The organism is Breoghania sp., assembly GCF_963674635.1.
In the GTDB taxonomy this organism is placed as follows: Bacteria; Pseudomonadota; Alphaproteobacteria; order Rhizobiales; family Stappiaceae; genus Breoghania.
The window spans coordinates 857949-973291 of sequence record NZ_OY771475.1 but is presented as its reverse complement, the minus strand read 5'-3'; the positions used below and the strand labels follow the sequence as shown (position 1 = coordinate 973291).

Below are 115343 nucleotides of genomic sequence, written 5' to 3'. Positions count from 1 at the left end.
GGCATGCCACGGCAAGGACCGCATCAACCCGGTCAGCGCATAGGCCACGCCCCCGTGGCCGGAAGCTTCACACAGCGCATGCGCGGGATCCCCACTCAGGATCATGGAGGCGAGTTGCATCGGGACCGATGACGTCTCCCCTGCATAGCCTTCCAGATCGGCCAGCGTCGGCATGGGATCTTCATAGAGATCGAAAATCCGGGCCTCCAGGAGGTTGTGGAATGGCTCGCGTGGGAGATTGTAACTCTCGATGGTCTCAAGCAGCGCGGCCGCGACCGGATGCCCGCCCACATCCCCATAGGCGCCCCCGTCCAGCACATCGCGCCACCATTGCAACCGCACTTCACCGGGCAAGGCATCCGAGACCTTGTCGCGAACGCTCGCGACTTCCGCATTGAAGGCATAGAGCCCAAACAGGCCTGGGCGCTTATCCGCGGGTGCGAACAGCGTTGCGAGATAACGATCCCTGTCCAGGTCGCGTACGAGTGTCTGACAATAGGCGTCTGTGTCGGTCATTGCAGGAAAAGATAGGCCTCCGCGCAAAGGCTGCCAGCCTGCCGCAATGCGAATTTAGAGATATTTGCGTTATTTTCTATTCGACGGCGATCAACGCTGCCGCCACGGCGCGATTTTCCGCCAGAAGCACGTTGAGCGTGCGCACGGCGGCGCCCGTCGCCATGGAATCGGCCATGATCCCGTGTTCGCGAAACTTCTGCCTCAGCCCCTCGTCGATGCGCACAAGTTCGTTTCCGGTACCAATCAGCAGGATCTCGATTTCGCGCGATTGCTCGAAGACGGGCGCAAAGGCCTGCATGGTCAGATCGCCGGGCCTGCTCGGGTCCCAGCCATGAATGCCGCTTGGCAGTACCAGCAGCGATCCGCGATGCGACATGTCCGCAAAGCGGAAGCCGCCATCACCATAGGCGTCTATTGGCGCGCGACCGGGGAAATGGGCCTCGCGAATAACGAGGCCCTGAGCTTTAACCGGAAGGATACCCGACGGACGACGCGCCATGAGAGCCTCAGGCCGGAGTTGCCTGCTCCTGATCGCCGGACTTGCTCTTGTCATTGCGCAGATTGAGGAAGTTCAGGATCGGCGCCGCCACGAAGATGGACGAATAGGTGCCGACGCCGATGCCCCAGATCATGGCAAAGGTGAAGGAGCGAATGACCTCGCCGCCAAACACATAGAGTGATCCCAACGCAAGAAGCGTGGAGAACGACGTCATGGTCGTACGGCTCAGGGTCTGGTTGATGGAACTGTCGAGCAGCTCCAGCAACGGCTTCTTCTTGTATTTGCGCAGGTCTTCACGGATCCGGTCATAGACCACCACCGTATCGTTGAGCGAATAGCCCACGATGGTGAGGATCGCCGCGATGCTCGACAGCGTGAAATCGAGACGCAGCACCGAGAACATGCCGATGGTGATGATCACGTCATGCACTGTCGCAGCGACCGCTCCCACGGCGAACTGCCATTCGAAGCGGAACCAGATATAGACCAGCACCGCAAAAAGCGACGCCAGAACCGCCAGAGTACCCGCCTGAGCGAGTTCGCCGGAAACACGCGGTCCCACAACTTCAACCCGGCGGAAGATCACCGAATCCCCGAACGTGTCGCGCACCAGGGCGATCGCACGCTGCTGAGCGGATTCCCCGCCCTGCTGGCGCTCGATGCGGATGAGCACGTCATTCGGCGCGCCGAACTCCTGCACCTGCACATCGCCCAGCCGCAATTCCGACAGCTCTGCACGGATGTCGCCGATATTGGCGGGACCGTCCTTGGTCTCGATTTCGATGACCGTGCCGCCCTTGAAGTCGATGCCGTAATTCAGGCCCATCGACAGGAACAGAACGATCGACACGATGATGAGCGTACCGGACAGCGTGAAGCTGATGTACCGGTTCTTCATGAACCCGAAGTTGGTGTTCTCCGGAACTAACCTGAGTAGACGCATTTCTAATCCCTTCCGGTTCGCTCAGATCGGCAGTCGCGACGGGCGGCGATTCCGCAGCCACATGGCGACAAGGAACCGGGTGAAGGTGAAGGCCGAGAACACGGTGGTGATGATGCCGATGGCCAGCGTCACCGCAAAGCCGCGGATCGGACCGGACCCCAGATAGAACAGGATGACGGCAGCGATCAGCGTGGTGATGTTGGCATCAAGAATGGTACCCAGAGCCCGCGAGAACCCTGCATCAAGTGCGGAAACCGCAGAACGTCCGGCACGCACTTCTTCACGGATACGCTCAAAGATCAGCACGTTCGCATCCACGGCCATGCCAACGGTCAGCACGATACCGGCGATACCCGGCAGCGTCAGCGTGGCACCGAGGAACGACAGCGCACCGAAGATCAGCGCCATATTCGCAAACAACGCCACGCAGGACAGGATGCCGAACAGGCCGTAACAGGCGATCATGAAGACCGCGACCGCGCTGATGCCGATCACGGAGGCGATCTTGCCCGCCTCGATGCTGTCTGCACCAAGGCCAGGACCAACCGTACGCTCTTCAATGATCGTCAACCGCGCCGGCAGAGCGCCCGCACGCAGCAGGATCGCAAGATCATTGGCGGATTCAACCGAGAAGTTGCCCGAGATCTGACCTGCACCGCCAAGGATCGGCTCGTTGATGCGCGGGGCGGTGATCACCTCATTGTCGAGCACGATGGCGAAAGGACGCCCGACATTGGCTTGCGTGATCCGCGCAAACTTGCGTGCACCGGAGGTGTTGAAGCGGAAGTTCACGATCGGCTGATTGCTGCGCTGGTCGAAACCCGCCTGCGCATCGGTGAGGTCGTCACCCGTCAGAAGCGGGGTTTCCTCGATCAGGTAGGGCACCGGCGGGTCGTCGGTGGAATAGACCAGAAGGTCGCCTGCGGGCGGGCGGCTCTGGATTGCCTGTTGTGGCGAGGAATTCACGTCCACAAGATGGAACGTCATCTGCGCGGTCTGTCCGACCATCGCCTTCAGGCGTTCCGGATCGCTGAGGCCGGGGGCCTCCACGAGGATGCGGTCTTCGCCCTGACGCTGAATGGAAGGTTCGGTCGTGCCGAGCTGATCGACGCGGCGACGGATCACCTCGATGGACTGATCCACGACGGAGCGAATGCGCTGGGCCAGCCCGTCTTCGGTGAAACTGAAGCGGATCAGACCATCATCGGAAACGGTATACTGGAATTCGTTGATCTGGGCGCCCGCGAACAGGCTCGCGTCCAGCGGATTGACCAGCTCCTTCAACCGCTCGCGCGCGTCGGCAACGCGGGCGGTATCCCGCAGCCGCAGCTCCACGGCGGAGTTGTCCTTGATGCCGAGGCCCGTATAGCCGATGCGCGGTTCGCTCTGGCGCAGTGCGTTGCGAATGTCGCCCACAAGCGACTGCAGACGCTTCTGCTGATAGGAGGCGCGATCGACCTCATAGAGCAAATAGGCGCCACCCTGCAGATCCAGACCCAGCACCAGCTGGCGACCGGGCATCCAGGAAGGCCATGACGCGACTTGTTCGCGAGTAAAAAAGTTTGGAATCGAGAACAATATGCCGACCAGGATGGTCAGCAGGATCAGTACCGTTTTCCAGCGAGCGAAATAAAGCATCTTGGGGCGCCTGTGCTGTACCGTCCGGCGGACCGGACGGCGTTGCTTGTCGTGTGATTACCCGTTTTCCTTGGCGGGTTCACCCTTCGACCGGACGTCCGAGATCATCGCGCGCACGATGCGGACTTTCACACCGTCAGCGATTTCAATCTGGGCTTCGGCGTCGTCCAGAACCTTGACGACCTTGCCGACGATACCACCCGTGGTCACCACGACGTCGCCACGGCGCAGGGCGTTGACCATTTCCTGATGCTGCTTCACCCGCTGGCGCTGCGGGCGAATGATCATGAAATACATGACCGCGAAAATCAGGACGAACGGCAGGATGTTGAGCATCATCTCATTCACACCGCTGCTACCGGCGGTCTGAGCATAGGCCGGGGTAATGAACATGGGCCTCTCCTTAAGCGTTTCTCTTCGGTCCCCTGGCGGCGCCGAGGCGCATGCAAGTGGTGGCGTATGACATGGTTAGCCATCAGGGGAAACACAAGTCGCGCGGAATATAACCGGGTGCGGCAGCTTTGCAAGCGAACCGGGGAAGCAATCATCAATGCAGGCAATGCCGCCCAACCCGTACCGCTTTCGCACCAGATGACCTTTTGCCCTCTGCCCGCCCATGATACGCCCGCCAAGTCCCGCCACCTCACGAGACGGTGCCGCAGGGGCACAGCAAATAGGCAGGCCGCGTGCCGCCAACAAAAGGAGCTTCGTGTTCACGTCATGGCAGAGAAATCTGAAATCGCAATGCTGGGGGAAAAACTCGACAACCTGATCGCGCTCATCGCCCGTGTCGTCCCTGCAGAGCCTATCGCGCCCGATTTCGATTCTGCGGATGCCTTCATCTGGGTTGCAGCCGAGCGCCATCTCGAATCGGTCACCCACGTGAACCGTGTTGCTATGACGCTTCTTCAGGCTGTGGGTCGGATGCGGGACACACTCCTGGCGAATACCGAACGCTTCGCCCGCGGACTGCCGGCCAACAACGCCCTGTTGTGGGGTACGCGCGGCATGGGCAAGTCCTCGCTGGTCAAGGCATCCCATGCCCATGTCAACGACATGCTCGCCAAGGAGGGCAAGTTGCCCCTCAAGCTGATCGAGATCCATCGCGAGGATATCGAAAGCCTTCCCTCGCTGATGAACATCCTTCGGCCCGCGCCCTATCGCTTCATCATCTTTTGCGACGATCTTTCCTTCGACGGTGACGACGCCTCCTACAAGTCGCTCAAGGCCGTCCTGGAAGGCGGCATCGAGGGACGGCCTGCGAACGTTCTTTTTTACGCCACATCGAACCGCCGTCACCTGCTACCGCGTGACATGATGGAAAACGAGCGGGCAACCGCCATCAATCCCGGTGAGGCGGTGGAAGAAAAGGTCTCCCTTTCCGACCGCTTCGGGCTGTGGATCGGCTTCCACAAGTGCAGCCAGGAAGAATATGTCGAGATGGTTCAGGGCTATGTCAGCCACTATGGCATCGAGATCGATCCGCAGACCATGGAGAGCGAGGCGCTGGAATGGTCGCGCACCCGCGGCGCGCGTTCTGGCCGTGTGGCCTGGCAGTACATTCAGGATCTCGCCGGTCGCAAGGGTGTCGCGCTCGACTGACCCCCAAATCTTCAACGCCCCGAACTGAATGCGAAAAGGCTCTCCCCGTGGCACGGGGAGAGCCTTTCTTTTTCGGTCTGACGGTCGATCGCCTGTCAGGAATTTTTCGGCAGGTAGAGCATCGGATCGACCGGCTTGTTGCCCCGGCGCAGCTCGAAATGAAGCTGCGGCTGGTTGACAGTACCGGTGGACCCGGCCTTGGCAACCACGTCGCCGCGGCGCACCGTATCGCCGCGCTTCACATCCAGCGAGGAATTGTGCGCATAGGCGGAAACCCAGCCGTCCTCATGACGGATCAGCACCAGATTGCCGTATCCCTTCAGCTCGTTGCCGGAATAGATGACCGTTCCGCTTTCAACCGCCCGCACGGCGGTTCCCTCCGGCACAGCCAGATTGACGCCGTCATTGCGGGTGCCGCCCGGCTTGGAGCCGAAGCTGGAAATGATGCGACCACGCACCGGCCAGCGGAACCGGTTGTTGCCGTCATCCACCACCTGAGCCGGCGTGTCTTCGGCGCGCACGGAGGCCGTGGTGATCGGTGCACTCGGGGCGACTTCACGCTTGACTTCGGGCTTGGACGAAGACGGGCGCTCTTCCAGCCGCGCAACACTCGCACGCGGTGTGCTGCGCTTGGCTTGGGCGGGCTTGCTCTTCGGTTTCACATCCGACGCCACCAGACGGGAAACAGGCTGCGAAACAGACGCGACGCGCTGCGGCTTTGTGCGTGAAGAGACATGACCCGGCTTGGCACTGGGAACCGCATTGGAGGTGGAGGCGACACGCACAGGTTCAGCGCGCACCTTCGGTGCTTCTGCCGTGCGGGGCGCCGTGCTCCGGTTGTTGCTTCCATTGTAGACATAGGTCGGGATGACGATCTGCGACCCCGGACGCAAACGCGACGGGTCGTCAATACCGTTCACCGAAGCGATCGCATCGGCAGGAACGCCATACCGGCGCGCCACAAGGTCAAGTGTCTCCCCATGGCCAAGCGTCACCACGGTTCCACCGGTGGCGGTCCAGCCCTTGTAATCACTCCCCCTGCTCACGCGCGCCGATGTCGCGATCGGACCGGGCATCGGCGGCTGAGCCGGCTGGGAGACCCGCTGACCGTTTGGAATGGAAGCAGTGTAGAGCGGCGCACTGGATTGCGGGGCGCGGGCCGGAGCGGAGGAGACCGGCGGAAGGGCGTTCGACGTCACGGCTGCCTGTCGCTGCCTCTGCGGCGCAGACACGGGGCCGTTTCCGGCGATTTCATCATAAGACGGCTGGCTCTGCGACCCACCGAGAATGGAGCGTTGGTTGGCGGTGCCACCCGTATAAATCGGCTCGCCGAAACGTTCCATGGTCCCGCTGCAACCGGCTGCAAGACCGGCCAGGAGCGCAACACCGGCGACGCGGGTCAGCAAATGGGATCCAAACTGCAATCTTTTCGCGGACATGGCTCAACTCGATCAGGAACTCGGCGAATATTCACTATGATCAGAGTTAAACGCGGTAACGTTGATAAACACTTAAGCGCGCCCCAATTCGGCACAGCATAATGACGAACGCTCAAGCATAATCGGCGTGCAGCCGCCATCCGACGCTGGGTGCACCCGCTAAAAATATCGAAAAGACTCAAAGACGCGTGGCAACGCCTTCCGACAAGGGCACGAGCCGCACCGCGCCCAGATCCGCCTGCTTGCCATCACGGGTAAAGCGGATGAGACGCTGTTCCTGGCCTGCGGGCCCCACCGGAGCGATCAAAGCCCCCTCCTCGCTCAGAAGATCGAGAAGCTTGCGGGGCACGGTTGCCACGGAGCCGGAAAGCAGAATGCGATCGAAGGCCTCAACCTTCTCCTCGAACCCCGCCAGCCCATCAGCGTGTTTCACCTCCACATTGGCAAGCTTCAGCGTCACGATGCGTTGCTGGGCCAGATCCACCAATGTTCGGTAACGCTCAATCGTGACGACCTCGCGCGCCATGTGCCCGAGAATGGCCGCCTGATAGCCGGAGCCCGTCCCCACATGCAAAACGCGATGCTCGGGCAGCAACTGAAGCGCCTCGATCATGCGCGCCATATCGGAGGGAGCGGGTGTTGTCTGCCCGCATTCAATCGGGAGCTGGGTGTCGACATAGGCGAGAGCATGCTGGCGCGCCGACAGAAACAAGCGACGCGGAACGCGCTCTATGGCGCTCATGAAGCGGGTATCCCGGATCCCGCGCGAGCGCAGCTCCAGAATGAGCCCCAGACACGCTTCGCGTTCATTGGCTGCCGGATTCGGCCCGTCGTCTTCGCTCTCGCTCATGCACAGCGCCCGTTATGGACCGCCCGTCACAGACAGTCATGGTCAGTATCCGCAGGGCCGGAACCGATGCGCGATCGGGTTGCGCGGTAGCCCCGGCCAGCGGGCTTCACCCATTATGCAAGAGAATCGGCCAGATCGCTCAGACTTGCATGATCCGTGAGGTCCAGACGCAGCGGGGTCACGGAAATCTTGCCATTGTAGATCGCGTGAAGATCCGTTCCCGGGGCGGGATCGGAGCGCGTACGATTGAAGGCCAGCCAGTAATAGGGAATGCCCCGACCATCTGCGCGCGGCTCCACGCGCAACTGTTCCGCGTTGCGCCGCCCCTGCACTGTCACTTCCGTGCCCTTGACCTGATCGACAGGACAATCGGGAAAATTGATATTGTAGAGTGTGCCTTGCGGACCTGGCTTTGCAAGGATCTTGCGGATGAGGTCCGGCGCAAGCTCTTCGGTCACCTCAAACGGTACCCGGTCGCTGGTCTCGATGCCGAAGGTCTGAGACAGGGCAATGGAGCGAATCCCCAGAAGGGTGCCTTCCATGGCGCCTGCAACCGTTCCCGAATAGGTCACATCATCGGCAATATTGTGCCCACGATTGACGCCGGAAATCACCAGATCAGGCTTCTCGGACATGATGTATTTCACGCCCATGATCACGCAATCGGTCGGCGTTCCGCGCACGGCGAACCTGTTGTTGCCAAGCTCGCGCATGCGCATGGGATCGTTCAGCGACAGGGCATGCGCAACGCCGCTCTGATCGGTTTCCGGCGCAACCACCCACACCTGATCGGAAAGCTCACGGGCAACCGCCTCGGCCGCCTTCAGCCCCGGGGCGTGGATACCGTCATCATTCGTGACCAGGATGCGCATATTGATCGCCTTTCTCCGCTTACAGCTTGCCGATCACCTCACGGCCACCCATGAGCGGGCGCAGCACCGGCGGAATGGTCACAGACCCATCGGCATTCTGATAGTTTTCGACCACCGCGATCAAAGCACGGCCAACAGCCAGGCCGGAGCCATTCAGCGTGTGAACGAACTGGACGCCCTTCTCGCCTGCCGGACGGTAGCGCGCATTCATGCGCCGCGCCTGGAAATCACCGCAGACAGAGCAGGAAGAGATTTCGCGATAGGTCTGCTGCCCCGGCAGCCAGACCTCGATATCGTAGGTCTTGCGCGCACCGAAGCCCATATCCCCCGTGCAAAGCGTCACGACGCGATAATGCAGGCCGAGCCGCTTCAGAACCTCTTCCGCGCAGCCGAGCATCCGCTCAAGCTCGTCAAGAGAATCCTCAGGGCGCGTGATGGAGACAAGCTCGCATTTCTGGAACTGATGCTGGCGCAGGATGCCGCGCACATCACGTCCCGCAGCCCCTGCCTCGGAACGGAAGCAATAGGTCAGGCCCGTCACCCGCATCGGCAGATCGGCCTCGTCCAGGATCTCCTCGCGCACCAGATTGGTCAGCGGCACCTCCGCCGTCGGGATCAACCAGCGCCCATCGGTGGTGTGAAAGAGATCCTCGGCGAATTTCGGCAGCTGCGCGGTGCCATAGAGCGGCTCGTCGCGCACCAGAAGCGGCGGAGAGACCTCCTCGTATCCGTTCTCGGTGGTCTGGAGGTTCACCATGAACTGGCCGAGCGCGCGCTCCAGCGCGGCAAGCTCGCCGCGCAAAATGGCAAAGCGCGCGCCTGCGATCTTGCCGGCACGATCGAAATCGAAGCCAGCCTTCAGGCCCTCGATATCGAAATGCTCCTTCGGCTCGAAATCGAAGCTCGGCTTCTCGCCATGGAAATGATGCACGACATTGTCGGACTCGTCCGCACCGACCGGCACCTCTTCCAGAGGCAGGTTCGGAATGACCTCAAGCGCCGCGCGCAACGCGCCGTCGAGCCGACGCTCCTCTTCCTCGCCGCCTTGCACAAAGGCCTTGAGTTCGGCGATTTCGTCGATGAGCGCCTTGGCTTTTTCCTCATCTCCCGACGCCTTGGCCTTGCCGATCTCCTTGGAGGCGGAGTTACGGCGTTCCTGCGCTTCCTGCAGACGGGCGACATGCGCACGGCGCGCATCGTCGAGTTCGATCAGCCTTGCCGCCGCGGGCTCGACGCCCCGGGTCTTGAGCGCACGATCGAACGCATCGGGGTTGGCGCGAATCCACTTGATATCGAGCATCGGTCAGTTCCGGTTTGTAGTTCAGGCGCGCGAAAAGGCTCGCGCAACGCGGGGCGCGCGATTGACCTCAGGCCGCGTCGCGCTCCGCTCGGGCTTCCTCGCGACGGCGTTCGACTGCGCGAACGGCGAGGATGGAAAACTCGTAGAGGAGCAGTGTCGGTACCGCAAGGCCGATCTGGCTGATCGGATCGGGCGGCGTCAGCACGGCGGCCATGATGAAGGTCAGCACCACCGCCCATTTGCGTTTTTCCCGCAGCGTCTGCGCGCTGACCAGATCAACGCGTGCCAGAAGTGTCAGCACCACCGGCAGCTGGAAGACGAAGCCGAAGGCAAAAATCAGGACCATGATAAGCCCCAGATATTCGCTGACCTTCGGCAGATGCTTGATCGCCGCCTTTCCGCCCCCTCCCATCTGCTCCATCGACAGGAAGAAGGTCATCGCCATCGGCATGACGAGAAAATAGACCAGACAGGCCCCGATCGCGAACAGAACCGGCGTGGCGATCAGATAAGGCAGGAACGCGCCGCGCTCGTTCTTGTAGAGCCCGGGGGCGACAAACATGTAGACCTGCGAGGCGATCACCGGAAACGCCAGGAACATCGCCCCGAACAGGGCAAGCTTCAGCTGCGTGAAGAAATATTCCTGTGGCGCGGTATAGATCAGCTCCAGCGGATGCTGCGGCCCGGCGGCCCACTCATAGGGCCGGATCAGGATATTGAAGATATCCGACGCAAAATAGATGCAGATGATGAAGCAGATCAGGATCGCGACAACCGACTTGATCAGTCGCGAACGCAGCTCGATCAAATGCTCGATGAGAGGCGCCTTGGAAGCCTCGATCTCGTCCAAGTCTTCCTGGTTCATGATTTCGCTCCGGCGTCAGTGGCCTTTCCGGCGGCAGGCTTGGCGCTCGCGGGGGCCTTGGTCTTGGTGCCTGTGGCAGCCTTCTTCGACGCGGCCGCAGGCTTGCTTGCGCTCTTGGACGCAGCGACCTTCGGCTTCGCAGCGGTTTTCGCGGTCGAAGCCTTGGCGGACGACCTCGCCGTCGTCTTGGACGCGGCAGTTTTGGCGCTCGCGGCTTTCGCCGCCGGTTTTTTGGGGGGCGTCTTCGGCTTGGGCGCAGGAGGGACGGCAGCCGGTGTTTCCGCGGCAGACGGTGTTTCCGCGGCAGACTGGGCGGCCGAAGCGGCAACGGGACCGGCTTCCCCGGGTTTCGTCTCCGCCTGCGCAGCAGAAGCAGGCGCACCCGCGGTCCCAGGCATTGCCTCGCCAGCGGGCGCCGTCTCACTGGTGTCGATGCGCTGGTTGATGTCCTTGGCCAGATCGTCACCGGCCTTCTTCACCGGTTCGAACGACTTTTTGATATCGCCGAGCGGGTCGAGGTTGTTCAACGATTCGACGCTCTTGCGCATATCCGCGATGTCGGCCTGCTTCTCGGCCTCTTTCAAGGCGTCGTTGAAGGTGGATTGGAATTCATTGGCCATTCGTCGGATCTTGCCGACGGTTTGACCAAACGTGCGCAACATGCGCGGGAGGTCCTTGGGGCCCACGACGATGATCGCGATGCCGCCGACGATCACAAGCTCAGTCCAGCCGATATCGAACATAGACGGTTATTCCTGCCGGATCCCGGTCACAACACACGCCCCCCGGTCGCTTTGGCCGGCGCTGCCCGGGGTGGGCCCACTCCAGTCAGATCAGGGCACACGGCTCGGCTTGGCGGAGTTGCCCCCGCATCACCCGAGGCGCTCGAGCCTTAGCTCGAGGTCTTGGTCTTGTCTTCGCTGGTCTGCGGCGAGACGGTTTCCGACGTCTGGTGGTCGATGGTCTTGCCATCGGCCGGAGCGTCGTCGTCTTCAGCCATGCCCTTCTTGAAGCTCTTGATCCCCTTCGCCACGTCTCCCATCAGATCGGAGATACGACCCCGGCCGAACAGAAGAATCGCAACCACGGCGATGATCAGAATCTGCCAGACACTCAAACCCATCTTACAACTCCCGCTGGTCGGGCGGTTCGGCTTCCCCCGAAGACCGCCGCCGATACTCCCAAAGCACTTAAGACGTCAGGTCAAAGACCGCAACCGATTTTGCTCCGGGAAACTAAAGTCGGGCATCGGAGCCATCGGGCTCCGACTGTCACATTTCACGATCACGCAGACCCTTCGTTCGATGGCAGACCTGCCTCGAAGAGGAGAACATCGTTTGGCTCCACCGCCACCGTGACATCCAGCCCCACCTTGAAGCCCTGCCCCGCCCGCACGCGGGCCTTGAGAGGCTGGGAAAGACCGTCCACGGCCACATCCAGATGATCGACTTCACCGAGAAAACACCGTCCGACGATCCGTCCGGCGACACCTGTCCCTGCCGACGCGATCCGCACCGATTGCGGGCGGATGCAAAGGTTGACGGGCTGTCCGTCCTTCACGCCATCGGCTGGAAACGCCCCGAGCGGGGTTGAAACCTTGCCATCAAGGACCTGCCCCTCAAGTTCGTTCAGCTCGGAGAAGAACCGCGCGGCGAAGATATCGACCGGTTTGTTGTAGAGCGCATCGGGTGTGCCCAGCTGGACGAGCTTTCCGCGACGCATGAGGGCGATGCGGTCGCCCATGCGCAGCGCCTCCTCAGGATCATGGGTGACCATGATGCACGTGGCCCGCGTCTCGCGCAGAACCGCCATGGTCTCGTCACGCACACTGTCACGCATGCGTCTGTCGAGCCCTGAAAAGGGCTCGTCCATCAGGAGAACGGAGGGACGCGGCGCGATTGCCCTGGCCAGAGCCACGCGCTGCTGCTCGCCACCGGAAAGCGCGTGGGGATAGTCGCGCGCATAGCTCTTGAGGCCAACCCGATCCAGCGCGTGCAGCGCCTCGCGCTCCGCCTCGCCCGCCGGCAGCGCCGTCAGCCCAAACCGTACGTTGTCCAGAATGGAAAGATGCGGAAACAGCGCATAGTCCTGGAACATCAGGCCGATGCCGCGTTGTTCCGGCGGCAGAAAGGTGGATGGCCCGGCGATCTCGCGATCGTTTATCAGCACCCGCCCGAACCGTTGCCGTTCGACGCCCGCCGCAATGCGCAACAGTGTCGTCTTTCCGCAGCCCGAATGGCCGAGAAGGCAGAGAACCTCACCAGGCTCGACCGTCAGCGACACGTCGCGCACGGAGGACACGCCGTCATAGGCGTGGGACACCGATTCGAACACCAGCCGGGCGGCAATCGTGGCGCCTGCGGTGCCACGCACACCCCAGCTGTCGCGCGCAGCCTTCGTGTCGCCAACAGATCCCCCGACCTGAACACTATCCGGCTCACCCTGCCTCACGGCCTGTGCATTCTTGTTTTTCTCAGCGCTCAGCAGTGTCATCCTCGTCCCGTACGCGGTCTCCGCCAGCGTACTCTTCTTCCAGATCGGCGAACATGTCGCCTGTCTCCAGCGGATCTTCGTCGTCGCGAAGGTCTTCGCTGTCATTTGGGGCCGGAACGAGAAAATCAATAGGCACGGCGCTGTCGAGAAGCCCGGCCCCGCGCAATTCCTCAAGTCCCGGCAGATCGCGCACTTCGTCGAGCCCGAAATGGTCGAGGAAGCCTTCCGTCGTGCCGTAGGTCACGGGCCTGCCGGGTGTGCGCCTGCGCCCACGCATGCGGATCCAGCCGGTCTCCAACAGCACATCCAGCGTACCCTTGGATGTGGACACGCCACGAACCTCCTCGATCTCCGCCCGCGTCACCGGCTGGTGATAGGCGATGATGGCCAGCGTTTCCAGAGCCGCGCGCGAGAGTTTTTTCTGCTCATTCGCCTCCCGGCGCAGCAGAAAGGCGAGATCGTCCGCCGTTCGGAAGGCCCATTTTCCGGCAACACTGACCAGATTGACGCCTCGTCCGGCATAGGCCTGCTGCAATTCCGAGATCAGCGCAGCGATATCCAGCCCCTGCGGCAGCTGCGCGGCGAGTTCCTCTACCCCCAGCGGGTCCGCGCTCGCGAACAGCAGGGCCTCCACCATGCGCAATTCGTAGCGATGCGACGCAGAGGCCAGGCTCGTCACATTACCGGCCGGGCGCTCGCTGCGGTCTTCCTCGTCGTGATCGTCAATCTCGCTCATCGTCGTCTTCCATGCCGTTGTCGGCTTCGGGCGCGCGTTCCGGTTCCGGTTCACTTGTCACGCCGGCGTCATTACGCCAGCGGATGTAAAGCGGAGAGAACGTTGCCGATTGGCGCAACTCGATCTTGCCTTCGCGCACCAGCTCCAGACTGGCGGAAAAGGCGCTGGCCAGCACCGTCGCACGTTCTTCCGGCTTCGTGATGTAGCTGAGCAGGTAGCTGTCAATCGGGGCCCATTCGGCAACACCGCCCACCAGGCGCGTCAGAATGGTGCGCGCATCGGCCAGTGACCAGACCGTACGTCGACCGACGGAAACGGAGGTCACCGAATTGCGCTGGCGTTGCGAGGCATAGGCCATCAGCAAATCGAAGATCGTGGCGTCCCACTCGCTCTTGCGCACCACGGAAACGGCTTCCGGCGCGCCGCGCGCAAAGACATCGCGCCCAAGCCGATTACGGTTCAACAGCCGGGCCGCCGCTTCTCGCATCGCCTCAAGCCGACGCAGGCGGAAGGCAAGCGCAGCCGCCAGTTCCTCGCCCGACGGCTCGTCATCGTCCTTCTGCTCCGGCAGAAGGAGGCGCGATTTCAGATAGGCGAGCCAGGCCGCCATGACCAGATAGTCGGCGGCGAGTTCCAGGCGCAGTTTGCGCGCCTCGTTGACGAAGGCCAGATACTGCTCCGCCAGCGCCAGAATGGAGATGCGGGCGAGATCGACCTTCTGGTTACGCGCGAGCGTCAGCAACAGGTCGAGCGGACCTTCATAGCCATCCACGTCGACCAGCAATGCCGGCCCTTCCGGTTGCCGGATTTCATGCAGGGGCAGCTCGAAAGGCTCTTCGCCCGACATCGCTCTTGCCTCAACCCGTTCCGCAATCCGCCAGTTCGCCTATGCGTCCGCAGCCGCACTCAGCAGCATCGCAAATTCTTCGCGCGCGGCCGCCTCGTCGAGGCTTTCCGGCTCGCGCCTGACCGCAAGTGCCGCCTGGGCCCGCTCGCCAGAGCGCCCGGCAAGCTCAGGCGTATTTGCAGCGACCTCCCTCATCTCGACCAGATCGCCGTTGCAATGCAAGGCCAGATCGCAGCCTGCGGCGAAAGCCGCGGTCGCCCGATCGCCCAAACCACCCTTGAGCGCCTTCATGGAGAGGTCATCGCTCATCAGGCAGCCCTGAAAGCCGATCTCTCGGCGGATGACGTCTTCAATGACAGCCACCGAGGTCGTTGCAGGATTGTCTGCATCGAACGCGGTGTAGACCACATGTGCCGTCATGGCGAGTGGCAGGTCGGCCAAACGCTGGAACGGCGCAAAATCGATATTGCGAAGATCATCGGCAGGCGCGGTGACCACAGGCAATTCCAGATGACTGTCGGCAGCCGCGCGTCCGTGACCGGGAATATGCTTGGCGATCGCAAGGACGCCGCCCGCGGCCAACCCCTCAGCAGCCAAGCCCGCAAGGGTGCAGATCGTGTCCGCATCCGTCGCGTAGGCGCGATCCCCGATGATATCGTGGCCTTCCGGCGCGGGCACGTCGAGCAAGGGCAGACAATCGACCGTTATGCCGAGACGATGAAGATCGTGCGCGATCAGTCGCGCGCCAAGCCAGGTGGCCCGCATGCCCGCCGCATGATCGCGCTCGAATATCCGACCATAGGCACGACCCGGCGGATAGATCGGCCAATGGGGCGGGCGCAGACGCTGAACCCGTCCCCCTTCCTGATCGATCAGAACCGGCGCATCCGGCTCCCCCACGACGCTTCGAAATTCCGCCACGAGGTCCGCAACCTGCGCAGGATCGGCGACATTGCGGGCAAAGAGGATCAGCCCCCAGGGGCGTTCGGCCGCAAAAAAGGCGCGCTCGTCGCCGGTGAGACGCAAGCCTTCGCAGCCCGCAATGAATGCCTTGGTCATCTATTTCCCGCCCTTGACCGGGAATCCGACCCTCAAGGAGGGCCACTCCACGCGTTCCAATAGACAAGCCTCCGAAAGACGCGGCTTCCGGAGGCTCCAATTCATGCCGGTTCCGGCAGGATTTCCCGCTTCTGGCCTATTCGGTGCGGCGCACGAAGCAGTCGCCGCCCGCGTCCTTCAGCTGAGTGCAAAGGTCGATTGCCGCCGCCTGGCTTCCAGCCGGGATCCGAACCCGGTAGAACGTGCCGCGATCGCCCAGGTCGACACTGGGATAGATCGCATTGATACTCCCCAGAATGGCCGGAAAGCGCCGCTGCATGGAGGTATAAGCCGCTTCCGCCTGCTCGCGGGTGCGCTGCGAGGAAACCTGCACCACATAGGTGCCAGACGGCACGGATGCGGCCGTTGTTGTCGGCTGCGCGGGCGCGGCAGCTGTTCTCACGGGAGCGGCCGTATTCTGGCCACCGGTGAGATCAAGCGGGCCGGACCGCTGGATCGGCGCGCTCACCGCGGGCGCCGCCGCAGCCGCGAGTGCCGCTGCATCCTCCGGCTTGGAGCGCGGCGTCAGCGTGGTTCCCAAACGCCCCGCATCGGCAATCGAAAGCGTCGGCTGGGCTGTTTCGCCTGCAGATGAAGCATCAGGCGTCGTCGCAACGCGGAGCTCGCCCGCATTCGTTCCTGTCGTCACACCAACCGAAGGAGCGCCCTCAGCCGGGGTCGTTGCCACGGTGCGGATGTTCGCCCCGGCATTGGCGGAAACGTTGGTGTCGAGTGTCGCCGTGGAGCCTGCCGTCGAATCTGGCAGATCCGGCGCGGCGATGATCGTCCCATCCGGGCGCACGACAACGGTGCGCACCCGTTTGGGCGTCGCCGGGCTCGCGGTATCCGTGCCTCCCACCGTGCGGGCATCCCCGCCATCGGTGGTTGGGACATTCGCGATCGGCTGTTCTTCGCGGGAAACGAGTTGCTCGTCGCGCGGCTGAACACCCGCCACCCGGTCATAGATCGCCTTGCTTGGGGACGGTTCACTGGAGGCTTCCCGCGCTTCCGGAAAGACCTTCATCGGGCCCGGCTCAGCCATGATCCTCGTCGGAGGTCCGCTGGTTCCGGAATCGCCGAACAGGCCACTGATCGCAAAGACACCACCGCCCACGACAACTAGGCCCGCGATGGCGGCCGCTGCGATCATTCCCTTGCGGCGAGGCTCCACATGCGGCGCCGCGCGTTTTTCCGCGCGCGAATGTTCTGGCAGGGCCCCATGCTCGACCCGCGCCGGGGCAGCATCCCGTTCGGCCTCGAAAATGTCATCGAGATCGAAATCATCCTCCAGACCCGTCTGAGCCTGAGGCTGACCATAGGCCTGAGAGGACGTCTCCTGCGCATATGCAGGCTCATCCGCGTAGAAATCTTCCGTTTCAGACCATTGCATCTGCCCGGCATCGAAACGCTGTTCGACGCCCCCCTGCCCGGAGGATACGGGCTCGGCTTCATGGCGGATCGGCTCAGGCCTGACCGGCTCGGGCTGCATCGGGGCCGCGGCGACGGGCTCCGGCTCGACGCGATAACTCTGCTGAGCATAGGGCGCCGCGTAGCCGGTATCGTAGCTGCCGCGCAGATCGCTGTCGCTCAGGGACAGACGCGAACTGCCCAGACCGGCCTCAAGCGAGGATGCGTAATTGGGTGCACTCTGCTCCAGCTCCGGCGTGACATCATCGAAGCCCGGCTCGCGGAAATCCGAGAAATCACCAAAATCGGGTTCGGTCCCCGTGGTATCCGCGCCCACATCCTGAACACCAAGGGTGGCAAGACGTAGCTCTTCCTGCACGGCCGCCTCAAGCGCCTGAGCAGCCGCATCGGCATAATTGGCTGCCGTATCATCCGGCAGTTCAGCGGACGGATCATAGGCGAGCGGATCGCCAAAATAGAAATCATCGTCCCGCACAGGCCGAACCGAAGGCGCATTGACGCGCGGTGCTTCAACCTGCGGTGCGGCGGCGGGCGTCTCCACAGACGGAGCGCGCGCAACCGGCGCCTGAACCTGAGCCTGCACAGGCTGCGGGCTCACGGACGGAGCGACCGGTGCACTGGGCATGACGGGCGCGGGGCTTGAAGCCTGTCCGGCGGTCGGGGCCGGAGCCGGAGCCACAGGCTCCTGGGGGCGAACCGCACGCTCTTCGCGCGCTGGCGGCTGAAAGCCCGGAACATAAGGCGTTGCGCGCGGCATCGGCTTTTCGACATGCGGCGCTTCCGCATGACGCGCAACCGGCTGCGTACGCTGCGCTGTGGGCTCCGGAGCCACTTCCGGTGCCTGCTGCATCGAGGGCGCCTGCTGCATCGCGGGGGTCGGACTGTAAACCGGCGCAAGCTCGGCGATCAGTTCCGCTTCCAGATCCGAACTGAACGTATCGGGCAACTCGTAGTGCTGCGGGTCCGCAGGCGTATGCACAGGCGCAACGCCCCCCACAGGTTGGGGCGCGGCGGGTTGCTGGGATGCCTGAGGCTGTGACGCCTGAGAATGAGGGGCCTGAGGTTGCGGCATGCCCCGTGAGGCGGCCTGATCAGGTTCGGACCCCGAACCACCCTGCGGGAAGTGCGCGGATTCGCTGACGATGCGGGCGAGCTCCACCAGCGGATCTTCGGCATAAGCCGACCGCTCGGGCGCGGCCTGTTGGCCGTGCCTGTTTTCGGCCGCAGCCGGATCGGCGAACTGTTCGTCCGCTTCGCTGCGGGAGAACGGGGGCGTTTTTCTTTCGGACATGGACGAGCGCAAGACTTTCGTTACCCGCAAGCCACTCTACACTTCGAGCGAGTGACTCACCATTGCTGCATCTGGCGCTGGCTGATTCCGTAGATCAGCGCATCTCATCCGGCGCATCAACGCCCAGAACTGTCAGACCAGAAGCCAGTACCATCGCTACTGAACGCACGAGCGATAGACGCGATAGGGACAACTTTGAATCTTCAGCGTTAATAAAGCGTAATTTAGGCAAATCCTTGCCTTTATTCCAGTGCCCGTGCAAAGCACTCGCCAATTCATAGAGATAAAATGCCAGTCGATGCGGTTCATGAGCCTCGGCAGCCGCCTCGATGATTCGCGGCCACTCCGCCATCTTGACGATGAGATCCAGCTCGCCACGATCCTCAAGAAGGGAGAAATCCGCGGTTGCAAGCCCTTTTTCCGACAGGTCGATTCCCGGCAGTTCTTCTGCCGCCTGACGGAAGACGGACGCACAACGGGCATGTGCATACTGCACGTAGAAGACCGGATTATCCTTCGACTGTTCTGTCACCTTGGCGAAGTCAAAGTCGAGGGGTGCGTCATTTTTGCGGTAGAGCATCATGAAGCGCACGGGATCGCGCCCAACCTCCTCCACCACATCGCGGAGGGTGATGAAGTCCCCCGAGCGCTTGGACATGCGCACCGGCTCGCCGCCGCGGAACAGCTTCACAAGCTGGCACAGCCGCACGATCACCTGCGCCTCGCCGCCGGAAACGGCGCGCCCGACGGCCTCCAGCCGCTTCACATAGCCGCCGTGGTCCGCGCCGAGGATGTAGATCATCTGCTTGAAGCCGCGCAGGAACTTCGAGCGGAAATAGGCCACATCCGCCGCGAAATAAGTATAGGCCCCGTCCGACTTCTTCAAAGGACGATCGATGTCGTCGCCATAATCGGTGGCGCGGAAAAGCGTCTGCTCGCGGTCTTCCCAGTCTTCCGGCAGCTGGCCCTTGGGCGGCGGCAGGCTGCCCTCATAGACCAGATTGCGCGCGCGAAGCTCTTCCAGCATGGCGTCGATTTCGGACGAGCCGCCCTCCGGGCGCGCATGCAGCTTGCGCTCGGAAAAGAACACGTCATGACGCACATTCAGCGTTTCAAGATCCGCGCGGATCAGCGCCATCATCGCGTCGATGGATGCATCTCGAACAATCGGCATCCAGTCCGCTTCATCCATGGATAGAAGCGCATCGCCATGGGCATCCGCCAAGGCCTTGCCAACCGGCACGAGATAGTCGCCCGGATAAAGGCCCGACGGGATTTCGCCGATCTCCTGACCCAGCGCCTCGCGGTAGCGCAGATAGGCGGATTTCGCCAGAACGTCGATCTGCGCGCCAGCATCGTTGATGTAATATTCGCGGGTGACGTCATAGCCTGCGAAATCCAGCAGGCTTGCCAGCGCATCGCCCACCACCGCGCCACGACAATGCCCCACATGCATCGGGCCGGTCGGATTGGCGGAGACATATTCCACGTTTACCGGCATGCCGGCGCCTGCCGTGCCACGACCATAGTCGAGCCCCTCGGCGAGGATCTTGCCCAGCAGGCCCGTCCAGAAAACCGGCTTCAGACGCAAATTGACGAATCCAGGCCCGGCGATCTCCACCGTCTCCACGTCACCGTCGGCCTTCAGACCCTCGACGATTTTCTCCGCCAGATCGCGCGGCTTCATGCGGGCGGGCTTTGCCAGCACCAGCGCAGCGTTGGTCGCAAGATCACCGTGGGCCGGATCGCGCGGCGGCTCGACCACCACGCGCGCCAGATCGGCGTCGCCCAGGTCGGCGGAGAGATCGAGATTGCGCACAATGGCGCGCACACGTTCGGCGAATTCGGCAAAAACGTTCATCGGACCAACTATTCTTATTGAGCGCGCCCTGACGGGCAGGCGCGAAAGACCGTATCACGGGCCGCAAGCCTCACAACCGCTCGCTGGCCGCGCTCGCCTATCGCAATTCCGGGGTATCGTCAAACAGCCTGCGATGTTCATCGATGGCATATCGATCCGTCATGCCCGCGATATAGTCGCAAACACGGCGGTAAAGGACCTCTTCGCCCGCTTCCGGCAGCCCCATCGCCCATTCGCTTGGCATGGTCTGCGGAAAGGCCACCAGATGGCTGAAGAGATCACGCACAACGCCCGCAACCTTCTTGCGAACCGCAAGCACGTCCTCATGCCGATACATGCGCTCGAAGAGAAAGGTCTTCACGCCGGCTTCCGCTTCCGCCATCGCTGACGAGAAGCACACGACGGCATGACCGGCCTTGCGAATGTCATCGGCCGAAAGCGGACCGAGCTTCATCAGGCGATCTTGCGCTTCCCCGATCACATCTTCAACCATTCGTGTGATCACCCGGCGCTTCACCTCGTGAATGCGCCGCGGCGTCTCAAGTCCCGGATAACGCGCATCGACTTCGGCCAGGATCTCGCCCACCAGCGGCACACCAGTCAGGTCCTCCAGCCGGAAGAGCCCGGCGCGCAACCCGTCGTCGAGATCATGTGCATCATAGGCGATATCGTCGGCAATGGCGGCCGCCTGCGCTTCCGCAGATGGCCAGGACCACAGCATCAGCCCCTCATGGGCCGGATAGTCGCGAATGGCGAGCGGAAGCTCCTCCCCTGCATGCTTGCCGAGACGAACACCGTTCCGGTCCGTCAGCGGACCATTGTGCTTGACGAGACCTTCCAGCGTTTCCCACGCCAGGTTCAGCCCGTCGAACTCGGCATAATGGCGCTCCAGCGAGGTCACGATCCGCAGGCTCTGGGCATTGTGATCGAAGCCGCCGTGATCCTTCATGCACACGGCCATGACATCCTCGCCCTCGTGGCCGAAAGGCGTGTGGCCGAGATCGTGGGCCAACGCCAGAGCCTCGGCCAGATCCTCATCAAGGCGCAGGGCACGGGCAATGGCACGGGCAATCTGCGAAACCTCGATGGAATGGGTCAGCCGGGTGCGGAAATGATCGCCCTCGTGATAGACGAAGACCTGCGTCTTGTGCTTGAGGCGGCGAAAGGCCGTGGAATGGATGATGCGGTCACGGTCGCGCTGATAGGGCGTTCGCGTCGGGCTTGCCCCTTCCGGAATGAGGCGCCCGCGGCTATGGGCCGGGTCGACGGCGTAAGGCGCGCGCTCCTGTGAACCGAAGCCAAGCTGCGCATGGGACAAACCCGCCGTCATATCGTTCTCCGTCGCTGTGAAGACCTGCGCGGGACAGACTTCTGTCGCCCCGCGAGCCATTCCATTCCCCCCCGACCTTTCTGATCGCAGGCGCCTGCCCTATATTGCGGAGCAACGAGGCCCACTTGCCACCATCAGGCTAGGCTGTTCTGGCGCGTATCGTTCAAACGGATACGCGAAATGCGCTGGGTTCCTAGCACGCAAGGCATGACATGCGTAAGTCCGCGCAAGCGGGCGCAGTCATTTGCCCGGCCGTCCAGGGTGACAAGAGGGCAAACGAGGCCAGCACGTTCACACGGATCGACGACTATGACCACAGCTGCCGAAATCGACACGCCCGAAACCGCATCTATCACGCTGAGCGACTCGGCCGCGCGCCGCATTTGCAAGATCGTGGCCAAGGAAGAGCCGGGCACCATGCTCCGTGTCTCCGTGGAAGGCGGCGGTTGTTCGGGCTTCCAATACGTCTACGAACTGGTCACCACCCGCGCGGACGATGACCTTGTGCTGGAAAAGGACGGCGCAACCGTGCTGATCGATTCCGTCTCCCTGCCCTATATGGAAGGCTCGGTGATCGATTTCGTGGACGACCTGATCGGCCAGTCCTTCCAGATCAAGAACCCCAATGCCACTGCCGGCTGCGGTTGCGGAACCAGTTTCTCCATCTGAGCGGCCCCAGGCAGGGCAATCCTTGTCCGCGCCCTGCCCGGACATTGCCCCCGCCCGGAACCAAACCTGCGGCAGGACAGCCCTGTCCTGCCCTATTCCGGCTGGCCCGAGTCCGGTTCCCCATGCTACTTGCGTGAGCGAACAACGGATGGAAGCCCATGAAGATCGCGACCTGGAACATCAACGGCGTCAAGGCCCGTATCGACACCGCTCTCGCATGGCTGAAGGAAGCCGAGCCGGACGTCGCCTGTTTTCAGGAAATCAAATCCATCGACGAGGGCTTTCCGCGCGAGCGGTTCGAGGAACTCGGCTATCACGTCGAAACCCACGGCCAGAAGGGGTTCAATGGCGTGGCGCTCCTGTCCAAAACGCCGTTTGTGGAGGTCAGCCCGCGCCTTCCCGGCGATGATGCGGACGAGCAGGCCCGTTATCTGGAAGGCGTGATCTCCGCGCCTTGCGGCGAGGTGCGCGTGGCCAGCCTCTACCTGCCCAACGGCAACCCGATCGACACGCCCAAATTCCCCTACAAGCTCGCCTGGATGGAGCGGCTGGAACGCCGCGCCCGTGCGCTGCTGGCCGAAGAGGAAATCTTCGTGCTTGCGGGCGACTACAACGTCATCCCGGAGCCAGAAGACGCCCGCAACCCCGATGGCTGGGTGAATGACGCGCTCTTTCAGCCCGAGAGCCGACAGGCTTTCCGCGCGCTGAAAAACCTCGGCCTCACCGATGCGCTTCGTGCCTGCCATGACGGCGGCGACCGTTACACGTTCTGGGATTATCAGGCAGGCGCCTGGCAGAAGAACAACGGCATCCGCATCGACCACCTGCTGCTTTCGCCGCAGGCCGCCGACCGGCTGAAAGCCTGCGAAGTCGATAGCAACGTGCGCGGCTGGGAAAAGCCCTCCGACCACGTGCCGGTCTGGATCGATCTCGACGTCGAATAAGCCGCTATGCGGGTTTGCGGTAGACGATGCGAAGATGGGGAATGACGCGCCCATCCGGCCGACGCACGTCATAAAAGAGGCTCGAATCCTCCTCAAGACCGAGCTCCGTGAAGTTGGCGAGCTCCTTTGGCGTCAAAGGCCAGGGCGGGCCATCCGCCTCGGTTTCATCGGGTCGGACGCGGGTGATGACCAACAGGCGGCCACCGGGCTTTACCAGCCCCGCCACCGCCGCAAAGCTCGCCGCGCGCATGTCCCCGTTCAGCGCCTGAAGCGTATAGCATTCATGGACGAGATCGAACGCGTCCCGCCAGTGCGGCGGCAGCGCGAAGAGATCGCCAACCAGGTAGTCGACAGACGTATCGGGAAAACGCCGCTTCGCCCATGAAATGGCATCCGGGGCGAAGTCGAAGGCGGACGTGCACCAGCCCGCCTCGGCAAGCGCCTGCGCGTTGTCGCCAAGCCCGCACGCGATATCGACCGCGCGCCGACCTTGCCCCGGGTGTTCGGCCAACCACTCCAGCAGCGTCTCCTTGGGCGCAAGATCCGCCCAGGGCACGGCGGCCGGATCGTCATTTGCCGTGCGATAGACTTCTTCGAACCAGGCCTTGCGGTCCGCAGGATCGCCTCCCTTCGTGCCGGTGACGGCATCAAGGCGTTCAACCGCCGATCCGCGTCGCGACATGAAGTCCTTGTCCTCATGAACGTCGTCCATGATCCCCTCCCGTTTATCGGCCCCTCACCCGTGGCCCGTTCATATTCTGGAACGGTAATGTGGGCTTCAAGCCATTTTCGTAAACCCGCCGCGCTCGTTTTCCTTCCAGTAGGTGACCGTGTGGCCAGCCGCCTTCGCTTCGCGCCAGCGCAGGCGGGCATCGCCGATCGACTGCTCATCATTGCCATCGAATATGAAAACGACCCGCTCATAGGGCGCGAGATCGGGAACGGCGGCCCTGTCCACAAGAAAACGGACATTGGCCGAGTTTGGGTTCTCCGGCCCATCGGTCAGGAAAACCGGCTGGGCCTCCGCCTCACCATCGGCCGGCGTGCCGTGAGGGAGAAAGGAATCCTCGCGATAGGTCCACAAATAGCTGTCCAGCGCATCGCGACGCTCCGCGCTGCCCGTTTGCACGACGGCCCGCCATCCGCGCTCCAGCGATTTTTCAAGAAGGTCACTGACCACGCTTTCCAGCGTCCGCCCCTGAAGATGGTAAAAAAGCACTTCGCTCACGACAGACCTCGAATCGAGTTTGCGACAGACACCCCGCCCCGGCGACGAACCTGTCGGACAGCCCTCAGCCGTGATCGCATGAGTGCGGCACGTGGGCAACATGACGTTGGGAACATTGCGGCAATGGCGCAAAGCGATACTTTTTCTGTTGCATCCGCGCATCGTTAACGCAATAGACACGCCCCGAGGCCAGCATTGCGCGGCTTGCACCGGCCAGATGATTCCGATTATGAACCAATCGCCGTGCGGCGCGTTTGCCTGCCGTATGTATGTGCTTTCAGGAATAGATCATGCTGCTTCGCTTTTGCCTGTTTTTCGTCCTCGTTGCCGGCCTTGCCGGTGCCGTGACCGGTGTCGGTGCGGTTCTGACGGATGAAGCAAGCGCCTGCCAGGCCTACAAGGCCTGCTGAATCGCCCAATTGGTGCCCCCAAAGGGACAGCTAGCAAAAAGCCCGCTTCGCCAATGGTGAAGCGGGCTTTTTTCATGTTTAAGGCGAACCGGCATTCGCTGCCGGTTCGCAAAAAGACTCTCAGCCTTCGTAGTGATCGCGCACCAGTCGGTCGAGCAGACGCACACCGAAGCCCGACGCCCAGCCCTTGCTGATCTCGGTTTCCGGCGAGCCCATGGCCGTGCCCGCCACATCGAGATGCGCCCAGGGCACGTCATTCACGAAATGCTGGAGGAACTGCGCAGCGCTGATCGAGCCCGCAGGCCGTCCGCCGGTGTTCTTGATGTCGGCGAATTTCGCTTCGATCAGCTTCTCGTATTCCGGACCGATCGGCATGCGCCACAGCTTCTCACCCGTCGCCAGACCGGCTTCGGTGAGACGCGCAGACAGGTCGTCATTGTTGGAGAAGAGCCCGGCGTGCTGATTGCCAAGCGCGATGATGATCGCGCCGGTCAACGTGGCAAGGTTGATCATGAAGGCGGGCTTGAAGCGGTCCTGCGTGTACCACAGCGCATCGGCCAGCACGAGACGGCCTTCCGCATCGGTGTTGATTACCTCAATCGTGCGCCCCGACATGGCGGTGACGATATCGCCCGGACGCTGGGCGTCGGCATCGGGCATGTTCTCTACAAGACCGATGACGCCAATGGCGTTGACCTTCGCCTTGCGCCCGGCAAGCGCATGCATCAGGCCGGTCACGGCGGCTGCCCCGCCCATGTCGCCCTTCATCTCTTCCATGCCAGCGCCGGGCTTGATGGAGATGCCGCCGGAGTCGAAGACAACGCCCTTGCCCACGAAGGCAATCGGCTGCGCCTTCGCCTTGCCACCCTTCCACTGCATGATCGCCAGCTTCGGAGGCCGCACGGACCCGCGGGCGACCCCCAGAAGCGCGTTCATGCCGAGCTTGGCCATTTCCTTCTGGCCCAGGATCTCGACCTCGACGCCAAGCTTCTCAAGTTCCTTGGCCTTCTGGGCGAATTCCTCGGTGCCGAGCACATTGGCGGGTTCGTTGACCAGATCGCGGGCGAGAATCGCACCGTCCGCGACAGCTTCCTGCGTCTTCCACAGATCGTCAGCCGCGCCGTGAGCCTCCACGCAGATGGAGATTTTCGCTGCCTTCTCCTTGGGTTTCTCCTCATCCTTCTTGAGCGTCTTGTACTTGTCGAAGGAATATCCGCGGAGCTTTGCGCCAAGCGCGACATCGGTGGCCTGTTCGGCGGTCACCGCCTCGCCGTCGGCGCGTTCCAGATGGAAACTGGCATGATCGGCCTTGGCCGCCGAAACGGCCCCCATCGCAGCACCGCCGAGACGCAGCCAGTCATATTCGACGAGCTTGGCAGTCTTGCCCATTCCCACGACGACGATTCTGTCGACCTTGACGCCCGCGGGCGCCACGATATCGAGGCTCGCCATGGAAGCGCCCTTGAAGTCTGCGACTTTCATGGCGCGCGTGATGGCGCCGTCGGTGGCTGCGTCCAGCTCGCTGGCTGCACTGCCCAGTGCAAGCGTGTCATCGACGAAGACAACGGCAACGCCCTTCTTGGGCGCAGACGGCTTGGAAAAACTGATGTTCGGAAGCTCTGACATAATCGGGTATCCACACCTCGTGTGTTCAAATTCTCGCCGTCAGACATAGGACACCGTCGCCCAATTGGCAAAGGCCGGAAGATCGGACAAAGGGACGAAATGCCCCTGCGCGAGACTGCGCCTCAACGGCAACACACCGCGGGCAAGAGATTATTAACCCTGTTTCTTGAGAGCCTCTTCACCCATAATGATGCTAATTGGGTCCGACACTGGGAGAATGGAGAAAACCGCCTCTTCACGGTGTCGTCGCGCGAAGAAGTCCAGGGGGATGGCACTTCTTCATGCGGCCTGTGATCCGGTTTGCGCGCATGTTGCCAGGGGGCGACGAAGCGGAGCGGGTCACACTCAGAAGATGTAGTTGCGTTGGGGAATGCAGCGACATCGACGTGCATCCGCACGCCCCCTTTTTTACACCCCGGGCCGCGAACGGGACGGCCCTCGGATGAATGATGCATACGATCGAGCGATATATCCTGAGACGGATCTCGGGCACATTCCTGCTTGCCTTCGGCGCCATGATCGGCGTCGTGTGGGCGACGCAGGCCTTGCGTCGGCTCGACCTCGTGACGGCCAAGGGCCAGACCATCATCCAGTTCCTGAAAATGACCATGCTCGCCCTGCCCTTCCTGGGCGTGATCGTGGCTCCCTTCGCCTTTGCCCTGACGCTCATCATCGTTCTGAATGCGCTCAACAGCGACAATGAGCTGGTCGTCATCAACGCCACCGGGGCCTCGAAGACCAAAGTGCTGAAACCCGTGCTTGCCTTTGCGGGGATCCTCAGCGTGCTGACCCTCATTTCCTCGCTCTGGGCCGCACCGACCAGTCTCGCCCTGCTTCGCGAGGAGATCACCCGCGTGCGCGTCGATCTCGTCGCCAACATCGTGCGTCCAGGCCGGTTCATTCAGGTCGATGACGGCCTGACCTTCCACATCCGCAACCGTTCCGGAGACGGCACACTCGACAGCCTGATGATGGACGATCGGCGCGATCCGGAGACAACCTTCACCTACCTGGCGCAGAGAGGACAGGTTGCGGAAATCAGCGGTCGCATGCTTCTCGTGATGCATGACGGCACGATCCAGCGGCGAAACAATGATAACGGCGCGATCTCCATCGTGAAGTTCGAATCCTATGCTTTCGACCTGACGAGCCTCATGCCGCAGACCTCCACTCCCGTCTTCAAGCCATCGGAACGCACGTTCCTGGAGCTTCTGAACCCGTCTCCCGACGATGAATACTACCGCCGCTACGCGGACCGATTCCGCGGCGAAATCCACGACCGGTTGGCCATCGCCCTTTATCCGCTGACCTTCGGCTTCATCGTCTTCGCCTTCCTCGGCGAGGCGCGCACCACGCGCCAGAGCCGCCACACGGGCGTCCTCGGTGCGCTGTTCGGCTGTATCCTCGCCCGCGTCGCGGGCTTCGGCGCCACCAACATGGTGGTCACCAATGCAAGCCTGGTCTTCGTGGTCTATCTCATTCCGCTGGCGATCATCGCCCTGTCTGCGCGCGTGGCGCTTTCCGATACAAAACCCGTATGGATGCGCTTCCTGGGACGCCTTGCGCAAACCATCGTGGACGCGGTTGAAAAAGCTGCCGAACGCGTGACGGCACGTTTCGCGAACGGGAGGGCGTGAGGCCATGATGGTCGGAGCCACCCTCTGGCGCTATTTCGCCACCCGATTTGTCGTGTCGATCCTTGGGCTGTTCGCCTTTGCGGCCGTGCTGATCTTCATTTTTGATTTTCTGGAGCTGGTGCGACGCTCGGCGGACAAGGAGGGGTTCTCCGTCTTCACCATCGCGATGGTGTCGCTGCTGCGCATTCCGGTCTTGCTGGAACAAGTCCTCCCCTTCGCCACGCTGTTCGGCGCGATCATGGCCTTTGTGACCCTGAGCCGCAGCCTAGAGCTGGTGATCGCGCGCGCGGCCGGCATGTCGATCTGGCAATTTGCGACGCCTGCCATGGTCGTGGCCCTGGCGATCGGAACGCTTGCGGTCGTGGCCTATAACCCCCTCGCCGTGGCTTTGAAGGACCGTTCCGACCGGCTTTCCGTCGAGATTTTCGGGGATCAGGAAAAGGTCCTGCTGCAAGCCTCCAGCAACGCCTGGCTCAGACAGGACGGACGCGATGGGGAAACGATCCTGCGCGCCAGCCAATCTACCGATCAGGGGCTGCACCTTTACGGCGTCACAGTCTTCGCTTTTGACCGCAACGGCGTCTTCCGGGAGCGCGTCGAGGCGCAGGAAGCGATTCTGGGAAATGGTACGTGGGATATGAAGAATGCGGTCGTCTACACCGCTGATGACGATCCGCGCCGTTACGAATCCTATCTTGTCTCCACATATCTCGGCCCTCTGGAGGTGCGCCAGAGCATCGCATCCCCCGATTCGGTCTCCTTCTGGGACCTGCCGCGCCTCATCGAACTGGCCGAACGCGCCGGTTTGCCAGCCTACCGCTACAGTCTGCAATACGAAACCTTGTACGCCCGTCCGCTCCTGCTGGCTGCCATGGTGCTGATTGCAGCAGCCGTTTCGCTGCGCGTGTCGCGTTTTGGTGGTTTGGGAAAGATGATTCTGGGTGGAATAACAGCGGGTTTCGTGCTTTATGTGCTCACCGAGCTTACTAAAGATCTTGGCGGTGCCGGAATCATCTCCCCGGCTGTCGCCGCGTGGTCTCCGGGGATAGTTGCGACATTGATGGGCTTTACGATCCTATTGCACCAGGAGGACGGCTAGTGTCTGGCATGTCCGTTCTTCCGCCCAAAAGGGTCGATGGTCGACGCGCCGGCCGGGACGTGACGTCCCGACGCAAGATGGCCTTGCGTGCGTCGATATCGGTTTGTGCTGTGCTTGCCGTAATGGCGAGCGCGCCAGCTCACGTGCGCGCGCAGTCCTCCGGCACGCCCACCCTCGAAAACGTCCTCACCCGTGACGCCGATCCCAGCACACAGATGCTGCTGGAAGCGACGGAACTTGAGTACAATTTCGACAAGGACGTGGTCTCCGCGATTGGCAACGTCCAGATCTATTACAACGGCAATGCCCTTGAGGCCGACCGCGTCACGCTGGATCGCAAGAACGCGAAGCTCTTCGCAGTCGGCAATGTCCGCCTGACCGAGCCCGGCGGAAACGTGATCGTCACGGACTCGCTGGAACTGAGCGACGATTTCCGTGACGGGTTCGCGCGTCAGCTTCGCATCGAAACCATCCAGCGCACCCGCTTTACCGCGGAAAGCGCCGAGCGTGTCGATGGCGAAACCACCACGTTCAACAACGGCACCTACACGGTCTACACCAAGCCGACCAACCCGCCCGGCAAACCGCCGCTGTGGCGCATCAAGGCGACGAAGATCGTACACAAGGAGAAGGAACGCACAGTCTATTACGAAGGCGCGAAGCTTGAGTTCTGGGGTGTGCCGATTGCCTATCTCCCGTTCATGTCGCATCCCGATCCCACCGTGCGACGCAAGTCCGGCTTCTTGATGCCGACCACTGTCTATGACGACAAGATCGGCGTTGGCGTTTCCATTCCCTATCACTGGGTTCTGGGTCCGGACCGCGACCTGACCTTCTCCGCAACGCCCCTTTCCAAGCAGGGTGTGCTGCTGGAAGGCGAATGGCGTCACATGCTGGAAACCGGCAAATACTCTATCAAGGCCGCCGGCCTTCATCAGGAGAACCCGCATAATTTCTCCGGATCGAGCGGCGACATTCAGTGGCGCGGCTTCGTCAACACCAAGGGTGAATTCAACCTCAACAGCCGCTGGAAATGGGGCTGGGACCTGTCGCGCGTCTCCGACCGAGCCTTCGTCAAGGACTACAAGATCGATAGCGAAAGCGATTCCCTGACCTCCACCGTCTATCTGACGGGACTCAGCGAGCGGAACCATTTCGATATCCGCGCCTATTCGTTCCAGGTCACCCAGGAAGACGATCCGGACGCCTCGGATCCGAACGCGGGCGCTCCTTTCTCGCAAGTCGGTTCGAAACTGCAGTCCAAGCAGCCGGTCGTGCACCCGGTCGTCGACTACAGCTATATCTGGGCCGACCCTGTGGTTGGCGGCGAGCTTTCCTTCGCAGGCAACCTGACGAGCCTGACGCGCGACGAAACGGACGCCTTCGCCTATAACGGCATCCGCCGCTTCCGGGGCGTGGAAGGCACATTCACGCGGACCACCTTGAAGAGCCAGTGGCGGCGCACCCTGATCGATCCGATCGGTCAGATGTTCACGCCCTTCGCCTATGTGAAGGCGGATCTCTACTTCCTGCAGTCGGCCGACAAGAACGTCTCCACGCTGACCGATGATGCTTTTGTTGCGCGCGCCATGCCGGCCGTCGGGCTCGACTACCGCTATCCGTTCCTGATCTCCTCTTCCTTCGGCAGGCATGTGATCGAGCCGATCGCGCAAATCATCGTCCGTCCGTCCGAACAACGCGTCGGCGAACTGCCGAATGACGACGCCCAAAGCCTCGTCTTCGACGACACAAACCTGTTCCAGTGGGACAAGTTCTCCGGCTACGACCGCTCCGAAGGCGGCACGCGCACCAATGTGGGCTTCCAGTATAATGGTCAGTTCCGCGGCCTGGGCTCGGTCAATGCCATGATTGGTCGTTCCTTCCACATCGCCGGAACGAACTCCTACGCGGAAAGCGACGTGCTTGCGACCGGCAACAATTCCGGTCTGGAATCGGGCGATTCCGATTATGTGTCGCGGGTGTATTTCGACACCAATCTCGGCATGCGCTTCGGTGCTCGCGCCCGGTTCGACAACCATGACTTCGCGGTTCGCCGGGCAGAGGTTCAGGCAAGCGGGACAAGCGGTCCTGTCACCGCAACGCTGGCCTACGCCTTCCTCGGCGCCAAGCCCGCTCAGGGGATCAATAGTGATCGCGAGGAAATCCTTGGGGCGGGTTCGCTGCGCTTGCTGACGAACTGGCGGGTGTTCGGATCCGTGCGTTACGATCTGCGCAATTCCACAACGGTTCGCGACGCGATCGGCCTCGGCTACGATGACGAGGGTTTCTCCGCATCGCTCGCTTATGCGGAAGACCGCTCGCGCAATGATGGCAACCCGGTCGACAAGACGATCTATCTGCGCATCGGTCTGCGGACGCTGGGCGATACGCAGGTTTCGACCAGCGCCGACCGTTAGGCTCCGCAGAAACATCCAGGGTGTTTCCCAAATCTGGCGATCTGCTTTATGTTTCGGCGTTCCCGGCGCGTTGGCGCCGCGATTTCGCCACACCGTAAGGGCAACGAAAATCTGACGCAGCGCCGCAGAGGCGACAGGAACGAGAGCCGCCAGCCTCAAACGGGCCGCGCCGGGTGCGCGCCCGGTCGGGCGGGAAACAGGACAAGGGAGACGTGAGATGATGCCGACGACTGCAATCCCAGCAGGGCGCCCCGCGCGAGAGGCGACTGTACGGCGCTGGATTGCCGTTGCGCGCACCGTTGCAATGGCTTTGGCCGTTGCATGCTCGCTCGGCCCGCTCGTCCAGTCCCCGGCTCAAGCGGCCACAAGCATCAAGGTCATCGTCAACGATCAGCCGATCACCTCCTACGACATCGACCAGCGCGCGCGCCTGATCCAGCTCACCGCCCGCAAGTCGGCCGGCGTTGCCCGCCGCATGGCGCAGGAAGAACTGATTGACGAACGATTGAAGGCACAGGAAGCCAAGCGCCGCGGTGTCAGCGTATCGGATGCGCGGGTCGATGAAGCCTTCTCAAATATCGCCCGGCGGACCAAGATGTCAGCCTCCCAGCTTGGCAAGGCGCTGCGCCAGTCCGGGGTCAATCCCGACACGCTGAAGCAGCGCATCCGCATGGAGATGATCTGGCTCAACGTCGTGCGCAGCCGCTTCCGGTCCCAGATCAACATTTCCGAGCAGGACGTGCTTGCGGAAATGCTGAAGCAGGACAAGGCCAAGGACGACAACAAGACCCTCGAATACACCCTGACCCAGATCATCTTCGTGGTTCCCAAGAACGGGTCCGCCGGTCTGAAGGCCCGCCGCAAGCAGGAAGCCAACCAGCTTCGCAATCGGTTCACCTCCTGCGAAGACGGCGTGAAGCTGGCAGAGGGACTGAAAGAGGTCGTCGTCAAGCCCGTTGGTGTTCGCATGGCGCCGGAGCTTCCCGAGCAGATGAACAAATTGCTCGCGGATGTGGAAGTCGGCCGCCTGAGCCGGCCCGTGGAGACGGGCAATGGCATTGAGACCTATGCCGTTTGCAAGAAGCGTGAGATTACGAGCAATCTTGAGCTGCGCAGCGAGATCGAGGATGAATTGCGGAACAAGGAAGGGCAGATGCTCTCCCGCCGCTACATTCGCGACCTGCGCCGCGACGCCGTCATCGAATACCGCTGAGGCCGCCCATGGCGCTGGCCGTCACCATGGGCGATCCCGCCGGGATCGGCCCTGAATTGCTGCTGGCCGCATGGTCGGCGCGCAAGCAACACCATCTTCCCGCATTCTACGTGCTGGCGGACCCGGCAATGATGCGCGCGCGCGCCCGCCTTCTGGGTGTGAATGTCCCCATTGTCGAATGCGCGCCGGAAGCCGCAAGCGACAGCTTCGACACCGCCCTTCCCGTCTTCGCACTTGAAAACACCGCCGCCCACGGCATCGGTGCGCAGGCTCCGGCCTCGCCTGCGGCGGTCGTGGAAGCCATTGAGACGGCGGTCACCCATATCCGGGATCGACGCGCCAGTGGCGTCGTGACAGCGCCGATTACGAAAAAGTCGCTTTACGAGGCCGGGTTCGCCTTTCCCGGCCACACAGAGTTTCTTGGCGCGCTGTCCGAACGCTTCTGGCCCGGCGCGCCCGCCGACCCGGTCATGATGCTGTCCGGTCCGGACCTGCGCACCGTGCCCGTTACGGTCCATATCCCGATTGCCGATATCCCGGCCGCCTGGACTGTGGAGCGGATCTGCACCGTTGCCCGGATTACCGCGCGCGATCTGAAGGAACGCTTCGGTATCTCCTCGCCGCGTCTTGCGCTCGCAGGGCTTAATCCGCATGCCGGCGAAGGGGGAACCATCGGTATGGAGGATGAGACCGTCTCTCGCAAGGCGGTCGCCATTCTGCGCGCTGAGGGCATCGACATCACAGGGCCGCATCCAGGCGACACGCTCTTCCATGCGCGCGCGCGCAAACAATACGATACGGCCCTTTGCGCCTATCATGACCAGGCCCTGATCCCGGTGAAAACCATCGCCTTTGACGAGACGGTGAATGTCACACTGGGCCTTCCCTTCGTGCGAACCTCTCCCGACCACGGCACGGCCTTCGATATTGCGGGCAAGGGCATCGCGCGCCCCGACAGCCTGATCGCGGCCATCCGTCTTGCTGACACTCTTGCCAAGGGCGCCACCGGCTAATGGCCCAAATCGACAACCTCCCCCCTCTGCGCGACGTTATCCGCACCTTTGAGCTGGATGCCCGCAAGTCGCTCGGACAGAACTTTCTGCTCGATCTGAACCTGACCGCGCGCATCGCCCGCGCCTCCGGCAAGCTGGAAGGGGTGACGGTGATCGAGGTCGGCCCGGGTCCAGGCGGCCTGACACGCGGCCTTCTGGCCGAGGGCGCGAAGAAGGTCATCGCAATCGAGAAGGACCGCCGCTGCATTCCCGCACTCGCGGAAATCGCCGCCGCCTATCCGGATCGGCTCGAAGTCATCGAAGGCGATGCCCTGAGCGTGGACATGCCGGCGCTCGTCGATGGCCCCACGCGCATCGTCGCGAACCTGCCCTATAATGTCGGGACGCCCCTTCTCACCGGCTGGCTTGAAGGCGAATGGCCGCCATTCTGGGGGTCGCTGACGCTGATGTTCCAGAAGGAAGTCGCCGATCGCATCGTGGCCAGGGCTGGCGACAAGGCCTATGGCCGCCTCTCGGTCCTTGCAGGCTGGCGCACACAGGCCGATATCGTGCTGGATCTGCCTCCGCAGGCCTTCACGCCACCGCCCAAGGTGTCGTCCGCGGTCGTCCACCTCGTCCCGCGCGCCGAACCGCTTGCCTGCGATATCAAGGCATTGGCGCGTGTGACGACGGCAGCCTTCGGCCAGCGCCGCAAGATGCTGCGCGCAGCCCTGAAGCACCTGGGTGGAGATACGGTCGCTCTGATCGAGGAAGCGGGTCTGATCCCCACGGCACGGGCGGAGGAAATCCCGGTGGAGGGCTTCGTCAGCCTCGCCAATGTCTATGCCGCAGCCTTGAAGGGCTGAGCACGAGACACGGGCCTATTTTTCTTTCTGAAGTCCGGCCACGAAAGCCTCGATCCCCGGATTGCGCACGCGGCGCCGACGTTCTGCGCGCAGGATCGTGGCCACTTCTTGAAAGGTCGCATCCAGGTCTTCGTTGACGAGCACGTAATCATATTCGTTCCAGTGCTCGATCTCGGAGCGCGCATTGTTGAGGCGGCGCTCGATGACTTGCGCTGAATCCTCCGCCCGACGCTCCAGCCGCGAACGAAGTTCCTTCATGGACGGCGGCAGGATGAAGATGGAAACCACATCATCCTTCGCCGCCTCGACCAGCTGCTGCGTTCCCTGCCAGTCGATATCGAAGAGCACATCGCGCCCCGATTCCAGCGCCTGGAGGACGGGCCCGCGCGGGGTGCCATAAAAGTTGCTGTGCACTTCAGCCGATTCCAGAAGCTCGCTTTCTTCAAGCATGCCCTTGAACTGGCGGGTGGAGATGAAGTGGTAATGCACACCGTCGATCTCGCTCGGCCGACGTTCACGCGTCGTGACGGAGACCGACAGTTCCAGCTCGCGGTCCGATTCCAACAGGCTGCGTGCGATGGTCGATTTGCCCGCGCCCGACGGCGAAGACAGGACGAACATGAGCCCCCTGCGCGTTGCAAGAGCCGGAGAAGAAACATTCGGGCTGGACGTCATGGGATCTATTCCAGGTTCTGGATCTGCTCGCGCAGCTGATCGATGGTCGTCTTGAGATCGAGCCCGATCGCCGTCAGCGACGTGTCATTGGATTTGGAACAAAGCGTATTGGCTTCGCGGTTGAATTCCTGGGCGAGGAAATCGAACCGGCGCCCAATCGGCCCGCCGCCCGCCAGCAACGCGCGCGCAGCCGCGACATGGGCCTTAAGCCTGTCGAGTTCTTCGCGGATATCGGCCTTGGTCGCCAGCATCGCCGCTTCCTGATAGAGCCGTCCCTCGTCGAAATTTTCATGCGCCACCAGCGCTCTGACCTGATCGGCGAGTCGCGCGCGGATGGCTTCGACCGTCCGCGCCGGGCAGTTCTCCGCCTGATCCGTCAGATTGTCGATGCGATCGATGTGACCGCAGATCACGGCTGCCACGGCAGCTCCCTCGCTGCGCCGCATGGCAACGAGACCCGCAAGCGCCTCGTCGAAGGAGGCGAGAAGCGCCTTGTGCTGGTCGGCAACCTCCTCCTCGCTCAACTCGCTTTCCTGGATCTCGAAAACACCGCGAAACCCCAAAATGCCCTCGGCTGTCGCCGGGCCGACCCCAGCGCGCTCACGCACGATCTCAAGCGCCTTGATGACCGCCTCCAGCGTTTCGTCATTCACCCGCGGAACCGCGTCGCCCGCTTCGCGGTGAACGGAAAGCGTGATGCTGACATTGCCGCGCGACAGCGTCGCGCCGACGGCCTTGCGAATGGCGGGCTCAAGAGCGTCAAAGCCGTTGCCGAGGCGCAGACGCGTGTCCAGCCCCTTGCCGTTGACCGAACGAAGCTCCCAGGTCCAGCGAATTGAGCCATGGGCGCCCTGTGAACGGGCGAAACCGGTCATGCTGGCAAGGGTCATCGGAAGCTGTCTTTCATATTGGGCAATGGCGGTACCGACCGGCTCGGTCGACGCCCGTTGGGTGTCGCCGATTCCAGCCAACCCGGCAACCGCTTTTGCCTACGCGCGGACACGGACCGGCCTTGCCGATCCCGCAATCGCCGCACACCATGGGAAATCGGTTGCGGCAATCGGGGCCGCAACCGCAGGCAATCGTCTCGTCTATTCCGCCCCGCCCTCGGGCTTTGCGGCGGGCGAGATCATCCCGTTCGCGGTCTTCGGCGGTGCGCTGCCGGCCAGATCGTCGACTTCGGCCTCAGTGGCGTCCTTGGCGGCTTTCGCAGCTTCCGCTGCTTCCGCCTCTTCGGCGGATTTGGCTTCTTCCTGGCGATTGCGCTCCACTTCGCGCCAGCGAGAGACGTTGCGATTGTGCTGCTGAATGGTCTCGGCGAACAGATGACCGCCGGTGCCGTCGGCAACGAAGAACATGTCCTTCGTGCGCGAAGGGTTGGCCACAGCCTCCATCGCCTTACGTCCCGGATTGGCAATCGGCCCCGGCGGGAGACCGCGGATCTGGTAGGTATTGTAGCGGTTCGGCGCATCCTTTTCGCTCTTGCGAATGGTGCGCGCGCGCGTCCAGGCATCGCCGCCATAGAGGCCGTAGAGAATGGTCGGATCGGATTCCAGCCGCCAATTCTTGTTCAGCCGGTTCACGAAAACCCCGGCCACACGGGGACGTTCATCCGCCTTGCCGGTCTCCTTTTCCACGATGGAAGCGAGCGTCACCAGCTCTTCGGGCGTCTTGACGGGCAAGCCTTCGCTGCGCCGCTGCCAGATCTCGGCAAGCGCCTTATCCTGGGCGACCCGCATGCGCTCGATCATCTCCTTGCGCGTGGTCCCGCGTGTGAACGCATAGGTTTCCGGGAGCAACGCGCCTTCGGCAGGAACCTCATTCAGGTCACCGAGCAGCACCGGATCGTTCTTGACCCGCTCCACAATCTGGGCGCTGGTCCACCCTTCCGGAATGGTGATCGCGTGCTGGATCGCCTTACCTTCCACCAGCATGTTCATGACGCCGTTCATGGAAATCCCGGCGGGGAACAGATACTCACCCGCTTTCAGCTTGCTGGCGTTCTTGTAAAGTTGAACACCACCCATGAACACCCAAGGCTGCTCGATCACGTCATTGCGCGCAAGCAGGTTTGAAATGGCTTCCAGTCCGGAGCCAGGCGAAACGACGACCGCGGTTTCCTTGGTCAACGGGCCGGTGCTGTCGAAGGTGACTTTGCCCCAATAGAGCATCCCACCGAGCGCGATGACGCTGAGAACGGCAAAGGTCAGCATGAAATTCAGAAAGACGACCACCGGATTGCGCGCATGACGCGAACGCGGGGGTGGCTCGGGAACGCGTTCAGGCTGGATGGCCTCACGCGGGCTTTTCGGCGCCAATCGCATCGGCGTATCGCTCACATCTTCGCCATACTGCGCATCATCGCTTCGCGATGCGCCCGCAGCAGTGGAATCGTTCTTGTGCTCGTCAGAGGGATCTGGCGAATCTTGCATCTGCACGGTCTACCTGTTTGACGACAACACTTTAGAGCAAGCCGCTCGCCCGTGAAAACACATATCAGGACGTGCGACGATCTCTTTCCCGGCTTGTCCTCATCCCTCCGCCTTGACGTCGCCGCGGCGGGGATTCGAGTGAGGTCAGAGCCGGTTTCCAAACGCTGATTTGCCGTTCGAATGTGTCAAATTCCGGGTGCGCGGACGCGATGGGCGCTTGTCCACCGACAAGACCGCGACGTCGCGCGAAAGGCCCCTGTAACACAAAACTGCCCGCAACCGGATTGCCGGTAGCGGGCAGTTTATCAATCCAGGACTGCGTCCCTATTCGGAGACGCGTCGGAAAACCAGCGAAGCGTTCGTGCCGCCGAAGCCGAAGGAATTCGACAGCGCGACATTGATCGGCATGTGCTTGGGCTTGTGCGGCACCAGATCGATCGCGGTCTCGACGGACGGATTGTCGAGATTGATCGTGGGCGGCGCCACATTGTCGCGGATCGCGAGCACCGAGAAGATTGTCTCGACCGCACCGGCCGCACCCAGCAGATGGCCAATCGACGACTTCGTCGAGGACATCGTGAGCTTGGCAGCATCGTCGCCGATCAGGCGCGACACGGCGTTCAGCTCGATCTCGTCACCCAGCGGCGTCGAGGTGCCATGGGCGTTGACGTAATCGACGTCCGCCGCAGAAATGCCGGCCCGGTTCAGCGCGGCCTGCATGCAGCGGTAAGCGCCATCGCCGTCCTCGGACGGCGCGGTGATGTGATAGGCGTCGCCAGACATGCCGTAGCCGATAACCTCGGCATAGATCTTGGCTCCGCGGGCCTTGGCGTGCTCGTACTCTTCCAGCACGACAACACCGGCACCTTCGCCCATGACGAATCCGTCGCGATCCTTGTCATAGGGACGCGAGCCGCGTTGGGGATCATCGTTGAAGCCGGTGGAAAGCGCACGGCAAGCGGCAAAGCCGGCAAGCGCCAGACGACCGATCGGAGATTCCGAACCACCCGCGACCATGACGTCGGCATCGCCGAGAGCCACGAGCCGCGCGGCATCACCGACCGCATGTGCGCCGGTCGAGCAAGCCGTTACGACTGCAGAATTGGGGCCTTTGAGCCCGTGCTTGATCGAGACGTGACCGGAGCACAGGTTGATCAGACGGCCGGGAATGAAGAACGGGCTGATCCTGCGCGGCCCCTTCTCCTTGAGCTGGATCGATGCCTGCTCGATGCCGAGAAGGCCGCCGATGCCGGACCCGATCAGAACGCCGCTGCGGATCTGATCTTCATAGGTCTCCGGCTTCCAGCCCGCGTCGGCCAGAGCCTGATCGGCTGCAGCCACGGCATAGACGATGAAATCATCCACCCTGCGCTGCTCTTTCGGATCCATCCAATCGTCAGGATTGAACGTCCCGTCAGACCCGTCGCCACGCGGAACTTCGCAGGCGATCTGGCAGGCGAGATCGGAGGTTTCGAACGAATCGGGCCGGCCGGCCCCACTACGCCCTTCCAGAATCCGGGACCAGGTGACATCAACGCCGCAACCAAGCGGCGTCACCATACCCAGACCTGTGACGACTACACGCCTCATCATCTTCCTTCCAAAGCGAAGAAAATCTGTCCAGGCGGGGCCCTCAGGCACCCGCCCGCACAATTTCCGTTTTTACGCGGAGTTCTTCTCAAGGAAGCTGACCGCGTCGCCAACGGTCTGAATCGTCTCAGCCGCGTCGTCCGGAATTTCAACGCCGAACTCTTCTTCGAAGGCCATGACCAGCTCGACGTTGTCGAGGCTGTCCGCGCCCAGATCGTCGATGAAGCTCGCGTTGTCCGTAACCTTCTCCGCATCGACACCGAGGTGTTCGATCACGATCTTCTTAACGCGCTCAGCAATATCACTCATTTTCGGTTTCCCTGATGGTCCTCAAGACACTGAATAACTGGCCACCCATGAGATGGGGCACAACCAGCATGTTGTTTAGCACCGATTGCGAGATCCGAACGACGGGACGATGCGAACATCCCGAGTGTCCCGTCCGGATCGCAATAATCGGGCCGTTAGGTCCTGCCTTTACCCGGCCCAACCCAGCCGGCGGCGTATCAATCAGCCGGCGGCTAGGTAACACACTTTTTTTTCCTTTACCAGCCGCGCCAAGGCGGCCTTTTGAAGACTTTGGAAGACTTTCAAAACAAAGGAAAACGCAGCTCAGATCATTGCCATGCCGCCATTGACGTGGATCGTCTGGCCAGTGACGTAACCGGCCTCGGAGCTGGCAAGATACAACGCCGCACTCGCGATCTCGTCACCGGTGCCAAGTCGACCGGCCGGAATGGTCTGCAGAATCGCCTCGCGCTGCTTCTCGTTCAGCTCGTCCGTCATTGCGGTTGCGATGAAACCCGGCGCGATCGTGTTGACCGTGATGTTGCGGCTGGCAACTTCCCGGGCAAGCGACTTGGACATGCCGATAAGGCCGGCCTTGGCGGCGGAATAGTTCACCTGCCCCGGATTGCCGGTCACGCCGACGATGGAGGTAATGCCGATGATGCGGCCATAGCGGCGCTTCATCATGCCCTTGATCGCCGCGCGGGTGATGCGGAAGATCGAGGTGAGGTTCACCTCAAGCACCTGGTCCCACTCTTCATCCTTCATGCGCATGAAGATGTTGTCGCGGGTGATGCCAGCGTTGTTGACCAGAATGTCGAGCCCGCCCATTGCGGCCTCGGCAGCAGGAACCAGACCGTCCACCGCTTCACGCGAAGACAGGTTGGCGGCGGCCACGTGAACCCGCTCCCCCAGATCGGCAGCGAGCGCATCAAGCTTTTCCTGACGGGTCCCCGACAGCGTCACGGTCGCGCCCCGCGCATGCAGGGTGCGCGCGATCGCCTCGCCGATGCCGCCAGTCGCTCCGGTAACCAGCGCGGTCTTTCCGGTAAGATCGAACATGAGAGCCTCTCTCTCTTTCTATTCCTTGCCGATACGCTCAAGGAGCGCATCGATGTCCTCGGCGCCGCCGACCGCGATCGCCTCCAGTGATTTCTCGATCCGCTTGGCCATGCCCGTCAGGGCCTTGCCGGAACCGATCTCGACGATCGTGGTGACGCCGTTCTGCGCCATCCACTCAACGGATTCGCGCCAGCGCACCCGACCCGTAACCTGTTCCACCAGACGGTTGCCGATTTCCGCGGGATCCGAGATCGGAGCCGCCAGAACATTGGCAACCAGCGGCACGGCCGGAGCCAGAATTTCGGTATTCCCCAAGGCCGCCGCCATCACGTCGGCGGCAGGCTTCATCAGAGAACAATGGAACGGCGCGCTCACCGGCAGCATCAAGGCCCGCTTCGCGCCCTTGGCCTTGGCCAGCTCCACCGCGCGCTCCACGGCAGCCTTGTGCCCGGAGATGACCACCTGCCCCGGCGCGTTGTCATTCGCGGCCTCGCAGACCTCATCCCCATCGGCGGCTTCCGCCGCGATTTCCACAGCCGCTTCGAAATCGAGCCCCAGCAGGGCCGCCATCGCGCCCACGCCCACCGGCACGGCTTCCTGCATCGCCTGCCCGCGCGTACGCAGAAGGCGCGCCGTATCGGCAAGCCCGATACTCCCGGCAGCGGCAAGCGCGGAATACTCACCCAGCGAATGGCCCGCGACATAGGCGACGGAAGCCTTGAGGTCCAGCCCGCGCGCTTCCAGAACCCGCATTGCGGCGATGCTCACCGACATGAGGGCGGGCTGCGCGTTCGTGGTCAGAGTGAGCTCTTCGGCATCCCCTTCCCACATGATCTTGCTGAGCGAAGCGCCCAGAGCGTCATCCACCTCTTCGAAAACCGCCCGTGCTTCCGGAAAGGCGTCAGCGAGCGCCTTGCCCATGCCAACCGACTGCGACCCCTGACCGGGGAAGGTAAATGCGATGCTCATGAGGACTGAAGATCCCGTTCTTTCGTGTCATCCATGCGCCCGCCTCATGCGGAGCGTCAGCCCCCTTGCGCAACGCGTTCGCTGAGCGGGAAGCCTGGCTTATGAGCGGTGACAGGGGGCGCATGTCAAGTCCGCAGCCGGGCTCGCGACGGTTTTTCGCGATTTTTGCATTGAATTTCCGGAGCAAAAGCGTATAGACACCGCTTCGAACGAACCCCGGCTGGGGGCTGAACGGAAGGTTGTGCCCGTTTCCGAGCCATCTATTCGGAAATAGTGACACAAATAGGAACCTGAGATGGTTCCGGCTTCCCGTGTCTCCTGCTCTCAAAGACGTCCTGCAAGGCCTTTCCCAGGCTTTGAAGAGGCTTCGCGCCGGGTTTGGTGAAACGAGGAAAGGCATTCATGGCCCTTTATGAACACGTGTTCCTGGCACGCCAGGACGTCTCTGCGCAGCAGGTTGAGCAGCTCATCGAGCAGTTCAAGGCGATCATCACCGAAGGTGGCGGCACCATTGGCAAGATCGAGAACTGGGGTCTTCGCACCCTCGCCTACCGCGTGAACAAGAACCGCAAGGCTCACTACACGCTCATGAACATCGACGCCCCGCATCCGGCGGTCGCGGAGATGGAGCGCCAGATGCGCCTGAACGAAGACGTCCTCCGCTTCCTGACGCTGCGCGTCGACGAGCACGAGGAAGAGCAGTCCGCGATGATGCAGAAGCGCGACCGTGACGACCGTCGTCGTGGCCGTGGCGACCGCTTCGAGCGCGACGGTGGCGGCCGCGGCGGTGACCGCGATCGCGGCCCGCGCCGTCAGGAACGCGAGAACGAGGAATAAGACCGATGATCGATATCGCACAGCTCCCGACCCGTCGGCCCTTCTTCCGTCGTCGGAAGACCTGCCCGTTCTCCGGCGCCAATGCTCCGAAGATCGACTACAAGGACATCAAGCTGCTTCAGCGCTACGTGTCCGAGCGCGGCAAGATCGTGCCGAGCCGCATCACGGCGGTTTCCGCCAAGAAGCAGCGTGAGCTGGCCCGCGCCATCAAGCGCGCCCGCTTCCTGTCTCTGCTGCCCTACGTGATCAGCTAAGACATGCGCCTAGCGCCCGGCGGCCAGTTCGCCGGGCCCCTTTGGGACAGAGCCGGGAAAACCCGTGACCTGCCCCTAACCGCCTGATCATCCGGTCCGGCGGGACAGACGGAACAGGAGTTTCCAAAATGCAAGTTATCCTTCTGGAGCGCGTTGCGCGCCTCGGCCAGATGGGCGACACCGTTCGCGTTCGCGATGGCTATGCCCGTAACTACCTGCTGCCGCAGGGCAAGGCCCTTCGCGCCACCAAGGCCAATGCGGCCCGTTTCGAGCAGGAGCGTGCTCAGCTTGAAGCCCGCAACCTTGAGCGTCGTAGCGAAGCCGAGCAGGTCGCAGCCAAGCTCGACGGCCAGAGCTTCATGGTGATCCGCTCCGCGGGCGCCACCGGCCACCTCTATGGCTCGGTCTCCACCCGCGACATCGCCAACCAGCTGACCGAAGGCGGCTTCTCCGCCCAGCGCAGCCAGGTTCGCCTCGACACCCCGATCAAGACCATCGGCCTGCATGACGTGATCATCGTCCTGCACCCGGAAGTCGAGGTCACGGTTCAGGTCAACGTCGCGCGTTCCGAGGACGAAGCCGAGCGTCAGGCCCGTGGTGAAGACCTCACCCAGCGCGATCACGACGAATTCGAGTTCGAAGAAGACGACGAGCTTGAAGGCGACGAGAGCGAAGAAGGTGAAGAGGGCGAAGAAGCCTTTGCCGAAGCGGACGCCGAAGAGGCTGCTGCCGAGGAAGACGAAGCCTGATTTCAGGTTTTCGCTTTTTTCCTTCTCGCCACGCGAGACATTCAACGGCGCCCCTCGGGGCGCCGTTTTTGTTTATTGCCAAATTCCTAAGCGCCCGCCTCGCCTTAGCGACGGGTGAGGTTTCGATAAAGTTGTCAACAACGATTCCGACGAGACGGAGTCACCTTCGGGAAAACGAGTCAACGCCATTCCCGCCGAATGCGGCCACTTGGCCAAGCGAATTAACTGAATTAACAGGCTGGCCTGTGGATTGCTGTTCCCGATCATTTTCCCGGTGGATAAGACTTCCGAAGAGCCCATCATGAGGATAACCACATGGGGTCGGGGGCAACCCGCGCGGGGTCATTTTGCACAGCGCGGGCTTCACCGGCATTATCGGGCAACATTACTGGGAATGAGCCGAGGCGGCTGAGCGGAACACCCGCCGGACCGCTTGTGCTCAAGGAGACCTCTCGAATGGCTAGCACTGCGCCGAAACTGGAGCCTGCCACCACGCTCTCGCGCACGGCCCCGCACAACGCGGAAGCCGAACGGCAGCTGCTCGGTGCGATTCTCGTCAATAACGAGACCTTCTATCGCGTATCCGATTTTCTGGAGGCTCAGCATTTCTATCTGGCGCCCCACCAGCAGATCTACGAGATGATTGGAAAGCTGGTGCGCGCGGGCAAGATCGCCTCCCCGATCACGCTGAAAACCTATTTCTCCGCAGACACCCAGATCGCGGATCTTTCCGCGACCCAGTATCTGCTGAGGCTGGCCGCCGATGCGACCTCCATCATCAACGCCGAGGATTACGGGCGCACCATTTATGATCTCGCCATGCGCCGCGACCTGATCCGCATCGGCGAGGACATGGTCAACATCGCCTTCGATGCTCCCATTGACATGCCGCCATCCGCCCAGATCGATGATGCGGAACGCCGTTTGTTCGCGCTGGCGGAAACCGGAGGCGCAAATGCGGGCTTCGTTTCTTTCGGCGAAGCGATCACCTCCACCATCGACATGGCCAATGCCGCCTTCCAGCGCGAAGGCGCGCTGTCGGGCATTTCGTCCGGGCTTCGCGACCTCGACGCCCGCATGGGCGGTCTCCAGCACTCCGACTTGATCGTGCTGGCCGGCCGTCCCGCCATGGGCAAGACGTCGCTCGTTACCAACATCGCCTATAATGTCGCCTCCGCTTATCGGGCGGAGGAAATGCCCGACGGCACGATGAAGACCATCGACGGCGGCGTGGTCGGCTTCTTCTCGCTGGAAATGTCGGCGGAACAGCTCGCCACGCGTATCATCTCCGAGCAGACGGAAATCTCGTCCTCCAAGATCCGCCGCGGTGACATTTCGGAAGCCGATTTCGAAAAGCTGGTCGCCGCCGCTCAGCACATGCAGACCGTGCCGCTCTATATCGACCAGACCGGTGGCATCTCGATCTCGAACCTCGTCGCACGTGCGCGCCGCCTGAAGCGCCAGCGCGGCCTCGACCTCATCATCATCGACTATATTCAGCTGCTTTCCGGCTCCGGCAAGCGCTCCGACAACCGTGTGCAGGAAATCACCGAAATCACGACGGGCCTGAAAGCGCTCGCCAAGGAACTGAACGTTCCGGTGATCGCGCTGTCCCAGCTGTCGCGTCAGGTGGAATCGCGCGACGACAAGCGCCCGCAGCTTTCCGACCTTCGCGAATCGGGTTCAATCGAGCAGGATGCCGACGTGGTCATGTTCGTGTTCCGCGAGGAATACTATCTCAGCAAGACCATGCCCCAAGAGGGCAGTGAAGATTTTTTCAAATGGCAGGCGGACATGGACCGCGTCGCAGGGCGAGCCGAGGTGATCATCGGCAAGCAGCGTCACGGCCCCACTGGCACCGTCGATCTGCAGTTCGCCGGCGAATACACCCGCTTCTCCGATCTGGCTCAAGACGATCACCTGCCCGAACGCACGGAATGACGTGATGTCGAATGCGGAGAAGGATGCGCGGCTGGCATGCAGCCGGTTGAGCATCGATCTGGGCGCCCTCGCCCATAACTGGACCTACCTCGCCTCCAAGGCGGGAAAGGCCGAATGCGGTGCCGCCATCAAGGGCGACGGCTATGGCACCGGGCTCGCCAAGGCGGCGCAGGCGCTCTTTACTGCCGGGTGCCGCACGTTCTTCACGGCCGTTCCCGAAGAAGGCCTCGAAGCCCGCGCCGCCTGCCCTGAGGCCCGTGTATTCGTACTCGGCGGGCTGCTGCCCGATGCCGCGCACCTCTACCACCAGGCGGGCCTGATCCCTGTTCTCAACTGCGTGGCCGAAATCCGCGACTGGGCGGACTATTGCGCCTCCATCGACACGCCGTTGCCCGCAGCCATTCATCTCGACACCGGCATGAACCGGATGGGCCTGACGCTGGACGAGGCAAAGGCGCTCTCCGCCGATGGCAACCTGCTGGGATGCTTCGAGCCCGTCCTGATGATGAGCCATCTCTATTGCGGCGGCGATCCGGACACCGCCGTCAGCGCGCGTCAGCTCCAGCGGTTCAAGGACATGACCGCGCTCTTTCCCGGTGTGCCGCGTTCGCTCGCCAATTCCGCAGGGATTTTCCTCGGCCCCGATTATCACTTTGAAGTCGCCCGCCCCGGCATCTCGCTTTACGGCGGGGCGGCGATGGATGACGGCGAAAACCCGATGAAGCCCGTGGCGACCGCTGAAGCCCGCATCCTGATGCTGCGCGACGGTTTCAAGGGCGAGACAATCGGCTACGGCGCAAGCCAGACACTGACCCGCGACAGCCGCATCGCCATTCTCGGCATCGGCTATGCCGACGGCTATCACCGCCTTGCGGGCACCGGCGGCCCGCAGGGCCCGGCAAACGCATGGATCAACGGCCACACCGTGCCGTTGCTCGGCCGCGTCTCCATGGATCTGATCGCGGTGGACGTGACGGACGTCCCCGAAGACGCCTGCAAGCGCGGTGACTGGGTGGAGATGTTTGGCCCGCACATTTCGGTCGATGAGGTGGCCGCCAAGGCGCTGACCATTGGCTACGAATTGTTGACCGGCCTTGGCCGCCGCTATCGTCGCAGCTATATCAACGCTCCTCAGGACAACACGGTGCGCTGAGCCGCCGTCCTTGCCCCAACCACCGGAAAACGGAGCCACATGGCCAAGCGCACGACCCAATATGTCTGTCAGAACTGCGGCGCTGTCACCGCGCGTTGGGCCGGAAAATGCGATGCCTGCGGTGAGTGGAACTCCATCGTGGAGGAGAACCTCGGCGGCATCGGCGCAAGCCCGAAGCTGCGCGCCAAGTCGCGCGGGCGGGTCATTCCGCTGGTCGGGCTGACAGGCGAGGCCCGCGAGGCCCCGCGCATTATCTCTGGCCTTTCCGAACTCGACCGCGTGACCGGTGGCGGCTTCGTGCGCGGCTCCGCTCTGCTTGTTGGCGGCGATCCCGGCATCGGCAAGTCCACATTGCTGATCCAGGCATCCGCTGCGCTGGCGCGTGCCGGTCACCGCTCCATTTATGTCTCCGGCGAAGAAGCCATCGATCAGGTGCGCCTGCGCGCCGAACGCCTCGGCCTTTCCGACGCGCCGGTGGCGCTGGCGGCGGAAACCAGCGTCGAGGACATCATCGCCACGCTGGAGGCCGAAGCCGCGCCTGCGCTGGTTATCATCGATTCCGTCCAGACACTTTGGAGCGATCAGGTCGAATCCGCGCCCGGCACGGTCACGCAGGTGCGGGCGGCCGCCCAGGCCATGGTCCGCTACGCCAAGAATTCCGGTGCGACCGTCGTCATCGTCGGCCATGTCACCAAGGACGGCCAGATAGCAGGCCCGCGTGTTGTGGAACACATGGTCGATGCCGTTCTCTATTTCGAGGGCGATGGCATGCACCAATACCGGGTGCTGCGCGCGGTCAAGAACCGCTTCGGCCCGACCGATGAGATCGGCGTCTTCGAGATGGGGAATGCGGGCTTGCAGGAAGTTGCCAACCCCTCGGCCCTGTTTCTGGGAGAGCGCAACGGGGCCAGTCCGGGGGCCGCGGTGTTCGCCGGGCTTGAAGGCTCGCGCCCTCTGCTCATCGAGATACAGGCTCTTGTCGCGCCCTCGCCGCTTGGCACACCGCGCCGCGCGGTGGTCGGCTGGGAATCGAGCCGCCTGTCAATGATACTGGCCGTTCTGGAAGCGCGTTGCGGGGTCCGGTTCGGACAAACCGACGTCTATCTCAACGTGGCCGGGGGATTGCGGATCAACGAGCCGGGAGCCGATCTTGCAGTGGCGGCGGCGCTGGTGTCGTCGCTCAGCGGGGTTGCCCTTCCCTCGGAGAGCGTCTATTTCGGCGAAGTCAGTCTGTCGGGCGCAATCCGACCGGTCGCTCAGGCCCCGGTCAGGTTGAGAGAAGCCGGCAAACTGGGGTTCACCCGAGCCTTCGTGCCCCGGGCGAACCTCAAGGACGATTCGGATCGCGAAATTGCGGTGCGCGGGATGGCGGAATTGAGCGATCTTGTTGCCGATGTGGCCGCCGGAGCATTGGACGGCGCGTGAGCCACCGCAAATGCGGCTTTGGGCCGTCGTGATACGAGGAAAAACCCGGCGCGACCTCGTCGCGGCGCGTCGAACGTGATATCGAAACTTGCAAAGTCTGAGGACGGCAAAAGCCGCTGGACGAGCGCGGGAGCCTGGCACGCCATGCCGATTACCATTCTGGACGGAATTCTGATCGTGATCATGCTGGTCTCGGCCGTACTGGCCATGATCCGCGGATTCGTACGAGAAGTGCTGTCCATCGCCTCATGGTTGGCCGCCGCCGTGGCCGCCTACCTGCTTTATGACAAGCTGCTGCCCTTCGCGAAGCAATACATCGCCAATGACCAGATCGCGCTTGGCGCGTCCGTCGCCGTGGTCTTTCTGATCACGCTCATTTTGGTATCCTACATCACCATGCGGATTTCCGACTTCGTGCTGGACAGCCGCATCGGCGCGTTGGACCGGTCGCTGGGCTTCCTGTTCGGGGCAGCGCGCGGCCTGCTGCTGGTGGTTGTGGCCATGCTGTTCTTCAACTGGCTGGTTCAGGAACAGAAACAGCCGAGCTGGATCGCCAATGCGAAGTCGAAGCCGCTCTTGAATTCCATCGGTGCGAAGATCATCTCTGCCCTGCCGGAAGATCCGGAATCGGAGATCATCAACCAATTGCGCAATCGTGCGACAGGCCGCGAGGAAGAGGCGACGCCGCCCCCGGCGGACGGCGCCGACAATACCGGCTATTCGGACCGAGAACGCAATGTGATCGATCAGCAGATCGAGGCCTCCCAATCTGCCAACTGAGCATAATCGATGCGCGACGGATCGTGACGATCGTCGCGGCAATTGCCGGACGCCCCACCCGGCCCGAGGAGTAGTCATGAGCGACAAACCGCTTTCCCCCGCGTCTCGCGATGAGGCCGGGCTCGATGACGCCATGGAAGACGATCATTTTCACGATGAATGCGGCGTCTTCGGCGTCTTTGAGCACGCCAATGCAGGCGCGCTGGCAGCACTCGGCCTCCACGCGCTCCAGCACCGCGGACAGGAGGCGGCGGGCATCGTCTCCTTCGATGGTCGCCAGTTCTACAACGAACGCCACATCGGCCTCGTCGGCGACAACTTCACCAAGCAGTCGGTCATCGATCGCCTGAAGGGCAACCGGGCCATCGGCCATACGCGCTATTCCACGACCGGCGCGCCGGTGCTGCGCAACGTCCAGCCGCTTTATGCCGAGCTTGCAGGCGGCGGCTTCGCGGTCGCCCATAACGGCAACCTCACCAACGCCCAGACGATCCAGCGCCAGCTTCAGGAGCGCGGCTCGATCTTCCAGTCCACCTCCGACACCGAGACGATCATCCATCTCGTCGCCATGAGCGCCAAGGACAAGTTCGTCGACCGTCTGATCGATGCGCTGAACCAGCTTGAAGGCGCCTACGCGGTGGTCGCGCTGTCGGAAAAGAAGCTGATCGGCGTACGCGATCCCAATGGCGTACGCCCGCTGGTGCTGGGCGATCTCGACGGCACCTACGTGCTGGCTTCGGAGACCTGCGCCCTCGACATCATCGGCGCGCATTACGTGCGCGACATTGAGCCTGGCGAGATGGTGGTCATCACCGAAAGCGGGCTTGTCAGCATGCGCCCCTTCGAGCAGTCGCCGAACCACTCGCGCTTCTGCATCTTCGAATATGTCTACTTCGCAAGGCCCGATTCCTTCTTTGACGGCACGAACGTCTACACCGTGCGCAAGCGCATCGGTGAGGAACTCGCCCGCGAATCCGGCATCGATGCCGATATCGTTGTGCCCGTGCCGGATTCCGGCACTCCTGCCGCCATCGGCTATGCGCAGGAAGCGGGCCTTCCCTTCGAGCTTGGCATCATCCGCAACCACTATGTGGGCCGCACCTTCATCCAGCCCACAGACAATATCCGCCACATGGGCGTGAAGCTGAAGCACAATGCCAACCGGCTGATGCTGGCTGGCAAACGCGTGGTTCTAGTGGACGATTCCATCGTGCGCGGCACCACGTCGCTGAAGATCGTGCAGATGGTGCGCGACGCGGGCGCGAAGGAAGTCCACATGCGCATCGCCTCGCCGCCCACCCGCGACAGCTGCTTCTACGGTGTCGACACGCCCGAGAAATCGAAGCTGCTGGCGTCGCGCATGACGATCGAGGAAATGGCCGACTACATCAAGGTCGACAGCCTCGCCTTCCTGTCCATCGACGGTCTCTACCGGGCGGTGGGGGAAGCGGGCCGCAACGGGGATGCCCCGCAATATTGCGACGCCTGCTTCACCAGCGACTATCCCACCCCGCTGACCGACCGCTCCGGCACGTCGGAAATCCGCAATCTCAACCGTCTGGTGGAGACGAGCTGACGCGCGCCTCCCCTCAGTCCACCAAGGCCCATCCCTAGCCTTCCCTCGTATCCCGTTTTCAAAAGTGGATCGTTCATGACCAAGCGTTTTGAAGGAAAGCTCGCCGTCGTTACCGGCGCTTCGCGTGGAATTGGCTATCAGGTGGCAAAGGGACTGGCCGCCGAGGGCGCACACATTGTTGCGATCGCGCGCACGGTTGGCGGCCTGGAAGATCTCGATGACGAGATCCAGGCCGCAGGCGGACGCGCGACCCTCGTGCCGCTGGACCTGACGGACTACGATGCGATCGACCGGCTCGGCGCCTCCATCTACGAGCGCTGGGGCAAGCTCGACATCCTGGTCGGCAATGCGGGCCTTCTGGGTGTACTCTCGCCCGTCAGCCATATCGACCCGAAGGACTTCGAGCAGGTCATGGCGGTCAACGTGACGGCCAACTACCGCCTCATTCGCTCACTGGATCCGCTCCTGAGGGCCTCTGAGGCCGGGCGCGCCGTTTTCCTGACCTCGGGCGCCGCGCACAAGTGTCGCCCCTTCTGGGGCATCTATTCCATCACCAAGGCCGCTCTGGAGGCCATGGCCCGCACCTATGCGGCGGAAACCGACACAACCAGCAACGTGCGCGTCAATCTGGTGAGCCCCGGCCCCATGCGCACCGCGATGCGTGCCAAGGCCATGCCCGGTGAGGACCCGGCAACCCTGCCCCATCCAAGCGAGATCGTCGGCCCCATCATGGACTTGCTCTCGCCGTCCTTCGACCAGAGCGGCATGCTCTACAACTTCCCCTCCCGCTCGCTTCATTCCTTCTCGCAGGAATAAGCCCGGCGGAAGCAGCGGCAAAACGACAAAGGGCCCGATCCTTGCGATCGGGCCCTTTTTTTGCCTGTTCTGAAGTCTCTGCCCAGACTATCTGCGCTTTTTCGCCTTGTTGGCGTAAGGGTTCTCGCCCTTGCGGAATGACAGACGGATTGGCGTGCCTGGCAGCTTGAAGGTCTCGCGGATGCCATTGACCAGATAACGCAGATAGGCTTCCGGCAACTGCTCGGGCCGCGAGCAGAACACCACGAAGTGCGGCGGACGGGCCTTTGCCTGTGTCAGGTAACGCAGCTTGATCCGACGGCCCGCAACCGCCGGGGGCGGATGGTGGGCGACGACGCCTTCCAGCCAGCGATTGAGACGCGCGGTGGAAACGCGCGCGTTCCACATCTTGTAGGCATCGAAAACGGCTTCCATCAGCTTGTCGAGCCCATAGCCAGTGGTTGCCGAAATCGGCACCATCGCTACGCCGCGCACCTGGTTGAGATAGCGCTCCGCCTTGTACTTGATCTCAGTCCAGGCCTCGTTGCGGTCTTCGATCGTGTCCCATTTGTTGAAGGCGATGACCAGCGCACGGCCCTCTCGGACCACCAGGTCGATGATCTGGAGATCCTGCTTTTCAAACGGGATCTGTGCATCGAGCGTCACGACCACCACTTCCGCGAACTTGATCGCGCGCAACGCATCGGCCACGGAGAGCTTTTCAAGCTTTTCCTGCACACGCGCCTTGCGCCGCATGCCAGCCGTATCAAACAGCTTCACATGCCGCTCACGCCATTCCCAGTCCACCGAGATGGAATCGCGGGTGATGCCGGCCTCCGGGCCCGTCAGAAGGCGGTCCTCGCCCAAGAGCTTGTTGATGAGCGTGGACTTGCCCGCATTCGGACGCCCAGCGACGGCAATCCGCAAGGGACGTTCCGCCGTGCCGGTCAGATCCTCTTCCTCTTCGTCCTCGTCCAGCTCGGGGTCGAGAACGATGTCGGTCTCCGCTTCGTCAGCCTCGCCTTGTTCGGCTTCCGTCGCATCGAAGATCTCGCGAAGGCGGTCGTAAAGCTCGCTCAAGCCCTCGCCATGCTCGGCGGAAAACGGCACGGGATCGCCAAGCCCGAGACCGTAGGATTCATAGACCCCCGGCTCGCCCGCACGTCCCTCCGCCTTGTTGGCGAGCAGGATCACCGGACGCGCGATCTTGCGCGCCACCTCGGCGAAATGCGCGTCGAGCGGGGTCACACCAGCGCGGGCGTCGATCACGAACAGAACGACATCCGCATCCGCGATGGCTTCTTCGGTCTGCTTGCGCATGCGCCCGGCAAGGCTCGCATTATCCGCGTCCTCCAGCCCCGCCGTATCGACGATGGTGAAACGCAGATCGCCAAGGCGCGCTTCGCCGGGACGGCGGTCACGCGTGACACCGGGCGTATCGTCCACAAGCGCAAGGCGCTTGCCGACAAGACGGTTGAACAGGGTCGACTTGCCCACATTGGGGCGGCCGATAATGGCGACGGTCGCGTTCACGCCCGTGCTCCTTACGATGAATTGGTGGCTTCAATATGAGCCGCTTCACGAGCGGCATACACGAAAATGGCCGGCGCGCGAAGAGCACGCCGGCCCGAATGATATTCAGACGCCCGATGGTCCGTCAGTTATAGGCGACGATATCGCCTTTTCCGCTGACCGTGATCAGGCGACCGCCCGCAACGATCGGAGACATGAAGATGCGTTCCGAGGTTTCGCGGTTGGAAATGATCGTCCCGTCGGTCGGGTTGACCTGCCCCATGCGTCCGTCGCTGGAGAACATCCAGAGGCTGTTTCCGGCCAGAACCGGACCCGCCCAGTTGGACTGCTTCTTTTTGGTGCGCACCACGGGAAGCTGGGTAACCCACATCGGCTTGCCGGACTTCAGATCAAGCGCAGCCAGCCTGTCGTTCAGATCGATCAGGAAGACAGCGTTACCGGCAACAACCGGCGTGTGAACCGACCCGATATTCTGTTCCCAAAGACGCTCGCCGCTCTTCAGGCTCACCGCAATGGTGCGCCCACCGACGCCAGTGGCGATGACCGTGCCGCCCGCGATCACCGGGCTGGCCGAGACGTCCGCCAGCCCCGAGACCGCCGCCGTACGATAGGAGCGGCTCACTGCATCCGACCATTCCGGCGTTCCGTCCTTGGCATCGAGAGCGGTCACTTCACCGGAAGAGAACGGAACGACGATCTTGTTGCCCGAAACCGCGGGATTGGCCGATGAGAGCAGGCCCGCGGTTTCCGGAATGCCGGCATAGGACCACACCTGCGATCCGTCCTCGGCGTTCAGCGCGACGACTTCGTTCGTCTGCGTGACGACGAAGACCTTGCCCCCAACCGCCGTCGGTGCGCCGCGTGCGGGCGCCTCAAGCGAAACCGACCATAGCTGTCCGCCATTGCCCGGGTTCAGAGCGGCCATCGAGCCGTAGCCGGTGGCGACGAAGATCCGGCCGCCGTCGGCGGCAATGCCGCCGCCCAGCGCCGTGTCGCTTTCACCTTCCGGACGCAGGTTCGCCGTCCACTGGCGACCACCGGCGGTGGAAAGCGCCGTGACCGTGCCGTTCTGCTCGTAGACATAGATCCGGCCCTGATAGGAAACGGGACGCGCGGAGACACGCGGCGCGGAGCTGCCGAAGCTGGAAAGCTTGTAGGAGCCGCCTGCGAGCGTCGCCTTCCAGGCGCGCGCGCCGTTGCCGGCCATCGCGACATGGCCGGGATTGTTCTGCGCATTGCCGCCGGCCTGGCTCCAGTCGCCACCGCCGCTTGCGCCGGGAATGGAGGCCGTCTTGCGCTCGAAACCGGCATTGTCGAGCGCGTTCGCGCCGTCGAAGAGCGGCTGACGTTCACCGGGAAGGATCTCTTCCTTCTCGCCGAACGGATTGAGTGCGGAGACGGAAGAACAGCCGCTGAGAACGGCGGCTGCGAGAATCACCGCGCCTGCCGCCCGAAAGCGGCCTCCGCGGCCAATACCGTCAGAAGGCAGGAACTTCATGGTCACTGACTATTCCCTTCATCGCCGGCGGCAGCATCGTCGCCTGTGGCAACAGCCGGCCCTTTTGCCGCTTCGATCAGCGACTGCATCATACGCGCCCGCGTGGTCACGTCGGCAGGCGTGGACGCGTCCTCAAGGATCATCGAGAACCACTTTTCGGCATCGCCCAAGTCTCCGGCCTTCCAGGCCGCGAGCCCCATGATTTCCCATGCGGTTGCCCGCATCGCATTGGCGTCATCCGTCAGAGCCTCCACACGGTCAGCCACCTGATCGCGGGTTTCCAGATCGACGGCGAGATACCCGGCCCGAATGGCGGCCACATCGCGGAACTGCTGATCGACGGATGTGTCATTGGCGATGGCGCTGAAGGACTGAAGGGCTTTTTCCTTGTCCCCCGCGGCCGCCATCTCTCCCGCCTCGCGCATGCGCGCCAGCATCGGATAGCCGCCAATGGAATTGGAGAGCTTCGCGAGTTCCTGCAGGGCCTGGTCGTGATCGCCCGCATTGCCCGCATCAATGGCCGTCAGAAACTCGTCACCGGCCTGAGCCGACTTCTGACCCTGCGAATACTCCCAGTACCGGTAGCCACCCGTACCCACGACGATCAGCACCGCAACGCCGATGATATAGGGCGCGAACCGTTTCCACAGTTTGCCATAACGATCGCGCCGAAGGTCTTCATCGACCTCGCGAAAAATGTCGGACATCGAACCTCGCTCGAAAACTCAATCGAACCCCGCGGCCATCCCCTCATCGGGGCCCGCCGGGGCGGACAGCCAGCCGGGACAAATCCGGCTTTGGGATCCGTGCCTTGCATCGGCCTGCTCACATGCGTGGCAAAGGCCGGATCGCCGCCGGACCATACATGCTCGCCCCGCGCGACGCAATCTGACCGGACGGCACATTCTCCCGCCATTCCCGGATGGTCTCTTGCGTCGCGGACATGGCGAATTTGCGGCCAACAACCGCCTGTTTCGGCTCCTATTCGTTGGAGGCGACCTTTTTCGGCATTCCATACACATATTCCGGCGCCGGGAAGGTCCGCGCGCGGACTTCCTGCGCGTAATCGGAAAGCGCAGAATCAATCGCATCGCCAAGGCGACCATAGGTCTTGACGAATTTCGGAACGCGCGGCGACAGACCCAGCATATCCTCCAGAACGAGGATCTGGCCGTCGCAGGCGCTCGACGCCCCGATGCCGATCGTGGGAATGGCGATCTGTTGCGTGATGCGCGCAGCAAGCGGCTCCACCAGCCCCTCAAGCACGACACCGAAGGCCCCGGCCTCGGCGACGGCTGCCGCGTCGGCTTCCAGATCGACCCATTTGCTCTCGTCGCGCCCCTGCACCTTGTAGCCGCCCATCGTGTTCACCGCCTGCGGCGTCAATCCGATATGCGCCAGAACCGGCACACCGCGGTCGGTCAGATAGCGGATCGTCGGCGCGATGTGGCGTCCGCCTTCCAGCTTGATCGCCCCGCAGCCGGTTTCCTTCATCACCCGCGAGGCGGTGCGGAAGGCTTCCGCCGGTTCCGCTTCATAGGAGCCGAACGGCAGATCAACCACCACCAGGGCGCGCTCGGACCCGCGCACAACCGCCTGTCCATGCAGGATCATCATCTCCACCGTGACGGGAACGGTCGATTCAAGACCGTGCATGACCATGCCCAGCGAATCCCCCACCAGCATGAAATCCGCATGGCGATCGACAAGCCGCGCCGTGTGCGCATGGTAGGCGGTCAGCGAAACGATCGGCTCTCCCCCCTTGCGATTGGCGATATCGACAGCCGTCAAGCGGCGGGTCTGTCCATGTGAGGACATGGCTTCACTCCTCCAGGTTCATAGTCTTCTTCAGCCGATGACCGGAACGCCGATCAGCCACAGATGCAGCTTCATCACAAAGGCCGCGTAAAGCACGACGCCGATCACCACGACGAGAATGTCATTCACGATCGGCCCCTTTACGGGCGCAGGCGCAGGCCGCCGCTTCATCGAGATACGATCATAGACGGCCCAGGCCAGGAACGAGGCAAACAAAACCAGGGACGCGAGATCGCCGTTCACCAGCAGGTGCGACAGCGCCCAGGCCTTTACCGCGACGAGCATGGGATGCTTGACCGCCGCCTTGATCTTTCCCGGCAGAAAGCTCGCCGGCAACACGATGAATGCGATGAGCATCAGCAGCATCGTGACGTGGCGCATCCAGTAGGGCGGGTCATAGACGAGCGCAGGCCCCTGATCGCGCGCCATGCCATATCCATAGACGATGAGCGCAAACCCGACCAAAGCAACGACGCTGTGCGCAGCGCGGTACCCAAGCGCACCGACACGCTCCACCAGCGCGCTGCGCAGTGCTGGGCGCGTCGGAACCATATGCGCCGCAAAGAAGACGACGAGCCCAAGAACCAGAATTTCCACGGTACCCTCCAGTTTGCCCCAAAATCCGATGGCCTTGGCGAGCAACATGCCCACCGCCTCGAATACCCCCGCGATTGGTTTGCTCTATATCAAAATGCGTTCGACAGCGGGAGGCTTCTGACCCGCTTATTTTCGACAGGACACACCGACAACTTCGCCGAACGCCCCGGCGGAACGCCTCCGCAGGCGCCCCGGCTGCAGCCTCGCGCATTCGAAACGGCGGGCAGTATCGAAAATATTGTAGCAATTACAGATATATATTCGCCTTTGTCACACCAGTATTCAGGCGATGTGTAATTTTCTATTCACCTCCACCCGCTATGTTGCACAGGCTAGAGTTGAAAGAACGAGTTTCGGAATGGATGGCGAGAACCGTCGTAAATCACATCGCAGACGCATGCTTCAGGGCGGAAAGATCGTCTATGGACGCAGCGCGCTCCTGATCGATTGCATGATCCGCGATCTTTCTGAAGAAGGCGCCCGTCTCAAGGTCTCCAACGCCCGCGATGTGCCCGACAACATCCGACTGTTCAACAGCGGCGAGAAAACAATCATCGACGCAAAGGTCATGTGGCGCTCGCCGCGCGAGGTCGGTGTGCAGTTTAACGGGCAGTTTCAGTCGGTCATCGACGACCCCGATCCGAAGATCCGCAACCTCCGCTTCAACGATTAAGCCGCCAGTCGATCATCCTAAGTACTTATTGCAAGTCGAATGGTATAATCGGCGCGACGCAAGTCTTTCCAGTTTCCGGACAGGATCTGACGCGTTCACATATCAGTGAGCACGCGCATATCCGCATGTCTTGGTGATCCACATCACTCGATTTCTTAAATTTTGCGACATACTGTCGCTGATATGCAAGATCCATGTGGGGGCATCATGCTTAGAAAGATACTGCTCGGATTGCTTCTGACTGTCGGTTGCTCACAATTGGCAGCAGCGAATGCGAACTCGAATTTCGGATATGAAGGGCCGTCCATCGTCGCGGTGGTCGATATCTCCGACCAGAGGCTCGCCGTCTACAATTCCGGCGTCCTCCTGCACAAGTGGAAGGTCTCGACCGGGCGGCGCGGCTACATCACGCCGGTGGGGCGTTACAAACCGTACCGCGTCCACAAGATGTGGCGCTCGCGCAAATACGACAATGCGCCCATGCCCTATTCGGTGTTCTTCCACAAGGGCTGGGCCGTCCATGGCACCAACGCCGTCAGCCGCCTTGGTCGCCCGGCCTCGCATGGCTGCGTCCGCCTTGCGCCCAAGAACGCCAAGGCGCTTTACCGCCTTGTGCGCAAATACGGCATGAACGACGTGGAAATCGTGATCCGCAAATAGGGACACGCCGACATTGTGTCCGATCACACGGTCCGTTCGAAATAGCGCACGCGCTTGCCGCGATCTCCCAGAGATGCGGAGCCGACCTCCTTGAAGCCAAGCGCGGCGTGAAACGCATCCGAGGCCGGGTTGGGCGGGTCTTCGTTGACTTCGCAAACGACCCGGCCCACGCCGCTTGTGCGCGCATGCTCGAAGACGGCCTCATAGAAGCGCCGCGCGATGCCACGGCCGCGCTGCTCGGGCGCGACACAGATCCGGTCCACATAGACGAACCTGTCGAAACGCTCCCGGAACCAGAGAAAGTTCGGGCTGCTGTAATCGGCCGCCTGATCGAATGCCAGCAGGAACGCGGATCCGTCATCGGTGCACAACGCCACGCACGCCTCGCCGATCATCGCCTGCATCTCGTCGCTTTCCAGAAAGCTCAGCTCCGTTGCATGAGCATTGTTAAGCGCCAATAACTGCGATGTCGGGGAGATTTCCTGTGCCCGCAAAGCGCGGAGCTCCGCACAAGCGCGCTTTTCGCCGTCAGCCATGTCGTCTCCTTGGAAATCAAAAAGGGCCCGGGTGGAAGGTTCACCCGGGCCCGGTTTCGTATACGATTCTGCGACAGAGGCAATATCAGCCTTCTGCCTTGGTCTGAGGCGCGCCCCCTCCCCGCGGCTTGCCGGGGAAGACCCGGCGCACCATGACGAAGAGCAGAGGCGCGAAGAACACCGCCAGAAGCGTGGAAGCGATCATGCCGCCCATCACCGCGATGCCGATGGCGTTCTGACTGCCCGAGCCCGCGCCCGTCGCGATCGCCAGCGGCGTCACACCGAGGATGAAGGCGAAAGAGGTCATCAGGATCGGACGCAGACGCTGGCGCGCGGCTTCAAGCGTCGCAGACACCACGTCCTTGCCGCGCTCCTGCCACTCCATGGCGAACTCCACGATCAGGATCGCATTTCGTGTCGCCAGACCGATGGTCGTCAGCATGCCCACCTTGAAGTAGACGTCGTTGGCTTGCCCGAACAGAAGGGCGAAACCGAGCGCGCCCAGAACGCCGATGGGAACCACCAGCATGACCGAGAACGGGACGCTCCAGCTTTCATAGAGCGCAGCCAGCGACAGGAACACCACCAGGACCGAGATCCCATAGAGGAAGGCGGCCTGATTGCCCGCGATCTTTTCCTGAGCCGAAAGCCCGACCCATTCGAAGGTGAACCCTTCCGGCAACGTGCCAATGATCCGCTCGATTTCGTCCATCGCCTGCCCGGAGCTCACGCCGGGTGCAGCCGCACCCTTGATCTGAACACCGGACAATCCGTTGAAGCGTTCAAGCCGCGGAGAGCCGTAGATCCAGCGCCCCTTCGCAAAGGCGGAGAACGGAACCATGTCGCCTTCGGTATTGCGCACATACCATTTGTCGATGTCCTCCGGCTGCATGCGGAACTTCGCATCGCCCTGCACACGCACCGACTTGATCCGTGTTTCATAGACGAAGTCGTTGACATAGGTCCCGCCCCACGCGGTCGACAGCGTGTTGTCGATATCGGACAGCGAGATCGAATAGGCGCTCGCCTTCTCGTCATCGATGTCGATGTGATACTGGGCGGTGTCTTCCATGCCATTGGGGCGCGTACCCGTCAGAAGCGGGCTCTGGGCCGCCTTGCCAAGCAATTCATTGCGCGCCGCGATGAGCGCATCGTGGCCACGCCCGGCCGCATCCTGCAGATAGAGGTCGAAGCCACTGCTGGCGCCGAAGCCGGGAATGGCAGGCGGCGCCAGAGCGAAGACCCGCGCATCCGCATAGGTGCTGAACTCCCGCATCGCGCGCATGGCGATGGCCTGTGCCCCGGCGTTCTTGTCCTTGCGAAGGTCGAAGTCCTTCAGGCGCACGAACATGATGCCGACATTCTGGCCTTCGCCACCGAACCCGAAGCCGATGACGCTCATGACACCGTCGACATAGGCGCTTTCATCTTCGAGATAGTGCTTGCGTACGCGCTCGATCACAGCATCCGTCTGCGGTTCGGTCGCGCCCTGGGGCAACTGGATCGAGGTGATCAGAATGCCCTGGTCCTCTTCCGGCAGGAACGAGCCCGGCACCAGAGTGAAGAGATAGACAACCAGCGCGATGATGCCACCAAAGGCAATCAGGTATGGCGTTGGTCGACGGATCGTGCTGCGCACACCACCGGTATAGCTCTCCGAAGCCCTGTCGAAGCCCCGGTTGAACAGACCGAAAAAGCCGCGCTTCTTGGCTTCCGAATTGGGGGCCTTGAGGATTGTCGCGCACAAAGCCGGGGTCAGGATCAGCGCCACCGCCACCGAGAGTGCCATTGCGGTGATGATGGTGACGGAAAACTGGCGGTAGATGACACCGACCGACCCGCCCATGAAGGACATGGGCGTGAAGACCGCGCCCAGAACGAGCGTGATGCCGATCAGCGCGCTGGTGATTTCCTGCATGGACTTGATCGTCGCCTCGCGCGGACCAAGCCCCTCCTCCTCCATCACGCGTTCGACATTCTCCACCACGACGATGGCGTCATCGACCAGCAGGCCGATGGCCAGCACCATGGCGAACATCGTGAGCGTGTTGATGGAGTACCCGAGGAACGCCAGCATGCCGAAAGTGCCCAGAAGCACCACCGGAACGGCGAGCGTGGGGATCAGCGTCGCGCGGAAGTTCTGCAGGAAGACGAACATCACGAGGAAGACAAGCACGATGGCTTCCACCAGCGTGTGCATCACCTTCTCGATCGACATTTCCACGAACGGGGTCGTGTCATAGGGGAACACGACCTGGGTTCCCGCCGGCAAGGTCGGCCGGATATCGTCGATGACCTGGCCAACCGCCTGCGCGGTGCTGATCGCATTCGCGCCGGTTGCCAGATAGACCGCCAGACCGGCGGAGGGCTTGCCGTTGAAGGTCGACTTGGTGTTGTAGCTCGATGCACCCACTTCCACGCGCGCAACATCGTTGAGACGCACGAGCGAACCGTTCGTGGCGCTCTTGAGGATGATGTTCTCAAACTGATCGACGGTCTGGAGACGGCTCTTGGCCGTCAGCGTCACATTGAGCGCCTGACCGTCAACCTGCGGTTTCGCGCCGAGCTGGCCTGCGGAAACCTGCGTGTTCTGGGCGCGGATCGCAGCCGTCACGTCGCTCGGCATGAGCGCATATTTGTGAAGCTTGGCCGGATCCAGCCATATCCGCATGGAGTATTCGGCACCGAACAGGCGCGTGGAACCGACGCCCGGCAGACGGCTCAGCCGATCCTCGATATTGCTGTCGATCCAGTCCGCGAGGTCGGTGTTGGTCAGCGTCCCGTCTTCGGAGACGAAACCAATGACCATCATGAAGTTGTCGGAGGACTTGGTGACCGAGATCCCGGTTTCCGTGACCGCCTGTGGCAGCTGGTTCTGGACAAGCTGGAGCTTGTTCTGAACCTGCATCTGGGCGACGTCGGCATCGGCTTCATTGGTGAAGGTGAGCGTGATGGACACGCGCCCCGTAGCCGACGAAGTCGACGTCATGTAGTCGAGATAGTCGATGCCGGTCATGCCCTTTTCGATCACTTTCGTGACCGTGTTCTCGACCGTCTGTGCATCCGCCCCCGTATAGGTGGCGGAAATCCGCACCGTCGTCGGCGAGATTTCAGGGTATTGCGATACCGGAAGATTGAACAGCGCCATCGCGCCGCCGAGCATCACGACAATCGCGAGCACGGCGGCGAAAATGGGCCGCCCGATGAAAAAGCGCGACATGAGTGGCCCTCAGCGTTCGTTCGTTTCGGCGCGGTCGGACGCCATCGCGGTGCCAGACTTCAAAAGGCTGACTTCTGTCTGCTCGATGTCTCGCGTGGAGACCTCCTGACCTGCGCCGACCTTGGAGTATCCCTCGACAATGAGCTTGTCGCCCTCCGCGATCCCGCTGTCGATCAGCCAGTCATTGCCGACGGAACGCTGGATCGACAGAACCCGAACCTCGACCTTGCCTTCCGGCGTGACGAACTTGGCCGTCGCATCCCCGTTCGGCGTATGCGTCACAACCTTCTGGGACACCAGGAAGCTTCCTTCCGCAACGCCCTCCTCAAGGAGGCCACGTACATACATGCCCGGCAACAGGAGCTTCTCGGGATTGGGGAATTCGAGGCGGATGTTAAAGGTTCCGGTGGTCTGATCGACGCTACTCTCCATGAAGGACAGCGTGCCGCCGACACCATAGAGCGACCCGTCCTCAAGCCGCAGACGAACCGAAATATTGTCGCCACTCGTCTTCACGTGGCCTTCCTCGATCGCACGGCGCAACCGCAGAAGATTGGTGCTCGACTGGATCACATCCACGTTGATCGGATCGAGGGTACGGATTGTCGTCAGCGCCGTGGTCTGTTGCGCCGTCACCAACGCGCCAACCGTGACCGATGAGGCATCCACCTGCCCGGAAATCGGCGCCTTCACCTTGGTGTAGTCGAGATTGATCCGGGCCGTTTCCACATTCGCCTTGGCGGCAGCGACCTCGGCCTTCGCCTGGAGCAATTCCGAGCGGGCGTCATCGTAATCCTGCTGGGAAATGGCGTTCTGCTTCACCAACCCCTCATAGCGATCGAGCTTGGACTGGGCGCTGGGCACCGCGGCCTCGGTCCGCTGCAAGGTGGCGAGAGCGGAATCATACGTCGCCTGATAGGTCGCCGGATCGATCTCATAGAGAACGTCACCTGCCTTCACCGCGCTCCCTTCCTTGAAGAGGCGCTTGGTGATGATCCCGCCCACCTGCGGGCGAACTTCCGCAACCAGGGACGCAGAGGTGCGTCCGGGAAGCTCCGCGGTAATGGCAACCGTTTGCGGGTGCATGGTCATTACCCCGACAACCATCTTTCCCGGAGGCGCGCCCGAAGGCCCGGATTGGGGTTTGTCATCACAACCGACAAGAGCAAGACTGAAGAGCCCCGCGCAGACAACGCCTGCCACACGGCCAAGGCGACGAACCGAAAGATTTTGAGGGAAATACACGACCCGGACCTCGCTACGGCATGTGTCGGCTCCCGGTCCATTGGGGTTACCGCACCAGACACAACCATTTACAACACTGGAGTTTTGCATTAGTATTTTAAACGTACGAAGTCAATTGATTGCCATGTGATGCAGAGCACAATTTTGTCGTATCCGCTCATGCACACACGTTCTTCAAAAGGTTGAGAGATCCGCAAGAGATGATGGTTCGCGGCCGGGGGCGCCCGAAGGTCAAGACTGACGACGTTCAGCGTGACGAAATCCTGAAGGCTGCCCGGCGGAGCTTTCTTGGCGCGGGCTACAGCGCGACCACTATGGACGGCATTGCAACCCATTGCGGCATTTCCAAACGCACCCTCTATCGCCTTTATCCGAGCAAGACCGATCTCTTTTCCGCAATCATCAAGGGACAAAAGGGGCAGTTCTTTCGCCTGCCACCCCCGAACATGGTGCTGAGTGTCGCGGATGCACTCGCTTTCATGTTCGGAATGGACGACACCCGCACCGATTGGGAAGAAACAGAAGCGGTTCTGCGAACGGTTGTCCGGGAAGCGGGGGCATGTCCTGAACTGAAGGAAATCGTCCGACGCGACGCCTCACTCGTGTCGGTGGGAGAACTCGCCAGCTGGCTCGCGATGAAACGCGACGCGGGCGAAGTCACCATCGATGATCCGGAAGCCTATGCCTGGATCCTGATGGACATGATCTTCGGCGACCTGACACGCACCTTGCCTGACGACACGCTCTCCAGCCAACGCGAGGCCCGCAAGAGCCACATTCGGCGCTGCATCGCGATATTCCTGAATGGGATCCTGCCGCCCCCGTCAAAGGGCGCACCACACGCCGGGGCCTGAGCCGTCGCTCAACGCAACGACCACCCGAATCCCGCCCGCGGGCACTCCCCTGCCAACGGCCATTCTGTTAGCTGGCAGCCGCCTCCGGCGACATCGGACGCCCCCGTGCAGAAACGATCACCAGCAAGTTGTAGGCGCATTTCGTCGCAGCCAGCGGAATGCCCTATCTTTTAACAACACCCAAGGCACCCACATAAGCGTAACAGGAACGCATCTTCCAAATAACGATGAATTTTAAATGACATATTTTATTTGTACTGCGATCGATCTCTCGTCTATTCGCTAATAAAACAAAACATCCTGTCACATAAAAATTTTTATAGTTGTGAGTTATTATGCCCCTACTTTCCGTCCCACGAAACGCGACCGAAGTATCATCGCCTTTCCATCGTCCCGAGCGATGAATACGATCCGACCGGCTTTCCGCGCGTTTTCCTCGAATGACCCGCAATTTTTTCCCTCTTTTCATTTGCCACAATTCAATCATAGACGGCGCCGCAACACGGCCCTGCGCCACAACGCCGACCTTAACGCAAACAGTGAAATCATGACCCGGACCAAGGAAATCAACGGCCAATTCTTCGACCCGCACGCAGCGCCTGATGCCATCAGGACAGCGCGCGCAGGCTGGCCGTCATCGGAAAGCTACAGCCGCATTCCGGCATCCGCGCGCCTCGCCGCGGCCGCCTGCATGTTGCCGCGCGGTTGAGGCCATCGTCTGCCTCACCGTGGCTGTGCGCGCCGTCTTGCGCCGAACGTGTATTTCTTGTGCAGGAAATAGCTCGTCACCATTGGGCTCAGCACGCCAATGGCGTGTGCCACGGTTTCGGCATGGAATGAAAAGCCGATGGCAGGAAAGACGTGGTCCTTGAAGGCGATGCTGAGGAGCCAGACCTGTCCGAGCGCGGCCATGTTGACCATGAAATAGCGGCCATATTCCGCGACCGACCCGCGCCCTCCGCTGTCGAAAACGAGGCATTTCATCAGCGTGTAGCCGGTCACCAACCCCACCACATAGGCGGCCACAATGGCGACGGAGTAGCTGACGAATTGCGAGAACAGCACCCGTGCGCCGATATTGGCCGCAGCTGCGACCCCGCCGGAAATGAGAAAGCGGATGAAGGTCGCTAGCTGCATGGCTTTTCAGCCGTCACCAGAAACTGCTTGCCCATCACCTTCCAAGCCAGCGGCATCTTGAGATAGAGCCGGACGAGAAAATCCCGCGTCGGCGTCTTGCCATTCATCGTGAATGGCAGGAACTGCGCGATGTTCTCCGCAATCTCGAAACCGGCCAGCCGCAACCCTTCGGCCAATGACAGGTCGGAAAGCGGCAGATAATGGTCATAGAAATCCCAGTACTCGCGATAGGCAAAGCGGATATTGGGGCCCATGACGATGAAGCGGCCGCCGGGTTTCAGGACGTCGAAGACGCTTGAAAGAACCGCGTCACATTCCTCCTTGTCCTTCAGATGCTCCAGGAAGTTGGAGGTGAAGACCACATCCGCCGAATTCGCACCGAGCCGTCCGAGTTCGGTTGCTGGCGCAAGCGTGAACTCCACATCCCGGTTGAGATGACGGCGCGCGTCCGGGTTGAGATCCACCGCCAGCTTCTTCGCGCAGCGCACATTGTTGATGAAATCGCCATAGCCGCAGGCAAGGTCGACGACACGGGCCTCCGGCGAAATGCGGTGGTTGAAGAAGTCCTCGCACAGGACCTTCCAGACCCTGTCTCGCTTGGAAACGCCGGTCGTCTCGAACCGGTCCTGATAGAGCTTTGCCAATGCAACCATGTGTCTTCACCTGAAATGAATTGATCAAACAATCTCGGCCATCTGACGCCCCAAACGGACGCTTTCCGCGATCCCGCGGTCTTCCGGGTAGTAGTAGCTCGTGTCCGCCGCCAGCAGCCCCTTGATGGGAGTGCGCACCGGGGGAAGCCGGTCGGCGAAATTCGGCTCGCAAACCGGCTGGGCATGGCGCAACCGGCTGACATTCGCCTCCACCAGATCATCGTCGCCGATCTCGGGATTGACCTTGCGGATATAGGCGAAGGCCTCCTCGATGAACTGCGCGTCGCTCCAGCCCAATTTTTCATGGCTGTGCGGCATGTAATAGGGGATGTAGACAAAGCAGTCGGGCAACGGGCGCAGGTTGGAAAACTCGATGATGCCCGGGATGTCGATCGCATCGTCAACGATGTTCAGCCAGAAGTTCCCGGTGACAGACCGCTTGAGCCGGAAGAGCAGGCAGACCACGCCGATATTGCGAATGGAGGCATATTGCTCCTTCACCTCCTGGGGCAGATCCGGCGCAAGGCGCGGCACATAGGGCGTCGGCACGGTGGAGATGATCGCATCGGCGGGAAAGAACCGCCCCCCGGCGTGAAGCCCCCTCACCCGTCCGTCTTCCACCTCCACCCGCTCCGCCGGCGTTGCCAGATGGAGCCGCCCGCCAGACGCGGTGAACCGCTCCACCAGCGCATCAACCAGCGTCTGGCTGCCGCCATCGATATAGCCCAGCTCCTCCTGAAAGATGGACCGCCGCGAATTGCCGATCCGGCGGATCCGCACTGCAATCCAAGAGGCGGAAATGTCGTCGGCAAGTTCAAAGAACTTCAGATCGATCAGCCGTTTCCACAGCGTCTCATAGACCTCGCGCCCCGATCCGCCGACAATCCATTCGCGCGCGGTCTTGTCCTCGATTGCCGCAAAACTCCGGCGCTTGGTGGTCCAGAACATCTGTAGCCCTGTCCGGATCTTGGCGATCAGGCTCAGATGCGGGAAGCGCAGCAGCGAGACAGGATCACCCCACGGATGCACCTTGCCCTTGATGAAATAGGCCATCGACGTGGGCGTCCATCGCATCGCATCGCCAAGCCCCAGTTCGGCGAGGAGATCGAAGGTCGGCTGATCGGACTTGCACACGAAATGATAGAACCGCTCGATGGAGACGCCGCCCACATCGAAATGCGCCGCCATCCCCCCGGGCACCGCATCCGCCTCCACCAGATCGACCGAATGCCCGAGCGAGACGGCACGATGCGCCGCCGCCAGCCCCATGGCCCCCGCCCCGATTATGACGATCCGGCCCATCGTATCCCCCTTCAAAATTCCAGAACGATGTTGCCGTATTCGGCATCGAGATAGGTTTCGCGCACCGCCTCCTCCAGCGGGGTCGCGTCGACGCCGAAGATCCCCGGCCAGTCGATGGTGGGAAAGGTCTCCGGGATCACGAGCGCCTTGAGCTGACTTGTGGTGAAGGGCGGATTGGCGTTGATCCGCGCATAGAGCGCCAGCAACAGCCAGAAGAGCCTGTAGGGGATGTTCACCAGCAGGGTGCGCGCCTTCACGGTGCGCTTTATCAGGCGGATCAGATCGCCATAGAAGATCTGCTCCTGGCCGGAAATGTCGAAGGTGCCAGTCTGACGCCTCATCAAGGATGCGATGATGATTTCGGCGAAGTCGCCCACATAGAGAGGCTGGCGGATGTAGCACCCATCGCCCGGCACCGGAAAGACCGGCGTGCGCGCCATGAAACGGCGAAGCCAGCCCAGGTGCTTGCGATCGAACCAGCCGAACATCAGCGTCGGGCGCAACACCACATGGGGAATGTCGGTGACCTGATTGACCAGCTTCTCTTGGGCGGTCTTCGAACGGGTATAGAAATCATCCGCCGCCGAATTCACCACCGACGATGAGACTTGCACGAAATACGGAACGCGATAGGCGCGCATCGCGGCCACGATGCGCTGCGTCGCCAGGACGTTGTTGTCCAGGAACGCCTGTTCGTTCAGCCCGCCGATCTGCGCCTGATTGATGACGACCGCATCCGCGCCGTCAAGAAAGCGCTGCCAATAGCTGTCATGGGCAAGATCGGCCTCCACCACCTGCACCTGCGGGTGCATGCGCCTGAGCAGTCGCGTGTTCTCCGGGTGCTTGTCGATGCCGACGATTTCCACATGCGGACGGGTTTTCAGCCGCGCGATCAGGTTCTGGCCGACGAGCCCCGCGGCTCCGGTGATGACGATCTTCATGGCTCAGATATCCAGGCGGTTGAAGACGCGGGACGGCAGGTTGCGAATGATCAGCATGAGGTAGCGCCAGAACCACGGCGCATAGGCGACCGCGCCCCCTCCCGAGGCTGAAGCCGAGCCAACGACCACACCGGCGATCTGGTCCGGCGTCGACCAGAGTGGCCCGCTGCGATCCATGCCCCGTGTCATGGGCGTGGCGGTCGGGCCGGGCTTGACCAGCACGACACGCGGCCCCTTGCCGGCAAAACGGTGATTGATGCCTTCCGCCAGCGCGGCAATGCCTGCCTTGGCCGCGCCATAGACGTAATTGCCGCGCCGTCCGCGATCGCCCGCCACCGATCCCAGGATGAGCAGTGTTCCGTGCCCTTGCCGCTCGAAGACCTCCGCGCCCGCAAGACTCCATGCGGCGACGGAATTGAAATTCACCTGAAAGATCCGCTCTGCGGCCTCCGGATCCAGTTCCGCTTCTCTTTGCTGCCCCATGAAACCGTAGGCGATGAGAAGCTGATCGATGCCACCGATGATGGAGGCGAATTCCTCCATGAGCCCCCTGACATCGCGTTCTTCCACCAGATCGCACACCATGGTCTCCACCCGGCCCGCACCGCGCGAGCGCAGATCGCCCGCCATCGCCTCAAGCCGTTGGCCCTTGCGCCCGACCAGAAGAATATGCGCGCGCTCGGCCGCGAACCGCCGCGCGGTCGCCTCCGCAATCGCCGATGTGGCCCCCAGAATGACTAGACGCATGCCTTCTCCTACCCCGCTACACGTCGCCAGAAATGAGATGAAAAATGCGGATCGACATGAACGGCGAAGCGTTCCCAATCCGGATACCCGGCCCGAAACATCGCGCCACTCATGCGCCCGTCCTTGGCTGGATAGAGCCGCCCCCCGGCCTCCGCGACGATTGCATCGAGCCGCGCCATCAGCTTCAGCGTTTCATCGCCACGGTTGGGAAAATCGAGCGCCAGCGTCGTCCCCTCAAATGGAAAGGACAGCATGCCCGCAGATCTCAGCCCGCCGAAGGTCTTCAGCACGGCCAGAAACGAGCCCTGTCCGCTGTCGCTGATCGCCTGAAGCATTGCCCGCGTCACCTCGCGCTGGACTGAAACCGGCACGACCGACTGGTACTGGTACATGCCGCGCGCGCCATACATCCGGTTCCAGTTCTCAATCGCATCGAGCGGATAGAAAAACCGCGAAAGCGGCACCCGCCCGCGCCCGGCCTTGCGACGCCCGTTGCTGTAGCAGACCCGATTGAAGGCGCGGACCGTGTGGCGGTTCAAAACGAAGCCGGGAAAATCCATCGGCACGGCAAGGCGGCGGCCATCACGGCCAGCCGCCACGTCGAGGACGTCGTCCTGAGCGTGGTTCGCGCGGGAAAACGTGCCCCTGCCGAGCGCCTTGCCCGCGGCAAGACAATCCACCCATGCGACCGTGTAGTCGAAGTCGCGCTCGCTCTCCTGCGCCAGATCGAAGAAGGCTTCGAGATTTGAAAAGCTGACCGTTTCCACATCCATCACGGCACTGGACACGGGCATCAACTCCACATCAGCCCACGCGATAATGCCCGTCAGCCCCAGCCCCCCAAGGGTGGCGGCGAAAAGCTCCGGCTCCAGCTCGGGGGTGAGCTCGTGCAGGGTGCCGTCGGACCGGATCAATCCGATCGCGCGCACCCAGCGACCGAGGGTGCCGTGCCGATGATGGTTCTTGCCATGTACGTCATTGGCGATGGCCCCGGCCAGGGTTACGAACCGCGTGCCCGGCGTTACCGGCAGAAAGAACCCGCGCGGCAGGAACAGCTGGATCAGCGTATCGAAACTCACCCCGCCCTCTGCCCGCAGGATCGCGGTTTCCGGATCGAAGGACAGGACCCGGTCGAGCCCGGTCATGTTCACCAGCGCGCCATCGGGGTTGAGACCGCTGTCGCCATAGGAGCGCCGCGCGCCGCTCGCCAGGACATCCAGATCACGGGCCCGTGCTTCGCGCAGCACCGGGCCCACTTCATCGCGCCACTGAGGTGCCGCCACCTGATGCTCGCGCCGCAGGACCCCGCCCCACGATGTCACATCCGGGCACGTCTGAAACCAGCTCATAGGGCCACGGCAAACAGGGCCGCGATAGCAACACCGAGGCCAAGGCTCGTCTTGTCGCGCAACGCGAAGGTGACCGGGTCGTCGGCCATCACGCCGCGATGGGCCAGAAGCCAGATCCGACCGATCCAGACCGACAGGACGAGTGGAATGCCCGAAAGCAGTTCAGGCCGCGTATAGAGACTGCCGCTCGCCATGTTCTCGATGATGAAAAGCAGCATCACCACCAGCGACACGACCGCCGAGGCGGTGCCCAGTGCCAGTGTCAGCGGCGCATCTTCCACCATGTAGCCGCGCGCCTTCAGGCTGTTCGCACCAGCCTTCGCCGCCCGCACGATTTCCGTGTGCCGCTTGGCAACCGCAAGCGAAAAGAAGAAGAACACCGAGAAGACCAGCAACCAGACGGGATGGCTCTCCTCCACCAGCACAGTGCCCATGACGATGCGCACGGTAAAAAGCACCCCGATGATGAGGAGATCGAGCAGCGGCACCCGCTTCAATCCACCCGAATAGGCCCCGGTGATCGCCAGATAGGCGGCAAGCGCGAGCGCGAAGGCGTAATCGAGCATCAGGGCTCCGACCATGCTCGCCAGAAGCAGCACGCAGGCCAGCGCCAGCCCGACACCGATCTGAAGTCGCCCGCTGGCAAGCGCACGGTTCTTCTTCGACCAATGCTGCCGATCCGCGCTCAGATCCGCCATGTCGTTCAGGAGATAGGTGCCCGATGTCACCCCGACCAGACAGAGGAAGGCCAGCAGGAACGTGCCAATCAGACCCGGCGTCGCCCATTGATGAGAAAGCACCAGCGGGACGAAGATCAGAAGGTTCTTTGACCAGTGATGAACCCTGAGCGCCTTCACGAAGGTGCCCAGATCCAGCCGGGTGTTCTTGAACTCCTTCAAGACCGGCTTGCCGAGACGGCGCGCCTTGCTGGCAACCGACCCCGGCGCGCCCGCCAGCACGATGCCGGAGGATTTCTCCCACACATGAATGTCGCTCGAACTGTCGCCCACATAAATGAACCCGTCGGGGAACTTGCGCTGGAGATAGGCCGACTTCTCCGCCCCCTTCAGGTTCACGATGTCCGACCCGACCGCGGAGGCGAAGATGCCGAGGCGGCGCGCGACTTCATCGGCGATGCTCTGATGGGCCGCCGAACACAGGTGGATCGCATGACCTTCCGCCGCCTTCTCGCGCAGCCAGTCGAGCAGATCCTCGCGATAGGGAAAGACGAGCCCCTCCGCTGCGATCTCACTCGCCAGGGCCGCCTTCACATGATGGCGACCGCTCGGCAGCTTGATCAGAGAGCGCAGGAGGGCAGCAGGCTTGCGAAAGATTGCGGCCGCGGCCATCTCATGCAGACTGTTCGTCAGGATGAGCGTCAGATCGAGATCGACGACCACCGGAATGGCAGATCCGAGAGGTTTCATGATCAAATCCGAAAACAAATGAAATCTGAAATCCCACCGGTCCAAAATCGACCGGCCACTTCTGGATTTCCGACGTAATATCAATAAATAACAATACTATTTTAAATTTACTTCTGAACGCCTTGCCGGCACACCGGCAAAGCGAATCTTGAGCCTTCAGGCCTTGTCCTGGGCAACCGTGCCTGACCGCTCACGATCGCTGCGCAGCATCAGGAGAAGCACCAGCACCGCCCCCGCATTCACGATGATCACGTAGAGCATCGCGTTGTGCTGATAGGCGCCATAGTAGAGCGACGCCACCAGCGTGCTGACAAAGGCCGCAACCGAGGTTGTGAAATTCATGCCACTGGAGCATGTGCCTGAGATCCGGTGAAAATGCTGGATCGCCATGGCCGAGCCGGTGGGAATGATGATGCCGAAGGTGAAGGTGAGAACGCCAAAGGGCACGAGATAATCGAAAAGCCCGGCCTGCGCGCCGCTGTTGAGGTTCACATAGAAGCCGATACCGGCGCACAGCATCAGCAGGCTTGCAAGCCGCAAAAGGTTCACCTCGGAAAGACGCGCCCCGGCAATCTTGTGCACCGCGCCCCCCAACCCGAAAAGCATGGCCAGCGGTATGAAGTGGATCCCGATTTCCAGCGGAGAATAGCCGAGTTTCGCAAGCGAGAACGGCGCGATGGTCAGATAGGACATATAAGCCCCGACCGTCAGCCCCACTGCCAGCGCATAGATGTAGAAGACTGGCGTCGTCGCAAGGTCACCGAGTGCGGAAAACACCCCGCGCGAGCTCATCTTGCGCTTGCGTCCCACGTCAAGCGTCTCCTGAAAGGCGACGCTGGCGAAGAGCAACACACAACCGCCAAAAGCCAGCAGAAACACGAAGACCGAGCGCCAGCCGAAGGTCTCCGTCAACCAGCCACCGAGAAGCGGCGCAAGCGCGGGGGAGATGCCGATAAAGGACATCACGAAGCCGAACACCGCCTTCACCTTCGCCTCGTCGCCCGCATGGGTGTCGGTCACGATCGGCTGCCAGAGAACGGCTGTCGCGCAGACACCGAAGGCCTGCACGAAACGGGCGACCAGAAACAATTCGACGGACCCCGCGAACACGCATCCCAGCGTCCCGAGAAGGAAGATCGCCAGACCGGACAGCAGAACCGGCTTGCGACCGATCAGATCCGAAATCGGCCCGTAAAAGAGCTGCGTGGCAAAGGTTCCGGCAAAATATGCCGGCATGGAAAGGCCGATCATGGCCTCGCTCGTCAGAAAATCGGACTGCATCACGTCGAACGCGGGAATATAAATATCGATACCGATCATACTGATAATCGCCAGAGACGTCGCGAATATCAGAATATTTCTATTGCCCGACGGACGCGTCCTCCCACGCTCACTCGAAATGGTCGTCATAGTTCGTTCCCGCAAAAGGCATAATTAAAAAATGGCAGAATAAACAATATCTATCTATTGATAGATAGATACCTCAGACACTCCCTTACGTCAACCACACCCAACCACATTCCGTTGCCAAAAAATGAGCCCAGCCGCTCCGGCAGAAATCCGGTTGTTACATTAACAACAGGGCGTGGATGTCAACGCGCGGAGACAGCAGCCAGACGGCGAAGAGATTGCGCGCGAAGGACCATCGCGCGCGCCTTTCAGGCGAGTGCCATGCGGTTTGCGAGATTGCGATATTCGCGCACGGCCTTTTCGTAAAAGGACCCGTCCCCGGTCGCCTTCACCAGGACGGAAGCGCCGTGGAGCGCGGCCAGAATGCTGCAGGCCTCCCGCTCGCATGCCTCCTTCGACTTCGCCCCGCGCGAGATGATGGAGACAACCTCCGACAGCCATGCGAGCTTCAGCTGGTAAAAGGCCGAAAGCTCCTCCGTCGTAGCCTCATCGAGCAGGTTCTTCTCCGCCAGCAGAACCACGCAGAGGCTCATGCTGTCGAGATCGACCACATTTGCCCTGAAGCCGTCGAGAAACTGGTTGAGCGCGGCCTGCGCGCCTTCCGGATCGTCGGGAGGATGGGACAGGCGCTCACTGAAGTCCTCGCGGTAGCGACGCATCACCGCCGCGCCGAGATCCCCCTTGGTGGGGTAATGATAGTGGACGCTGGAACTCTTGATCCCGACTTCGGCGGCAATATCGCGGAAATTGAGGGACTTGTAGCCGGTTTGCACGATGGCGCGCTCAGCCGCATCCAGAATGGCGCTTTTGGTGGGCCTCGCCGTACCCCCGGGCCGTCTCCCCATGTCTTCCCCCCGCAAAGTCGCTGCTCGTTCCTGTCCCGACCGCAAAGGATAAGCGCCTTTCCAAGCCCGATCAAATTGCACCCGGTCCCCGCGGCGATGCGGCGTCACGCTCAACCGGCCCGCATCGTGGCGACCGACTTCAGATATTCGCCGTAATGGCTCTTGGCGTAGCGCGCCACCTGCCCCTCGAATTCCGCCTCGCTCTGGTAGCCAAGCGTCAATGCGATTTCCTCCGGACAGGCGATCTTGAACCCCTGGCGTTTCTCCAGGGTGCGCACATATTCACTCGCCTCGATGAGGCTTTCCGGCGTGCCCGTGTCGAGCCACGCATAGCCGCGCCCCATGATGGACACGTTGAGCTCGCCCCAGTCCAGATAAGTTCGATTGACGTCGGTGATCTCAAGCTCGCCGCGCGCCGAGGGCCTCAGATTAGCGGCGATGTCGACGACCCGATTGTCGTAGAAATAGAGCCCGGTGACAGCCCAGTTGGACCGCGGCTTTGCAGGCTTTTCCTCCAGCGAAATTGCGCGAAGCCCGGTATCGAACTCCACCACACCGTAGCGCTCCGGATCGGCCACATGATAGGCGAAAACCGTCGCCCCCCGCTCCACATTGCGGGCCTTGCGCAACAGCCCCGGCAAACCGTGGCCGAAATAGATGTTGTCGCCGAGGATCAGGCAGGAGGATTGATCGCCGATGAAATCCGCCCCGATCACATAGGCCTGCGCGAGACCCTCCGGGCGCGGCTGCTCGGCATAGGAAAGCGACAGCCCCCATTGCGAGCCATCCCCCAGGAGACGCTGGAAAAGCGGCATGTCATGCGGCGTGGAGATGATCAGGATATCGCGAATGCCCGCCAGCATGAGCGTGGTCAGGGGGTAATAGATCATCGGCTTGTCATAGACCGGCAGCAATTGCTTGGATACGCTGATGGTCATTGGATGGAGGCGTGTGCCGCTACCTCCCGCCAGGATAATCCCTTTCATTGCAACCTCTTGTGTTTAATATCCGATTCAATACCTGAAGACGCTCAAGGAAATTTCAGCGCGCGGTCAAAGGCCGGGCAGCGCCCCCATTCGGCGCCGTTTGCCCAGGCGATGCCCAGTATGTAGTCGCCGGAATAGGGCGCGATATCCGCATAGGCGTCGTAGCCCAGATCCGGACCGAAGGGATCGCCCATGAGCGTCTTCACATCGAGGCGCGGACTGCGCCGTGTTTTGATCCAGACCTCCTGCCCGCTCGCCGTGTTCGTGAGCGTCAGAAAGACCGCACCGGGCGCCTTGCGGGTGCCGTCGGGAACCTTCAGCCAGCCCGTCACCGACAGAATGGCGTCGATGCGGAAGGACGGGGGTGCGGGATAGAGATCGTTGAGCACGTCGAGCCCGCCGAAACAGCTTTGCGTACGCTCTGTATGCCCCGCGATCGCGTCCGCCTTGGCGACGACGGGCGCATGGGCCGGACGCACCGGCGAGATCGCGATGCGCGCCGGATCGATGCTCTGAAATTCGTAGCCGACCGTATCGCCCCATTCGCGCATGCCCCCGGCGGGCGCGAGCAGCCGGAAACTGACCACACGCTTTCTCGCAAGCAGGTCCGCATGCCCGTAAAGGGCGTTCATCTCGGTGGAGTTCTCGACCAGTGGTGAGATAAGAAAGCCGCTCTCCCCCATACCGGAGACATAGCGGAACGACCGCACCCGCCCGTCCGCCGTTTTCACCTCGATGCGCAGGTTCTCCAGCTTGAAGACCAGCTCCTTCGCCTTGCCGAAGGCTGTCTTGGAAACGGAGAGCTGCACGAAAACCGGCCCGCGCGTTGCGGGCACAGCGATGTCTTCGCCCAGCCTGGCAATGCCCTCTCCGACAGGCCTCATGCCCGGTGCGGCGGCCCCGGCACGGCGGTGCAGATAGAGAAAACTCTCGCGAAAATCGTAGGGCTCGTATCCAGCCAGCAGCATCGGCCAGGAAGCGCCATCGGCAAGGGTCGGATGGTTGCCGTCGATTGGCGTGATGCGGAAGGCGATATCCTGCGGCGCGCGCACACCCTCCAGATGGCGCGCATTGGCGTCCGCCAGAAACGCGGTGTAGGCGGAATAACTTTGCAGCGTCGGGCGCGGCGACCATTGGGAGCCGGAGGCCAGAAGATCTGACTGCCAGAAATCATAGACATCCGCGGGCCCGCCGAATTCGGGAAAGCGGAACTGACGCTGAAGCTCCGCAAGCGTCCGTTCGTGCCGCTCTTTCAGGTAATCCGGATTTCGCGCAAGCTCGGGCAGAACCAAAACCGGATCGACGATGCCCTGCTTCACCTTGGCCAGCATCAGGAAATGCGCCGGGATCTGCTGATTGGCGCGCTCCACTTCGTACCAGGCGCCCAGCGCGCCAATCAGCCAGAGGGCCGAAACGAACGCAGGCAGGCGCAGTTGCGCCACAACAGTCGCCAGCAGCACGACGGCTGTCGCCAGCGCGATGGTGGCATGCCAGTCATGGCGCACGAACCCGGCCTTGAAGGCGACAAAGCCCGCAAGCCCCAGCATGGCCAGGCGCAAGCCCGATCGCCAAAAGGCCCCACCCTGAAAAAGCGCGACGGCCAGCGCCGGCACGAAAACCGCTGCAAAGAGCACGAAATCAAACGCCCTTCCGGGAACCGCCATCGCCTCCGAATAACCGGCAATGACGCGCCCGAGCCCGGCAAGATAGGTCGGCAAGCCATCCAGCGGTTGTCCCGCCAAGACCCAGAAACCGGCCAGCGCCGCGCAAAACACGGCCACAAGCATGATCAGCCGCGCGACGGCCCCGGTCATGATGAACACGACCGCCGCCGCAATCACGGCGAAACCCGCCAGAGGCAGGATCGAGCCCTTCACCAGCAAAAGCAGCGCAAGTCCCGCGATGGCACTGACCTGCCCCACAATCTCCAATGCCCCGCCCCGCCAGGATGCCGTGTCGTCCCTCTCGCTCAGCGCGTAGACAACGAGAAGCGGATAGGTCAGGAGCAGCGCATCGCGCGAAAAGAGCCCCAGCAGAACCACCACGAAACCGGCAAACACGGTGCGCCGATCGCGCAGGAAGACATGCACAAGGGCCCAGAAATGTCCGACCGCCAGAACCGTGCAAGCGACCAGTGTCAGGCTGTGGGTTGCGGGGTGATAGGTCAGCGAATAGACGCTGCCATAGGGCCCGAATGTGAAGAGCACATCGCGACCGAAGACGAGGCCCTGAGCCACCGCCTGATTGAGCCCGGCCATCCATGAGGGATCGAGCCCCCAGTTGCTCATGGCGGGCGCAAAGGGCACCCAGATCGCCAGGCAGAGAAGCCCCAGCGCACCGCCCGCAACGAGCCGACCGAGCGCAAGCCCCTGCGCCGCGCGGGGTTCCTCACCCGCGCCAACCTCACCAATGATCGTCACAACAGATTTCCTGAAACTATTGAAATAATGAGATTTTCAAACTCCGGCCGGCAACTCGGAAATGGCGCCGGCCAGCATCGCTATCGCACGGTCTTGTCCAGCACCTCCAGAAATCTGGAGCGATAGGACATGCCCTTCGACCATGCGGCCCAACGCTGGGCTTGCGCGCGGCATGCGCCCTCCATCACCTCTTCCACTGTTCGCAGAAAGCGCGGCTTTTGCACCTCCCAGGGGCGGATCACCCGGCCCGCATTGAGCTTGGCCACATGGTGGATGCAAAGCACCTGATCCATGTTGGCCGGAATGCCGATGACGGGGGTGCCGGTGTCGAGCGCCTGATAGGTCGTGGGGCTTCCGCCATTGGTGATGACGAGCCCCGCCGCAGCTGCGACCGCGGAACCGGAGACGAACTCCGCGGAAAGAACACGATCGGGCCAGTGCGATGGCCGCTCGCGATCGGGCACACCGGAGACGCAGACCGGATATCCGGCGCCCAGGACCCGCTCCACCACGCGGTCGCGAAGCCCTCGTCCGCCCGACGAGCCGAGCGCCACATAGATATGGGGCTCACGCGTCATGACCTCCAGCCATCGTTCGGTCTGGTCCGCGCCAAGCGACGGCTCCCACGTGACATGGCCGATGAAGTGCTCGTTGGCCGCCGGTTCATAGCCGTCGAAGCATTCGGGCACATCGCAGAAAATGGTTTGGTCCCCGCCGGCCCAGCCATGCAGGCAATGGTCGAACGGCTCCAGATTGAAATGCCGGCGCGCCTCGTTGAGCGGCTGTCCTTGTGCCTTGAAGATAATTGGGGTCAGCACCGGCATCAGGATCTCGCTCATCGCAAAGCGGCTGAGCGGAAACTGCCGAAGCTCCGGCACCGGCAGGCGTTTGCCCGCATAACGCGGGCTCCAGTAGGTGTTGATCAGGTTGAGATACGGCACCCCCGCAAGCTTCGCGCTGATGGACAGGGAATGCCGGAAGTCGCCGAGCACCCAGTCGGGCTGCACCGCCTCGATGACCTCCAGTTCTTCCCTCGCATAGCCGATCAGCTCGTGTGCGCGGTAAAGCCGCCGCCCGGTCTCCACATTGTCGAGAAAGGTCTCTCCCGACTTGGACGAGATCCAGTGCATCCGTATTTCCGGCTCGTCATAGACGAACCGGAAACGCGGAGCGACGGCGAAGTGCACCTCGTAGCCTTCGCCGAGCAGGCTGCGGGCCAACTGGTACGAACGCACCACATGGGCCAGCGTGACCGCTTCGGCGAAGAACAGGGCTCGTTTGCCGGACATGACCGCTACTCTGCGGCCGACCGGTCGGCGACCGGCATGTCGGGGATGGTCTGCACACGCCAGAGCTCGCGCATGCTTGAGGCCTCCGACATCGGGTTGCGCCCGTGGAGTGTCAGGTAGTTCTCCACGATCACCATGTCACCGGCCTCCCACGGGTGCGCGTAGCAGACCTTCGGATCGTAGATGCGCCGGTTCATCTCCTCCACAAAGGCATCGCTGTCGGCCTGGCTCAGACCCTGAACTTCCTGCGAGAAGGTCTGGTATTCCGACTTGCTGCCCTCCTGATAGCGCAGGATGGGCTCGCCTGTTTCCGGATGGGCGTGAACCAGCGGATACGTGCGCGGATGACCGCCGAAATAGGTCATCTTGGTGTTGTAGGTGACATGGGTGTTGCGCCACGCCTCCACCGTTTCCGGCCCCACCTGGCGCAGGATTTCCCGCCCGTCGACAAGGGTCGTCTCGCCCTCCCCCTTCTTCGGCGGCGCCTTGCAATAGAGCATGAAGAGATCGGCGCAGAACCACTCGTCCTGCTTCACCCGATCATGGTCGAGCGGCAGCATGGAGAGATCCCAGTGGATCGGGGTCTTTTCCAGCGATTGCACGAAGCCTTTCGGCTTCTCCTCCGGCTGCACCACGTGAACGGGGCCGAAATGCCACTGGTAGATATCGCCGAAAGGCAGGCAGTAATCGACGAGATCCTCCCGCTCCTCGAAATGACAGCCGCGTACGCAGATGAAAGAGAAGAAATCTGAGAGGCTGCGCGTCAGGCGTGGCGTCAGCAGCTTCACCTTCTCCGGGGCATCAAGCTCCACCAGCAGCCCGAACTGCGGCGGCTTCACGATGGAGAGCTTGATGGCCGGATCAATGGCCGCATCGCTTTCCTGGTAAAGCCAGATCTGATCGCCCCGATAGACCGCAAGCGTGTGCTCGGCATCGATCCGCGCGTGATCGACGAAGCTGAAATGCCCATCGAGATGGCGGTACGGCACCTTGTGCCAGGGTGCGGAGACATGTGCAAGACCCGGCAGGAACCCGAAGGAGAATTTCGGCCCCGCATTGTCATATTGATGGACCGAGAGCCGCACGGCCTGCGGAAAGGCCCGCTCCACCCCCGCATTGAGGGCGAGACCGCGGATCATCATCTCGTAGGCCTTCTCCCGGATCTCCGCGAAATAGGCGTCTTCATCGAGATCGTCCGCCAGCTGCGGTCGCAGGTCGTTATAGAGAAAAGCGCACATGCGATCATGCGCGGCACTCAAGCCCTGATCGGCCTGCACCGCCGTCTTGAACGCCTCAAGGTCGGCATAAGGAAGCGCCGCCTGTTCAACGAGCGCCGTGCGCAGCTCTTGCGGCGAGCCGGAGTGACCCACCAGATCCGTAGCGGTGGACCAGCGGAAATACCGGCTCGGCCAGAGGGTGCGGACCGCATCGTTATAGGCCTGACGGTCCGCATCCGAGACGCCGATAATATCATTATAGGTCGTGCCGTCGGAAACGATGGTGAGCCGGACCCCGTGGCCGTAGACCGCATCGAGCGCCGCGCACATTTCCTCAAGCCGCCTGAGCGCCAGCACCTCGCCGAAATCGGGCTTGGGACCGCTCGTCTTGGCGTGGAAGTTCAAAGACTTGAAGGGAAAGCCGGGCAACACGAGTTCGATCGGCTCCCCCTTTTCGACAAAGGGCTGCAAGGTTGCGGCCAGCGCCGCCTTGCCGTCAGCATCGAACCGGTCGCCGTCCCCCTTCACCAGATAGGAGCCGATGACCGCGCATAGGGTGTCCGTGATCCTGGGCTGCTCGTTCATTTGGCCAACTCCTTCACGTGATGCTTCAGCTGGGCCTTGTAGTCGACCCAGATCGGGAACTCGGAGATGTCCCAGACATCGGCGATGAAAGCGTCCCATTCGGCCTGGCTCCAGCCGAGGTGATTGACGGCGAAACACCCGAAGATCGTCGTGACCCGATAATTGGCAGCGCAATGGATGAAGACGCGCTTGTCCTTCGCCATCAGCAAGGCGGCCTCCACGCGGTCATAGTCCTCAAGGGTCGGCGCCTTGAAGTCGATGGGAATGAGCTGATACTCCATGCCCAGCGATTTGACCGTCCGCTCCTCGTCCTCAAGGCTGTAGCGCGGATCCTGTGGGGCGATGTTCAGGACGAGATCGAACCCTTCCCTTGCAACTTCGCCAAGCTGCTCTTCGCTCGGTTGCCCGGCGGTCCAGTATTGCGAGGACACCATCCTCAAATTGAAAATGTCTTTAATCAACGTAATGACCCTCATTTTGAAAAGCGATTGATACTCAAAACGTTACGATGGATCCGCGCGTGCCAACGCACCCGCGGCGACAGGTCCGGATACGGTCAGGCTGAAATGCGCCCCCGGACCAAACTGCAATGATCGCGAAGAAACAGATCGAGAAATCTCATCTGCCGGAAACAGAGATCCGGCCCTGCGTCATCGATTTCCTGCGCAAGGCCGTATCCCCAGGTTACCCCTGCAGACACCATTCCCGCGGCCTGCGCGGTGCGGATATCGACATGGGTATCGCCCACAAAGAGGCACTTGCGGGCCTCCACCGCCATATCGCGCGCAATATGGCGGGCGGACATCGGATCGGGCTTTTTGGGAAACGCGCTTGAAAGCCCGATTGTGTGGCGGAAGGCGACACCGGGAAACAGATCCCGACAGATGATGTCCACCATCCACTGGTCCTTGTTGCTCAGGACGCTGATCGGGAGATCCAGTTCCTGGCAGGTGGCGAGGATTTCTTCAGCGCCCGCAAAGGGACGCGAAAGCGCGGTGAGGTTCTCCCCGTAACGCTGCACGTAGCGGTCCAGGAAGCTCTCAACGGGCTCCTCTATCCCGAGCAATTCGGAAATCCGCGCCACCATCGCGCCGGAGCCGCCGCCAATCCAGCGGCGGTAATCATCGGTGTCAAACTCGACCTCTCCCATCTCTCGCAAAAGCGAATTCATGGAAGCGGCGATGTCGTGAACCGTATCGACGAGGGTTCCGTCCAGATCGAACAGGACAGCCTGAATATCAAACATGATGAAATGCCGATCGCAGTATAAACAAATGAAAATGACAGATCAGAAATCGATGAAATGGCAGGGCCGCCCGTTGCGGAACATCAGCCGGCAGGCCCCCGCCTCCACGTCCGCGCGCCGTTCCAGATAGACCTGCCCATCCCGTTTGACGGCCACCGAATGCCAGGGTGTGCGCCAGATATCGAGACACGGCACCAGCTTGATCCCGAACTTGGTGCTGTCCGGTCCCTGCGGATGGATCGAAAGGCGCACCGCGCGCGGATAGCGTTTTGCCAGCAGCGCGCTCCACGCATTGGAGCGCTGGATGACCCGGTAAGCGGTCGCGCGCGCCTTTTTCTGGATGGCGGTGTTGGAGAGGTCGGCAAAGGCGGACATCCCCTTGTAATCCTCATAGAGGAACCGGGTAATGCCGCGATACATGGCATTCGCTGCCGGGTCCGCCTTGACCTCGGCAGAAAGCGCCTCAACAGGATCGCCGTATTCCTCCGTCAGCACCTCGCGCATCCGGTCGAGATCGGGCTGCGCGGGATAGGCGTCCTTCAGATCGAAATAGACGAACCGACCCGGGTACAACTCACCGCTCCAGCTCTCAAGCTCGTCGGTGTATTCGCACACATGGACATCGGGAATGTGGACCAGATCGGAAAAGACGTAGCCGTCGGAACACACATGCACCACGGCACCGGGCGCGTAGATCCGCCCAATGGCCTCACACATTTGCGACAGTTCCTGAAGCGCCAGCCGTTCGGCCAGATCCGGCAGATGGCTGAGTGTCTTGCGCCGATTTGGCGACTTTCCGGGAAAGGCGGGCAACACGAATGCGATGGGCTCGCCCCGCGCCACCATGCTGGCAATCTGGCCGACATGGTGAGCGATTGCCCTCTCGGACATGTCCTGATCAGGCGCAATCGGGTTCCGCCGTTCAAACAGTTCCGCGAAAATCCGATGTTCCGTTGTCTTGACCAGGTCCTTCTGAAATGACTGTCCGCACACGCCTTCTTCACGGCTGAAATAAGCCGGGCCAGCACGATTCATAATATGCTCCTGCAATCAGCAATTAAAATAAATGCAGTAAAATCTGTTCGTTAAAAATAACTTCCGTTAGGGTACCTACATCACAAACCGAAATCAATCCATTCGTTGCCAGACACGCCAGACAGCATGCACATATCGCGTCTATTCCGCATCGCTCGAAAGCGCATCCCGTCCGTCCACATATCCCACGTGCAGGTAGTCCTCGATCCTCACACCTTCCACGCATGAGATGTTGATCCCGAATTCATTGGGGTTCGAGCGGCGTTGATGGTGGGTATAGATGCCGCATTTCGAGCAGAAATAATGCTTCGCGGTATGTGTGTTAAACGTATAGAGCGAAAGGCATTCCGCGCCTTTTACAACTCTCAGATTTTCCAGATCAACCGAGGCAACGACCGCATTCCTGCGGCTGCAGAGCGAGCAGTTGCACCGTCTCAGCTTTTCAAGCCCATTGGGAAGCGTCAGTTCAATCTCGACGCTCCCACAATGACAGGTCATTCTTGTCGACTGCATACGCCCCCAACACACGCCCAATGCTCTGCCCTGAAAATCGGGCCTTTTCAAATTTCACAGCCCTACCGTTTCAGAGGATTTTCGCGCCGTATAGCCGCTCGACCTCTCTTGCGGATTCGATATCAATCCTGGATTCGAAATCGGTCCAATAGTCTTCATCAAGGTCATACTGTTTTTCTCGCCACACGAAGTAAGATGCGCTTTGAAGGGCGGAATTCACTGCGTCCAGAAGCGAACGCTCCTCCTGATCCGCAACGCCGACCCACTTGAACAACTCCATACAGCGGTCAACAGACGTGAATAGGTCACTGTAATTCACGAACTTGAAATTTTCGCACCTGTGCAGAGGCGCATCCCGCAGAAACTGATTGGTTATATTGAAGTCGTTGACGGCTGCGAAAGGACCTCTCCATGCAGGCCAGTTCCCTTTCCCCTTATCAACGCGCCCCTTATAACTTAACGCGATGTCTTTTATATTTCTGAAAATATGAACCACCTTGAGATTTTCACCTTGAAAATTCTCAAGCGTTTTATCAATGCAGTTGCTGAGAAACAGAGGTCTCTTGTCGCCGACATACCTTGCCGACTTGGATTTCTCCCAAATCTCTTTGTTGTATTTATAGTGCTGATGGGTCTCATTCAGGAATTGAGACACATGCTCCACGGACACCGACTGTGGAGAATAGGGCCACCACTGGGTCTTCAACTCCATATACATGGCAATGTCTTTCGACAGGTTGAGAAGCGCGCCCAAGGCCGATGTGCCGGAACGCGGAAGACCGCTGACAAAGAGATATCCATTTTCAGAAGCCGAAAAGCCGTCAAAAACGGACTCTATTGGCGGGATTCCCGTTTGATAAAACGCCCTCACCGCACTGCAGATGTTCAACTGGAAACTCAATTTCCGGACTTCTTCATAGAGCCGGTCAACCTTCCCTTCCAACTCCGCAATCTTCGCTTCCTTCTCACCCACCTGCATCTATTTCTCCAGCCCAGCCCCTATCGAGGATAACGCTCTCACAGCTTGAATATCTGGAACACCCCTGCCCAGATTTTACAAAAATGCAACCGAACAATCACATGACACGGCTGGCCATTACACGATGGCTACCGATCCGAATTTCATCACCCTGTTTTACCCACACGGCCCTCCAACAGATACTCACCCTTCCCTGAGGAGGTACCGTCGTGGGGTTTCACCGGTCATCTGCCGGAAGAACGCGATGAAGGCACTGTCGCTGGCAAATCCGAGTTCAGACGCCACAAGGGTGATCCTCAAGCCCGAGGCGAGCAGGTCCACGGCCCGCAAGAGGCGCCAGTTTTGCCGCCACACCTGGTAGGTCATGCCCGTCTCCCGACGAAAGATACGGGAAATCGTCCGCGCGGTTGCGCCGACCTGCTGTGACAGCGCCTCCAGTTCCGGTGGCAATTCCTCAATATCCAGCTGGGAGAGGCGCGGATCGGATGGAACCCGCAAGAGCATGGGCTCGTGCCGGGCCATGGCGAGTTCATCCAGACAGACCGCCAATAGATTGCCCGCAGCCCCCTGCGACCAGTCCGTCTCGAAGGGCTGGAAGCTGATACGCTCAAACACCTCCCGCAACAGAGGGCTCATCGCGACGATCGCGACTTCGCCAAAGGGTGAGGCAACACGCGTCTCGTCGAGATAGATCGAGCGGTAATCGACCTCGCTGCGGATCGTGACACGATGCGGCGTTCCCGATGGGATCCATGCCACCCGGATCGGCGGCAGGATCGAGGTCGCGTTGGGAAGATTGATCCGGATCGAACCGGCAACGGCGAAAAGAAGCTGACCGCGCCCATGCCCGTGCCAGCCGGAATCGTGTTGCACCAGCCGTGAAGCGATGCCAACGACGGGCTGCTCCAGCCGATCAACATCAAATTGGTCCGACGGATCCAACCAGGCCATAGGCGATCTCGAATGTCCGATTTCCAATATTTATTGTCATTATATTTGTAATCCACATAAAGCCAAATCGATAGGGTTCCGGAACCAAAACAGCATCCGGGTACTCACGTGTATCGTCGCCCCCCACTTGCGCTCGTCATTCTCCTTCTGAGTTTCCCGCAGATCGTGGAAACCATCTATAGCCCGGCCCTGCCGCTGATCGCCGCCACCTATCACACCACGCCCGAAGAGGCCGCACAAACGCTCTCCCTGTGGTTTGTCGCCTTCGCATTCGGCGTCGTTGGCTGGGGGCGGCTTTGCGACCTTGTCGGCCGCCGCCCTGCCCTGCTTGCCGGATTGGCGTTCTACGCCCTTGGCTCCGGCTGGGCGATGATGGCGGGAAATTTCGAACAGCTTCTGCTTGCCCGGCTCGTCTCGGCTTTCGGTGCGGCGGTTGGTTCAATCGTGACGCAGACGTCGCTGCGCGACAGCTATCGAGGCCCCGATCTTGCCCGTGTCTTCTCGCTTCTGGGGCAGGCCCTGGCTGTCAGCCCTGCCATCGGCATGTTTCTCGGCCAGAAGCTTGCCACCCATTCAGGCCCTGAAGGTGTATTCGCCGGGCTTGGCCTGTTCGCGCTGTCGCTTCTCGGCCTGAGCTTCATCTTCTGGCCCGAGACCCGGCCAAGCGACGTGCGCGCCCCATATTTTCTCTCCACGCTGCGCGACATGCTGCGGGATGCAGGCATCTGGATCAATGCAGTGCTGATCGCGGTCTTCAATCTCGCGATTTTCGGGTACTACCAGCTTGGCCCCTTTCTGTTCGAGCAGTTGGAGACACGCTGGCTTGATTTCGGCGAAAGCGGCCTCGCCCTGGCAGCCGCCTCGCTTGTCGGCGCATTCACCAATTCACTTCTGCTGCGGCGAGGCAGAAGCGCCAGACAATTGATCAAGCTTGGCGTTGTGCTGCTGGCCATCGGCGCCGGTCTCACAACCGCGCTATCCACCAGCCCGGCGTTGCTGAGCGGCATGACCGTCATCAGTCTGGCCTATGCCATTGCGATCCCGAATATCCTCGCCGGAGCCCTGAGAGACTACGCGGATCGGCTCGGCACCGCCGGTGCCATCCTCAGCATGATCTACTATGTGCTTCTCGGATTTGGATTGGTCATCGCGGGCCTGGGCCAGCGGCTGGATGTTCTTCTCATCGCCTGCAGCATGGTCACGGCGCTTACCCTCGTGATTGGGAGGCGAGCCCAGAATTGAGCAAACCCCGCCCACGCACAATCGTCCCTGTGAGCAATCCGCCCTTCAGCGCGGCGCTGCCCGCTGCGTGGCTCCAGGCCCGGCCCGTTGTGGTTTTCAAACAGAGAGACGAACAGTCCGACCCGGCTCACACCGATTGCCCTAAATCGACAAACAAGGAGAGGGTCCGTATCAATGGATGCGGACTCGCTCGCGACTTGGCGCAGGGGCCCGTTCGGCATCTTGCAATGGAAAGCTCCGTCACCCGGTATTCCGCGCTCCATTTTGCCGAAAATAGTGATCCTCAATCGTATTTTGTCGATGCACCCGCAGCCACAGGGCTGTTTTCTGGCCCTACCAATCAAGTTACGCGCATACTCACTTACGAAGTGGGGCACTATACTTTTATCACCCCAAATTCTATAGCATCGGAGCCGTTATTGCGGCCTGACGTAGTCCTTGTTTGCGTTTTTCAAACACGACGACGCTATCATAGAAACAAATTGAATCCGTCCGTCTTGTGAAGTCAGTCACCTGCACTGCTTCTCTTGAATGAACGGCATTTATTTCATCAATTTTCGCCTTTGCGAATTCAATAAAAGAGCCCGGCACACCCAATCCGCCCTCATACTCATCCCAATAACAAGTATGCGTGTCTTCAACGACATATACGCCGTTATCCGAAACTCTCGGATACAAAACCTCAAACGACTTCTTCATATGCCGCATCATGTGGCTACCATCATCCAACACGATGTCTATCTTGGGGTACTTTGCGCAGATAGAATTCAGAAGCCCTTCATCGTCCTGGCTTCCGATGAAAATCTCTATGTTTTCGCCTTCGTATTGCTTGCATTCCGGTTTAATATCTATCCCAATAATATTGGCACCTTCACCAAAATAATTCTGCCACATCTTCAACGAGCCGCCACCAGCAACGCCAATTTCAAGTATTGTGGGCTTCTTGTCGACAAAACGTGAAAAATGCCGCTCATAGATATCAAAATAGTGAAGCCACTTATGAAGCCTATACTCACCATTGTTCAGAAAATAACGGTGAAGGTGTCCGTCAGACATATGTTTCTCCAATTATCGTCCTGGGGCGCTTGTGACAGCATAAAGGCTGATTACGGCGTCTTATGACAAAACACAATCCAAATGAGCCATCTCAACAACCACCGGAAAACGATACGCAACGCCGTGTCGGCCTCTCCAGGGGGCTTACGCTCTGGACGGCAAAAGGCGTGAAGCAAGGGGGCGACTTCCGCCTGGCCTAGCGATCTCAATGAGGCGCCACACCTCTATCCGGCAACCCTTCGGCAAAGCCAACCGGACGAACAAGTCCCGCACCTATTCCCCGCAGATCACCCCACTGGCGTCAGGTTCCGTGTTCGCTTCGAAGACACCACGTTGTTTTCCCGTCCCCAAACCCAACCTGACAGAGGCCACAATCCGAGCCAAAAGCCTGTTGCCCGCCCCCATGAATTGCCTACAGCCTTCCAAGACGACAGGAAAAAGCAAGCCCCCCCCCCACGCACTCCCGGTCACCAACTCAGATACCGAGCTTTTTCTGTGGAGAGTTTTTCAATAGGATAAAATACTCAACAACCAAACCACTCACACCGCAAACGTGACACTGAACAAAACCGCCCGCTTTCGTTTAAACAATAAACTCTCAACCTCAGGTGATTTTAATAATATGGGGTACATCTCATATATTCCATTTCACACCCAACAATAACAATTAAAACCCCTACCTATCAACATACCTCAATATTCTTTTTTCGATTCCGGAATCCACATAATACTCTCTACCTGGATGAATATCCCACTCTTTACCGACAGCGTACTTATTTTTTGCGAATCCGTACTCAGAGTTTAGATCTTCATCATCATGAAGAATGAAATCTACTTGAGAAACAAATTCATTGAACATCTCCTCCATTACACTCTTATAAATAGATTTGTACTTCACATATACATTCGACTCGACGAACTCTTCGCCGAAGCGGAAGCGAGCCGTTCTTTCCGTCATATCTGGCGATGCAATGACAACTATATTTCTAAATATATCTAGCGAAACAAGCATGCGGAGATGAGCAACACGCACCCCCAACTGCCTCTTAAATAGTTCTCTTACCTCATTCTCATCTTTGATTTCGGTGGGAATATTGGGTGAGATGTCTGTCCCGAGACAGCCTTCATATCCGGCCATCAGAGGACCAAATGAACGTACGATCCAATCCCCCATCAAGCCATAGCCCACCAAAACAAGTGATTCACATTGATGGCCGTCAATATTTGTAAAACTCGGATGGGTGAAGTGAAACTTCTGGAATCGCTCTTCCTCTATTACGGAAAATGGCGCGTTCTTCAAAAAGTTCAAGGTAACAAATAGCCCACGACCGACAGTCTTTTCTGAGAGTGCGTTTCGCATATACCCCATATGCGAGTTTCCGAAAAAGAGTATATCTTTTACACTATCTGCCTTCTCAGGCGTTTTCGAAAACTGATCAAGTAGCGCATCTTCACAATCAACATCGCCGACTTCATCGCTGATAAATGCCCCCTCTCCTTTTTCCCGATCACTTGATTGCTCCGCCGCACCCTCATACGAGGCCTCAAATATACCCATCACCTTTTCAACGGCGCTTGGAGCAACGCTTCTTAGATTATCCTCGTAGTTCTGTCTGACATCTTGCGGACATGTGACGATTTCAAACGCCGGAAAATAGTCGACGAATTCGAACTCCCTTGCGAAATAGTCAGCTGCAGCACGGAGTATCGACTTCGACGCGACCGATGAAACAAGAACATGCCGGTTCTCAGCCGTCGCAGTGAGCGGGACTGGCGACACGGTCAGCAACAAGCGAAAGCCTTTTCCACCCCTTGCGCTTTTCACTTCTTCAATCAACGAATTGAGATCGCCAACTATCTGTTCGTAACCAAAATTTACAAAACGATACCTATCCTTACTGAATACGCCTCCAAGAACACCTGGAACAACGGGCAAGACACTTCCGCATTGAATGCACTCCCATGCTTCCGTGAGCCCCAATGTAAACACCAAGACATCAAGTTCCTGAATAGCGCTTCTTACTGCCTTCAGATGACGGTCTCTGCTTTCAAACAACTCATTTTCTGTTCTAAAGGGATGGGAGAGTGAATTTGGGCGTATTGGGTCGATATATCCCCCGCTCACCTCCCAGGAGACCTCACTTCTCTTAAAATCTCCTGCCGCTTCCCTAACAAGCTGAAGCGCCTGCCTTACAGTATAAATATTCCCATAGTTCGCACTAAAATTCTTATTCTTTGTACCCTCTTCAACGTCAAAATAAGGTACATTATATCCCAAGCTCTTGAGCTTCCTGCCAACATGCTGCGCGAAACAACTTCCCATTGTGACTATGCAATCGTCTTTATTTAATTTCCATTTCGGAGTATGAATGCTCTGCAGTCCTTGCGGATCAACCACTCCACTTCTCCAAAACGCAGACTTAGGCATAATCTTATAAGGGTTCATAGAGCTTTCCACCGTTGTCAGGCGAACCTTTCAGGATAGTACTTTCGTAGATTGGCTATTTGCGCAAGAACCTGCCTTCGATTGCAGCGGACGCGTTAAATCACCTCTCCGGATACTCGGCGAGTCCGTCACATCGAGGGCATTGCTGGCAAATACATAACTCGTTTTTTTCGTGATTTTGATTCACCCAATCTACGACACTATGCGCAATGAGACCCCGCGCCCATACTACTGTGTGGAAAAATTGGGCATGACCTTGGGCGCCATTCGAACGGGGCCATTTCCGATACCCATTTCGGGTCGAAACCTCTTGTAGAATTGATGATCAAAACGCCATCGCCCCGCCATTGATCCAACCAAGTGATAGTCGCCTGCTGCGGGGTGATGGCTTGACCGAGAGAGTTTGCGCAAACGAAATCGACGCCTCGCTTCCACTCCTCTTGCAGATCGCGGAAATCCTAGCGCATTCGGCTTTCATCAGAGACTGCTTTTTCCCAGATGTCAGTAGCGATGGTCTTGATCCTACTCCTAATTCTATTGAGAGAATTCTGGATTTCTGATCAACGCCCCTCACTCCCCCCCCAATCGCCCCCGGGGGTTTGGAGGTGATGTCGTAGGTGCAGCGGTTGATGCCCGGAACCTCGTTGATGATCCGCGTCGCGGCCTCGCCAAGGAACGCATTCACCGGAAGGACACGCCCCCGCGGATACACGTACCGTCCGCAAGGGGCCGCGCCTGTGGTGCGCGCCCTTGCCTGCCATACCGGTAGGACCGGATGCCCCTACATCAGGCCGTTGATGAGAATTGCCAGGATAGCGACCGGGGCGATGAAGCGCAGGATGAAGATCCATAGCGTCAGAAGGATGCCGGGATGCTCGCCGTCCACAGTCACCTCGTTGGCGGCCCGCGGTCCCATCACCCAGCCGACGAAGATCGCCACCATCAGGCCGGAGATCGGCAGCATGATGTTGGCGGTCAGGAAGTCGAGGAGATCGAGGAACGCCATGCCGAAAAGCTTGTAGTCGGCCCAGATCCCTTGCGACAACGAAGACGGAACGCCGAGCAGGAAGATGACCATGCCGATGCCGATGGTCGCCTGCACCCGGCCGAAGCCGCGGTCGCACAACACCGCAACGAGCGGCTCCAAAAGCGAGACGGATGAGGTCAGCGCTGCGATCAGGAGCAGCACGAAAAATGCGGGCCCAAAGATCAGTCCGCCGGGCATTGCCTGGAACACTGTCGGCAATGTGATGAAGGTCAGCGCGGGACCGGCCTCGGGATCGAGGCCAAAGGCGAAGACCGCAGGCAGGATGGCGAGACCGGACAGCACCGCGACCATCGTATCGAGGGAAACGATGTACCACGCAGAGCGGCCGATGCGCGTTCCGGAGTCGAGGTAGGAACCATAGGTCAGCATGGCCGCCATGCCGATGGACAGCGAGAAAAAGGCCTGGCCGAGGGCGGCCATGAAAATGGTGCCGTCGATCTTTGAAAAGTCCGGCGACAGGAAGAACCGGAGCCCCTTTTCGGCACCCGACAGGGTCACCGAGCGTACCACGAGGGCGAGCAGGATGAGGAACAGGACGGGCATCAGGATCTTGCTGACCCGTTCGATACCGGAGGCCACGCCCTTCAGAACCACAAAGACTGTCAGGACGACGAACAGGGCCTGATAAAGCAACGGCTGCCAGGGGTTGGAGATGAAGCCGACGAAGGAATCGCCGACCGCGCCGATGTCGAGACCGCTAAAGGCACCGTTGGCCGACTTGATCACATAGGCGATCGTCCAGCCGGCGATGACCGAATAAAACGACAGGATCAGGAAAGCGATGGTAAGGCCGAGAGCGCCGACGACGGTCCAGCCCTTGTGGCCGAGCGCCTTGAAGGCTGAAAGGGCATCGGTCTGACCGGCCCGGCCGAGGGCGACCTCGGCAAGCAGCACGGACAGCCCAATCGTGAAGACGATCCCCAGATAGAGCAGAAGGAAAGCGGCCCCGCCGTTCTCGCCGGTAATATAGGGAAACTTCCAGATATTGCCGAGACCGACGGCCGAGCCGGCAGCGGCCAGGATGAAGCCGAAGCGGGAGTGCCATTTTTCTCTCGGAGCGTCCATGAATCGATCCTGTCGGGTTAACGCATACCGACCGTCCATCGCATGGCCGGCACGAATGCTCTCGTGTGAATGAGTGCCAGTACAGGGAAAGACGGACTGTCACCTCTCCGGCTCGGGCTGGCGACCCCTAGAAAAACGGTTTGGGATCGAAAGTCGATGATCGAGAACAAAAAAGTTCTCTGTTTCCACTTTTTAAGGGCGATTTTCGCAAGATTATATCGATTATAAAACAGCTGGGAGGTCAATCACCGATTGTGCCCATCGAAGCTGCCGCACATCTTCTTGAGATGTGCGCGCGGATCGCGTCCTGCGAGACAGAAATGGAGCAGGCCAGCCTCATCGAAGGGAAAGACGGAACGCGGCAACTGGGCGACGGAGAAAACCATCACCCAAACTGCGCCATTGTCGCCGCCTTAATCCCTCACTCCCACTCAATCGTTCCCGGGGGCTTGGAGGTGATGTCGTAGGTGCAGCGGTTGATGCCCGGAACCTCGTTGATGATCCGCGTCGCGGTCTCACCGAGGAACTCGTGGCTGAAGGGATAGTAATCCGCCGTCATGCCATCGACCGAGGTCACCGCGCGCAACGCGCAGGCATAATCGTAGGTGCGGCCATCGCCCATCACGCCCACGGTGCGCACGGGCAGGATCGCCACGAAAGCCTGCCAGATTTCATCATACAGGCCGTGCTTGCGGATCTGGTCGATATAGACCGCATCCGCATGGCGCAGGATATCCAGCTTCTCGCGCGTGATCTCGCCAGGGCAACGGATCGCAAGGCCCGGTCCGGGGAACGGATGACGCCCGATGAAATGATCCGGCAGCCCCAGTTCGCGGCCAAGGGCACGAACCTCGTCCTTGAAAAGCTCGCGAAGTGGCTCCACCAGCTTCAGGCCCATCTTTTCCGGCAGGCCGCCCACATTGTGGTGCGACTTGATCGTCACCGACGGACCGCCGGAGAAGGAAACGCTCTCGATCACGTCCGGATAAAGCGTGCCCTGCGCCAGGAATTCCGCGCCCTCGATCTCGCTCGCATACTTCTGGAACACGTCGATGAAAAGCTTGCCGATGGTCTTGCGCTTCACTTCCGGGTCCGACACGCCCTCCAGCGCGCCAAGGAACAGGTCCTGCTCCTCAGCGTGGATCAGCGGCATGTTGTAGTGGTCGCGGAACATGGTCACGACCTCTTCCGCCTCGTTGAGACGCAGAAGCCCGTGATCCACGAAAACGCAGGTGAGCTGGTCGCCGATGGCCTCGTGAATGAGGACGGCGGCAACGGAACTGTCCACGCCGCCGGAAAGCCCACAGATCACCTTCTTGTCGCCCACCTGCTCGCGAATGCGGGCAATGGCCTCGGAGCGATAGTGCCCCATCGTCCAGTCGCGCTTGCAACCGGCGATCTCGATGAAGTTCTCGTAAAGCGTCTTGCCGTGCGGGGTGTGGTGCACCTCCGGGTGGAACTGCACCGCATAGAAGTGACGCTTCACATCGGCGGTGATGGCAAACGGCGCATTGGGCGAGGTACCATAGACCTCAAAGCCCGGTGCGATCTCGCTCACATGGTCGCCGTGGCTCATCCAGACCTGCTCGCGGCCTTCCCCAAACCAGCCTTTCAGAAGATCCAGCTTGGCGTTCTTTGCCTCCACATAGGCACGGCCGAATTCGGCTGTCTTGTGCCCGCGCTCCACCTTGCCGCCAAGCATCTGCATCATCGCCTGCTGGCCGTAGCAGATGCCGAGAACCGGAACCCCAATCTCGAATACGCTCTCCGGCGGCATCGGCGCGCCTTCGGAAAAGACCGAGGCCGGGCCTCCGGACAGGATCACCGCCTTGGGCTTGTAGTCGGCCAGGAAGGCATCGGTCACATTCTGGAAGGGATGGATCTCACAGTAAACGTTCAGCTCGCGCAGACGACGCGCAATGAGCTGGGTGACCTGAGAGCCGAAATCGACGATGAGAATGCTGTCGTTCATGCGCGGCTTGTCCATTCGGAAAAGGCACCCGGGAACCGGATGCCGGATCAAGATGTCGGCCCGGCGGTCAAGCCGGACCAGTCGTCATGCGTTGCGCACCATGACGGCGACGAAGAAGCCGTCCGTGCCGGTGGAAGCCGGGGTCATGGTGATGGTGTTCATGTCAGCGGACCAGGGATGCGGCGTGTCGAAGCCGAACGTGTCCTGCCAGACCTCGCCGACAGACACCAGTTCGAACGCCTCATTCGCCTCGCAAAAGGCATAGACCTGCTGCTCGTTCTCTTCCGCCAGTACCGAGCAGGTCGCGTAGACGAGGCAGCCGCCGGGCTTCACGAAGGCCGAGGCCAGGCCCAGAGCTTCCTCCTGCTCCGCGATCCGGTCCTCAAGAGCGGCTTCCGAAAGCCGCCATTTCGCATCCGGGCGACGGCGCCACACGCCGGTGCCCGTACAGGGCGCATCGACCAGCACCCGGTCCATGCGGCCCACGAGATCGTCAAGCGCACCTTCTGCGGGCTGGCGCACCTGAATGTTGCGCGCCCCCGCACGCGCAATGCGCTCATGAATGGGCGCAAGGCGCAGCTTGTCGCTGTCATAGGCGTAGATCTGGCCCTTGTTCCCCATGGCTGCCGCCAGCGCCAGCGTCTTGCCGCCGCCGCCTGCGCAGAAATCGAGAACCTGTTCGCCGGGCTGGGCGAAAACGAGCAGCGCCGCAATCTGGCTGGCTTCGTCCTGAAGCTCGAACCAGCCCTTGCGATAGCCTTCCTCAGCCTGCACGTGCGGCATGCGGGCCGCACCCGGCTTTGCCTTCAGACGCACGCCGGTCGGCGCGGTTGCAGTTGCCTCCGCCCCGAGGGAAGCGAGACGCTTCAGCACCTTTTCGCGGGTCGCCTTCAGCGTGTTGACGCGCAGATCGATGGGCGCGCGCTGGGCCAACGCAATGCCCTCGGCCACCGCTTCGTCATCGAAATTGGCCGAGAAGGAAGGCCACAGCCATTCCGGCACGTCGGCCTTCACCCAGTCCGGTGCGCCGTCGAGGGAATTGGCGGCAAGCGCCGCCTTTTCCTTGTCGGTCAGGGGCGCGGGCGCATGTCGGTCGGCTGCGATCGCGGCCTCGATGGAGGCAACGTCGTGCCCCCATTCCAGACCGTAGACACCGAGCACGAGGTCGCGTGCGTTGTCGGATCCCATCCGCCAACCGAGCGAGGAACGCTTGCGCAGGACGTCAAAGACCAGATTGCCGATCACCGTGCGGTCACCGGACCCGGCGAACCTGTGGTTCGCGCCCCAGTCCTTCAACGCTTCCTGCACCGGGCGGCGCCGGTTTTCGATATCCTCGATTACCTCAATTGCCGCCGAGAGGCGGCCGCCGTCCTTCATGTTCTCACCCTTTTCGCACCAAGTGCGCTCAACCTCAAAACACGCAGCCTTGCCTGATAAAACCCTTGCGTCAAATATGCGAGGGGTAGTTCGGGCTTTCCCGCGTGATCGTCACATCATGCGCATGGCTCTCGCGCAAGGATGCGGACGTGATACGGACAAAGCGGGCCTTTTCCTGAAAGTCCGCAATCGTCTTTGCGCCCGTATACCCCATTGAGGCGCGCAGTCCACCAGCGAGTTGGTGCAACACACTGGAAAGCGCGCCCTTGTAGGGAACCTGCCCCTCGATGCCTTCCGGCACGAGCTTCAAAGTGTCGCGAACCTCCGCCTGGAAATAGCGGTCCGCGGAACCGCGCGCCATTGCGCCGACCGAGCCCATGCCGCGATAGGCCTTGTAGGAGCGGCCCTGGTGCAGATAGACCTCGCCGGGGCTTTCATCCGTACCGGCAAGCAGAGAGCCGATCATGGCGCAGGAGGCGCCGGCGGCCAGCGCCTTGGCCAGATCGCCGGAGAACTTGATGCCGCCATCGGCAACGATCGGCACATCCGCTTTGCCCGCGACTTCGACCGCTTCAAGAATGGCCGATAGCTGGGGCATGCCGACACCGGCGACAATGCGCGTGGTGCAGATGGAGCCTGGCCCGATGCCGACCTTCACGGCGTCCGCACCCGCATCGATCAGCGCCTGGGTCGCATCAGCGGTACATACGTTGCCGGCGAGAACCTGAACCGAATTGGTGAGCTTCTTGACCTTGGTCACCGTTTCCAGAACGCGCTGGGAGTGGCCATGGGCGGTATCCACCACCAGCAGGTCGACGCCCGCCTCGATCAGGCGCTCGGCACGGGCAAAGCCCTCGTCGCCCACGCTCGTCGCCGCAGCGACCAGCAGGCGTCCCTGCGCATCCTTGGTGGCATTGGGGTTCAGGTGCGCCTTTTCAATGTCCTTCACCGTCACAAGGCCGATACATTCGCCCTCGTCATTGACCACCAGAAGCTTCTCGATGCGGTGCTGATGCAGCAGGCGCTTGGCTTCTTCTTGGCAGACGGTCTCTCGAACCGTGATGAGCCCCTCGCGGGTCATCAGTTCATAGATTTTCTGCCCCGGATTGGAGGCGAAACGCACGTCGCGATTAGTGAGAATGCCCACGAGACGCCCGACATGCTGTCCGCCCGTTCCACCGTTCTCGACGACAGGAATGCCGGAGATATTGTGGTAGGACATCAGGTCCAGCGCATCTTTCAGCGTGGCATCCGGACCGATGACGACCGGGTTCACAACCATGCCGGATTCGAACTTCTTGACCTGTCGAACCTCTTCGGCCTGCTGCTCCTGGGTCAGGTTCTTGTGAATGACGCCGATGCCGCCGGACTGGGCCATGGCGATGGCCAGCTTCGATTCCGTGACCGTGTCCATCGCGGAGGAGAGGATCGGGAGGTTCAGCTCGATCGAGCGCGTGACGCGTGAGCGAAGGTCGGTCTCGCCGGGCAGGACCTCCGAGTGCCCCGGCAAAAGCAGAACATCATCGAAGGTGAGGGCCTCGCGGCCGTTAGCGGGTTCGTAAAAGGCAGCCATGAGCCAAGTCCCCTTAAAATAAAAACGGATCCCATCGCCAGCCTTTGGGAGAAAGGCGGGCGGGCGACGAATCTCTGCGGTCCCGGAGGAGTTGGCGCGGGTCAATACCACGCAGATGGGACATTGGAAAGCGCATTTGCATCCACGCTGCCCTCACCCGCCTTCCGGGCACCGCACATTCTCCTCCGCGCGGCGAAGCGACGACGCTGCGAGACTCTGATATAAGCGGACTGCTGGAACGATTTTGCCGCTGCAATCGTTTCGAAGGTGACGCGACGTCGTCGAACAAGAACAAAAACCAGGATCCCATCCGTGACTTCCCGCCAACGCATCGTCGCGCTGACCGTGGCCTGCGCGCTGTTCATGCAAACCCTTGATTCAAGTGTGCTTGGCACGGCGCTGCCCGCCATTGGGCGCGATTTCGGGCTTGATCCGGTCCACCTGCATCTGGCGATGACCTCCTATCTCATCGCGCTCGCCGTCTTCATGCCGATGAGCGGCTGGATCGCCGACAATTTCGGAACGCGCAATGTCCTGCGCATCGCCATCGTGATCTTTGTGGCGGCATCGGTGGGGTGCGGCTATTCGTCTTCCATCGGCGAACTCGCCGTGATGCGGATCATTCAGGGCATGGGCGGCGCCATGATGGTGCCGGTCGCCCGGCTGGCGCTGTTGCGCGCGGTGCCTAAGGCGTCCCTCGTGCAAGCCATGACCTGGGTCTCGGTGCCTGCCCTGCTGGGCCCCGTGGTCGGTCCGCCGCTCGGCGGCTTTCTCGTCACCTATGCGAGCTGGCCGTGGATCTTCTGGATCAATGTCCCCATCGGGGTCATCGGCATCGTGCTGGCCTCCGTCTTTTTCGAGAATCTCAAAAACCCCGAAACCCCGAAATTCGACCGGATTGGCTTTGCCCTGTCCTCATGCGCGGTGGGCGGCATCCTGTTCGGGCTGGAGCTTGCGCCGCGTTCCGGCCTCACCGCCCTGTCCGGCTTCGGCCTGATTGCGCTGGGCCTGATAATGGCCGGCTTTTATGGCCTCCATGCGCGCCGCCATCCCGCCCCGATCCTTGATCTCACCCTGATGAGGGTTCAGACCTTCCGCGTCTCCATTCTGGCCGGGTCGCTGTTTCGCATCGGCATCGGCGCGATTCCCTTCCTGCTGCCGCTGATGCTTCAGCAGTCCTTCGGGCGCAGCGCCATCGCCTCCGGCATGATCACCTTTTCCGCCGCGGCTGGCGCCATCGCCATGAAACTGGCGACGACCCGCGCGCTCTCGACCTTCGGCTTCCGCAATACGCTTGTGTGGAATGCTGGCCTTGCGGGCGTTTCCATCGCCGTCATTGCGCTGTTCAAGGACAGCACGCCCGCGTGGGTGATGATCGCGTTCCTGTTTATCGGCGGCTTCTTTCGCTCGCTGCAATTCACCGCGCTCAACGCCATCGGCTTTTCCGATCTCGACGACAGGCAGATGAGCCGCGCCACCGGCTTTTCCGCCATGGTGCAGCAGCTCTCGCTTTCCATCGGCGTGACGGTTGCCGCCCTCACGCTTCAGTTTCTGCCGTATTTGCGCGGGGAAACGGGCGCGAGCGAGAGCGACTACTCCATCGCCTTTGTCATTGTCGGTGTGCTGGTGAGCCTGTCGGCGCTGGCCTTCATGCGGCTTGATGCCGATGCCGGCGAAAATGTTTCCGGCCATGCGGCCACGGTGGGCGGCGAAAACCGCCCGCCTTCAAGCCCGAGAACCTGACAGGGAGACGCGAAACCGTGCGCCGGAAACCCGGCCCTAGTGGTCCTTTTTGCCGCGGAAGCCCTTGGCGAGCACAAACAGCTCGGGGCTTTCCTTGCGGCTTGAGGGCGGCTTGATGTGGTGGACGGAGGTATATTCCTTCTTGAGCTCCGTCAGCAGCGTGTTTTCCGTCCCGCCCCGGAACACCTTGGACAGGAACACCCCGCCGGGCACCAGCACCTCGCGCGCGAAATCCGCCGCGACCTCGAAAAGATGCGTCGTGCGCAAATGGTCCGTCTGGCGATGGCCGGTCGTCGGGGCCGCCATATCGGACAGAACCAGATCGGCCTTGTGACCGCCCAAGGCGGCCTTCAGCTTGTCCGGCGCGTCGTCGTCCAGAAAGTCCTTTTTCAGGAAGATCACGCCGGGAATCTCGTCCATGTCGAGAAAATCGATCGCCACCACATGCGGATCCTCGTCCGTGGAGCCGACCTCCGCGGAAATGATCTGGCTCCAGCCGCCCGGAGCCGCCCCAAGGTCCACCACCCGCAGACCCGGCTTGATGAAATCGTGCTTCTCGTTGATCTCAAGCAGCTTGAACACCGCCCGGGAGCGATAGCCCTCCTGCTTGGCTCGCCGCACATAAGGGTCGTTCAACTGGCGCTGAAGCCACCGGGTTGAAGACGAACGCCGCCCACGCGCGGTCTTCACCCGCACATACATGCCGCGATCGCCGCTGCCCCTTTTCTTTTCGTCGCTCATTTCAGCTCCAAGTCACTCTCTGCGCCCGGCCCATCGCCCGTATCAAAGACCTATGATCGGTTCCGGCCGCTTTGGCGGCCCTTGCGGTCGGCGTGCATCAACTCCATCAGGATGCCTTCGCGCAAGCCCCTGTCGGCCACTCTCAGCCGCTCGCATGGCCAACGGCGGCGGATTGCCTCCAGAATGGCGCATCCCGCAAGCACAAGATCGGCACGATCCGCGCCGATACAAGGGTTGTCCACGCGCTCTTCATAAGGCATCGCCAGCAATCTGGCGATCATGGCCGATACATCATTGTCGGCAAGCCACGTCCCGTCGACACGGCGACGGTCGTAGCGCTCCAGCCCAAGATGCATGCCCGCGAGCGTGGTCACCGTGCCGGAGGTGCCGAGCATATGCACCCCACCGGCGGCAATCGCCTCACTCAGCATCGGCCCCATGGAAAACGAGGACAGGTGCGAGGTCACATCCTCCACCATCGCCTCGTAATTGTCCGTCCCGACCCGGGTTCCCCCGTGGCGCTCCGCCAGTGTGACCACGCCAAGCGGCAGCGACGTCCAATGCCGGATAAAGCGTGTAAGCGCAAGGCCGCGCGCGCCGCAGCGGTTGCGCAGATCGAGCCACACAAGCTCCGACGATCCACCGCCAATATCGAACAGGACGACCCCATCGGCTTCCGGCGCAACCAGCGAGGAACACCCCGCCACCGCAAGCCGCGCCTCCGTCTCGCGCGTCACGATCTCAAGCGCAAGCCCGGTTTCCTCCCGCACCCGCTCGATGAACAGCGGCCCGTTCTCGGCTCCCCGGCAGGCCTCCGTCGCAATCAGCCTTGCCCGCAGCGGACTGCCGCAATTGGCGAGCTTTTCGCCGCAAACCTTCAGCGCCTCGATCGCCCGCAACATGGCCGCTTCCGAGAGCCTGCGCGAAGACCCGATCCCCTCGCCCAGTCGCACGATCCGCGAATAGGCATCCACCACCCGGAAGGAGCGCCCCTCCGGCTTGGCCACGAGCAAGCGGCAATTGTTGGTTCCAAGATCAAGCGCGGCATAGAGCGTTCCGCGGTACCCACCCGCACGGGGGTTGCGCTCCGCCCGTGCGATACGCGTCTCCCCCGATGCCGCCGGACGCGCCGCAACGCCCCCCGCCCCGCGCGGGCCGTGCATGTTGCGCTTGTCGGGCTGAGAGGGCCGCCTGTCGGAAGGTGCGCCCGGCTTGTCGCCACGACGCCCCCTGTTCTCATTCCCCGAACGCCCGGTATTCGCGGCACGATTTCCCTCCGCGCGATCCGCCTCGGACCCCGCCTTGGGTGCGCCCTTGCCGCCACGCCCAGGACGCCCGCGCCCGCGTCGACCGTTTCCCTTTGCATCGCCGCCCGGACCACCGGTCTCGCGACCTCGGGCCTCAGGTCCGCCCTGCGCCTCGTTTGAAAACGGGCCGCGGTCGTGGGGGCCTGCCCGCACGTTGTCCTGAGGGGTCTCCGCCGTATTGGATTTGCCGGATCGCCCTTCAGGCGTCATCTCGGGCAAGGCGCCCGGCTGCGCGCCCTGTTGTTTCGCCCGATCGGAGCGACGCCGGTTACGACGCCGCTTCTTTTTCTGCTCACGCTCCCCGCCTGGCGAACACGGTGCAGAAATCGGCGCCGTTCCCGGAACGCGCGCAGCCTTTTCGCTGCCGCTCGAAACGGGGGCGTCGAGTTCCACATTACGGCCCGCATTGCGGGCCCTTGCGCGCTTGCGGCGTTTCGCCAGCTTTTGCGCTTTTTCCGTTTTCGTTTTGGCGGGGGGCTGGTGGAAGGCTCCACCATCTCCCGAATCGCTCAAGGTATCGAACCTTCTCGGTCGCACGGCGCATCCTGAAACAGTGCGGCAGCGTCGACCTACAGTTGCTTGGTTGACCGCAAGTTTATCACCTCCCCGCTCTCCCGCAACCGCCAACAAGCTCCCGTACAACCCGAATCCTGCGCCCCCGCCCCAACGGAAATGATTAGGCGTCGAATGTTCCCGCATCGCTGCAATCCCGCCTGGGCACGTGAACAGCCATCATCGCGCTCCCCGACGGCACGTTCGCACGTGTTTTGCGCCCTCCGCGTGCGCAACCGGCCTCCCTTGGAAAGCGGCCCGTCGGGCCGAGCCGCCAGCCCCTGAGCTGCGGCCACAAATGTATGAGGTCACAAGAAAGCCCCCCTCCCGGTTCAAAGACTTGGAAACGAGACCGCCTGTGTCCCCCCATTCGCAGCCCTCAGTGCTCCGAATCCCTGCCTTCGGTCCAAGCAGCTGCCGAGCGGATTCGCCCCCGCGCATCCTTTGGCCAGAATTGACGGCTTGAAATGAGCCCTGCCTGCTCCAAAATAGCGAAATGGACGCAGCGTCTGGGAGGGTTCCGGGTTTTCGTCCACAAGCCTGTCGAAAACCGACAGGGGGGTGGGTTGATTTTCCCGGATCACCACGCTACAAGGCAGCCCGTTCACGGGGGTTCGCCTCCGGAACATCGGCCTCTCGGCCACCAGCTGCAAATTGCGGATGGCGAATGGAAGATCTCTTCCTCCACCGCAGGCAGTCACTGGGGAATAGGTTAACGGTAGACCCGCGGACTCTGACTCCGTTAGTCCTGGTTCGAATCCAGGTTCCCCAGCCAACTCTTTCCAACACATTGATATCATTGGACGATTCGGGCGAGTATTCCCGATCATCTGCTCAATCGACCGACTGATGCCCAGGACTGGTCCCCATCGGGTGCCGTCCGAACTTTCGGTAATATTGGGCAATGGCTCGATATCACGCAGTCCCCAACTTCCAGCGCCGCGGCAACATCTGGTATTGGCGCCCTCGCCTGCCTCGGCATATTTCGCAGGCCGACCTTAACCGGAAGCTGTCACTCAGTTGAGCCAGTCCGGTCCTGACCGGTGTGATGTGCCTCAGATCGCCGGACCTGCGTCTTTCATCACCAATCCCCCGATTGCTCTATCGCCGCGATGACGTCCCCCTCTCTCAAGTCCAGTAGCCGGTTGTGAACAACGAATTTTAGCGCAGGCGCTCCTTCGGGCAGGATCAGAATGACAACCTGCTGCGGCGGACAATTCGCCTGACCGCAGGCCAGTTCGTTCACGGAGACGACGATGTCGTCTCCGAGGCCAAGGGCCGCACGTGTCCATGCCTTGATTTCGGCGATGCGGGAAGAAAATGAGGCGGGGCGGGATGGCCGCGCCAGCGGGTTGAAAAAGCTGTTCATGTGCCGGAAGCCTTCTTGCGGCCCTTGCGCAGAGCGCTGAAGCGCTCGCGGATCGGTTCGACGGGCAGCCGCTGCCCGATGATCACGACCCGGCTGCGCACGTCGGCGTCGGGCCAGCAGTCAAGCCGGAAGGTCGCGTAGAGCCGGTGCTGGACTGCATGGGTGACGAGAGGGCGGGATGGATCATCGGCCGGTGCGAAGAACCCTTTCAGTCGAAGCAGTCCGCAGAACCGCGAGCTTGTCATGAAGCGGAGGAAGCGGTCGACGTCCCGCGGGTCCAGCGGCTCGTCGTGAAAGAGCGACAGGGCGGAGATCTCGGCCCCGCGGCGATCGGGATCATGGGGATGATCGTGTCGGCCACCAGGCTCGAGACGTTCCATGGCGAGCCAGCCGGATACATCCTCCGGGCGATCCCCGGGTGCGTAGGTGCATGGCTCGAAAAGCGTAACGGGATTGAACCCCGGCGCATTGCGGTCGAGGGTCTTTGCGCCCGGATTTGCCTCTGCCAGGCACGCGGCCCAGTCAGTTCCCGGCGTACGGTCGGTCTTGGTGATCGCGCGCCCCGAAACGGCGCAACCATCTCAGCCGATCTCGGCACCACTCCAACGAACTGAGGGTTCCCGCTGAGCGAGCGCAAGCGTCGTTGGATGAAGTCGTCCTGTCTGTCGCGTTTATTCGCTTCGGTCCGGCACATGATGGCTGGCCGATAATCAGAGAATGGGTTTCTGCGCCCCAGTCGGTTCACAACAAATCCCGACCGCCTTGACAGCCAGAAGGCTCCGCCCTTAATGAAATGCAACGTTATAACATTACATATCGGAGACGGGGCCATGCTTCAAGCCGGATCGAACGACAAGCGCCTGCCCGTGACGGTGCTCTCAGGCTTCCTGGGGGCGGGCAAGACGACGCTGCTCAACCATGTCCTCAACAACCGCGACGGACGCCGGGTGGCGGTCATCGTCAACGACATGAGCGAGGTCAACATCGACGCCGATCTGGTGCGCGAGGAAACGGCGCTCAACCGCGCCGAGGAAAAGCTCGTCGAGATGACCAACGGCTGCATCTGCTGCACACTGCGCGACGACCTGCTGGTGGAAGTGCGGCGGCTGGCGGAGGAAGGCCGTTTCGACTACCTGCTGATCGAAAGCACAGGCGTGTCGGAACCGCTGCCTGTGGCCGCGACCTTCGAATTCCGCGACGAGGAGGGCCAGAGTCTCTCGGACATCTCGCGGCTCGATGCGATGGTCACGGTCGTCGACACGATCCACCTGCTGCGCGACTACGGATCGGCCGATTTCCTCGCAGACCGGGGCGAGACCAACGGGGCCGACGACAACCGCACCCTCGTCGACCTGCTCGTCGAGCAGATCGAGTTCGCAGACATCATCGTCCTGAACAAGGTGTCCGATGCTCCCCCCGCGCAACTGGAAGCCGCGCGTTCGATCATCCATGCGCTCAACCCGGACGCGAAGCTGATCGAGACCGACTACGGCAAGGTCTCCTCCGACGATCTCTTCGATACCGGCCTGTTCGATTTCGACCGGGCGCACGAGCACCCGATGTGGTTCAAGGAGCTCTACGGTTTCGCCGACCATGTGCCGGAGGACGTCGAATACGGCGTGACGAGCTTCGTGTGGCGGGCGCGTCGGCCGCTGGTCCCGGAGCGGTTCAACGAATTCCTGCAAACCCCGCTTCCGGGCGTCATCCGCGCCAAGGGGCATTTCTGGCTGGCGACGCGGGCCCCTTGGGTCGGCGAGTTCAGCCTGGCGGGCGCGCAGGCGACGACGAAGCCGCTCGGTCTGTGGTGGGCGGCCGTGCCACAGTCGCACTGGCCGGACGACTCCCAGATACGGGATCGGGTCATCGGGCTTTTCGATCCGGTCTATGGCGACCGGCGTCAGGAGATCGTGTTCATCGGCATGCTCGGCGAGATGAAGCGCGACCGGATCTGCGCGATGCTCGATCGTTGCCTTGTGGACGAGGATGACGCCGACCGCTTCGAGCCGAATATGTACAGGCACCTCTCCGATCCCTTCCCGCAATGGGGCCGCAACGAGGAGGTCGCCTGATGGACGCATGCGTCTCCCCCGGCATGGTTGCCCGCACGATCCACGAAGGCGGATCGTCGGACATTCTCGACAAAATCCACTCTCCCGGGTGCGCCGCCGCTATCTGGCAGCGCCGCCTCGCGCCGGAACTCCAGGAGCGGCTCGACACCATCGAGCCGCAATTCCTGCCCGAGGCGCGGATCGAACTGGAGGCTGACCGGGTTGCCGAGGCACTGGATGTGGTTTTCGGTGGATGCGGGCTCACGCGCAGCGATGCCTTGCGGACGATGCTGACAGCCGATGTCGTCGGCATCGCTCGCCTGTTCGCAAGGATCGTGGGAACGACGTCTCTGCGTCTTCGACTTGACGTGGTCGACGACAACGCCTGCACCAAGTTTCACCAGGATAACGTTCCGGTCCGCCTGCTGTGCTCCTACCGCGGCCGCGGTACCGAATATGGGCTGTGCAGACAGGGCGAAATCCCTTCGACCATCCACGAGATGGCGAGGGGCGCAGTCGCCCTGTTTCGTGGACAGTTGTGGCCTTCGTCCGAGACGATAGGCCTCGCGCACAGGTCTCCGCAGATCCTGGGGCTTGGCGAGACGAGATTGATGCTTGTGATCGACCCGCTCGGGGAAATCGCGTCGAAGAGGATGTGAGGCACCTGTCTCGGGCGAGCATGCCCGAGAAACAAGCCCCCGCTTCGGATAGATCCCTGAACGTCATCAGGACCGCGACACGGCGTCCGGGGGCAGTCGCTGACTGTGCGACGCCCTCCGCTGCCGCACAGCTTCCGTTTCAAAGCCGGGTGGGGTTCTCGGCACCAGGATAGACAAGGGCCGGATCGAAGACCTTTTCGCTTTCGGTGAAGGCCAATTCGACCGGACGGGCAGAAGACCGCACGGGCACGGCACGATAGAAGCACGACCGGTAGCCGACATGGCAGCTGGCGCTGCCCTCCACGTTCACACGCAACCACACCGCATCCTGGTCATCGTCGATCCGGATCTCCGCGACCTTCTGGATGAGCCCGCTGGTGGCTCCCTTGTGCCAGAGGCACCGGCGGCTGCGGCTCCAATAGTGCGCCTCGCCCGTCTCGATCGTCCTGAGAAGGGCTTCGTCGTTCATGACACCCATCATCAGCACCTCGCCGGAGACGGCATCTGTGGTGACAACGGCAACAAGCGCGTTGGCGTCGAAGCGGGGCGAAAGCTCGTGGCCTTCCTCGACCTGCTCGACGGAAATGCGCGGTGCGAAGGCGCTAGAGGACATGGTCATCCGAACCTCTCGTTGGGGGCTGAAAGCGAGGACAGGAAATCGCGGCGCAGCTCCGCGTCGGTACGGAATTCGCCCAGCAGGCGCCGGGTGACCATGGTGACGCCCGGCTTGCGGATGCCGCGGGTGGTCATGCACATGTGCGCAGCCTCGATGACGACCGCGACACCGCGCGGCTTCAACACCTCCTGGATCGTGTCGGCAATCTGTGAGGTCAGTGTCTCCTGGATCTGCAGCCGCTTGGCGAAAACCTCTACGAGGCGGGCAAGCTTGCTGATGCCGACGACCCGCGTCTGGGGGAGGTATGCGACATGCGCCTTGCCGATGATCGGCACGATGTGGTGTTCGCAGTGCGATTCCAGACGCATGTTTCTAAGCACGATCATGTCGTCGTACCCATCCGTCTCTTCGAACGTCCTCGACAGAAGCTCGACCGGGTCGACGTCGTATCCCTCGAAGAACTCCTCGTAGGCGCGCACCACCCGGGCCGGCGTGCCGGCAAGCCCTTCGCGATCCGGGTCGTCTCCCGCCCATTCGATCAAAAGCAGGACGGCGGCCTCGACGTCTGCGCGCGCCGGACGCTTGCGCTGCTTCGGCCCTTTGCCAGCCAGCGCCGTCGTGTCGACAGCCATGGTCATCCCGTTACATCCTCGTTTTCTGGTTGCAGTCGACGGCACCCGACATGGGCTTGCGCGAACTGCCTGCTCTCCTCGTGGGCTTTCCAGCCGTTTCGCCTGCCCTGCGTCTGGCGCTCGAGCATACGGCTCCTCCCCCAACCTGCAGCGCCTTGCCCCTCAGCTAAAGTGCGCTTGCCTCCTAACATGTTATGTTATAACATTGCAATTCATGATCGTTCTGGCGAAACCCGCAATGGAACGATTTCCCGCCGACCGATTGCATTGCGTTCCCGGTTTGCTGACCAGACGCTGATCTTTTCATGTTCAAGCCCCGTTCCGTACCGCATCCATCGAGCAACACTTCGGAGGTCGTCAGCGAAGGTCGGCGGACGTCTGCGCTGCTCGCAATCGAAGCCAGGACCGGCCTGACCGGGAGGGAACGCCGTCAGCCGCGCCAATCATTTCAAGCGCGGCGCGACCGCCCTGCGAACGTCGGTGGCTCTCGTCGCGAAGTGACCTGAACAGGAGAAAACGCCGTGGCCGTCGCATGCCCTGCGGGCGCGATTCACATCTGCCCGCTCGCCCGCCATCTTGCCTCCCGGACCCCGCAAGCCCCTGCCCGCTGGCCGCACCAGCCCCCCTCCCCACCTCTCCCGTCTGCCCCCTCCAGTCCTGCACATGTCGGGGTGAAGGAAGCTTCGCGAAATCCGGAACGGGGGTCCGAAAAACCGCTGCTTGCGGAACGCGCCTTACCCTCTTCGCTGGAGGCCATAGGCCATGGTTTGCATAACCCTGCCCGACGGCTCCCGACGCGGATACGAACGTCCTTTCACCGGAACCGAGATCGCCTTGTCGATTTCTCCGTCGCTTGCCAGACAGACCGTGGCCATGGTTGTCGATGGGGACACGCGCGATCTGTCCGACGTCATTGCCCGGGACGCTTCGATCGCGTTCATAACGCGCGACGACCCGCGTGCGCTGCCGCTTGTCCGTCATGATGCCGCCCACGTGCTTGCCGAAGCCGTGCAGGAGCTCTTTCCCGGGACGCAGGCCACGATCGGCCCGGTAATCGAGAACGGTTTTTATTACGACTTTGCCCGCGCCACGCCCTTCACCATCCACGACCTGCCGAAAATCGAGGCGCGTATGCGCGAGATCGTTGCCCGGAACCGGCCACTGACGAAGGAGATTTGGGGCCGCGAGGCGGCGAAGGCCTTCTTTCGGGACAGGGGGAGGATCTCAAGGTCGAGCTTGTCGATGCAATCCCGGAGGGCGAAGCGGTCACGATCTATCGCCAGGGCGACTGGCTCGACCTGTGCCGCGGACCGCACATGCGTTCCACGGGAGATGTCGGGTCCGCTTTCCGGCTGACAAAGGTCGTCAGCGCCCACGGGCGCGGCGATGCGGACAATACGATGCTTACCCGGATCTACGGAACCGCCTTCGCCAGGCAAGAGGATCTGGAAGCGCATCTCCAGATGCTTGAAGACGCCGGTGCGCAGTGTGGCACCTGACAGAAGAGCATCACGACGAAGCAATACCGGATATTGGGGAAAACAGGCAGCTATGCGCCACCGCCCTTGAGGTGGCTTTCGCCACTCGATATGGTATTGCGATGTTATCACATCGCAGCCTGAGGCGAGGCTCGGCTTGCACCGGGCTGCCGGATCCGCGCGCGTTGGATGCGTGGAAGCGAGAGTAGATGTCGAATTCTGGAATACACTGGACGGAAGATCGTATCGATCGTCTCAAGAACCTGTGGGCCGAAGGTCTTAGCGCCAGCCGGATCGCGGCAGAACTTGGTGGTGTGTCGCGAAACGCGGTGATCGGCAAGGTCCATCGGCTGGGCCTGTCCGGCCGCAAGACACCGGTGAAAAAGGCAGCAATTCCAAAACGTCAGATCCGCAAGCGTAACGACGTAGAGGATGTCACGAAAACCGTTGCGGTGCGGCCAGCGAAAAATAACCGCAACGCTGTCCCCGCCGTCGCCGCCGATATTGAGCCTGACTTGGAACCCGAAGCGGAAAATCTCTCGGTCACCGCCGAAGTTATCCCGATGGCGCGATACCTCACGCTACTGGAATTGGGACCCAATACATGCCGCTGGCCGATCGGCGATCCACGCCTGCCGGGCTTTCGGTTCTGCGGCGCCCCGACCGTGGCGGGAGAAGTCTATTGCCGCACATGCGCGGCGAAGGCCTATCAACCGATAACGGACAGGTCGAGAAACAAGGCCCGGCGGCACGGTTCGACGGGGCGGCGTTGAGAGGAAGCTTCCGGTTCAAGGTCGCATTCTCGGGCCGGCATCCGGACAAGATCAGGCTCACGTCTTTCCGCCGGCGATGCACTGAGGACACAGGCCTTCGGCTTCGATGACCGTCTTTTCGATCCGAAAGCCGGCGTCGCATGCCGCCTGCCCGATGACGCTTGTGGCAGGAGAGGACGACACCTCCGCAACGGCACCGCATTGCCGGCAGATCATGAAGGCTGGCGCATGCGTCTCGTGGGGATGCGCGCAGGCGACATAGGCGTTCAGCCGTTCCAACTTGTGCGCGAAGCCATGCATGAGCAGGAAATCCAATGCCCGGTAGGCGACCGACGGCTGAGCGCCGCGGCCCTCCTGCTGCAGCCTTGCAAGGATGTCGTAGGCGCCGAGCGCCTTGTGACCCTCGAGAAGAATCTCCAGAACCCGACGCCGGGTTGCCGTGAATTGCAGCTTGTTGGCCGCGCAATAGGTTTCGGCAGCGCCGAGCATCCTGGCCGCGCATGTGTCGTGGTCGTGTTTTTCGAATCCGATTGTCTGCACCGCCCTATCCTCCTGCACGAACTGCTATGCTATTACATCGCATATATTTCAGCTCGCCGCAGGGAACAACCTCCTTGAGGTTTTCGGCTCGGGCCCTCGCACAAGCAGCACGACGACGAACGCGCCCCCGGCACCAAGCCGGGGGCGCGTTCGCCAAGGCTGTATTCATCGCGGGCGCACAGAGCGAAATTCTGCCATCAGGTGGCGCCACTCGAGTGCGGCCCGCTTTCGAGCATTTCCGGAACAATCGCGCCAGCGCGACGATTGCAGCCGTCAGCCGATGAGGTGACCGTCGTTGCGCGTGATCGCGATGATGGTCGAGCGCGGCAGCGCTCCGTTCCCATCCGGCCAGTCACCGCCGGGATGCTGGATGCCGACGAACATCGTGCGGCGATCGGCCGACCAGCAAAGCCCGGTGACCTCAGAGCCCTTCGGCCCCGTCAGGAAGCGCGCGATCTCGCCAGTGACCGGGTCGCCCACCAGCATCTGGTTGTTGCCCTGCCCGGCAAAATCGCCCTCGTTGCTGTCCGCGCCGTCGGTCTGGATCCACACGAGCCCGTTCTGGTCGAAGGCCATGCCGTCCGGCGAGTTGAACATGTTGCCGGAGGTGACGTTCTCCGAGCCCGCATAGGCATCCTGATGGACCGTCGGGTTACCAGCCATCACATAGAGATCCCAGTCGAACGTGTTGCCGGCATGGTCGTCATCATGCGGTCGCCAGCGCACGATCTGGCCATACTTGTTGGCCTCACGCGGGTTCGGCCCTCCGACCGGCGTCTCGTCACCGCCTGCGTTTGTCTTGAGGCCGCGGTTCTTGTTGTTGGTCAGGCAACAATAGGCTTCGACCGCGAACGGATTTGCCGAAATCCATTCCGGACGATCCATTGTGGTCGCGCCGACCGCAGACGCGGCCTTGCGCGCGAAGATGAGCATCTCCGCCTTGCCCATACCGGTCGTCTCCGGCGTCAGCGCCAGCCATTCGCCTGTCCCGTCCTCGTTGAACCTGGCGGCAAAGAGCGTGCCGTCGTCGAGCAATCCGTCCGTCGAACCACCCGGCACATAGGTGCCATCGGAGACGAACTTGTAGAGATACTCGCCGCGCTCGTCGTCGCCCATGTAGACGACCACGCGGCCGTCGGCGGCGAGAACGACTTCAGCATTTTCGTGCTTGAAGCGGCCGAGGCCCGTGTGCTTGACCGGCGTGGACTTGGGATCGGTCGGATCGATCTCGACCACCCAGCCGAAGCGGTGCGGCTCGTTCGGGTTCTTCGATGTGTCGAAACACTCGTCCCACTTATGATAGTCGTAGCCGGCGCCTTCGGCATTGATGCCGTAGCGCTTGTAGCCGTCCTTGACGTCTTCGGGCAGCGGCGTCTGCGCGGTGGCACCGAAATAACCGTTGAAGTTTTCCTCGCAGGTCAGGTAGGTGCCCCACGGCGTCTTGCCGGAACCGCAGTTGTTCATGGTGCCGAGCGACGCCGAACCGGTGGCATCTGCCGCCGTCTTCATGAGGTCGTGGCCAGCTGCGGGCCCGACGATCTTCATCGGCGTGTTGTGGGTGATGCGGCGGTTGAAGGGACTGTCCTTCACCACGTGCCAGCCGTTGTCGGCCTCCGCGATTTCCATCACGGTGACGCCCTGCAGGTTCTTCAGCTTGGCTACGTCGTCCGCGTTCGCCGGCACGCCCTTCTGCGCAACCGGCAGGTTGACCCCGGGATTGACGTATTCATGGTTGATCGCGATCAGCTGATGGCCGTGATAGACGAAGGTCTCCATGCCATCGGTGTTTTCACCGAAGATCCGGTCGGATTTCGCGACCTGCCCGCCTTCGGCGATGTCGTAGTCGTCCGCGTCCGAAAACAGCGGGTCGCCCCAGCGGGCAAGAGCCTTCCAGGCATAACCTTCGGGAACATGGACCGTACCGTCCGTCTGCGCCGCGATAGGAAGAAAGGGAAAGCGCGAGGAGACGCTTTCCGCCGCCTTGAGTGCGCTTGAGCCGAGCAGGCCGCCGCTCATGGCGGCGGCCCCTGAGCCCAGCACCAGCACACCTTGAAGAAAGCCACGGCGCGAAAGGGCACGTTCAACCACCCGGTCGAACTCATTTTCTTCCGGCCTCGGGAAATTCAGTTCGTCCCATTCATCCGCGGTAAGGGATGTCTTGTCCGAATGCTGCATGGATGCCTCCGTAGAAATGATACGTTATAACGTTTCATGTCTTTGCAACATTGGTGTGAAGCTGGCAGGCACAGGCTGTCGATAGCGGACAAATAGCCGGTTGCCGAAGAGGCTAACTTGAAAAGCAGGTCTTTTCCCGGGCTTCGGGCCGATCAGCGACTGGCGATGTTCGATACCTACATCGCCGCCACTTCCAGCCCCCCTGTCTGTTTGAGTTGTGCGAGAGTGAGAGTGCGGAAGGGAGCCCGTCCCCCCCGAGGGTCTGGAGCCCGTGCGGGAGCATGGGTCCCTTCCGCGTTCCCTGAACCCTGAACAGTTGCTTGGGAAGACCGATCCCGCAAGACATGAACAGGAGCCCTCACCATGCCACAAGCCGTCATCGGCTGCGACCTTGCGCCGAGGTCGCATGGCTGTTTGTCCCCCTACGCGCGATCGCGCCACGAAAGGCCGGTGTCCATGCACCGCGCGGAATTGTCGGCGATCGGCGCTTGATCCGCACCGGACCCCCCCTCGCCTTATCCAGTCGGACATGCAGCCTTGAAATTGTGAGATAGCGACTGGATTACGCTGCTTTTCCTGTTCGCTGCGAGCTCCCCGCCCCCAAAGAGGCTGGGAGCATTTTCCATTGACCGGGATGCCGGGCTAGAGCAGGATCCCGATCCACTCTGCGAGGGGACGCAGCGTGTTGGGGGGAAAACAGTGAAGCAGGCGCGCAGAATCGACACCATGTGGGTTGCGATCATTGCCGCCTATATGCTTGTCGTGCAGTCGCTTGTGGGTGCTGTTGCACTGGGGCATGGGCCGGAAACGGCAGCTCTCGACTTTTTCGGCAATCCGATCTGCTCCAGCAATGCAGGACAGACTGCCCCCGCATCGGACAACGACCGCTCCAAGATTCCAGACTGCTGTCGCGGCGGCACATGCGTTGCCGGCCATGCATTGCCGGGTCGGATCGACACGGTCCCGATCTCCTTCGCTTTTCCGTCCCATATCGAGCGCCCGCCGATCGAGGCAACACTGCCGATCGTTCTCAGTCGCTCCTATTCTCCAGCGCAACCGCGCGCGCCACCTCTCCAGACCTGACGTTCCCCTCTGGGCGTCAAGGCGCCGGGGCAACGCTGCGCGTCGCCGCCGGCGCACAATCTCTGAAACCACACAATCCAACACCTGAACGCTCGGCTGGCTTTCCGCCGCCGAAACACGCGCGACCGTTTGCCGAATGCGCGCGGCTGCGCGTCTCAACCGAACACTCTGGAGAAAACTCATGTCGAAGTCCCTCACTCTCGCCGGCGCCATGTTGGCTTTTGCAATCACCTCCGCCTCCGCCCATGTGACGCTTGAGCAGAGCGAAGCGCCGGTCGGCTCGACCTACAAGGCAACCTTCCGCTTGCCCCATGGCTGCAGCGGCAAGACGACGACCGCCGTACGCATTCAGATCCCGGAAGGCTTCGTCGCGGTCAAGCCGATGCCGAAGCCCGGCTGGACACTGGAAAAGACACACGGAAAGTACGAAAAGGCCTACGACTACTATCACGGTGCCAAGCTGACCGAGGGCGTGAAGGAAGTGTCCTGGAGCGGCGGCAATCTGCCCGACGACGAATATGACGAGTTCGTCCTGCGTGGCATGCTGACGGACGGCTTGCCGGCAGGCGAAACCTTCTATTTCCCGGTGGTCCAGGAATGCGTCGACGGCGCCGTCACCCGCTGGATCGAAACGCCGGCGAAGGGTGAGGCCGAGCCGGATCACCCGGCTCCGGGTCTGAAGCTGCTGGAAAAGGCCCACAGCCACCACTGATCGCGCAAAGCGGATCCGGCCAGCGCGAAAGCGCGTGTCGGATCCGCAGCCGAACACGGGCGCGGGCCACGTCTTCCCGCCCCCCCCCTTTTCACCGACATGAAGTGCCCTTAGGCGCCGCCACGCAACGCGGTTTTCTCCAGAGGCTTGCCCGCCATGGTCAATATTCTTCGCGGCCTTTTCCCGCTTGTGTCCGCGGCCTTGCTGCTGGTTGTCTTTGGATCCGTCAGCCCTGTTGCGCAGCAGGCGCATGCCCATGCTGCGCTGACCAGCACCGAGCCCGCGGATGCCGCCATTCTGAAGACGGCCCCAAAGCGATTTCTGCTTCAGTTCAACGAACCCGTCGCCCCGCTGGTGCTGCGTCTGGTGGCACCGAGCGGTGCCTCAACGGAGCTTAAGCGCTCCACTTTACGAGATACGACGCTCGACATCGAGGCGCCGGCCAATCTCGCCGAGGGCACACATGTCCTGTCCTGGCGTGTCGTTTCACAGGACGGCCATCCCATTGGTGGCTCGTTGATCTTCTCCATCGGCACCCCCAGTGCGGGCGCTGTCGGGTCGCAAACAGCGCCGGACTGGTCGGTCCGGATCGGCTATTTGCTCGCGCGCGCCATGCTCTATGTCGGGCTCTTTCTCGGCATAGGCGGCCTCGCGGCCACGTCTTTCCTTTTCGCGGCTGGCACTCAACCCGCGCGGCTCTACACCCGCCTGTTGGTACTTGGCGCGACGGGCGGTGTCGTCTCGCTCGGATTTCAGGGCCTCGATGCACTCGGCGCGCCGCTCACCCAGATCGTCTCGCCCGCTCCCTGGCTGGCTGCCTTAAGCACGAGCCTGGCACCCGCCGTCGGCGTTGGGCTTGCGGCCTTAGCTCTGGCCGCCCTTGCTCGATCCCCTACATGCACAGCGATCGCCAAGGGCACGCTCGCGCGCCTCCTGATTACCGCGGCAGCCGTCGTCGCCTGCCTGTCGCTGACGTTGAGCGGCCACGCAGCGACGGCAGACCCCCAGGCGCTGATGCGGCTGGCGGTCTTTATCCATGCAGCGACGGTGCTGTCCTGGATCGGCGCCCTGCCGCCGCTCGGTCTCGCGCTTCGCAGGCGCGATCCGCAGGCATTGCCTGCGCTCGACCGGTTCTCGCGCGTCATTCCGGTCGCGCTCCTCCTCCTCTTTGCAGCGGGGCTTTTCATCGCCTGGGTTCAAGTGCAACAACCGTCCGCGCTGTGGGACACGGCCTATGGCCGGGTGCTGCTCGTCAAGCTGAGCCTCGTCGCTCTGCTGCTCATGTTTGCCGCCCATAACCGCTGGCGGCTCACCCAGCCCGTCCTGCGCGCGCAGCAAGCGCCAACACGTCGGCTGGTGCGCATGATCGCAATCGAGACCATGCTCGCTGTCTGCGTACTCTGCGTCGTGACCACATGGCGCTACACGCCGCCACCGCGATCCCTCTTGCAGCTGAAGGCGCCTCCCGTCTCACTCCATATCCATAGCGAGGCGGCGATGGCGACGCTATCGCTCGACCCAGGCCAGGTGGGGGAGACATCCGCATCAATCGAACTGCTCACAGGCGACTTCGCACCGCTCATGGCCGAGGAAGTCGACCTCGTGATGGCCTGCCCGCAGGCCGGGATCGAGCCGTTCCGGCGGAAGGCCCAGCGGCAAGATGAGGCAATCTGGACGATCCCCGAACTGGCGATACCCGTCGCCTGCAATTGGACCGTGCGGATCGAAATCCTGATCTCCGATTTCGAACTCCGGAAGCTCAAGGGCAGGATCGAGATTGACCGCTAGACCAAGCAACGGGCGTTCAAGGGCGACATGATCTAACTCCTGACTGCAATTCTCTCCATCTCGGTTGCGGGTGTTTAGAGCCCCGATTGAAACCGCTTTCCGCCACCCCTGTTCCCAGCTCAGCGTGCCGCCATTTTGATATTCGATGACGCGCGCCTCGAAGAAGTTCTTCTCCTTCTTCAGAACCGTCACCTCCGACATCCGGGGGGACGGGTTCTCCGCCAACGGAAAGACCAGTGCCAGACCGTGCTAGGCCGCAACGGTGGTTGACAATGAAATTACTCCGAGACCCCGGATATTCCCACTCGGGTTGGTCCGAACGCGGGAAGCACATCATGCTCGCAGGGACAGAATTTGAACCTGCTCGCAAACACCGCTAGCGATTGGCATCGAGCTGTTGACTGATGCCCGGAACCAGGGCACCAATATGGGCCTCCGCCGGGCCTC

The 115343-nt window shown here is 61.5% G+C and carries 101 protein-coding genes, 1 tRNA gene and 3 pseudogenes (1 of these 105 only partly in view); 32 read left to right on the top strand and 73 right to left on the bottom strand.

Annotated features, from left to right (window positions below):
• From ABGM93_RS04335 to yajC, 5 genes are all read right to left on the bottom strand, one after another.
• On the bottom strand, nucleotides 1–516 hold the 5' portion of the coding sequence (locus ABGM93_RS04335; protein ID WP_321503836.1) for a phytoene/squalene synthase family protein. 342 nt of this gene lie to the left of the window's left edge; only the first 516 of its 858 coding nucleotides appear in the window; the start codon lies at nucleotides 514–516; its stop codon lies off the left edge, out of view.
• A 76-nt stretch (nucleotides 517–592) separates the two neighbouring features.
• Nucleotides 593–1015, bottom strand: coding sequence for an Mth938-like domain-containing protein (locus ABGM93_RS04330; RefSeq protein ID WP_321503834.1), 423 nt, complete (start codon nucleotides 1013–1015; stop codon nucleotides 593–595).
• A gap of 7 nt (nucleotides 1016–1022) precedes the next feature.
• Nucleotides 1023–1958: a protein translocase subunit SecF gene (gene secF / locus ABGM93_RS04325; RefSeq protein ID WP_321503831.1), complete on the bottom strand. Its 936-nt coding sequence runs from the start codon at nucleotides 1956–1958 to the stop codon at nucleotides 1023–1025.
• A gap of 21 nt (nucleotides 1959–1979) precedes the next feature.
• Nucleotides 1980–3596, bottom strand: coding sequence for a protein translocase subunit SecD (secD, locus tag ABGM93_RS04320; protein WP_321503830.1), 1617 nt, complete (start codon nucleotides 3594–3596; stop codon nucleotides 1980–1982).
• 57 nt (nucleotides 3597–3653) lie between these two features.
• On the bottom strand, nucleotides 3654–3989 hold the full coding sequence (gene yajC / locus ABGM93_RS04315; RefSeq protein ID WP_321503828.1) for a preprotein translocase subunit YajC: 336 nt from the start codon (nucleotides 3987–3989) through the stop codon (nucleotides 3654–3656).
• Between the two features lie 327 nt (nucleotides 3990–4316).
• On the opposite strand from yajC, the gene ABGM93_RS04310 reads away from it, so the two are divergent.
• Nucleotides 4317–5198 carry an ATP-binding protein gene (locus ABGM93_RS04310; protein WP_321503826.1) on the top strand — a complete coding sequence of 294 codons (882 nt, stop codon included), beginning with the start codon at nucleotides 4317–4319 and terminating at the stop codon, nucleotides 5196–5198.
• Between the two features lie 95 nt (nucleotides 5199–5293).
• On the opposite strand, the gene ABGM93_RS04305 is transcribed toward ABGM93_RS04310, so the two are convergent.
• From ABGM93_RS04305 to ABGM93_RS04240, 14 genes are all read right to left on the bottom strand, one after another.
• Nucleotides 5294–6637, bottom strand: coding sequence for a peptidoglycan DD-metalloendopeptidase family protein (locus ABGM93_RS04305; protein WP_321503824.1), 1344 nt, complete (start codon nucleotides 6635–6637; stop codon nucleotides 5294–5296).
• Nucleotides 6638–6815: 178 nt separating this feature from the next.
• Nucleotides 6816–7487, bottom strand: a complete 672-nt coding sequence (locus ABGM93_RS04300; RefSeq protein WP_321503822.1) for a protein-L-isoaspartate(D-aspartate) O-methyltransferase — start codon at nucleotides 7485–7487, stop codon at nucleotides 6816–6818.
• Between the two features lie 113 nt (nucleotides 7488–7600).
• The gene (surE, locus tag ABGM93_RS04295) at nucleotides 7601–8359 is read right to left on the bottom strand and encodes a 5'/3'-nucleotidase SurE (protein ID WP_321503821.1); all 759 of its coding nucleotides are present in this window, start codon (nucleotides 8357–8359) and stop codon (nucleotides 7601–7603) included.
• Between the two features lie 19 nt (nucleotides 8360–8378).
• Nucleotides 8379–9659: a serine--tRNA ligase gene (serS, locus tag ABGM93_RS04290; RefSeq protein ID WP_321503819.1), complete on the bottom strand. Its 1281-nt coding sequence runs from the start codon at nucleotides 9657–9659 to the stop codon at nucleotides 8379–8381.
• A 67-nt stretch (nucleotides 9660–9726) separates the two neighbouring features.
• Nucleotides 9727–10524 (bottom strand): twin-arginine translocase subunit TatC, encoded by a 798-nt coding sequence (tatC, locus tag ABGM93_RS04285; protein WP_321503817.1) that lies wholly within the window; start codon nucleotides 10522–10524, stop codon nucleotides 9727–9729.
• Nucleotides 10521–11267, bottom strand: coding sequence for a Sec-independent protein translocase protein TatB (tatB, locus tag ABGM93_RS04280; RefSeq protein ID WP_321503815.1), 747 nt, complete (start codon nucleotides 11265–11267; stop codon nucleotides 10521–10523). The genes tatC and tatB overlap by 4 nt, the downstream gene beginning before the upstream one ends.
• Before the next feature lie 149 nt (nucleotides 11268–11416).
• Entirely contained in the window at nucleotides 11417–11647 is a 231-nt protein-coding gene (locus ABGM93_RS04275; RefSeq protein ID WP_319773652.1) for a twin-arginine translocase TatA/TatE family subunit, read from the bottom strand.
• Nucleotides 11648–11808: 161 nt separating this feature from the next.
• On the bottom strand, nucleotides 11809–13017 hold the full coding sequence (locus ABGM93_RS04270; protein ID WP_321503813.1) for an ABC transporter ATP-binding protein: 1209 nt from the start codon (nucleotides 13015–13017) through the stop codon (nucleotides 11809–11811).
• Nucleotides 12998–13654 carry an SMC-Scp complex subunit ScpB gene (gene scpB / locus ABGM93_RS04265; RefSeq protein WP_321505732.1) on the bottom strand — a complete coding sequence of 219 codons (657 nt, stop codon included), beginning with the start codon at nucleotides 13652–13654 and terminating at the stop codon, nucleotides 12998–13000. Before scpB ends, ABGM93_RS04270 begins: the two co-directional genes overlap by 20 nt.
• 85 nt (nucleotides 13655–13739) lie before the next feature.
• Entirely contained in the window at nucleotides 13740–14600 is an 861-nt protein-coding gene (locus tag ABGM93_RS04260) for a ScpA family protein (protein WP_321503811.1), read from the bottom strand.
• A gap of 39 nt (nucleotides 14601–14639) precedes the next feature.
• Nucleotides 14640–15659, bottom strand: a complete 1020-nt coding sequence (gene nagZ / locus ABGM93_RS04255; protein ID WP_321503809.1) for a beta-N-acetylhexosaminidase — start codon at nucleotides 15657–15659, stop codon at nucleotides 14640–14642.
• 136 nt (nucleotides 15660–15795) lie between these two features.
• Entirely contained in the window at nucleotides 15796–18417 is a 2622-nt protein-coding gene (locus ABGM93_RS04250) for an SPOR domain-containing protein (RefSeq protein ID WP_321503807.1), read from the bottom strand.
• A gap of 94 nt (nucleotides 18418–18511) precedes the next feature.
• A complete protein-coding gene (argS, locus tag ABGM93_RS04245) occupies nucleotides 18512–20278 on the bottom strand; it encodes an arginine--tRNA ligase (RefSeq protein WP_321503805.1) in 1767 nt (588 codons plus the stop codon).
• A 97-nt stretch (nucleotides 20279–20375) separates the two neighbouring features.
• Nucleotides 20376–21608 (bottom strand): deoxyguanosinetriphosphate triphosphohydrolase, encoded by a 1233-nt coding sequence (locus ABGM93_RS04240; protein WP_321503803.1) that lies wholly within the window; start codon nucleotides 21606–21608, stop codon nucleotides 20376–20378.
• A gap of 309 nt (nucleotides 21609–21917) precedes the next feature.
• Between ABGM93_RS04240 and erpA the strand changes: the two genes are divergently transcribed.
• A complete protein-coding gene (gene erpA / locus ABGM93_RS04235; protein WP_321503801.1) occupies nucleotides 21918–22277 on the top strand; it encodes an iron-sulfur cluster insertion protein ErpA in 360 nt (119 codons plus the stop codon).
• A gap of 158 nt (nucleotides 22278–22435) precedes the next feature.
• Nucleotides 22436–23221, top strand: coding sequence for an exodeoxyribonuclease III (xth, locus tag ABGM93_RS04230; protein ID WP_321503797.1), 786 nt, complete (start codon nucleotides 22436–22438; stop codon nucleotides 23219–23221).
• 4 nt (nucleotides 23222–23225) lie between these two features.
• On the opposite strand, the gene ABGM93_RS04225 is transcribed toward xth, so the two are convergent.
• From ABGM93_RS04225 to ABGM93_RS04215, 3 genes are all read right to left on the bottom strand, one after another.
• Nucleotides 23226–23933: a class I SAM-dependent methyltransferase gene (locus ABGM93_RS04225; RefSeq protein WP_321503795.1), complete on the bottom strand. Its 708-nt coding sequence runs from the start codon at nucleotides 23931–23933 to the stop codon at nucleotides 23226–23228.
• A 66-nt stretch (nucleotides 23934–23999) separates the two neighbouring features.
• A complete protein-coding gene (locus ABGM93_RS04220) occupies nucleotides 24000–24449 on the bottom strand; it encodes a DNA polymerase III subunit chi (RefSeq protein ID WP_321503792.1) in 450 nt (149 codons plus the stop codon).
• Nucleotides 24450–24979: 530 nt separating this feature from the next.
• Nucleotides 24980–26485 (bottom strand): leucyl aminopeptidase, encoded by a 1506-nt coding sequence (locus ABGM93_RS04215; protein WP_321503790.1) that lies wholly within the window; start codon nucleotides 26483–26485, stop codon nucleotides 24980–24982.
• A gap of 446 nt (nucleotides 26486–26931) precedes the next feature.
• On the opposite strand from ABGM93_RS04215, the gene ABGM93_RS04210 reads away from it, so the two are divergent.
• The 6 genes from ABGM93_RS04210 to rsmA all read left to right on the top strand — a co-directional run bounded on the left by ABGM93_RS04210 (nucleotide 26932) and on the right by rsmA (nucleotide 34709).
• Nucleotides 26932–28122, top strand: coding sequence for an LptF/LptG family permease (locus ABGM93_RS04210; protein WP_321503788.1), 1191 nt, complete (start codon nucleotides 26932–26934; stop codon nucleotides 28120–28122).
• Between the two features lie 4 nt (nucleotides 28123–28126).
• Complete coding sequence (gene lptG / locus ABGM93_RS04205; protein WP_321503786.1) at nucleotides 28127–29221, top strand: LPS export ABC transporter permease LptG; 1095 nt, start codon at nucleotides 28127–28129, stop codon at nucleotides 29219–29221.
• Nucleotides 29222–29343: 122 nt separating this feature from the next.
• Nucleotides 29344–31638, top strand: a complete 2295-nt coding sequence (locus ABGM93_RS04200; protein WP_321503784.1) for an LPS-assembly protein LptD — start codon at nucleotides 29344–29346, stop codon at nucleotides 31636–31638.
• A gap of 304 nt (nucleotides 31639–31942) precedes the next feature.
• Nucleotides 31943–32851: a SurA N-terminal domain-containing protein gene (locus tag ABGM93_RS04195; RefSeq protein ID WP_321503782.1), complete on the top strand. Its 909-nt coding sequence runs from the start codon at nucleotides 31943–31945 to the stop codon at nucleotides 32849–32851.
• Between the two features lie 8 nt (nucleotides 32852–32859).
• Nucleotides 32860–33864, top strand: a complete 1005-nt coding sequence (pdxA, locus tag ABGM93_RS04190) for a 4-hydroxythreonine-4-phosphate dehydrogenase PdxA (protein WP_321503780.1) — start codon at nucleotides 32860–32862, stop codon at nucleotides 33862–33864.
• The gene (gene rsmA / locus ABGM93_RS04185) at nucleotides 33864–34709 is read left to right on the top strand and encodes a 16S rRNA (adenine(1518)-N(6)/adenine(1519)-N(6))-dimethyltransferase RsmA (RefSeq protein ID WP_321503778.1); all 846 of its coding nucleotides are present in this window, start codon (nucleotides 33864–33866) and stop codon (nucleotides 34707–34709) included. Before pdxA ends, rsmA begins: the two co-directional genes overlap by 1 nt.
• A gap of 15 nt (nucleotides 34710–34724) precedes the next feature.
• Here rsmA and gmk read toward each other — a convergent pair whose 3' ends face one another.
• The 7 genes from gmk to fabD all read right to left on the bottom strand — a co-directional run bounded on the left by gmk (nucleotide 34725) and on the right by fabD (nucleotide 41725).
• Nucleotides 34725–35384 carry a guanylate kinase gene (gene gmk, locus ABGM93_RS04180; protein WP_321503776.1) on the bottom strand — a complete coding sequence of 220 codons (660 nt, stop codon included), beginning with the start codon at nucleotides 35382–35384 and terminating at the stop codon, nucleotides 34725–34727.
• A gap of 5 nt (nucleotides 35385–35389) precedes the next feature.
• Nucleotides 35390–36274 (bottom strand): YicC/YloC family endoribonuclease, encoded by an 885-nt coding sequence (locus ABGM93_RS04175; RefSeq protein WP_321503774.1) that lies wholly within the window; start codon nucleotides 36272–36274, stop codon nucleotides 35390–35392.
• Nucleotides 36275–36475: 201 nt separating this feature from the next.
• Nucleotides 36476–37816 carry an endolytic transglycosylase MltG gene (gene mltG, locus ABGM93_RS04170; protein ID WP_321503772.1) on the bottom strand — a complete coding sequence of 447 codons (1341 nt, stop codon included), beginning with the start codon at nucleotides 37814–37816 and terminating at the stop codon, nucleotides 36476–36478.
• 324 nt (nucleotides 37817–38140) lie between these two features.
• Nucleotides 38141–39406 (bottom strand): beta-ketoacyl-ACP synthase II, encoded by a 1266-nt coding sequence (fabF, locus tag ABGM93_RS04165; protein ID WP_321505730.1) that lies wholly within the window; start codon nucleotides 39404–39406, stop codon nucleotides 38141–38143.
• Nucleotides 39407–39478: 72 nt separating this feature from the next.
• On the bottom strand, nucleotides 39479–39715 hold the full coding sequence (locus tag ABGM93_RS04160; RefSeq protein ID WP_107990059.1) for an acyl carrier protein: 237 nt from the start codon (nucleotides 39713–39715) through the stop codon (nucleotides 39479–39481).
• Between the two features lie 303 nt (nucleotides 39716–40018).
• Nucleotides 40019–40756 carry a 3-oxoacyl-[acyl-carrier-protein] reductase gene (gene fabG, locus ABGM93_RS04155; RefSeq protein ID WP_321503770.1) on the bottom strand — a complete coding sequence of 246 codons (738 nt, stop codon included), beginning with the start codon at nucleotides 40754–40756 and terminating at the stop codon, nucleotides 40019–40021.
• Between the two features lie 18 nt (nucleotides 40757–40774).
• Complete coding sequence (gene fabD, locus ABGM93_RS04150) at nucleotides 40775–41725, bottom strand: ACP S-malonyltransferase (protein ID WP_321503768.1); 951 nt, start codon at nucleotides 41723–41725, stop codon at nucleotides 40775–40777.
• Nucleotides 41726–42127: 402 nt separating this feature from the next.
• Here fabD and rpsF point away from each other — a divergent pair, with 402 nt between their 5' ends.
• From rpsF to ABGM93_RS04105, 9 genes are all read left to right on the top strand, one after another.
• Nucleotides 42128–42562 (top strand): 30S ribosomal protein S6, encoded by a 435-nt coding sequence (gene rpsF / locus ABGM93_RS04145; protein ID WP_321503766.1) that lies wholly within the window; start codon nucleotides 42128–42130, stop codon nucleotides 42560–42562.
• Between the two features lie 5 nt (nucleotides 42563–42567).
• Nucleotides 42568–42816, top strand: a complete 249-nt coding sequence (gene rpsR, locus ABGM93_RS04140; protein WP_107990063.1) for a 30S ribosomal protein S18 — start codon at nucleotides 42568–42570, stop codon at nucleotides 42814–42816.
• A gap of 128 nt (nucleotides 42817–42944) precedes the next feature.
• A complete protein-coding gene (gene rplI, locus ABGM93_RS04135) occupies nucleotides 42945–43565 on the top strand; it encodes a 50S ribosomal protein L9 (protein WP_321503764.1) in 621 nt (206 codons plus the stop codon).
• A gap of 456 nt (nucleotides 43566–44021) precedes the next feature.
• Complete coding sequence (locus tag ABGM93_RS04130) at nucleotides 44022–45506, top strand: replicative DNA helicase (protein WP_321503762.1); 1485 nt, start codon at nucleotides 44022–44024, stop codon at nucleotides 45504–45506.
• A gap of 4 nt (nucleotides 45507–45510) precedes the next feature.
• On the top strand, nucleotides 45511–46659 hold the full coding sequence (gene alr / locus ABGM93_RS04125; protein ID WP_321503760.1) for an alanine racemase: 1149 nt from the start codon (nucleotides 45511–45513) through the stop codon (nucleotides 46657–46659).
• Between the two features lie 39 nt (nucleotides 46660–46698).
• Nucleotides 46699–48084 carry a DNA repair protein RadA gene (gene radA / locus ABGM93_RS04120; RefSeq protein ID WP_321503757.1) on the top strand — a complete coding sequence of 462 codons (1386 nt, stop codon included), beginning with the start codon at nucleotides 46699–46701 and terminating at the stop codon, nucleotides 48082–48084.
• Between the two features lie 144 nt (nucleotides 48085–48228).
• Entirely contained in the window at nucleotides 48229–48864 is a 636-nt protein-coding gene (locus tag ABGM93_RS04115) for a CvpA family protein (protein WP_321503755.1), read from the top strand.
• A gap of 133 nt (nucleotides 48865–48997) precedes the next feature.
• Nucleotides 48998–50440 carry an amidophosphoribosyltransferase gene (gene purF / locus ABGM93_RS04110; protein ID WP_321505728.1) on the top strand — a complete coding sequence of 481 codons (1443 nt, stop codon included), beginning with the start codon at nucleotides 48998–49000 and terminating at the stop codon, nucleotides 50438–50440.
• Nucleotides 50441–50515: 75 nt separating this feature from the next.
• Nucleotides 50516–51256 carry an SDR family NAD(P)-dependent oxidoreductase gene (locus ABGM93_RS04105; protein WP_321503753.1) on the top strand — a complete coding sequence of 247 codons (741 nt, stop codon included), beginning with the start codon at nucleotides 50516–50518 and terminating at the stop codon, nucleotides 51254–51256.
• 87 nt (nucleotides 51257–51343) lie between these two features.
• Here ABGM93_RS04105 and der read toward each other — a convergent pair whose 3' ends face one another.
• The 5 genes from der to ABGM93_RS04080 all read right to left on the bottom strand — a co-directional run bounded on the left by der (nucleotide 51344) and on the right by ABGM93_RS04080 (nucleotide 56729).
• Nucleotides 51344–52768 (bottom strand): ribosome biogenesis GTPase Der, encoded by a 1425-nt coding sequence (der, locus tag ABGM93_RS04100; protein ID WP_321503751.1) that lies wholly within the window; start codon nucleotides 52766–52768, stop codon nucleotides 51344–51346.
• 124 nt (nucleotides 52769–52892) lie between these two features.
• Nucleotides 52893–54266, bottom strand: a complete 1374-nt coding sequence (locus ABGM93_RS04095; RefSeq protein WP_321505726.1) for a PQQ-binding-like beta-propeller repeat protein — start codon at nucleotides 54264–54266, stop codon at nucleotides 52893–52895.
• 2 nt (nucleotides 54267–54268) lie between these two features.
• Nucleotides 54269–54973 carry a tetratricopeptide repeat protein gene (locus ABGM93_RS04090; RefSeq protein ID WP_321503749.1) on the bottom strand — a complete coding sequence of 235 codons (705 nt, stop codon included), beginning with the start codon at nucleotides 54971–54973 and terminating at the stop codon, nucleotides 54269–54271.
• A gap of 274 nt (nucleotides 54974–55247) precedes the next feature.
• Nucleotides 55248–56084, bottom strand: coding sequence for a 3-methyl-2-oxobutanoate hydroxymethyltransferase (gene panB, locus ABGM93_RS04085; protein ID WP_321503747.1), 837 nt, complete (start codon nucleotides 56082–56084; stop codon nucleotides 55248–55250).
• A 30-nt stretch (nucleotides 56085–56114) separates the two neighbouring features.
• Nucleotides 56115–56729, bottom strand: coding sequence for an NnrU family protein (locus ABGM93_RS04080; protein WP_321503746.1), 615 nt, complete (start codon nucleotides 56727–56729; stop codon nucleotides 56115–56117).
• 310 nt (nucleotides 56730–57039) lie between these two features.
• Here ABGM93_RS04080 and ABGM93_RS04075 point away from each other — a divergent pair, with 310 nt between their 5' ends.
• Together ABGM93_RS04075 and ABGM93_RS04070 are read left to right on the top strand one after the other, a co-directional pair.
• A complete protein-coding gene (locus tag ABGM93_RS04075) occupies nucleotides 57040–57354 on the top strand; it encodes a PilZ domain-containing protein (protein ID WP_321503745.1) in 315 nt (104 codons plus the stop codon).
• A gap of 207 nt (nucleotides 57355–57561) precedes the next feature.
• The gene (locus tag ABGM93_RS04070) at nucleotides 57562–58014 is read left to right on the top strand and encodes a L,D-transpeptidase (RefSeq protein WP_321503743.1); all 453 of its coding nucleotides are present in this window, start codon (nucleotides 57562–57564) and stop codon (nucleotides 58012–58014) included.
• 23 nt (nucleotides 58015–58037) lie between these two features.
• Here the strand turns inward: ABGM93_RS04070 and ABGM93_RS04065 are convergent, their stop codons facing one another.
• The 3 genes from ABGM93_RS04065 to ABGM93_RS04055 form a co-directional block, all read right to left on the bottom strand.
• Complete coding sequence (locus ABGM93_RS04065; RefSeq protein ID WP_321503741.1) at nucleotides 58038–58550, bottom strand: GNAT family N-acetyltransferase; 513 nt, start codon at nucleotides 58548–58550, stop codon at nucleotides 58038–58040.
• A gap of 85 nt (nucleotides 58551–58635) precedes the next feature.
• Nucleotides 58636–61770, bottom strand: coding sequence for an efflux RND transporter permease subunit (locus ABGM93_RS04060; protein WP_321503739.1), 3135 nt, complete (start codon nucleotides 61768–61770; stop codon nucleotides 58636–58638).
• 9 nt (nucleotides 61771–61779) lie between these two features.
• Nucleotides 61780–62877 carry an efflux RND transporter periplasmic adaptor subunit gene (locus ABGM93_RS04055; RefSeq protein WP_321503738.1) on the bottom strand — a complete coding sequence of 366 codons (1098 nt, stop codon included), beginning with the start codon at nucleotides 62875–62877 and terminating at the stop codon, nucleotides 61780–61782.
• 338 nt (nucleotides 62878–63215) lie between these two features.
• Between ABGM93_RS04055 and ABGM93_RS04050 the strand changes: the two genes are divergently transcribed.
• Together ABGM93_RS04050 and ABGM93_RS04045 are read left to right on the top strand one after the other, a co-directional pair.
• Entirely contained in the window at nucleotides 63216–63869 is a 654-nt protein-coding gene (locus ABGM93_RS04050) for a TetR/AcrR family transcriptional regulator (protein ID WP_321503736.1), read from the top strand.
• A 400-nt stretch (nucleotides 63870–64269) separates the two neighbouring features.
• Nucleotides 64270–64578: a hypothetical protein gene (locus tag ABGM93_RS04045; protein WP_321503734.1), complete on the top strand. Its 309-nt coding sequence runs from the start codon at nucleotides 64270–64272 to the stop codon at nucleotides 64576–64578.
• A 14-nt stretch (nucleotides 64579–64592) separates the two neighbouring features.
• On the opposite strand, the gene ABGM93_RS04040 is transcribed toward ABGM93_RS04045, so the two are convergent.
• From ABGM93_RS04040 to ABGM93_RS03950, 19 genes are all read right to left on the bottom strand, one after another.
• Complete coding sequence (locus ABGM93_RS04040) at nucleotides 64593–65006, bottom strand: GtrA family protein (protein WP_321503732.1); 414 nt, start codon at nucleotides 65004–65006, stop codon at nucleotides 64593–64595.
• A complete protein-coding gene (locus ABGM93_RS04035) occupies nucleotides 64997–65659 on the bottom strand; it encodes a class I SAM-dependent methyltransferase (protein WP_321503730.1) in 663 nt (220 codons plus the stop codon). Before ABGM93_RS04035 ends, ABGM93_RS04040 begins: the two co-directional genes overlap by 10 nt.
• 24 nt (nucleotides 65660–65683) lie before the next feature.
• Complete coding sequence (locus ABGM93_RS04030; protein ID WP_321503728.1) at nucleotides 65684–66961, bottom strand: NAD(P)/FAD-dependent oxidoreductase; 1278 nt, start codon at nucleotides 66959–66961, stop codon at nucleotides 65684–65686.
• Between the two features lie 11 nt (nucleotides 66962–66972).
• Nucleotides 66973–67902 (bottom strand): NAD-dependent epimerase/dehydratase family protein, encoded by a 930-nt coding sequence (locus ABGM93_RS04025; protein WP_321503727.1) that lies wholly within the window; start codon nucleotides 67900–67902, stop codon nucleotides 66973–66975.
• Nucleotides 67903–67905: 3 nt separating this feature from the next.
• Nucleotides 67906–68649 carry an SDR family NAD(P)-dependent oxidoreductase gene (locus ABGM93_RS04020; RefSeq protein WP_321503725.1) on the bottom strand — a complete coding sequence of 248 codons (744 nt, stop codon included), beginning with the start codon at nucleotides 68647–68649 and terminating at the stop codon, nucleotides 67906–67908.
• 8 nt (nucleotides 68650–68657) lie between these two features.
• On the bottom strand, nucleotides 68658–69932 hold the full coding sequence (locus ABGM93_RS04015) for an FAD-binding oxidoreductase (RefSeq protein WP_321503724.1): 1275 nt from the start codon (nucleotides 69930–69932) through the stop codon (nucleotides 68658–68660).
• Between the two features lie 62 nt (nucleotides 69933–69994).
• Nucleotides 69995–71425, bottom strand: a complete 1431-nt coding sequence (locus ABGM93_RS04010; protein ID WP_321503722.1) for a UbiA family prenyltransferase — start codon at nucleotides 71423–71425, stop codon at nucleotides 69995–69997.
• 156 nt (nucleotides 71426–71581) lie between these two features.
• Nucleotides 71582–72745 carry a multidrug effflux MFS transporter gene (locus tag ABGM93_RS04005; RefSeq protein WP_321503720.1) on the bottom strand — a complete coding sequence of 388 codons (1164 nt, stop codon included), beginning with the start codon at nucleotides 72743–72745 and terminating at the stop codon, nucleotides 71582–71584.
• A 338-nt stretch (nucleotides 72746–73083) separates the two neighbouring features.
• Entirely contained in the window at nucleotides 73084–73680 is a 597-nt protein-coding gene (locus tag ABGM93_RS04000) for a TetR/AcrR family transcriptional regulator (protein WP_321503718.1), read from the bottom strand.
• Nucleotides 73681–73790: 110 nt separating this feature from the next.
• Entirely contained in the window at nucleotides 73791–74666 is an 876-nt protein-coding gene (gene rfbA / locus ABGM93_RS03995) for a glucose-1-phosphate thymidylyltransferase RfbA (RefSeq protein WP_321503716.1), read from the bottom strand.
• A gap of 44 nt (nucleotides 74667–74710) precedes the next feature.
• A complete protein-coding gene (locus ABGM93_RS03990; protein ID WP_321503714.1) occupies nucleotides 74711–77086 on the bottom strand; it encodes a hypothetical protein in 2376 nt (791 codons plus the stop codon).
• Nucleotides 77087–77166: 80 nt separating this feature from the next.
• On the bottom strand, nucleotides 77167–78375 hold the full coding sequence (locus ABGM93_RS03985; protein ID WP_321503712.1) for a hypothetical protein: 1209 nt from the start codon (nucleotides 78373–78375) through the stop codon (nucleotides 77167–77169).
• A 5-nt stretch (nucleotides 78376–78380) separates the two neighbouring features.
• Nucleotides 78381–80177, bottom strand: coding sequence for an L-tyrosine/L-tryptophan isonitrile synthase family protein (locus ABGM93_RS03980; RefSeq protein ID WP_321503710.1), 1797 nt, complete (start codon nucleotides 80175–80177; stop codon nucleotides 78381–78383).
• On the bottom strand, nucleotides 80174–80638 hold the full coding sequence (locus ABGM93_RS03975) for a protein tyrosine phosphatase family protein (RefSeq protein WP_319773587.1): 465 nt from the start codon (nucleotides 80636–80638) through the stop codon (nucleotides 80174–80176). The genes ABGM93_RS03980 and ABGM93_RS03975 overlap by 4 nt, the downstream gene beginning before the upstream one ends.
• 95 nt (nucleotides 80639–80733) lie before the next feature.
• On the bottom strand, nucleotides 80734–81423 hold the full coding sequence (locus tag ABGM93_RS03970; protein ID WP_321503708.1) for an HAD family hydrolase: 690 nt from the start codon (nucleotides 81421–81423) through the stop codon (nucleotides 80734–80736).
• A gap of 42 nt (nucleotides 81424–81465) precedes the next feature.
• Nucleotides 81466–82314, bottom strand: a complete 849-nt coding sequence (locus ABGM93_RS03965) for an isocyanide synthase family protein (RefSeq protein WP_321503706.1) — start codon at nucleotides 82312–82314, stop codon at nucleotides 81466–81468.
• A gap of 285 nt (nucleotides 82315–82599) precedes the next feature.
• On the bottom strand, nucleotides 82600–82956 hold the full coding sequence (locus ABGM93_RS03960) for a GFA family protein (protein ID WP_321503705.1): 357 nt from the start codon (nucleotides 82954–82956) through the stop codon (nucleotides 82600–82602).
• Nucleotides 82957–83041: 85 nt separating this feature from the next.
• Nucleotides 83042–83950 (bottom strand): sulfotransferase domain-containing protein, encoded by a 909-nt coding sequence (locus tag ABGM93_RS03955; protein ID WP_321503703.1) that lies wholly within the window; start codon nucleotides 83948–83950, stop codon nucleotides 83042–83044.
• A 183-nt stretch (nucleotides 83951–84133) separates the two neighbouring features.
• Complete coding sequence (locus ABGM93_RS03950; RefSeq protein WP_321503701.1) at nucleotides 84134–84901, bottom strand: helix-turn-helix transcriptional regulator; 768 nt, start codon at nucleotides 84899–84901, stop codon at nucleotides 84134–84136.
• 108 nt (nucleotides 84902–85009) lie between these two features.
• On the opposite strand from ABGM93_RS03950, the gene ABGM93_RS03945 reads away from it, so the two are divergent.
• Complete coding sequence (locus tag ABGM93_RS03945) at nucleotides 85010–86143, top strand: MFS transporter (RefSeq protein WP_321503699.1); 1134 nt, start codon at nucleotides 85010–85012, stop codon at nucleotides 86141–86143.
• 399 nt (nucleotides 86144–86542) lie between these two features.
• On the opposite strand, the gene ABGM93_RS03940 is transcribed toward ABGM93_RS03945, so the two are convergent.
• From ABGM93_RS03940 to guaB, 8 genes and pseudogenes are all read right to left on the bottom strand, one after another.
• Entirely contained in the window at nucleotides 86543–87199 is a 657-nt protein-coding gene (locus ABGM93_RS03940; RefSeq protein WP_321503696.1) for a class I SAM-dependent methyltransferase, read from the bottom strand.
• 676 nt (nucleotides 87200–87875) lie between these two features.
• A complete protein-coding gene (locus ABGM93_RS03935; protein ID WP_321503695.1) occupies nucleotides 87876–89597 on the bottom strand; it encodes a GSCFA domain-containing protein in 1722 nt (573 codons plus the stop codon).
• A gap of 631 nt (nucleotides 89598–90228) precedes the next feature.
• Nucleotides 90229–90324 (bottom strand): annotated as a pseudogene (locus tag ABGM93_RS03930) (hypothetical protein); the annotation flags it as partial.
• A 102-nt stretch (nucleotides 90325–90426) separates the two neighbouring features.
• Nucleotides 90427–91758, bottom strand: a complete 1332-nt coding sequence (locus tag ABGM93_RS03925) for a sodium-dependent transporter (RefSeq protein ID WP_321503694.1) — start codon at nucleotides 91756–91758, stop codon at nucleotides 90427–90429.
• A gap of 245 nt (nucleotides 91759–92003) precedes the next feature.
• A complete protein-coding gene (locus ABGM93_RS03920; RefSeq protein WP_321503692.1) occupies nucleotides 92004–92144 on the bottom strand; it encodes a hypothetical protein in 141 nt (46 codons plus the stop codon).
• Nucleotides 92145–92179: 35 nt separating this feature from the next.
• Nucleotides 92180–93730, bottom strand: a complete 1551-nt coding sequence (guaA, locus tag ABGM93_RS03915) for a glutamine-hydrolyzing GMP synthase (RefSeq protein WP_321503690.1) — start codon at nucleotides 93728–93730, stop codon at nucleotides 92180–92182.
• An 84-nt stretch (nucleotides 93731–93814) separates the two neighbouring features.
• Complete coding sequence (locus ABGM93_RS03910; protein WP_321503689.1) at nucleotides 93815–95107, bottom strand: RsmB/NOP family class I SAM-dependent RNA methyltransferase; 1293 nt, start codon at nucleotides 95105–95107, stop codon at nucleotides 93815–93817.
• 70 nt (nucleotides 95108–95177) lie between these two features.
• Entirely contained in the window at nucleotides 95178–96680 is a 1503-nt protein-coding gene (guaB, locus tag ABGM93_RS03905; protein WP_321503687.1) for an IMP dehydrogenase, read from the bottom strand.
• Nucleotides 96681–96992: 312 nt separating this feature from the next.
• Between guaB and ABGM93_RS03900 the strand changes: the two genes are divergently transcribed.
• Entirely contained in the window at nucleotides 96993–98423 is a 1431-nt protein-coding gene (locus ABGM93_RS03900; RefSeq protein WP_321503685.1) for an MFS transporter, read from the top strand.
• Between the two features lie 36 nt (nucleotides 98424–98459).
• Here the strand turns inward: ABGM93_RS03900 and ABGM93_RS03895 are convergent, their stop codons facing one another.
• Together ABGM93_RS03895 and ABGM93_RS03890 are read right to left on the bottom strand one after the other, a co-directional pair.
• Complete coding sequence (locus ABGM93_RS03895; protein ID WP_321503683.1) at nucleotides 98460–99164, bottom strand: RlmE family RNA methyltransferase; 705 nt, start codon at nucleotides 99162–99164, stop codon at nucleotides 98460–98462.
• 50 nt (nucleotides 99165–99214) lie between these two features.
• On the bottom strand, nucleotides 99215–100984 hold the full coding sequence (locus ABGM93_RS03890; RefSeq protein ID WP_321503681.1) for an exopolyphosphatase: 1770 nt from the start codon (nucleotides 100982–100984) through the stop codon (nucleotides 99215–99217).
• Nucleotides 100985–101724: 740 nt separating this feature from the next.
• Here ABGM93_RS03890 and ABGM93_RS03885 point away from each other — a divergent pair.
• Nucleotides 101725–101798, top strand: a tRNA-Gln gene (locus ABGM93_RS03885).
• Nucleotides 101799–102104: 306 nt separating this feature from the next.
• Here ABGM93_RS03885 and ABGM93_RS03880 read toward each other — a convergent pair.
• Both ABGM93_RS03880 and ABGM93_RS03875 read right to left on the bottom strand, forming a co-directional pair.
• On the bottom strand, nucleotides 102105–102392 hold the full coding sequence (locus ABGM93_RS03880; protein ID WP_321503679.1) for a hypothetical protein: 288 nt from the start codon (nucleotides 102390–102392) through the stop codon (nucleotides 102105–102107).
• Nucleotides 102389–102772 carry a GTP-binding protein gene (locus ABGM93_RS03875; protein ID WP_321503677.1) on the bottom strand — a complete coding sequence of 128 codons (384 nt, stop codon included), beginning with the start codon at nucleotides 102770–102772 and terminating at the stop codon, nucleotides 102389–102391. The genes ABGM93_RS03880 and ABGM93_RS03875 overlap by 4 nt, the downstream gene beginning before the upstream one ends.
• 450 nt (nucleotides 102773–103222) lie before the next feature.
• Between ABGM93_RS03875 and ABGM93_RS03870 the strand changes: the two genes are divergently transcribed.
• Complete coding sequence (locus ABGM93_RS03870; RefSeq protein ID WP_321503675.1) at nucleotides 103223–104461, top strand: GTP-binding protein; 1239 nt, start codon at nucleotides 103223–103225, stop codon at nucleotides 104459–104461.
• Complete coding sequence (locus tag ABGM93_RS03865; protein ID WP_321503673.1) at nucleotides 104461–105099, top strand: DUF1826 domain-containing protein; 639 nt, start codon at nucleotides 104461–104463, stop codon at nucleotides 105097–105099. Before ABGM93_RS03870 ends, ABGM93_RS03865 begins: the two co-directional genes overlap by 1 nt.
• Before the next feature lie 139 nt (nucleotides 105100–105238).
• On the opposite strand, the gene hisI is transcribed toward ABGM93_RS03865, so the two are convergent.
• Nucleotides 105239–105718: a phosphoribosyl-AMP cyclohydrolase gene (gene hisI / locus ABGM93_RS03860; RefSeq protein ID WP_321503671.1), complete on the bottom strand. Its 480-nt coding sequence runs from the start codon at nucleotides 105716–105718 to the stop codon at nucleotides 105239–105241.
• Entirely contained in the window at nucleotides 105715–106353 is a 639-nt protein-coding gene (folE, locus tag ABGM93_RS03855) for a GTP cyclohydrolase I FolE (protein ID WP_321503669.1), read from the bottom strand. Before folE ends, hisI begins: the two co-directional genes overlap by 4 nt.
• Nucleotides 106354–107109: 756 nt before the next feature.
• Between folE and ABGM93_RS03850 the strand changes: the two are divergent.
• Both ABGM93_RS03850 and ABGM93_RS03845 read left to right on the top strand, forming a co-directional pair.
• Nucleotides 107110–107825: pseudogene (locus tag ABGM93_RS03850) on the top strand (TGS domain-containing protein); the annotation flags it as partial.
• Nucleotides 107826–108034: 209 nt separating this feature from the next.
• Complete coding sequence (locus tag ABGM93_RS03845; RefSeq protein WP_321503667.1) at nucleotides 108035–108598, top strand: GcrA family cell cycle regulator; 564 nt, start codon at nucleotides 108035–108037, stop codon at nucleotides 108596–108598.
• Nucleotides 108599–108655: 57 nt separating this feature from the next.
• Here ABGM93_RS03845 and ABGM93_RS03840 read toward each other — a convergent pair whose 3' ends face one another.
• On the bottom strand, nucleotides 108656–109138 hold the full coding sequence (locus tag ABGM93_RS03840; RefSeq protein ID WP_321503665.1) for a transcriptional repressor: 483 nt from the start codon (nucleotides 109136–109138) through the stop codon (nucleotides 108656–108658).
• A gap of 273 nt (nucleotides 109139–109411) precedes the next feature.
• Complete coding sequence (locus tag ABGM93_RS03835) at nucleotides 109412–111313, bottom strand: PhoX family phosphatase (protein ID WP_321503663.1); 1902 nt, start codon at nucleotides 111311–111313, stop codon at nucleotides 109412–109414.
• Nucleotides 111314–112012: 699 nt separating this feature from the next.
• Between ABGM93_RS03835 and ABGM93_RS03830 the strand changes: the two genes are divergently transcribed.
• From ABGM93_RS03830 to ABGM93_RS03820, 3 genes are all read left to right on the top strand, one after another.
• Nucleotides 112013–112396: a DUF2946 family protein gene (locus ABGM93_RS03830; RefSeq protein ID WP_321503661.1), complete on the top strand. Its 384-nt coding sequence runs from the start codon at nucleotides 112013–112015 to the stop codon at nucleotides 112394–112396.
• A 181-nt stretch (nucleotides 112397–112577) separates the two neighbouring features.
• Entirely contained in the window at nucleotides 112578–113108 is a 531-nt protein-coding gene (locus tag ABGM93_RS03825) for a YcnI family protein (protein ID WP_321502009.1), read from the top strand.
• Between the two features lie 156 nt (nucleotides 113109–113264).
• On the top strand, nucleotides 113265–114896 hold the full coding sequence (locus tag ABGM93_RS03820) for a CopD family protein (protein WP_321503658.1): 1632 nt from the start codon (nucleotides 113265–113267) through the stop codon (nucleotides 114894–114896).
• Between the two features lie 111 nt (nucleotides 114897–115007).
• Here the strand turns inward: ABGM93_RS03820 and ABGM93_RS03815 are convergent.
• Nucleotides 115008–115142, bottom strand: a pseudogene (locus tag ABGM93_RS03815) (ribonucleotide-diphosphate reductase subunit beta); the annotation flags it as partial.
• Nucleotides 115143–115343 lie beyond the last annotated feature (201 nt).

Coding starts and splice junctions, on each gene's coding strand:
- ABGM93_RS03925 (WP_321503694.1), bottom strand. CDS start 91,758: ATGGACGCTCCGAGAGAAAAATGGCACTCCCGCTTCGGCTTCATCCTG.
- fabF (WP_321505730.1), bottom strand. CDS start 39,406: ATGAGGCGTGTAGTCGTCACAGGTCTGGGTATGGTGACGCCGCTTGGT.
- ABGM93_RS04215 (WP_321503790.1), bottom strand. CDS start 26,485: ATGTCAGAGCTTCCGAACATCAGTTTTTCCAAGCCGTCTGCGCCCAAG.
- guaA (WP_321503690.1), bottom strand. CDS start 93,730: ATGAACGACAGCATTCTCATCGTCGATTTCGGCTCTCAGGTCACCCAG.
- surE (WP_321503821.1), bottom strand. CDS start 8,359: ATGCGCATCCTGGTCACGAATGATGACGGTATCCACGCCCCGGGGCTG.
- ABGM93_RS04250 (WP_321503807.1), bottom strand. CDS start 18,417: ATGTCCGAAAGAAAAACGCCCCCGTTCTCCCGCAGCGAAGCGGACGAA.
- guaB (WP_321503687.1), bottom strand. CDS start 96,680: ATGGCTGCCTTTTACGAACCCGCTAACGGCCGCGAGGCCCTCACCTTC.
- mltG (WP_321503772.1), bottom strand. CDS start 37,816: ATGCAAGATTCGCCAGATCCCTCTGACGAGCACAAGAACGATTCCACT.
- nagZ (WP_321503809.1), bottom strand. CDS start 15,659: ATGACCAAGGCATTCATTGCGGGCTGCGAAGGCTTGCGTCTCACCGGC.
- lptG (WP_321503786.1), top strand. CDS start 28,127: ATGATGGTCGGAGCCACCCTCTGGCGCTATTTCGCCACCCGATTTGTC.
- ABGM93_RS04070 (WP_321503743.1), top strand. CDS start 57,562: ATGCTTAGAAAGATACTGCTCGGATTGCTTCTGACTGTCGGTTGCTCA.
- folE (WP_321503669.1), bottom strand. CDS start 106,353: ATGACCATGGCTGTCGACACGACGGCGCTGGCTGGCAAAGGGCCGAAG.
- ABGM93_RS04095 (WP_321505726.1), bottom strand. CDS start 54,266: ATGAAGTTCCTGCCTTCTGACGGTATTGGCCGCGGAGGCCGCTTTCGG.
- ABGM93_RS04035 (WP_321503730.1), bottom strand. CDS start 65,659: ATGGTTGCATTGGCAAAGCTCTATCAGGACCGGTTCGAGACGACCGGC.
- ABGM93_RS04000 (WP_321503718.1), bottom strand. CDS start 73,680: ATGGGGAGACGGCCCGGGGGTACGGCGAGGCCCACCAAAAGCGCCATT.
- ABGM93_RS03825 (WP_321502009.1), top strand. CDS start 112,578: ATGTCGAAGTCCCTCACTCTCGCCGGCGCCATGTTGGCTTTTGCAATC.
- ABGM93_RS03970 (WP_321503708.1), bottom strand. CDS start 81,423: ATGTTTGATATTCAGGCTGTCCTGTTCGATCTGGACGGAACCCTCGTC.
- ABGM93_RS04305 (WP_321503824.1), bottom strand. CDS start 6,637: ATGTCCGCGAAAAGATTGCAGTTTGGATCCCATTTGCTGACCCGCGTC.
- fabG (WP_321503770.1), bottom strand. CDS start 40,756: ATGTTCGATCTTACCGGAAAGACCGCGCTGGTTACCGGAGCGACTGGC.
- alr (WP_321503760.1), top strand. CDS start 45,511: ATGTCGAATGCGGAGAAGGATGCGCGGCTGGCATGCAGCCGGTTGAGC.
- rfbA (WP_321503716.1), bottom strand. CDS start 74,666: ATGAAAGGGATTATCCTGGCGGGAGGTAGCGGCACACGCCTCCATCCA.
- ABGM93_RS03980 (WP_321503710.1), bottom strand. CDS start 80,177: ATGAACGAGCAGCCCAGGATCACGGACACCCTATGCGCGGTCATCGGC.
- radA (WP_321503757.1), top strand. CDS start 46,699: ATGGCCAAGCGCACGACCCAATATGTCTGTCAGAACTGCGGCGCTGTC.
- rpsR (WP_107990063.1), top strand. CDS start 42,568: ATGATCGATATCGCACAGCTCCCGACCCGTCGGCCCTTCTTCCGTCGT.
- hisI (WP_321503671.1), bottom strand. CDS start 105,718: ATGACCATGTCCTCTAGCGCCTTCGCACCGCGCATTTCCGTCGAGCAG.
- ABGM93_RS03950 (WP_321503701.1), bottom strand. CDS start 84,901: ATGGCCTGGTTGGATCCGTCGGACCAATTTGATGTTGATCGGCTGGAG.
- ABGM93_RS04310 (WP_321503826.1), top strand. CDS start 4,317: ATGGCAGAGAAATCTGAAATCGCAATGCTGGGGGAAAAACTCGACAAC.
- ABGM93_RS04005 (WP_321503720.1), bottom strand. CDS start 72,745: ATGATCGGTATCGATATTTATATTCCCGCGTTCGACGTGATGCAGTCC.
- ABGM93_RS04025 (WP_321503727.1), bottom strand. CDS start 67,902: ATGAAGATCGTCATCACCGGAGCCGCGGGGCTCGTCGGCCAGAACCTG.
- ABGM93_RS04260 (WP_321503811.1), bottom strand. CDS start 14,600: ATGTCGGGCGAAGAGCCTTTCGAGCTGCCCCTGCATGAAATCCGGCAA.
- ABGM93_RS04275 (WP_319773652.1), bottom strand. CDS start 11,647: ATGGGTTTGAGTGTCTGGCAGATTCTGATCATCGCCGTGGTTGCGATT.
- ABGM93_RS03910 (WP_321503689.1), bottom strand. CDS start 95,107: ATGAAGGACGGCGGCCGCCTCTCGGCGGCAATTGAGGTAATCGAGGAT.
- argS (WP_321503805.1), bottom strand. CDS start 20,278: ATGAACGTTTTTGCCGAATTCGCCGAACGTGTGCGCGCCATTGTGCGC.
- ABGM93_RS04225 (WP_321503795.1), bottom strand. CDS start 23,933: ATGGACGACGTTCATGAGGACAAGGACTTCATGTCGCGACGCGGATCG.
- ABGM93_RS03875 (WP_321503677.1), bottom strand. CDS start 102,772: ATGGAACGTCTCGAGCCTGGTGGCCGACACGATCATCCCCATGATCCC.
- xth (WP_321503797.1), top strand. CDS start 22,436: ATGAAGATCGCGACCTGGAACATCAACGGCGTCAAGGCCCGTATCGAC.
- ABGM93_RS04010 (WP_321503722.1), bottom strand. CDS start 71,425: ATGAAACCTCTCGGATCTGCCATTCCGGTGGTCGTCGATCTCGATCTG.
- serS (WP_321503819.1), bottom strand. CDS start 9,659: ATGCTCGATATCAAGTGGATTCGCGCCAACCCCGATGCGTTCGATCGT.
- gmk (WP_321503776.1), bottom strand. CDS start 35,384: ATGACGTCCAGCCCGAATGTTTCTTCTCCGGCTCTTGCAACGCGCAGG.
- ABGM93_RS04160 (WP_107990059.1), bottom strand. CDS start 39,715: ATGAGTGATATTGCTGAGCGCGTTAAGAAGATCGTGATCGAACACCTC.
- purF (WP_321505728.1), top strand. CDS start 48,998: ATGGAAGACGATCATTTTCACGATGAATGCGGCGTCTTCGGCGTCTTT.
- ABGM93_RS04060 (WP_321503739.1), bottom strand. CDS start 61,770: ATGTCGCGCTTTTTCATCGGGCGGCCCATTTTCGCCGCCGTGCTCGCG.
- fabD (WP_321503768.1), bottom strand. CDS start 41,725: ATGAGCATCGCATTTACCTTCCCCGGTCAGGGGTCGCAGTCGGTTGGC.
- rpsF (WP_321503766.1), top strand. CDS start 42,128: ATGGCCCTTTATGAACACGTGTTCCTGGCACGCCAGGACGTCTCTGCG.
- panB (WP_321503747.1), bottom strand. CDS start 56,084: ATGTCCTCACATGGACAGACCCGCCGCTTGACGGCTGTCGATATCGCC.
- ABGM93_RS03865 (WP_321503673.1), top strand. CDS start 104,461: ATGGACGCATGCGTCTCCCCCGGCATGGTTGCCCGCACGATCCACGAA.
- ABGM93_RS03845 (WP_321503667.1), top strand. CDS start 108,035: ATGTCGAATTCTGGAATACACTGGACGGAAGATCGTATCGATCGTCTC.
- rsmA (WP_321503778.1), top strand. CDS start 33,864: ATGGCCCAAATCGACAACCTCCCCCCTCTGCGCGACGTTATCCGCACC.
- ABGM93_RS04055 (WP_321503738.1), bottom strand. CDS start 62,877: ATGGTTGTCGGGGTAATGACCATGCACCCGCAAACGGTTGCCATTACC.
- erpA (WP_321503801.1), top strand. CDS start 21,918: ATGACCACAGCTGCCGAAATCGACACGCCCGAAACCGCATCTATCACG.
- ABGM93_RS04090 (WP_321503749.1), bottom strand. CDS start 54,973: ATGTCCGACATTTTTCGCGAGGTCGATGAAGACCTTCGGCGCGATCGT.
- ABGM93_RS04030 (WP_321503728.1), bottom strand. CDS start 66,961: ATGGGCCGGATCGTCATAATCGGGGCGGGGGCCATGGGGCTGGCGGCG.
- ABGM93_RS03835 (WP_321503663.1), bottom strand. CDS start 111,313: ATGCAGCATTCGGACAAGACATCCCTTACCGCGGATGAATGGGACGAA.
- secF (WP_321503831.1), bottom strand. CDS start 1,958: ATGCGTCTACTCAGGTTAGTTCCGGAGAACACCAACTTCGGGTTCATG.
- ABGM93_RS04240 (WP_321503803.1), bottom strand. CDS start 21,608: ATGACGGCGGGTTTGTCCCATGCGCAGCTTGGCTTCGGTTCACAGGAG.
- ABGM93_RS04210 (WP_321503788.1), top strand. CDS start 26,932: ATGATGCATACGATCGAGCGATATATCCTGAGACGGATCTCGGGCACA.
- ABGM93_RS03940 (WP_321503696.1), bottom strand. CDS start 87,199: ATGTCTGACGGACACCTTCACCGTTATTTTCTGAACAATGGTGAGTAT.
- ABGM93_RS03820 (WP_321503658.1), top strand. CDS start 113,265: ATGGTCAATATTCTTCGCGGCCTTTTCCCGCTTGTGTCCGCGGCCTTG.
- ABGM93_RS03955 (WP_321503703.1), bottom strand. CDS start 83,950: ATGCAGGTGGGTGAGAAGGAAGCGAAGATTGCGGAGTTGGAAGGGAAG.
- scpB (WP_321505732.1), bottom strand. CDS start 13,654: ATGGTGGAGGCCCTGCTGTTCGCGAGCGCGGACCCGCTGGGGGTAGAG.
- ABGM93_RS04200 (WP_321503784.1), top strand. CDS start 29,344: ATGGCGAGCGCGCCAGCTCACGTGCGCGCGCAGTCCTCCGGCACGCCC.
- ABGM93_RS04130 (WP_321503762.1), top strand. CDS start 44,022: ATGGCTAGCACTGCGCCGAAACTGGAGCCTGCCACCACGCTCTCGCGC.
- tatB (WP_321503815.1), bottom strand. CDS start 11,267: ATGTTCGATATCGGCTGGACTGAGCTTGTGATCGTCGGCGGCATCGCG.
- ABGM93_RS03960 (WP_321503705.1), bottom strand. CDS start 82,956: ATGACCTGTCATTGTGGGAGCGTCGAGATTGAACTGACGCTTCCCAAT.
- ABGM93_RS03965 (WP_321503706.1), bottom strand. CDS start 82,314: ATGTCCGAGAGGGCAATCGCTCACCATGTCGGCCAGATTGCCAGCATG.
- ABGM93_RS04065 (WP_321503741.1), bottom strand. CDS start 58,550: ATGGCTGACGGCGAAAAGCGCGCTTGTGCGGAGCTCCGCGCTTTGCGG.
- ABGM93_RS04080 (WP_321503746.1), bottom strand. CDS start 56,729: ATGTTGCTCGCCAAGGCCATCGGATTTTGGGGCAAACTGGAGGGTACC.
- ABGM93_RS03870 (WP_321503675.1), top strand. CDS start 103,223: ATGCTTCAAGCCGGATCGAACGACAAGCGCCTGCCCGTGACGGTGCTC.
- ABGM93_RS04300 (WP_321503822.1), bottom strand. CDS start 7,487: ATGAGCGAGAGCGAAGACGACGGGCCGAATCCGGCAGCCAATGAACGC.
- ABGM93_RS04330 (WP_321503834.1), bottom strand. CDS start 1,015: ATGGCGCGTCGTCCGTCGGGTATCCTTCCGGTTAAAGCTCAGGGCCTC.
- ABGM93_RS04075 (WP_321503745.1), top strand. CDS start 57,040: ATGGATGGCGAGAACCGTCGTAAATCACATCGCAGACGCATGCTTCAG.
- tatC (WP_321503817.1), bottom strand. CDS start 10,524: ATGAACCAGGAAGACTTGGACGAGATCGAGGCTTCCAAGGCGCCTCTC.
- ABGM93_RS03920 (WP_321503692.1), bottom strand. CDS start 92,144: ATGGTTTTCTCCGTCGCCCAGTTGCCGCGTTCCGTCTTTCCCTTCGAT.
- secD (WP_321503830.1), bottom strand. CDS start 3,596: ATGCTTTATTTCGCTCGCTGGAAAACGGTACTGATCCTGCTGACCATC.
- ABGM93_RS04020 (WP_321503725.1), bottom strand. CDS start 68,649: ATGCGTCTAGTCATTCTGGGGGCCACATCGGCGATTGCGGAGGCGACC.
- pdxA (WP_321503780.1), top strand. CDS start 32,860: ATGGCGCTGGCCGTCACCATGGGCGATCCCGCCGGGATCGGCCCTGAA.
- ABGM93_RS04105 (WP_321503753.1), top strand. CDS start 50,516: ATGACCAAGCGTTTTGAAGGAAAGCTCGCCGTCGTTACCGGCGCTTCG.
- rplI (WP_321503764.1), top strand. CDS start 42,945: ATGCAAGTTATCCTTCTGGAGCGCGTTGCGCGCCTCGGCCAGATGGGC.
- yajC (WP_321503828.1), bottom strand. CDS start 3,989: ATGTTCATTACCCCGGCCTATGCTCAGACCGCCGGTAGCAGCGGTGTG.
- ABGM93_RS03985 (WP_321503712.1), bottom strand. CDS start 78,375: ATGTCCGGCAAACGAGCCCTGTTCTTCGCCGAAGCGGTCACGCTGGCC.
- ABGM93_RS04045 (WP_321503734.1), top strand. CDS start 64,270: ATGAATACGATCCGACCGGCTTTCCGCGCGTTTTCCTCGAATGACCCG.
- ABGM93_RS04115 (WP_321503755.1), top strand. CDS start 48,229: ATGCCGATTACCATTCTGGACGGAATTCTGATCGTGATCATGCTGGTC.
- ABGM93_RS04175 (WP_321503774.1), bottom strand. CDS start 36,274: ATGACCCTTGCCAGCATGACCGGTTTCGCCCGTTCACAGGGCGCCCAT.
- ABGM93_RS03895 (WP_321503683.1), bottom strand. CDS start 99,164: ATGAGCGACGAAAAGAAAAGGGGCAGCGGCGATCGCGGCATGTATGTG.
- ABGM93_RS04195 (WP_321503782.1), top strand. CDS start 31,943: ATGGCTTTGGCCGTTGCATGCTCGCTCGGCCCGCTCGTCCAGTCCCCG.
- ABGM93_RS04050 (WP_321503736.1), top strand. CDS start 63,216: ATGATGGTTCGCGGCCGGGGGCGCCCGAAGGTCAAGACTGACGACGTT.
- ABGM93_RS03880 (WP_321503679.1), bottom strand. CDS start 102,392: ATGAACAGCTTTTTCAACCCGCTGGCGCGGCCATCCCGCCCCGCCTCA.
- ABGM93_RS04040 (WP_321503732.1), bottom strand. CDS start 65,006: ATGCAGCTAGCGACCTTCATCCGCTTTCTCATTTCCGGCGGGGTCGCA.
- ABGM93_RS04270 (WP_321503813.1), bottom strand. CDS start 13,017: ATGACACTGCTGAGCGCTGAGAAAAACAAGAATGCACAGGCCGTGAGG.